Raw genomic sequence first — 111,548 nt, forward strand, 5'->3', positions numbered from 1 at the left:
TACAGGAAGGCCGGAGCCCCAGGCCCGCCGTTCAGGTACTTGTACGTGCAGCCAACCGCGAAGTCGGCCCCCGACACGTCCACCTCCAGAGCGCCCACGCTGTGGCAGACGTCCCAGATCATGATCGCGCCCGCCGCATGGACCTGCGCGGTCACTGCCGGGACGTCGTAGCGTTCGCCGGTTCGGTAGTTGACCTCGGAAAGGAGTACCACCGCCACGTCCTCGTCGAGCGGAAGGGTGAAGTCGCGGATCTCCCGGCCGAAGGACTCCAGCATGTAGTTGTCCGTCGGGAAGTTCGTCACGTCCCCCACGATCACCGACCGCGTCGGACGCAGCCGCAACGCCGCGGCCACCGCCTGGTAGACAGCGATCGACGTCGTGTTCCCCACCACGACCGTCCCCGGCGCCGCGCCGATCAGCGGAGCCAGCCGGTCCCCGACCGTCAACGGCTGGGCATACCAGCCCGCGCTGTTCCACCCGCCGACGAGCTGCTTGCCCCACTCCTCCTCGACCGTCCTGGCAACCCGTCCGGCCGCCGCGCGAGGCATCGCGCCCAGCGAGTTCCCCACCAGGTAGATGACGTCCGACGGCAGCACGAACTCATCGCGGAACGACCGCAACGGGTCCTCGGCGTCGAGCGCCGCACAGGCTTCACGATCCAACACTCGAAACTCCTTCATAAGCGACTTCACAAGCGACCACCCGCCCCGCCGCCAGCACGGTCACGTGCGTGGCGACAGGACGGACGAGATCCACATCAGCGGCCGTGATGACCACGGTCAGGTCGTCCGGCAACCCGTTGACGAGCGAGGCGAACCGTTCCCGCTCAAAGCCAGACATCCGCGCGAAGGGCTCGTCGAGCAACAACAACCCGGGCCTGCCGGCGAGCGCCATCGCCACCTCGAGCCGCCGAGCCGCACCAGGGGACAGCGCCCCGGTCGGCCCGTCGGCGAGCGAGGCGAGGTCGAGGTACCCCCGCGCCTCCCTGGCGATCGCCACCCGCCGCTCGGCCGACAGCCAGGCCCGCGTGCCGACACTCTCCCTGGCCCGTACGGCGAGCACGACGTTCTCCAAGCACGTCAGCCCGGCGAACAGGCTGCTGTGCTGGAAGGTCCTGGCGACGGCGCCGTGCCCGTCGGGCGAGACGGTGCCGAGGGTGGGCTTGAGCGTCCCGGCCAGCAGCCCCAGAAGCGTGGACTTGCCAGAACCGCTGGGCCCCACGATCGCCCGCCGTTCCCCACGCTCCACGCTGAGGTCCACGCCGTCGACGGCGCGCAGCCCGCCGAACCGCACGGTCACCTGGTGGAGCCTCACGACGGATCCGGCGGGATGGTGGCGACGACCCTGTTCACGCCGCCCTCGTAGGTGCGGGCGTACCAGTTCTGCACCGGGTCGTGCGTGGTCGGGTCGAGCGTGAGTGCACCGCGCGGGCTGGGGATCGAGCCGACCTTGCCCAGCGAGTCCCGCAGGGGGCCGAGCGCCGCGGCCTTGTCGATGAGCTGCATCGCGTCCCAGCTCTGCACCGCGACGACCGACGGGTTCTTGCCGGTCTTGGCCTTCCACTTGCCGACGAACGCGGTGTTCTCGGCGTTGTCGAGCGCGGGCGAGTAGAGGCCGACGCTGGTGATGCCGTCGGCGTCGGCGCCGATGGCCTGCAACACGTCCTCGTCGGTGATGTTCTGGCAGGTCAGCAGCTTGACCTTGGCGGCGTAGCCGTACTGCTTGAAGTTTTTGGCGAAGGTGATCGCCTCGCCCCCGGCGTAGAAGGCGTAGACGAACTTCGCCTCGGCCGGGATCTCCTCCAGGTACTGCTCGAAGTTCTGCGTCTTGCCGAACGGCGTGAGGATCTGCTTGATCGGCGCAGCCCCGAACCCCGCGGTGAAGCCTCTGAGCGTCTCGGTGCCCGCCGAGTAGTCGGCGCCCATGAGCACGGCGCCCTCCTTGGCGTAGTGCGCGGCCGCGTACTTGCCCGCCGCGTAGCCGTGGGCGTAGTTCGTGAACGAGACGCGGAAGACGCCAGGCCCGCCGAGCGAGTCAGCGCCCGCGTTGGCCACCACGACCGGGGTGTTCTGCGCCCCGGCCTCCTTGACCACGGCGACGGCCACGGGCGAGGCGATCAGCCCGGTGACGACGTCGACCTTGTCCGTCATGATGAGCTGCCTGGCCCGCTGCCGGCCGGTCTCCGGGTTGCCCGCGTCGTCCGCCACGACCAGCTCGGCCTTCTTGCCGCCGAGCTTGCCGCCGTGCTCGTCGAGGTAGAGGCGCATGGCCGTCTCCATGTCGTCGCCGAGCGCGGAGTAGACCCCGGTCTGCGAGATGATCGCGCCGACCTTGACCGTGGAGTCCTGCGTCCCCTGCAGGGCCTCGCCGCCGCACCCGGCGAGGGCCAGGACCAGCACGACCGTGGTTGTCACGCGCATGGAGGGCTCACTTCTTCCCGAGAAACACCGCTGCGTTGCCACCAAGGATCCTCGCGCGGGCTTCGTCGGACAGGAAGGCCGCAGATCTGATGAGACCACCGACGGGCGACTCTCCGAGGGGGTACGGATAATCCGAGCCGAGCATGACCCGCTCCTCCCCCATCGTGTCGACGAGCAGCCGCAGCGCCCGCTCGTCGAAGACCACCGAGTCGACGCTGAACCGGTCGAGGTAGTGGGACGGCGGGAACTCGGACACGCCGACGAGGTCGTTCCTGCGGTGCCAGGCGTTCTCGAAGCGCCCGAGCCAGAAGGCGAACGACCCGCCACCGTGCGCGAAGCAGACCTTCAACGAAGGCGGGACGCGGTCGAAGACGCCGCCGAGGATCATCGACAGGATCGACAGGTGGGTCTCGGCGGGCATGCCGACCAGCCACTGCGCCATCCAGCGGTTCAGCCGCGGGCTCGACTCCATGTCCCAGGGGTGCACGAAGACCGGCGTGCCGGTGGCGGCGCAGTGCTGGAGGAACTGCACGACGCCGTCGTCGTCGAGGTCGCGGTCGCCGACGTGGTTGCCGATCTCGACGCCCCGGTGGCCCTGCTCCAGGCAGCGGTCCAGCTCGGCGCAGGCCAGGTCGGGGTCCTGCAGCGGCACCTGGCAGAACGGGATCAGGCGGTCGTCCGTACAGATCTCCAGAGCGAGGTCGTTGAAGATCTTGGCGACCCGTACGGCCTGCTCAGCGGGGCGTTCGTACCCGAAGAACACCGGAGTGGGCGAGACGACCTGCGCGTCGACGCCGTCAGCGGCCATCTCGGCGAGCCGTACGTCCGCCGACCAGCAGTTGTCCTGAATTTTCCGGAACTCGCGGGAGTCGACGAGGATCATCGCCTCGCGCTCGGAGTCGACCCGCAACCGCGGCGCCCCCGGCCAGCCCAGATCGGGCCAGCCGCGAGGCACGTAATGCGTGTGAACGTCGAGGATCATCTAGCCCTTGCCTGGGTGCAAAGCGCCGCAGTTGTCACACGTGCGCGCCTTCTCGTCGGTGTAGAACGCCTGGAAGACCGGCGGCAGGTCCTGGACGATGTCCCGCACCTGGAGTTCCACCTCGTGGACCACGGCGCTGCACTCCTGGCAGTACCAGCGGAACTTCTCCAGCCGCCCCTCCTCGCGGATCTTCTCGATCACCAGGCCGACCGAGTTGGCCTCGCGCTGCGGCGAGTGCGGCATGTTGCCGGGCAGCAGCCACATCTGCCCCTCGCGGATGTGGATCGTGTCCGGACCCTCAGGCGTCATCACGTTGAGGTGCATGTTCCCCCTGATCTGGAAGAACAGCTCCTCATAGGGGTCCACGTGGAAGTCGGTGCGCTGGTTGGGCCCGCCGACGACCATGACGATGAAGTCGTCCGCCTGCTCGAAGACGACCTTGTTGCCCACCGGCGGCTTGAGCAGGTGAGCGTGCTCGTCGATCCACTTGGTGAAGTCGATGGGGGGAATCATGGTCGCGCCTCCGGTCTGTATGCGACTGCCTGGATCTCGATCAGCAGGTGGGGGTGCGGGAGCTGGTGCACCGCCACCGTCGTGCGGGTCGGGCCTGTCTCGTCGAAGAACTCGGCGTAGACCTCGTTGTAGCCCTTGAAGTCGTTCATGTTGACCAGATAGGTGGTGATCTGCACAAGGTCCGCGAGCGAACCGCCCGCCGCCTTGAGGATGTCGCCGACGTTCTCGATGACCGCTCTGGTCTGCGCGCGGATGTCGAGGTTCGTGGTGCCCATCGCGTCGACCTCGACGCCCTCGAAGCTGTTGTCCGGCCGCCGCGAGCTGGTCCCCGACACGTAGAGGAAGTCACCGGCCCGCCGTACGTGGGGAAACCTCCCGCGCGGCGTCGCCTTCCCGTCAACCAGCATGTACGGTCACCGTCCCCAGACGCTGGATCTCCACGCTCACGAAAGCCCCGGCAAGCAGCGGCTCGGCAGGAGTAGCCGCCCCCGCCAGCAACACGGAACCCGCAGGGATGACCACCCCGATCTCCGCCGCCAGCCGCGCCGCCTCCACGACCGCCCGGCGCGGGTCGCCGAGGATCGCGCCCGTCGAACCCACGTGGACCGTGCGCCCGTCGATCTGGAAGAGCACGCCCAGGTTCCAGTCGGAAGGGTCGTAGGGACGCCACGGGCCGACCACGTAGGCCGCAGCCGAGGTGTTGTCGGCGATCACCGACTCCAGGGAGAAGCGGAAGTTCTCGTACCGCGAGTCGATCACCTCGATGCCCGGCGCGACCGCCGCCACGGCGTCCGGGGCCAGCGCGTCGGCCACCGAGGCGATCGTGCGCCCGGTCAGGTAGACGACCTCGGGCTCGACGCGCGGATGGATGAACCGGGCCACGTCGACGGAAGAGCCGCTGGGCACCGCCATGGCGTCGGTGAGACGCCCCAGGATGAGGTCGTGCACGCCCATCTGCACGCGCTTGCCCTCGCTGGTGAACCCGAGCTTCACCCCGGACAACCGCTCCCCGCGCTCCAGGCGCAGGTCGATCAGCGAGCTCTGCACCGCGTACGGATCGAACGCCCCGCTCGGCTGCTCCATCGCGATGGCCGTACGGCACGCCTGGTCGAGCAGCTCCGCCAGCTTCACTGGGCACCCCTCAGGTCGAGCGCGATGTCCACGATCATGTCCTCCTGGCCGCCGACCATCCGCCGCCGCCCCACCTCGGTCAGGATCGTGCGGGTGTCGACGCCGTAGCGGGCGGCGGCCGACTCGGCGTGGCGCAGGAAGCTGGAGTAGACGCCCGCGTACCCCAGCGTCAGCGTCTCCCTGTCGACCCGCACCGGCCGGTCCTGCAGCGGGCGGACGAGGTCGTCCGCCGCGTCCATGAGCGCGTAGAGGTCACAGCCGTGCTCCCAGCCCATCAGGTCGGCCACGGCGACGAACACCTCGATCGGGCAGTTGCCCGCGCCCGCGCCCATCCCGGCCAGCGACGCGTCCACACGGAAGCAACCGTTCTCGACGGCGACGACCGAGTTGGCCACGCCGAGGCCCAGGTTGTGGTGGGCGTGGATGCCGATCTCGGTCTCGGGGAGGAGCGCGTCCCGGTAGGCGCGGATGCGGTCGCGCACGCCGTCCATGGTCAGGCCGCCGCCCGAGTCGGTGACGTACACGCAGTGTGCTCCGTACGACTCCATCAGCCTGGCCTGCGCGGCCAGCACGTCGGGCGGGGCCATGTGGGACATCATCAGGAACCCGGCCACGTCCATGCCCAGCTCGCGGGCCGTGGAGATGTGCTGGGCGGAGATGTCGGCCTCGGTGCAGTGCGTGGCGATCCGTACGGAGGTCACCCCGAGGGCGTGCGCCTTGCGCAGGTCGTGCAGGGTGCCGATGCCCGGCAGCAGCAGCGTGGTGAGCTTGGCGTTCGTCACGGCGCCCGCGACGGCCTCGATCCACTCCTCGTCGGTGTGCGCGCCTGGACCGTAGTTGAAGCTGCCACCGGCCAGGCCGTCGCCGTGCGCGATCTCGATCGCGGCCACCCCGGCCGCGTCGAGCGCGCGGGCGATCGTGGCGGCCTCGTCGACCGTGTAGCGGTGCCTGATGGCGTGCATACCGTCCCGCAGGGTGACGTCCTGCACGTAGATCTTCACACCAGCTCCATCTCGGCGATGCGCTCGGCCGTCCTGAGCGCGGCAGAGGTCATGATGTCCAGGTTCCCCGCGTAGGCGGGCAGGTAGTGGGCCGCGCCCTCGACCTCGAGGAAGACGGTGACCTTCACGCCGCCCTTCTGGCCGGTCAGCAGCGTCCAGACCGGCTCGTCCTCGGCGATCACGGTGAACTGGACGTCCTGCTTGAGCCGGTAGCCGGGCACGTACTCCTGCACGCGGGCGACCATGTCCTCGACCGCCTGGGTGACGGCCGCCTCGTCGCACTCGTCGACCAGGCAGTAGACGGTGTCGCGCATGATCAGCGGGGGTTCCGCCGGGTTGAGCACGATGATGGCCTTGCCCCGCTCGGCGCCGCCGACCTGCTCGATCGCCCGGGAGGTCGTCTCGGTGAACTCGTCGATGTTGGCCCTGGTGCCAGGCCCCGCGGACTTCGACGCGATGGACGCCACGATCTCCGCGTACTTCACCGAGGCGACCGACGCGACGGCCGCGACGATCGGGATCGTCGCCTGGCCGCCGCAGGTGACCATGTTGAGGTTCTGCGCGCCCAGGTGGTCGTCGAGGTTCACGGTCGGCACCACGTAGGGGCCGATCGCTGCGGGGGTCAGGTCGATGACCCGCTTGCCGTGTGCCTGTACGGTCGCCGCGTTGTAGGCGTGCGCGCCCGCCGAGGTGGCGTCGAGCACGATGTCCACGTCGGCGAACTCGGGCAGCGCCACGAGCCCGTCCACGCCCTCGGCCGTGGTCGCCAGCCCGCGCCTGGCCGCCCTGGCCAGGCCGTCGGAGTCAGGGTCGATGCCGGCCATGGCGACGACCTGCACCTTCTTCGACAGCAGGGCCTTGAACATCAGGTCGGTGCCGATGTTGCCCGACCCGATGATCGCGATCTTGATGGGTTGCCGGTTGCTCGCCGTACCCGAAACGACGGTCATGCGAACACCGCCCGGACCGAGCCGAGGCCCTCGATGTGCGCCTCGAACACGTCCCCTGCCACGGCGGGCACCACGGGCCCGAGCGCGCCGGTCAGCACGACGTCGCCCGCGCGCAGCGGGAAGTCGGTGCCGCCGAGCGTGTCCGCCAGCCAGACGGCGGCGTTCAGCGGGTGCCCCATGCACGCCGCTCCCGCGCCGGTGGAGACCTCCTTGCCGCCCTTGGTCATGGTCATCCCGGCCAGCCGCAGGTCCAGCCCCTGCAGCGATCGCGGGGTGTTGCCCAGGACGAACGCGCCGCTGGACGCGTTGTCCGCGATCGTGTCGGCCAGCGTGATGTCCCAGTCGGCGATGCGCGAGTCGACGATCTCGATCGCCGGGAGCACGAAGTCGACCGCCCTGATCACGTCGGCGACCGTGAACGGACCACCGACGAGGTCTCTGCCGAGCACGAGCGCGACCTCGGCCTCGGCGCGCGGCTGCAGGAACCGCTCGGTCGGCACCGGGAGCCCGTCGAGGTAGGCCATGTCGGCGAAGAGCATGCCGAAGTCGGGCTGGTCGACGCCGAGCTGCTTCTGCACGGCCGCGTTGGTCAGCCCGATCTTCCTGCCGACCAGCCTGCGGCCCTCGGTCAGCGCGAGCCGTGTATTGATCTCCTGTACGGCGTAGCCCTCGGCTGCCGTGCCCACGAGATCCCGCACGGGCGCGCAGGGTTTCCCAGAACGTTCTGCCTCACGCAGCCGGTCGGCCGCCTGGGTGCGCACGTCTACCGCCTCTGACCACTCGTCGTTCATGAGATCTCCATCGTGATGGTGGTGGGCTCGGAGTAGAAGTCGAGCGATTGTGTGCCGCCTTCCCTGCCGATGCCGGAGAGCTTCACTCCGCCGAAAGGTGTGCGGAGGTCGCGCAGGTACCAGGTGTTGACCCACACGAGACCGGCTTCGAGCCGCTGGGCGACGCGGTGGGCCCGGTTCAGCGAGGTGGTCCAGACGGTCGCGGCGAGTCCGTAGTCGGAGGCGTTGGCGAGCTCGACGGCCTCTTCCTCAGAAGAGAAGGGAGCGACGTGGCACACCGGCCCGAAGATCTCCTCGGTGTTGAAGCGCGAGGTCTCACCGAGCCCGGACAGAACCGTCGGTTCCACGAAATATCCGGACCCGCCGGGAGCTCCGCCACCGGTGTGGAACACCGCGCCCTCGCTCTTGGCGAGCTCGTAGTACGACAGCACCTTGTCCCGGTGCTCAGCGGAGATCATCGGCTGCGGCGTGACCGACGTCGCGCGCTCGGCCAGGCGCCGGGTGAACTCCTCGAAGACCGGCCGCTCGACGTAGAGCCGCTCGGTGCACAGGCACACCTGGCCCCCGTTGGTGAACACCGACCGCACGCAGCCGTCGACCGCCTTGTCCAGGTCGGCGTCGGCGAAGACCAGGCCCGCGTTCTTGCCGCCCAGCTCGAAGGAGACCGGCTTGACCCGGTCGGCCACCGACCTCATGATCGTCGACCCGGTGCGGGTGGAACCGGTGAAGGTCACCCCGTCGATGCCCGGATGCGAGACCAGGTGCTGGCCGGTGGCGCCGTAGCCGTAGACGATGTTCAGGACGCCCGGTGGCAGGCCGATCTCGGCGCAGACCTCGGCCAGCAGCGCCGCCGACCCGGGCGTGTTCTCCGACGGCTTGACCACGACCGCGTTGCCCGCGACCAGCGCCGGGCCGAGCTTCCACGTCATCAGCAGGAACGGCAGGTTCCACGGCACCACCACGGCGACCACGCCGAGCGGCCTGCGCACGGTGTAGCTGAGCACGCCCGGCAGGTGGAAGGCCTGCTCGGGCCGCTGGGCCGCGATCTCGGCGAACGCGCGGAAGTTGGCCGCGCCGCGCGGGATGTCGAGGGTGCGGGTCTGCTCCAGCGGCTTGCCGGTGTCGGCGATCTCCACCGCGACGAAGTCGTCGAAGCGCGCCTCGATGCCGTCGGCCAGCCTACGCATCCAGGCGGCCCGCTCGCCAACGGGGAGCGCCGCCCAGGCGGGCTGTGCCGTACGGGCTGCTCGGACGGCCCGGTCGACGATCGCCGAGTCCGCCTCGTGGACCTGGCGGATGACCTCTCCGGTCATCGGATCATAGGCCGGGAACGTCGCGCCCTCCGGCACCGGCCGCCCGCCGATGAAGTGCGCCACCTGGTCAAACAACGCAGTCTCCTCGTCTTTATGTATATATCGGTATAGATCCGGGGGCCCGTCATGGACAAGAATGCGTTCCGTGACACGGAACCCCGACCGCCTCTCGATGCTGGAGAAGTCCTGGCTCGTCCTGGACGCGTTCCGCCCCACGGGCGGTCCGCTCCGGCTGATCGACGTCGCCGAGCGCTGCCACCTGCCCAAGACCACCGCGTTCCGGCTGCTCACCGAGCTGACCGAGATCGGCGCCGTCGAGCGGCGAGAGCGCGGCTACTTCCTCGGCCGGCGGCTGTTCGAGCTCGGTAGCATCGTCCCCCTCGAACGCGACCTGCGCCATGCCGCGCTGCCGTTCATGCACGACCTCTACGAAGCCACCCACGAGACCATCCACCTCGGCGTGCGCGACGGCCTCGACGTCGTCTACGTCGAGAAGATCCGCGGCCACGAGTCCTTCTCCCTCCCCTCCAGGGTGGGCGGGCGGCTGCCGCTGAACTGCACCGGGGTCGGCAAGGCGCTGCTCGCCTACTCTGCCCCCGACCTGATCGACGAGGTGCTCGGCCGGCCGCTGCGCAGGCTCACCAGCCACTCGATCGTCGACGCCAAGCGGCTGGAGGAGGCCATCGGGCAGATCCAGGCGGCCGGGCTGGCCTACGAGCGGGAGGAGGCGCAGCTCGGCGGCGCCTGCATCGCCGCGCCGATCTTCAGCGACGGCGCCGTCGTGGCCGCGCTGTCGGTCTCGGTGCCGCTCGCCCGCTTTCACCCGACCCGCCTGGCTCCAGCCGTCAAGACCGCCGCCCTGGGCGTCTCACGAGCCCTCGCGAGGTCCCTCTAGCTGCTCGCGCAGGGCCCTGATCTCGGCGACCAGCGCTGACGTGGCGTCGGCCTGCTGCTCGTCCACCACGTCCGACTGCTCCTGGAAGCGTCCGGTGAACCAGGTGGCCACGGAGGCGCTGACCACGCCCAGGATGGCCACGCCACCGATCATCACGGCAGCACCGACATAGCGGCCCTCGCCGGTGACCGGGTAGGTGTCGCCGTACCCGACGGTCGTCGCCGTGGTCAGCGTCCACCAGGCGGCGTCGCCGAAGGTGGTGATCGTCGCGCCTGGGGCGTGCCGTTCTATGGAATAGATCGTCAGCGCCGCGGCGAACCCGAGCAGCACGATCGAGGCCAGGCCGTACGTCGCCAGCTGGCGGTGCGGATCGACGCGCAACCGCTCGTGGGTGTGCGAGACCGACTGCAGGAGCGAGACAATCCTGAGGGGACGCAACAGCGGCAGGATGATCGCGAACAGGTCGACCAGGTTGCCACGGACGAAGCCGCGCCAGTCGCGCGACAGCCGCATCCTGACCACGTAGTCGATGATGAAGGCGATCCAGATGGCGAGGTTCGTCCGCGAGCAGAGCGACCGCTGGGCGGGCGTCAGCGAGTCGTTCAGGATCGGCAGCGCGTAGACGACGTAGAACACCAGCCCGGCCAGCAGGAGCGGGATGTCGGTGAGCTGGCGCCACCGCGCTTCTGTCATCAGCCCAGCATGTCGTGGACGATCACCGATTCCAAGGAAGCCGGGCGCCCGCGACGCCCGCGACCACCAGCACGACGGCCGTCGCCGGGACCGGCCACGGCGTGAGCGAGGTGGCGAGCACCAGCGCGGCGGTCACGAGGTAGACCGTGTGCTGGGCCCAGGCGCCGCGGTGCCAGGCGATGTGCGTGAGCCAGAGGCTGACCAGGAAGGCGGCGACGGACACGGCCACCACCGCGCCCTTCCCGGTGTCGACGGCCACCGCGAGCCCGGCACCGACCGCTGCCGCCGAGGCGAACAGCAGGTAGTGGCCGTAGGACCAGATCGCCAGCCCGGCTCCGTCGCTCATCCGGCCGCCCGACCTGGCGAAGTACAACCACCACATCGAGCACACGATCACCAGCCCGCTGACCGCGATGACGATCATCTCGCCGGTGTTCGCGCCGCGCTTGACGGCGATCGTCGCGGCCAGCACCGACTCGCCCAGCACGATGATCGTGAACAGCCCGTAGCGCTCGACGATGTGGTGCTTGTGCCACGGGGTGGAACCGTGCCGTCCGATCCAGGCGGGCAGCATGATCTCGGCGGCGGCGAGGACGGCGAACGCCACCAGGCTGGGCGCGCCGGTGAGCCACAACCGGCCGATCCAGCCCAGCTGGAAGAGCGAGGTGCCGATGGCGAAGCTCAGGGCGTCGCGCCTGATCTCCCGGTTCGACCCGGCCGCCCGGAGCCACTGGCTGACGAGCGCGAGCCGCATGATCACGTACCCGGCCATGCTGAGCCGGAAGTCGCCCGCGAAGGCGCTCTCGACCCCGGCGGCCACGACCAGGACGCCGAACATGGTGACGAATGTGGACAGCCGGTAGACCAGGTCGTCGTTGTCGAAGGACGAGGCGAACCAGGTCCACTGCATCCAGGCCCACCAGATGAGGAAGAACACCAGCACGTAGCCGAGCAGACCGGCGCCGACGTGGTGCTCGACGATCGAGTGGTGGAGGCTGGCGGCCGCCTGGGCGACCGCGACCACGAAGACGAGGTCGAAGAAGAGCTCCAGCGGGGTGGCGGCCCTGTGTTGCTCGCCGGGGTTGCGGGCGAGCATCGGTCTGAGCATCGTCATGGCGAGTGGCGACTCTACGCAATCGACGCGCGCTATGCCAAAGCCCCTGAACACCCTGTCCGCACAGTCACCTTCCCGTAACCCCCCACGACGGCCACAATGGCCCGATGGCACGGACTTGGGACATGTGGGGAAATATCATCATTGTAGGGTTATTGGCCCTTCCGCTGGCGGCCCTGGCCGCCTGGATGATCGCCCGCTCACGCGCCCGCCGCAACCATCCTTTTCCGGTCCGTACAGCTGTCGCGGACGTGGGCGTGGTCGTCGGAACTGCGCCCTGGATCTGGATGATCCTCACCCCGGGAGGCGGCGAATCCGGCGTCAATCTGGTGCCGCTGCGCGACCTGATCACCGTGTTCTTGGCGCCGTGGCAGACGGTGTTCGTGCAGGTCGGAGGCAACCTCCTGGTGTTCGCCGCACTCGGCGCGCTGCTGCCGGTCAGGTCGCCGCGCTTCGCCTCCCTCGGCCGCGTCGCGCTCGTCGCGGCGCTCGCCTCGTTGACCGTCGAAGCGCTTCAGTACGGCCTGCGCCTCGGCCGCTTCTCCTCGGTCGACGACGTACTGATCAACACGGCGGGAGCCGTACTTTCGGCACTGATTACTCGCCGCTGGTGGGCCGGCCGAATAGCGGCCAGGACCGTTCCAAGGTAACGGCCCGCGAAAACCCCCGAAGATCACCACACGGGCACGATCCACTCAAAAGAAGCACGGGACCAACCTGCGTATCTGTGCGATCGTGGACAAGGCGGGGCAAGTTCTCTGGAGACGCCAAACCCGGTTGGTGACAGAGGGTGGTCAAACGTGTCTGAATCCCCGGTACCCCACGAGCCCCCTATCTATCGTCGGATCGCCGACAGCCTCCGCGCCAGGATCCTGTCCGGCGAACTGCGCGACGGGGACCGACTGCCGGGCGAGAACGCGCTCATGGCCGAGTACGCGATCGCGCGCGCGACCGCACGGCAGGCGCTTGCCGTACTCATCAACGAAGGGCTGGCGGTGCCCAAGCGAGGTTCGGGGGTTTATGTGCGACTGTTCAAACCGATACGCAGACACGGGTCCAGGCGGTTGTCCCGCGAGCAGTGGGGACAGGGCCAGGCCATCTGGGCGGCCGACACCAGGGGCCGTCCCTTCGCCGTCGACGAGGTCCGGATCGCCAGGGAACCGGCGCCCGAGCAGGCGGCGACCGTACTCGACTGCACCGAGGTCTGGGTGCGGCGGCGACGCTACTCCGTCGACGCCAGGCCCGTCCAGCTCGCGACGTCCTACTTCCCTGCCGACCTGGTCGAGGGCAGCGCGATCACGCACGACGACACCGGTCCAGGTGGCGTCTACGCCCGGCTGCGCGACCTTGGCCAGCCACCTGCGCATTTCACCGAGGAGGTGCTCGCCCGCATGCCGCAACCTAGGGAGATGCGACTCCTGGGGCTGCCGGCGGGAACGCCGGTGATCGTGATCTGGCGGACCGCCTACACCTCGGGCGGCCTGCCCGTGGAGCTCAACGAGATGGTCCTGGACTCGTCGTCGTACGTACTTCAGTACGACTTCGACGCCTAGGTCAAGCCGAAATGTCAAGCGATAGGTTGACCTGTCCCCTGCGATCATTGATTTCTCTAGAGATGTGCCGCACCGTCGAAGGAGATGACTCAGCGCCGGGAAGGGTGACCAGATGTCCTTTGACCGGCATCTTGCAGAAATCGCCCGGGAGTTCCCGCACTGGACCATCTGGCGAAGCGACGCGGGTCGCTGGTGGGCGACCCGGCACCACCCGCTCAACGCCGAGCAGCGTGCCGCAGGGTGCGCGATGACCATCGACGCGGACGATCCGACGGGGCTGCGCGAGCAGCTCGAAGACCAGGAGAGGCGGGCAGAGGCCGATCCTTAGCACGGGCCGTGGAGCGTTCTAATGCGCTCCACGGCGAGCAGCAGCCCGGTGCCGGGTCCAGCGTCTCGGCGGCTCCGGCACCGGGCCCCCAACCAGTGGGCCCAGCGAGGGGGGCCACGAGCGCGGAAGCCTCCGACCCTATCGGGGGCGGGGGCTTCCGCCCGCTCCCCTGCGGACGGCTCGCGGGAACGCGAGAGCCCCGCCGCTCGGGGGTGCGGCGGGGCTCGGCGACTCAGTCGTGCTGGGCGTGGGACAAGACTCAGTTGCGCTGGGTCTGGGACAAGACTCAGTTGTGCTGGGCCTGGGACAACCGGTCGAGGTCGACGTCGGTGTCGTCGGTGAGAACCACGTCCTCGTCCTCCTCAGAAGCAGGCTCCTCCTCGACGATCACCCGCACCTCGTCCTGCGCGGCACCGAGGTCCTCGATCAGCGGACCGGCGGCCGACTCCCGCTGCATGAGGTCGCCCAGCACCGAGGTGATCTCGGTGAGACGGCGCACGACCTCGCCGTGCGTGTCCGTGAGATATGCCACTCTGCGCCCGGCGTGCTCGTCCAGCGACGACGCCCGCGCCTGCGCCTCGGAAAGCGTCGACTCGGCCTCCGCCCTGGCCGTGTTCAGCGTGGACTCTGCCTCGGCCCGCGCACTCTCCACCAGCTGCTCGGCCTCGTGCTTGGCCGCGGTGAGCTGGCGGTCGGACTCGGCGCGCGCGTGCCGCAGCCCCTCCTCGGCCTCGGCCTTGGCGGTGGTCAGCGTCTCCTCCGCGTCGGCGCCCGCCTGGGCGAGCATGCGCTCCGCCGCGCCCGTGGCCTCGGCAACCCGGCGCTCCGCCTCGGCCTGGGCCGAGGTGAGGATGTTGTCGGCAGTCTCCCGCGCCGACGCGACCAGCCGTTCAGCCTCACCCGCCGCGGTCTCACGCACCCTGGCAGCCTCGGAGACCGCCTCCTCGCGCTTGGCCGACGCCTCCTCCTCACCGAGCTTCAGGATCTGGGCGAGGCGCGGGCTCAGGTCGTCGTAACTCTGGGGGGCCTCGACCATGCGCCGCCTGGCCTCTGCCAGCTCGATGCGGCCCTGCTCAGCCTGGTCGATCGCCCGTGCCAGCCGCTCTTCCAGATCCCGGACCTGGTTTCTGGTGCGGATCATGTAGTCATGGACCTGACGGCGGTTGTAACCGCGCATCACGACCTCGAAGGTGTCCTCTTGCATGAGTTCGGGAAGGCTGTCGTGCTGGTTTGTCATGGGGGTTACCTATGGTTTGCGTGAGGCGGGAGAAAACTGCGGGTTGTGAGGGTCTGACGACGAGACGTCAGGAAACGACTTTCCTGCCATCTGCCCAAGTCCGCAACCGGAACGCCATAGGTGAGGCAGGAATTACGATGTCGCGGGTGTATGTAGCTTCCTTGGACAGTGGGGCAGTTCCGGACATTCACCCCGAGGCGTACATCGCGCCCGGGGCGGTCGTGGTCGGCAGGGTCAAGATCGGCCGATCGGCCAGCATCTGGTACGGCTCCGTTCTGCGTGGCGATGACGAATTGATCGAGGTCGGCGAGGAGTGCAACGTACAGGACCTGTGCTGCCTGCACGCCGACGAGGGTGAGCCGGCCGTCCTCGAACCCAGGGTCAGCCTGGGCCACAAGGCGATGGTCCACGGCGCGTACGTCGAGACGGGCGCGCTGATCGGCATCGGCGCGATCGTGCTCGGCGGCGCCAGGATCGGCGCGGGCACGCTGGTGGCGGCGGGAGCGCTGGTCGGTCCTGGCAAGAAGATCCCCTCAGGTGTTCTGGTGGCCGGAATGCCGGGCAAGGTCGTGCGCGAGCTGACCGACGGCGACCGCGCGCTCTTCGCGAACACGCCGGACAACTACATGGCCAAGGCGGTCAGGCACCGGCAGGCGTCAGCAGTTTGATCAGCACGTCGTCGGAGACCGAGGCCGAGTTCAGCGGATCCACGTACTTCGGCAGGGCCGGCCGCAGGAACCTGACGAAGTCGACGGTCAGCTTGAGGTCGGCCAATCCCTTGATCTGCTGGGCGTTGGCCTTGGCCGCGTCCTTCTTGAGCGCGGCGAAGCTGTCCCAGTCCGTGTAGGCGGTCACGCCCCACTGCAGGACGTAGGGCAGCTCGGCGCGTGCCCAGCGCTTGCCGACCTTCCAGGCTCCGCCGTCCTCCTTGTAGAGGGCGGCGACCAGCCGGTCGGTCCTGGCCAGGACGAGGTCGATCCAGCCGTCCTTCACGGTGAACGCGTCGGTCTTGGAGCTGCCGTCCCTGGTGTCCTTGACCTCGACCTGGCCGCTGGCGTCCGCGGTGCCGACGGTGATGGACAGCCAGTTCGGCTTGTCCTTGGAGCCTGGCGCCCTGAGCATCGCGCCGCCGAGCGAGAACTTCCGCTTGGGCAGCCCGCCCTTCTTGCCGTCGACCTTGACCCGCATGTGCATGGCGATGGGCCCGGCCAGCTCCTGGTAGAGGAACGGGCCGCGGAAGCCGTCGAACCAGGTGGACGGCTTGGGCTCCAGGTACAGCGACCCCTTCACCGTGGTGTTCACGTCGGCCTTGGCCAGCCGGTCGAGGTCCTGCTCGGTGTCGCTCAGCTTGCTCCACAACGCGAGCTGGGCCGCGTCGTCGAACTCGGTCGAGGCAGACCCGACCTCGCCGCCCACCACCGGCGGAGTGGCCGCGGCCAGCGACAGCTTGACCGGCCCCGTCGGCGTTGGTGACGGCGTCGCCGCTGGTCCACAGCCTGCGAGCAGGCCAATCACCGCCAGAAAAACCATCACCTTTGCCGTCATAGGTGAACATTGTGCCCAAAATTGCCAATCGCCGGTGAGTAACATGGCCGCTGATGTTCTCGTGGATCGGCTTGAGGAAGCGGCGAGAGACGCTCGCCCACTTCGGCCTGTTCGAAGCCGTCGAGGCCGACGTGCGGGCGCTGGTGAGCGATCCACGCTGGGACGCGCTGCCCGTCGCGACGCGCATCGCGGCGATCGCGGCCAGGACGCTGGTGACCGACGAGGGCGACAGATGGCTGTACGGCGCGCACGCCCGCTGGCACCTGCTCGACCCGGCCGACGGCCACTGGTACCCCGCCGCCCCGCCGCGAGACCACGCCGCCAGGCACGTCGAGCACACGCCGGGCTCGCTGGTGCCCGGCCTGGTGCCCCTCGGCTCCGACTTCGCCGCCGACCGCGGCTCCGTGCAGGCCTTCGTCGGGCCGGACGTGCCGCCCGCGCTGACCGAGCAGGTCAGAGTGCTGCTCCGGGCCAACGGGCGGCGCTCCGAGTTCGACTACCCGCTGACCGCCCTCCGCGAGATCTTCGCCGCCGACGTGCCGAGCACGGTGACCGCGATCTGGGCGACGATCATGTGGTGCGCCTACGCGCCCGCCTTCGACGGCAACGAGCGGCTCATCACCATCTTCGGCGAGTACCTCGGGCGACCGCTGCCCGGCGACGAGTGGGTGCGCTGGCTGCCCGCGCCGCGCCTGGCCGACCTCGTCACCCTCTACGCGGAACGGCTGCGCGCCGGCAAGCCGCGGGCCGCGCTGCGCCTGGCCGCGCTCATGGCGGACACGGCGCACATCCTCGCGGTGGACCCCAGGTTCAGGCCGCGCGCCACCGCGTTGCTGGCGATGGTCGAGCCCGCGCTCCAGCGGCCCGGCCTCGACGCCTCGGCCGCCGCCGAGGGCGAGGAGTCGGTACGGCAGGCGTGGCTCGCCCGCTGCCCCGCGCCCCTGCCGCTGAAGGAGACCGATCCGGGCAGGCACTTCACGCACGTGGTGTACGACCTGGTGGAATCGCTGTCGTTCGCTCCCGACCCGGTCGGGGCCGCCGCGCACTTCCTGGCCGACCTGCCTGAGGGTGAACGGCTGCGCGGATGGCTCGACCATCGGCTGCGGCACGCGCACGACAACCTGCCCAAGCCGCAGAGGCCGCCGGAGGCGGTCGAGCCGTCGCTCCCCTACCCGATGCGTCCCGCGGCGCCCGAAATGGAGCAGACGGGCGCCTGGAGCCCCCAGGACCCCGCCCAGACCGGCGCGTGGGATCCCATGAGGACCGGCGGCTGGATTCCCGTCGGGGTCGGCGCGGTTTCCCAGCACACCGAGGCGCATGCCGTACCGGAGATCGGAGTGGAGCCGCCCGATCGCGGCACTGCGGCGAGCGTGCTCGGGGCGGCCTATGCTGTGGGACTGGCGTGGTGCCGTCTGAGCGAGGCGGCCGTGCCCGCCAAGGGGTTCGCGGGAGCGGCTGCGATGGTGCACAAGCTGACGCACGAACGCGACGATCCTCACGTAAACCATTAATAACGATATTTCCCTCTAACCTCCCCTATATCGCTCTGATACTAGAAACAACGGGCGATTCGCCGAATTGTGATCTCGAAAAGCGGGAAATGATCCTTATGGGGGTACGGCGGCACAGAAAGGAATGACCCCGATGGGCCATGTCGCCGGAAGAGCCCCCGCCGTAACCTCGAAGAGGGTGTGGGCTGCGGAAGGAAGGACGACGCGGTGGGGCACGACGACCTGGACTCTCGGGTCCAAGACCGTGTCGCGTTGGACGAGATCGCTCTCTACGCCGAGGTGCTGACCGCGGTCGCTATCAGCGAGAAGCGGCTGACCTTGGCCGAGCTCGACGACGCGCTCGGATTGCGGACTTCAGCGAGTCGCTGAAGACCATCACATTGACCTAGTCCCGGATCCCCCAGGGGTCCGGGACGGGCTTTTGGGGATAGTTCGCCGGGGCGCCGGATAACTAGTCCGTTCTTACGAGCGGACCAGGCGCGCGATCGCCGCGGACGCCTCCTTGACCTTCGCGTCCGCCTCGGGGCCGCCGCTGTTGATCGCGTCGGCCACGCAGTGCGAGATGTGCTCCTCCAGCAGCCCGAGCGCCACAGCCTGCAGCGCCCGCGTCGCCGCGGAGACCTGGGTGAGCACGTCGATGCAGTACGCGTCGTCTTCGACCATGCGCTGCAGGCCCCTGATCTGACCCTCGATCCGGCGAAGCCGGGTCAGATACGCCTGCTTGTCCCCGCTGTAGCCATGCATGCAACCACGGTACCCGTTAGCCGTATTGCTCAGCGAAGGTCCGTGATCAGCTTTTCCCACTGCTCGGCCACTTCGGCGGCCGAATGCCTGGCAGCCGTCTCCAACGCCCCCGCCGCCAGCGAGCGGCGCCTGCGGTCGTCGTCGATCAGCGCGAGCAGCGCGGCGGCGTACCGCTCCAGCTCGCCGTCCCCTCCGGGGACGAGCACGCCGTTGTAACCGGTCGCGACGAACTCGTCCGGCCCGCGCGCCCCGTCGAAGGCCACGACGGGCACCCCGCACCCCATGGCCTCCAGGACGGTCATGCCGAGCGCCTCGGAGCGCGAGGTGGTGGCCACGATCGAGGCCTTGGCGAACTCCCCCGCCAGGTCGTTGGTGGTGCCCATGAAGTAGACGTGGTTGTGCAGGTTGAGCTCGTTGACCAGAGCGCGGAGCCTGCTCTCCTCCGGGCCTCCGCCGTACAACCTGAGCCGCCAGTCCGGCCGCTTGTCTGCGACGGTGGCGAAGGCGCGCACCAGCCGGTCGTAGGACTTGACGGGCACCCAGCGCCCGCCGCCGGCCACGATCCTGTTGTCCATGCGCGAGCGCGGAGAAGGACCGCCGGGGAGCGCGTCAGGCAGGGCGTGCACGGCCGGCCCGCCGTCGAGGATCCTGCCCCACTCCTCCTTGGACTGCTCCGTGGACGTGACGACCGCGTTCAGCCGCGGATAGAACCGCCTGACCGGTCCCGGTACGGCGGGCCGCGTCCACTCGCGGGCGATCTTCAGCATCTCGCGCGGAGCGTACCTGGCCGCCTGGACACTGATGGCAGGCCTGGCGGTGATCAAAACGTCACTCCTGAGCGTACGCAGCAGCCGCCACAGCGCCACCTCCGTGCGCACCTGTCCCTGCGGCAGCAGGTGCCTGACGCCCGGCCTGGCGTCGACCAGCGACCGCATGACCACCTTCTGCCCCACGGGGAAGAACGGCTTCTCCTTGTGCCTGCGGATGCTGATCACTTCGACGTCGTGCCGATCGGCGAGTTCTGTGGCGAGGTTGAGCAGGGACCTGACGTCGCCCCGCATGCCGTACGCGGAGGGGAGCACCAGGCTGATCTTCACCCGCCCACCTCGATCCGCAGCTCGTCGTCGGCGGTGTAGCAGGGCCTGATCGCCACCCCGTCGACCTGGGCGGCCGGGTAGTGCAGCCGCCGCCGCTTCCCGTCGATGTCGTCGAGCCTGGAGCCGAGCCGCAGCGGCGTGGACACCCCTTCCACCTCCAGCGTGGGCTCCCAGGTGCCCGACGCGTCCGGGTCGGCGGCCAGCACGTCCACCAGCGAGACCGCGGCGTGGAACCGTACCCCCTGAACGGTCGCGGCCGTGGCCACGCGCGCGGCGGACTGCCTGCGGTGCAGGGCCAGCCTGGCCTCGTGACGTGCGTCGTCGTCGTCCAGCCCGGTGTAGGCGAGCAGTCCGGTCACCTCGAAGCGGCCCTCCCTGAACCACACCGCGCGCACCTCGGCGACCGGCTCGGCGTCGGCGATCTTCAGCGCCAGGAACCCGTTGCGCGTCCGGTAGGAGCGGTAGGCCAGCGTGCGTTTGCAGAGGGCGTAGGTGTCGAGGTGGTCGAGGGAGAATCCGGGGTCGACGCTCCTTAGCCTGGCCCGCTGGCCCTCGTGGCGCAGGTAGGCGTCCCAGCGCCCGACGCTGAGCGTCAGGGGCGCCAGGGAGACGGCCAGGGAGGCGTCGCCGGCGGGCGCGCCCGGCGTGCCCAGCAGCACGGTACGTTCCACGCCGGTGGCGCGGTGCCGCAGGACGAGTTCCGTACCGTCACGGAACGGCTCCTCGATGGCGAGTCTGAGGGACAGCACGTCAGCCAGGGTGACTTCCGCGTCGGTCACGACGACGCGCATCAGGAGCCCCCTCCCCGTCGAATGAAGCCATGCGACGTTGAGGTTACCGTGATTTTCCCGTTATGTGGATGGGAGATTTCAGCGCCCCCAAGTCACCTGACCGTTGCCTGACGTGCAGAAGTCCTCCACAAGACCCGTGGAGGACTTCCGACTTACGGTGTCAGGAAGGTGCGCCCTTGACCGACTTGATCAGCAGCTGGGCGACGTCCACGACCTCCAGGGTCTCCTTCGCCTCGCCGTTGTTCTTCTTCTCGTTGATGGCGTCACCGAGCATCACCAAGCAGAACGGGCAGGCCGTGGAGACGGTGTCCGGGTCGGTGGTCAGCGCCTCGTCGACCCGCTCGGTGTTGATGCGCTTACCGATGCGCTCCTCCATCCACATGCGCGCGCCACCGGCGCCGCAGCAGAAGCCGCGGTCCTTGTGACGGTGCATCTCCTGGGTCTGGACGCCGGGCACCTTGGACATGATGTCGCGGGGCTGGGAGTAGACCTTGTTGTGGCGGCCGAGGAAGCACGGGTCGTGGTAGGTGATCTTCTCCTCGATCGGGGTGACCGGGGTGAGCAGGCCCTCGTCGACGAGCTTGGACAGCAGCTGCGTGTGGTGCACGACCTCGTAGTTGCCGCCGAGCTGCGGATACTCGTTGGCCAGGGTGTTGAAGCAGTGCGGGCAGGTCGCGACGATCTTCTTGACGCCCGCCTCGTTCAGCGTCTCGATGTTCTGCTGGGCGAGCATGTTGAAGATGAACTCCATGCCCAGGCGCCTGGCCGGGTCACCGGTGCACGCCTCGCCTGGGCCGAGCACAGCGAACTTGACGCCCGCGATGTGCAGCAGCTCGGCGACGGCCTTGGTGGTCTTCTTGGCCCGGTCCTCAAGGGCTCCGGCGCAGCCGACCCAGAACAGGTACTCGGTGTCCTCGGGCATCTTCTCGTCGACGATCTCGACCTCGAAGTCGAGCTCCTCGATCCAGTCGGCGCGCTTCATCTCCGACACGCCCCACGGGTTGGCCTTGTTCTCCAGGTTCTTGATCATCACGCCCGCCTCCGACGGGAACGACGACTCCACCATCACCTGGTAGCGGCGCATGTCGAGGATGTGGTCGATGTGCTCGATGTCCACCGGGCACTGCTCGACGCAGGCACCGCAGTTGGTGCAGGACCACAGGACGTCCGGGTGGATGACGCCGTCCTCGCCGACGAGCGGCTTCTCCAGGAGCGCCAGCACGTCGGTGTCCGCGTGGCTCGTGTCGGCTCCCGGCAGGAGGTACGGCGCGACCTTGAAGGCGTGGTCGCGCTGGGCCAGGATGAGCATCTTCGGCGACAGCGGCTTGTCGGTGTTCCACGCCGGGCACTGCGACTGGCATCGGCCGCACTCGGTGCAGGAGTAGAAGTCGAGGAAGCCCTTCCAGGTCGTGTCGCCGATCTTCCCGCGGCCGAGCTTCTCCGGGTCGAGGTCCTCGTCCTCGAAGTCGACCGGCTTGCCGTTCACCCGCATCTCGGGCGCGCCGCCCAGGCCGTCGGGGCGGCGGGAGAAGAGCACGTTCAGCGGCGCGGTGAAGATGTGCAGGTGCTTGGAGTTCACCACGATGACCAGGAACACCAGCATGAAGCCGATGTGCAGGAGCAGCGCGATCTCCTCCAGCAGCGAGCTGGCCGGGAGGATCTTGCCGAGCGCGATCGAGACGAAGGCGCCGTTCGTGTAGGGAAGGTTGCCGTTGGCCGAGGCGACCCCGCGGGCCAGGAACAGCGTCCAGATGATGTTGAAGATCATGAACAGGACGAGCCACGCGCCGCCCAGGTGGGAGCCGAAGAACCGGGACTTGCGCCCCTCGGTCTTGGGCGAGTTCTTGATCCGGATGGCCGCGAAGACGATCAGGCCGAGGAGGCAGGCGACCGCGATGAAGTCCTGCAGGAAGCCGAGCACCGCCCACTGGCCGATGAGCGGGATGTGGAAGTTGGGCCTGCCGGTGATCGCGCCCTGGATGATCGAGCCGTAGGCCTCGATGTAGACGGTCAGCAGGATGAAGAACGCCCACATGACGAAGAAGTGCGCGATGCCGGACGGTGTCCACTTGAGCAGCTTCTTCTGCCCGAACACCTCGACGATCTGCGCCTTGATCTCGGCGCCCGCGTGCTCCTTGGCGTACTCGATCCGCTCAGGGGCCGGTGGGCCCGAGGTGGCGAGCTTGAAAAGGAACAGCACCCGGCGACCGGCCACGGCCACAGCCGCGACGGTCATGACGAGCCCGATGACGGCTACCCAGAGCACGGGTCCTCCCACAGACGGCGTTGGCTGCCAGCGTACGATCGCCGGTCATCCACGTTGACGGCCAGGTCTCCCCGGAATCCTACCGATGAGTAACATTCGGGCGACACGCGACCGTGGTCACCTTATGGTCAACTTCCCCTCTAGAACAATGCTCTAACCCGTGAGGTAGCGCTGAATCGTCGGCGCGAGCAGCTCCACCAGCTCGTCCACCTCGGCAGACGCCAGTGGCTCAAGGCGCAGGATGTGCCGCCCGACGATCACGCCGAACATCTGCGCGAAGGCCAGCTCCGTGCGGATCCTGGGCACGCCGAGCTCGTCGGCGACCCGGTAGAGAAGCACGTTGGTCATGAACTCGCGGAAGACCCCGACGCTCTCCTCGTTCGTCATCACGCTGCGGATGAGGCCGAGCGCGGACTGGCGCGAGGCGTCCTCGGCGAAGAGCGTCAGGATCATCCTGACCAGCCGCCGGCCGATCTCCTCGCGCGGCCCTTCGAGGATCGTGGGCAGGAACGTCTCCGGGTTGATCGGCAGGCGCATCGCCTCGACGAACATGCCGACCTTCGTGTCGAAGTAGTGGTGCACGAGCGCCGGGTCGACCGAGGCCTGCCGCGCGATGCCGCGCACGGTCGCCTTGTCGAAGCCCTTCTCGGCGAACTCCTTGCGCGCCGCGACGAGGATCTCCCCGCGCGTGTCCGCCGAGCCGGGCCTGCGCCCTGGACGCCTGGCCGTCATCGGCCCACCGCCAGGTAGACGCGCATGGGCACGCTCAGCACCCCCTGGGGGAAGACCCGTTTGAGCGCGCGGCGCTGCCGGTCCACCACGGCGTCCGCCACCTCAGGCGGCAGCGCGGCCATGTAGGAGTGGGAGCGCAGGTCGAGCAGGAAGTCCTCGATCCCCACGAGCCTGGTCCAGGGCACCCAGAGCTCCTCGGAGTCGAGCACGGCCGCGATCTGCGCGACCCGCCACTCCGGGTGCGCCGGGCCCCAGTAGCCGGGGCAGTCCTCCGCCAGCCGTACCTCGAAGGCGGCCAGCCAGTCGGCGCGGGTGGTGTCGTGGGAGTTCCACCACGCGGCCACCGCGCCCGACGGGCGCAGGACCCTTCGCGCCTCGGCGATCGAGTCCATGGGGTCGAGCCAGTGCCACGACTGGGCGTAGGTGACCAGGTCGGCCACGCCGTCCTTGAGCGGGAGCACGTTGCCGTCCGCCCGGAGAGCCGTGCTGCCCGCGGCGCGGGACACGAGCTTCGCCAGCATCTCGGCGCCGGGATCGACCGAGACCACGCGGGCGCCGCGCGCCTGAAGGGCGCGGCTGGAGATGCCGGTGCCCGCGCCCACGTCGACCACGGTCGCGCCGGACAGCTCGACGCCCGACAGCTCGGACACCGCGCGGAACAACTCGTCGGGGTAGCCGGGCCTGGCCGCGTCGTAGGCGTCGGCGACCTGGTCGAAGATCCTGCCCAGCTCCCGCGACGGCCCCGTGAGGCTCATGTGCGCGCCGCGAAGTGCAACCGGGCGAAGGCGAGCGCTTCAGCCAGATCGTCGATGCGTTCCGTACGGCTGGCCGCCTTGCGCGTGTTGATCTCCAGCACGATCAGCCCGCCGTACCCGGTGCGCGCCAGCCGTTCGAGTATCTGCGCGCACGGCTGGTTGCCACGGCCGGGCACCAGGTGCTCGTCCTTGTTGGAGACGCCCAGGCCGTCGGCCAGGTGCAGGTGGGAGAGGCGGTCGCCGAGCTTGACGGCCATCTCCATCGCGTCCGAGCCGGACACGGCCGTGTGCGACAGGTCGAGGGTGACCTGCGGGAACGCGTAGTCGATCGGGTTCCAGTCGGGCGAGTAGGGGACGACGTCGTTGCCGCGCGCCTTGAGCGGGAACATGTTCTCCACCGCGAAGATCACGTCGGTCTCGTCGCGCATGCGGCCGAGGCCCGTCTCGAAGTCGCGCGCATAGTCGCGCTGCCAGCGGAACGGCGGATGGACCACGACGGTCTCCGCGCCGAGCCGCTCCGCCGCCTGTTGCGCCCTGACCAGCTTGGCCCAGGGGTCGCGGCCCCAGACCCGCTGCGTGACGAGCAGGCAGGGGGCGTGGATGGCCAGGACGGGCACCTGGTAGTGCTCGGAGAGGCGCTCGATCACGTCGATGTCCTGGCTCACGGGATCGGCGCCCACCATGATCTCGACACCGTCGTAGCCCAGGCGCGCGGCCAGTTCGAACGCGTCGGGAGTGCGTTCCGGATATACCGAAGCCGTGGACAATGCGATCTTCGCATTGGGCACGCGGATGACGTCTGCCACGCTGCCAGCCTAAGCGACCCCCTACGGTTGAGGGGTGCCACGCATCGCGAAGGGGGCCATCCCGAGCCCGAACATCTGGAACACCCCCCAGGTCTACGAACTGGAGAACCGCGCGGTCGACCCCGACGGGGTGGTGAACGCCACTCTCCAGGCGATCCACCCCTTCCGCGGGGCGACGGTCCTGGACATCGGGTGCGGCACGGGTTACCACCTCCCCTCCTACGCCGACGACGCGGCGGGGGTGATCGGCATCGAGCCGCACGCCGACCTGGCGGCGCTGGCCAGGCGCAGGGAGCCTCGGGCGACCGTGCACGTCGCTTCTGCCCACGACCTGCCGCTGCCCGACTCCTCGGTCGACGTGGCGATCGCGCGCTGGGCGTACTTCTTCGGTCCGGGCTGCGAGCCGGGGCTGCGCGAGCTCTCCCGCGTCGTACGGCGGGGCGGCACGGCGTTCGTCGTCGACCTCGACGCCACGCGCGGCGCCTTCGGCCGCTGGTTCGCCAGGACGGTGCCCACCTACTCGGCCGCCCGCGTGGAGTCCTTCTGGTCGGCGCAGGGCTGGCAGCGCAAGGACCTCGACCTGCGCATGGTCTTCCAGTCGAGGGCCGATCTGGAGGCGGTGATGAAGATCGAGTTCACCGCGGCGGTCGCTCGCGCCGCAATCTCCGAAATTTCAGGACTTGAGGTGGAGTATCCGAACGTCCTGCGCTGGCGCACCTATTGACCCTGACACCGGCGTCAACGTTTAGCCTGAAGGCATGCGGATCGGTGAGCTGGCCAGACGTGCGGGGGTGAGCGCCCGTTCCCTGCGCTATTACGAGGAACACGGGCTGATCAGCGCGCGCCGCGGCAGCAACGGCTACCGCGAGTACGACGAGTCCGACGTGAAGCTCGTCGAGCAGATCAGGGAGCTGATCGCGATCGGCTTCACGCTGGACGACACGCGGCCGTTCGTCGCCTGCCTGCGCGGCGGCCATCCCACCGGCGGCTCCTGCTCGGAGTCCGTCGCCGTCTACCGGCGCAAGATCTCCGAGATCGACGAGGAGATCCGTTCATTGTTGGCCAGGCGGGCAGAGGTGTCCGCGCAACTGGCGTCGAGCTGCACGAGGAGACTGTCATGATCACGCTGACCACGGAGAACTTCGACGAGCAGGTGCTCAAGAGCGACAAGCCGATCCTCGTGGATTTCTGGGCGGAGTGGTGCGGCCCGTGCCGCATGGTCGCGCCGGTCCTCGAGCAGATCGAGGTGGAGGAGGGCCTGGCGATCGGCAAGCTGAACACCGACGAGAACCCGGAGATCATGCGGCGTTACGGCATCATGGGCCTCCCGACGCTGCTGCTGTTCGAGAACGGCGAGCCGGTCAAGCAGATCGTCGGCGCCAAGCCCAAGCGCCTCCTCCTGAAGGAACTCGGCCTCGACTAACTTCCCAAAAGGGACATATGTCATGATTCACGGCTATGTCCCCCAAGGCCCTCTGGGTGCTGGTGTTCGTGGTGCTCGCAGGCTGCACGGCGACGCCCCCACCAGCCACCCCCAAGGCAGCACCCCCCACGACCCCTGCGCCCTCGGCGTCCCCGACGACGCCGGTCAAGCCCATCCTCAGGCTCAGGCCCTCCGGCAACGAGGCTCGTGACCACAACCCGCTCAACCTGGTGGGCAAGGCGGGGAAGACGAAGTGCCGCGCCGCCGCCCCACGGACAGGCAGCTATGCGTCCTGGAAGCGGTATCTCACCACGATCAGCGGCTGCCTGGACCGGTTCTGGGCGCGCGAGTTCGCCGAGGCGAGGCTCCGCTTCGACCCACCACGACGGTCGTTCCCCAAGAAGGCGCCCAAGTCCTTCTGTAAGGACAAGTGGACCAAGGGAGCGGCGGGCACCTACTGCGGCGATTCGAACGCGCTCGACGACCGCCGCTTCGTGATCCCGATCCCGCCGTACGCCCGCCACGCGAATTACCGCATGGAGATGGCCGTCGTCGTCGCGCACGAGTATGGCCACCATATTCAGGAAATGTCGGGATACACGAGTGTGGCCGACAGCGCGTACGAGAGGACCAGCAAGCACAAGGCGATCGACCTGATCACACGTCGCTCGGAGCTGCAGACGGATTGCTTCGCCGGGATCGCGATCGGCGCCTTCTACGACTCGCTCTTCCACTCACGCCATCTCTGGCCCGTCTATCGCTGGAATCGCGAGCGCTGGTACCAGGACAAGGGATGGGACCTCACGCACGGCAGGCTCATGACCCAGCGGACCTGGTTGGACCGCGGATTCAAGGCCCGCCAGACCGGCGCGTGCAACACCTGGCGGTACCCGGCCGGTTCCGTGAAGTAGGTACATCCAAAGTTTACCCCTGAAGGATGATCTCTCCGGGATGTCCGGGCTTCTAGGGTTTGCCCCTATGAGACTCCTGTCGCTGGCCGTACTCGCCCTGCTCGTGGCGCTCACCGTCGTCGACATGGCCCCCCGCGGCACCACGGACGCGGCGCGCCACGTGGAGGCCATCGCCAAGGCCCCGCACCCCACCGGCTCCGCCGAGCAGACCAGGGTGCGCGACCACCTGGTGGCCGAGCTGCGCGGGATGGGGCTGGAGACCAGGGTCCAGGAGGCCGTCGGCGCGCTGCCGCTCGACTACGACGGCATGATCCCCATGGGCACGATGCGCAACATCGTCGCCGTCCTGCCGGGCACCGCCCCCACGGGCCGCGTCGTCGTCGCCGCGCACTACGACTCGGTGCCGGCCGGTCCCGGCGCCTCAGACGACGGCGCGGGGGTGGCGGCGCTGCTGGAGACGGCGGAGAAGCTGCCCAGGACGTTGCGCAACGACGTGGTCTTCCTGCTCACCGACGGCGAGGAGCAGGGGCTGCTCGGCGCTGACGCGTTCGTCAGGAACGACCCGCTGGCCAAGGGCACGGTCGTGGTGCTCAACAACGAGGCGCGCGGGGTGCGCGGCACCGCGATGGCGTTCCGCACCTCGCCAGGGGCCGGTGGGCTGATGGGCCTGTACGGCTCGGCCGTACCCCAGCCTGTGGCCGACTCGGGGTTCGCCGCGATCATGAGCGTCCTGCCCAACAACACCGACTTCTTCACCTTCGCGAAGGCCGGGTGGAAGGGCATCGACTCGGCGTTCGTCGGGGGCGGCGCCTACTACCACACGCCGCTCGACGACCCGGCGCACCTCGACCGCGGCAGCCTCGCGCAGATGGCGGGCAATACCCTGGCCATGGCCGAGGCGCTGGGTCAGGCGGACCTCGGCGCGCTCGGCACCAGCGAGTCCGTATATTTCAACATCCCGGGGCTCTTCGTGCGGTATCCCGCTTGGCTGGAGCTGCCGATCGCCCTGCTCGCGCTCGCCGCGGCTGTGGCGCTGGTGGTCGTGCTGCGCAGGCGCGGGCTGCTGACGCTGCCCAGGACCCTCCTGTCGGCGCCGCTGGCGCTGCTGCCCCTCGTGCTGGGCGTCGCGGTGGCGCTGTCGCTGTGGCCGGTGCTGGGGATGATCCGTCCTGAGTACACGCAGATGTTCACCGGCGATCCCTATCGTCCGTGGTTGTTCCAGGCGGCGCTGGTCGCGCTGACCGTCGCGGTCGTCGCCCTCTGGTACGGCTTGAGCCGTCTCGTCGGCGGCGTCGCCATGGCGGCGGGAGCCGTACTCCTGATCGCCGTCCTGGGCGTGGCGATGGCCGTCCTCGCACCGCTCGGCTCGCACACGCTGGCCTGGCCCGCGCTCGGCGCCTCCCTGGGCTGGCTGGTGTCGCTGCGGGCGTCGGGCAGGTGGCGGTTCGCCGCGCTGACCGTGGGGATGGCGCCCGCGGCGATCATGCTCGGTGGCGCGGCGATGACCTCGCTGGACCTGGGGCTGAAGATCGGCGGGGTGATCGCGGGGGCGCTGCTCGCGCTGCTCCTGCTGCTGGTGCTGCCGCTGTTCGACGGGTGGCGGCCACTGGTCCCGCTCGGCGCCGCCGTACTCGCCGTGGTTCTGGCCGGGGCCGGGCTGGTCACGGACACCTTCGACGGCGAGCACCCGCGCCAGACCGAGGTCTCCTACGCGCTCGACGCTGGGACAGGCAAGGCGGTCTGGAACGACGGGCGGCCGGCGCCCGTCGCGCCCCTGACCGCGCCCGAGGTGAAGGTGCTCGACCAGTCCGGCAAGACCGTGCGGCTGCGGCTGATCCCCACGGGCAAGGCGCCCATCGTCGGCCTGGAGACGGACGCCGACACCGTCACCGTCGCCGGACGTGAGCTGAACAACGGCTTCTCCTACTTCAATCCGCCGGCGGAGGGGCTGGAGGTCACGCTCACCGGCGCCACGAAGGTGCGCGCCTTCGAGGAGGCGCACGACATGTCGGTCGTTCCCGGCTACAAGCTGCCGGACGACACGGTGAACCGCCACCCCGCCACCAAGGTCTTCCGCGATCAGAATGTCGGCACCGCCCAGTAGCCTCCTCACCATGGCCAAGACTGCGACCAGTTATCGCTGCACCGACTGCGGGTGGCGCACGCTCAAGTGGGTCGGGCGGTGCGGCGAGTGCCAGGCCTGGGGCACGGTCGACGAGGAGGGCGCGCGCGGCGGCGTCCACGTGGTGCAGGGCGGCGCGACCACCGCGCCTGCCGTACCCATCGGTCAGGTCAAGGCCGAGGTGGCCGCGGCGCGCACGACCGGGGTGAGCGAGCTCGACCGGGTCCTGGGCGGCGGCCTGGTGTCCGGGGCGGTCCTGCTGCTGGCCGGGGAGCCGGGCATCGGCAAGTCCACGCTGCTGCTGGAGGCGGCGGCCCGCATCGCCGAGCGCGACACCGTCCTCTACGTCACGGGCGAGGAGTCGGCGGCCCAGGTACGGCTGCGCGCCGACCGCATCGGCGCGATCCAGGACAACCTGTTCCTCGCCGCCGAGACCGAGCTGGCCGCGATCATCACCCATGTCGACCGGGTGCAGCCCAGGCTGCTCGTCATCGACTCCGTGCAGACCATCGGCAACTCGCAGACCACCGGCGTCCCCGGCGGCGTCACGCAGGTGCGCGAGGTGGCGGCCAACCTCGTACGGCTGGCCAAGGAGCGCAACATGGCCACCGTGCTCGTCGGCCACGTCACCAAGGAAGGCTCGATCGCCGGTCCCCGCACCCTGGAGCACCTGGTCGACGTCGTGCTCAGCTTCGAGGGCGACCGGCACTCGCGGCTGCGCATGGTGCGCGCGATCAAGAACAGGTTCGGCCCGACCGACGAGGTCGGCTGCTTCGACCTCCACGAGCGCGGCATCGAGGGCATCACCGACCCCAGCGGGCTGTTCGTCTCCCGGCGCAGCGAGCCCGTTCCCGGCACCTGCGTCACCATGACCGTCGAGGGCACCAGGCCGCTGCCCGCCGAGGTCCAGGCGCTGGTCGCGCGCACCGAGGCGCAGCAGCCCAGGCGCACCTCGTCCGGGCTCGACAGCTACCGGGTGCAGATGATCCTGGCGGTGCTCGAACGCAGGCTCAACGCCAGGCTCGGCGGCTGCGACGTCTTCACCGCCACCGTCGGCGGCATCAAGCTCGCCGACCCGGCCGTCGACCTCGCCGTCCTGCTCGCCGTGGCCAGCGCGGCGGGCGACAAGCCGCTGCCAGGCAACCTCATCGCGCTCGGCGAGGTGGGGCTCGCCGGCGAGCTGCGCCCGGTCAGAGACGTGCGGCGGCGGCTCACCGAAGCCTCCAGGCTGGGCTTCACCAGGGCGTTGGTGCCCAAGGGCTCGCTGGAGGACGGCGTACGGCCGCGCAACGGGCAGCAGCGTTCGCTGGTCCCGGTCGGGCCGGTAGCCTTCGCACCCGGCTTCGAAGTGGTCGAAGCCGAGAACGTGTGGGACGCACTCACTCACGTCACATAGCACGGCTAAGCTGTTTGGTGACAAGCGACACGGGGGTCAGGTGGCAAACGACAGGAGTCTTGACGACCGCCGTCGCGACGCTCTGGCCACAGTGGCCCCGGGCACACCACTACGCGACGGTCTTGAGCGCATCCTGCGCGGGCACACCGGCGGGCTCATCGTCCTCGGGTACGACAACGTCGTCGAAGAGATCTGCAGCGGCGGGTTCGAGCTCGACGTCGACTTCTCCGCCACGCGGCTGCGCGAGCTGGCGAAGATGGACGGCGCCATCGTGCTGCGCTGCGACGACCACAAGATCGTGCGAGCGGCGGTGCACCTGGTGCCCGACCCCGCGATCCCGACCGACGAGTCAGGCACCCGCCACCGCACCGCACAGCGGGTGGCGCTGCAGACCGGGTTCCCGATCATCGCGATCAGCAAGTCGATGCGGATCATCGCGCTCTACCTCGACGGCATCCGGTACGTGCTCGAAGAGTCGGCCGTGATCCTTTCCAAGGCCAACCAGGCGCTGGCGACGCTCGAACGCTACAAGCACCGGCTCGACGAGGTGTCCGGCACGCTGTCGGCGCTGGAGATCGAGGACCTGGTGACGGTCCGCGACGTGGCAGCCGTGGCGCAGCGCCTGGAGATGGTCAGGCGGATCTCCGATGAGATCAACGGTTACGTGGTGGAACTGGGCACGGACGGACGACTGCTGTCCCTGCAGCTGGACGAGCTGGTGGCAGGCGTGGACTCCGAGCGCGAGCTGGTCGTCCGCGACTACCTGCCCGCTCCCGCTGGTCGGCGCCACCGCCGCTTCGCCGACGCCCTGAACGACCTGCACCAGCTGTCGGCCTCGGAGCTCCTGGACCTGTCCGCGGTGTCCCACGTGCTGGGCCACGGCGGCAACGAGACGCTGGACAGCCCGGTGAGCCCGCGGGGGTTCCGATTGCTGGCCAAGGTCCCCCGGCTGCCCGCGACGGTGGTGGACCGGTTGGTCGACCATTTCGGCAGCCTGCAGAAGCTCTTGGCAGCGGGGGTGGACGACCTCCAGGCCGTGGGCGGCGTCGGCGAATCCAGGGCCCGCAGCATCCGCGAGGGCCTCTCCCGCCTAGCCGAATCCTCAATCCTCGAACGCTACGTCTAACCCAAAACCTCTTCACAACCCCTGATCCCCCGCTCGCCCCCTCCTCCATCGCGGGGATTTCAAGCGCCGGGTCGGCGAGACGTTGTGCGACGGAGCTCGGCGCAACATGCACCAAACCCAAACCACCCAGCGCGAGCGTTGCTGCGCCCCTCCAGCGCAAGGTTTTCAAGCGCCGGGTCGGCGAGACGCTGTGCGGCGGAGCTCGGCGCAACGTGCACCAAACCCAAGCCCCCCAACACCCCCAGCGCGAGCCTTGGCGTGGGGCCCCTTGGCGCGGGGCCGGTGACGCTGGGCCGGTGACGCTGGGCCGGGGACGCTGGGCCGGGGACGTGAAGGCGGAGACGTGAGGCTGTTGGCGCAGTCCTCCAACGTGAGCCCTCCAGCGCGGGTTCTTCAAAGCGCCGGGTCGGCGGGACGTTGTGCGGCGGAGCTCGGCGCAATATGCACCGAGCCCAAGCCCCCAACTACCGCAGCAAAAACACCGTCTTAGGACTCCGCATGCCATAGGCACGCACCACCGCCACATACGTCCCAGGCAACGCCCCAGGACGCTTGGCCTGGCAGTCGTCACTGGACCGATGCCGGTCCCAATCCAGCGACCGCACCCAAGGAATCCCCCGGTCCATCTTCACCACCTGCGTCCCAGCCCCACTGATGCAATCAGCCGTAGACCACACGCGATCACTACCCGACGTGATCCGTACCTCCATAGCCCGAGGCCCCACATCAGCCGTACACATGACCGGCCCCGTGTTCACCAAAGTCAGCATGAAGTTCGGCTTGGCCCCGTCGGCGTAGATCTCCTGCCGCCCCTGCATGTTCAGCACCAGGTCGTCCTCATGACAAGGCAGCCCAGCCTTCCGAGGCCTGACCGACGGCGACGGCGAAGCCGAGGGAGTCGCCTTCGGCTTGGCGTGCTTGGGCGAGGATGAAGGCGTCGCCGAGCCGCTGAGCATCACGGTGGGTAGCCCCGCCAGAAGGGGATCCGCCGCAGGCGAACCGCTCGTCACCGACTGCGCACTGGACGACTGTTGCGGTCCGTTATCGCCGCTGGAGCACGCCCAAGCCACAACAGCCACCACGACCAGCACCGCGACCAACACGCTCATGCGTCGGCGCCAGTAGACATCGCCGGTATCGCCACGCATCGTATCCGGATCCATACACACAGCATGGTGATGGGATGGGGACGGAGGGTGACGACACGCCGTTGTACCCTGGGCGGGTGGTCGAGCCGAACCTCCTGCGCACCCCCATCCTGGACTGGTACGCGGCCAATGCCCGTGATCTCCCCTGGCGTCGCCCTGACGCGACCCCCTGGGGCGTGCTCGTGAGCGAGATCATGCTGCAACAGACCCCTGTCGTCCGCGTGCTCCCGGTCTGGGAGGAGTGGATGGCCCGCTGGCCAACCCCCAAGGCCCTCGCCGCAGAACCGTCCGGCGAAGCCGTACGGCACTGGGGACGGCTGGGCTACCCGCGGCGCGCCCTCAGGCTGCACGCGTGCGCCCAGGCGATCACCGAGGAGCACGGCGGCGAGGTGCCGTCGGACCACGCGACGCTGCTCGGGCTGCCGGGCATCGGCGAGTACACCGCCGCCGCGGTGGCCAGTTTCGCGTACGGCGGGCGCCACGCGGTGCTCGACACCAACGTGCGCCGGGTGTTCGCGAGGGCGGTCACCGCGGTCGAATACCCGCCGACCGCCACCTCAGCCGCGGAACGCCGTCTCGCCGAGGCCCTCCTGCCCGCCGTGGGCGCGCCGACGTGGGGGGTGGCCGTGATGGAGCTCGGCGCCCTGGTCTGTACGGCACGCAGCCCGCGCTGCGCCGACTGCCCGATCGCGGGGTCGTGCGCGTGGCGCCTGGCTGGCAAACCACCACACGACGGGCCGGAGCGGAAGGGGCAGACGTACGCGGGCACGGACCGTCAGTGCAGGGGCCGACTGCTCGCCGTACTGCGCGCCGCCCACGGACCGGTGCCGAAGGCGGCGCTGGACGCGGTGTGGGACGACGCGGTGCAGCGCGAACGCGCCCTGGACGGCCTCATCACCGACGGCCTCGCCGAGGTCCTCGACAACGACACCTACCAACTCCCCCGCTGACCCCGACGAGAGCCATCCCACTCCCAAGAGCCGGACTCATGATCCGTCACTCTTGGAATCGCCAGAGGCAAGGAAGCCCTGAGGTTAAGGACCTTGGGGTGAGACCCCAGAAGGCACCCAGAAGTGGGGCGCCCTTAGGTGAGGTCTCTCTTGGGCTTGGGCCTCCGAGACTCGGAGGCCCATCGCAGATGAGGACCTTGCGGAGTCGGGTCAGGCGGCGAGTTGGAGGCCCAGGCTCGTGAGGTTGGTGCGGGCCCAGTCGAGCTCCTCGGCCAGCAGCGACACCAGCGCCCCCGGGCCCTTCGCCCGCCCAGGCACCGCCAGGTTGTGCGTCTCCACCTCGATGTGCGCAGTCCCGTTGACAGCCCCCGACAGCATCGCCGTCAGCGTGTCATGCAGCACCGCACCCGTGTCCGTGTGGTTGTGCACATGACCGAGCTTCACCACCGGCGCCCCAGCAGCCGCCAGCCCGCGCAGCGCGTCCCCGGACTCCTCGCCCCCACCACAGGCCAGATGGCAGGCGTCCAGGCAAACCCCCAGGTGCTCGGAGTCGATCCCCGCCACCTGCTGCAACGCCTGCTCGGTGGTCTCCAGCACGCACCCCGGCCAAGGCTCGAACCCGACCCTGATCGTCTTCCCGGTCACGCTGTAGATGCCGCGCAACTCCCGCGCCAGCCGTTCCAGCCGCCGCGTGGCGATCGAGTGCAGGTCGGCGGGCCAGTCCCGGCGCCATCCGATCGGAATGGTGGAAATGCTGCCGAACCGCACATCCTCCGGCAGCAGGAACGCCAGGATCTTCGCCAGCGCCATCGTGTACCGATACCGCTCCGGCTTGGCCCAGTCAGGCCCGGGGACCTCGGCGTTGCGCCCGCCGGTGCCGTTGAGGCTGACGACCTCCAGCCCGCGCTCCTCCAGCGAACGGCGCAGCCGTACGAGCTCGATGCGGTCCGCCGTGAGGTGGTCGGCGACGCTGGGAGCCAGCCACAGCCCGATGCCCATCCGCTCGACGCCCAGCCGCTTGCGCACCGGGACGGCGTAACGGGTCAGGTGCGCGATCAGGTTCTCCAGGTCTTCCGCGGGGTGGACGCCTGCGTTGTAGGCGAGGTGAACGAGCGTTCCGTCAGCGTGACGCAGGCGCATCGGTTTCCTCCACGGATTTGAGTCCCATCGCCCGCCAGCATGGCGGCTCATGGTCGGCGCACGCGTCCGCCCTGAGTTGATTCCTGACTACTCCCCAGGGAGCAGCCTCACCGTAGGCGTCTGCGCTTGTGTGTCACTTGGACGAGACTTGGCGATATCAAGCTCTACGCAGTGTAGTACTACTGGCGGTGGCGGTATAGCCGATCAGCCAACAATTCCGCAACGGCTCCACAGGAGCCATACGCGGAACTACTTACCTGTACGGCGAGGCAGGATGGCAGGGTGACTGCAGTGCGCACCTGCCACACGGCAGACCTGGACGCCCGGACGCTCAAGGCGGCGCGCGCCCTCCTGGACGACGTCTTCGACGGCGACCTGTCCGACCACGACTGGGACCACTCCCTCGGCGGCATCCACGCCCTCGCCTGGGACGGCGCCGAGCTGATCGGCCACGGCTCGGTGGTGCAGCGCAGCCTCCTCCACGGCGGCCGCGCCCTGCGCGCCGGTTACGTCGAGGGCGTGGGCGTCCGCGCCGACCGCCAGGGCGAGGGCCACGGCGCCACGATCATGACCGCCCTGGAGCGCGTCATCAGGGCCGCGTACGACCTGGGCGCCCTCAGCTCTTCAGAGGAGGCCCTCACCTTCTACGCGACCCGTGGGTGGCAGCGGTGGCAGGGCGCGTCGTCGGCGTTCACCCCGGCGGGCATCGTCAGGACCGAGGAGGAGGACGACGCCATCTTCGTCCTGCCCGTCACGACCCCGCTGGACCTGACCGGCACCCTCGTCTGCGACTGGCGCGAAGGCGACGTCTGGTAACACGGTTGATCGTTCAACCTATGACCCCTAATGTCCCCCTTTATGAAGATTCGCCTAGCCGTAGCCGCCTTGGGTGCCTGCGCGCTGTTCACCCCCACCGCGGCCGGCGCGACCGCCGAACCGCTGTCCGAGCTCACCCACAACCCGCTGTACAAGGCGGGGAAGGTGACCGCGTCGTGCGCCAAGGGCCTGACCAAGGGCACCACCAGGGCAAGCACGACGAAGTACCTGAAGGGGCTCGTCGGCTGTATGAACACCGCGTGGGCGCCCCGGTTCAAGGCGGCCGGCCTGCCGTTCCGCGAGGTGAACGCCGACCTCGGCGACCGCAACTCCTGCGGCGAGTCCCGCGAGGTCAAGTCCACCGAGTCGAGCGCCATGGCCTGTGGCGACAGCGTCCAGATCCTCCTGAAGTCCGACTGGATCAAGGCGGCCGACGACCGGGCGATCCTGCCTGCCGTGACGTATGCGTACTCCAAGCACCTGGGCGGGATGGCGGGCATCGAGGAGGCCGCCTTCGCGCTGCCCAACGACGTGATGGAGGACAACGAGCAGAACCACCGCCGATTCCTGCAGTGGGACTGCTTCGGCGGGGTCTTCATGAAGGTCGTGTGGACCACCCAGAAGCGCCCGGCGTCGGAGTGGAAGGCGTTGGTGAACGGGGTGAAGAAGTCGGAGATGAGCAAGTTGGGCTGGTACGGCAAGCCCGCCTCGCGTGCTTACTGGCTGAACGCGGGTTTCGCCACTGCGAACTCCGCCTCCTGCAACACCTGGAAGGCCCCGAAGTCCAAGGTCACCTAACCAACCCCCCATAACCCCCCAAGACCCCGCACCCCCAACGCCAGCCCCCCTGAAACGCCCTCAGCCCCCCACAGGGGTCCTCCACAAGGCCCTCCTCGGTCACCGCCTTTCAGACAGGCCATCCCGAGGGCAGCCCCCCGTGGGAGTGCGGGGCTGTGGGAGTGCGGGGCCCCGTGGGGGTGCGGCCCCTCCTGGGGGTGCGGCCCCTCCTGGGGGTTCGGGGCTCTGTGGAGGCGCGGGCCCCCCATAGAGGCGCGGGGCCCTTTAGAGGTGCGGCCTTGTGGAGAGTTGCGGGCATCGCGGGGAAGGAGCCCGTCACGGAGCACCCGCCTCGCGAAGCGCCCACCTGGCGAAGCGCCCCGCCTCGCGAAGGGCCCTCACCCTCCGAATGGCCCCGTCTGTAAAAGGACCTCAGCCACGCACCGACCTTGGGGGCCGTGCGGGGCCCGGCCGTTTACGGGGAGATGGGCCATTTCACAAAGCCCCAAGAACGCGAAAATGCCCCGCACGAAATATCGTGCGGGGCATCCTCGATGGATCAGTTCTGGATCGGCTCCGCAATAGCGGCCGCCGAGTCGGGAACCGTGGCAGGCGCCGTCTCACCAGCGAAGAGGAACTTGGCGTTGTCGCCTTCGCCCTCGATGGTGATCTTGACGACCTGTCCAGGACGCAGCTCGCCGTACAGGATCTTCTCCGACAACGAGTCCTCCAGCTCCCGCTGGATCGTCCGCCGCAACGGACGAGCACCCATCACCGGGTCATAACCCCGATCGGCCAGCAACTGCTTGGCCTCCGGAGAGACCTCCAGGCCCATGTCGCGGTCCTTCAACCGCTCCCCGACCTGAGCGAGCATCAGATCCACGATCTTGATGATCTCGTTCGGCGTCAGCTGGTGGAAGACCACGATGTCATCGACCCGGTTGAGGAACTCCGGCCGGAAGTGCTGCTTGAGCTCCTCCTGCACCTTCGACTTCATCCGGTCGTAGTTCGACTCGGTGTCATGCGCCTTGGAGAACCCGATCCCCTGCCCCTTGGAAATATCCCGGGTACCGAGGTTCGTGGTCATGATGATGACCGTGTTCTTGAAGTCCACGACGCGACCCTGGGCGTCGGTCAGGCGACCGTCCTCCAGGATCTGCAACAACGAGTTGAAGATGTCCGGGTGCGCCTTCTCGATCTCATCGAACAGCACGACGGAGAACGGCTTGCGGCGGACCTTCTCGGTCAGCTGACCGCCCTCCTCATACCCGACGTAACCGGGAGGCGAGCCGAACAGTCTGGAGACCGTGTGCTTCTCCATGAACTCCGACATGTCGAGCATGATCAGAGCGTCCTCGTCGCCGAACAGGAACTCGGCCAGCGCCTTGGACAGCTCCGTCTTACCGACACCGGACGGACCGGCGAAGATGAACGAGCCACCCGGGCGGCGCGGGTCCTTCAGACCGGCGCGCGTCCTGCGGATCGAGCGGGACAGACCCTTGATGGCGTCGTCCTGACCGATGATCCGCTTGTGCAGCTCATCCTCCATGCGGAGCAGTCGCTGCGACTCCTCCTCGGTCAGCTTGAAGACCGGGATGCCGGTGGCGGTGGCCAGGACCTCGGCGATGAGCTCCTCGGTCACCTCGGCCACGACGTCCATGTCGCCGGCCTTCCACTCCTTCTCCCGGCGCTCGCGCTTGAGCTGGAGCTGCTTCTCCTGGTCGCGGAGGGCAGCCGCCTTCTCGAAGTCCTGAGCGTCGATCGCCGACTCCTTGTCCCTGCGGACGTTGGCGATCTTCTCGTCGTACTCCCGCAGGTCCGGCGGAGCGGTCATCCGGCGGATGCGCATCCGGGAACCGGCCTCGTCGATGAGGTCGATCGCCTTGTCCGGCAGGAACCGGTCGCTGATGTAGCGGTCGGCCAGCTGGGCGGCGGCGACGAGCGCGCCGTCGGTGATCGAGACGCGGTGGTGCGCCTCGTAACGGTCGCGCAGCCCCTTGAGGATCTCGATCGTGTGGCTGAGCGACGGCTCGGCCACCTGGATCGGCTGGAAGCGGCGCTCGAGAGCGGCGTCCTTCTCCAGGTGCTTGCGGTACTCGTCGAGCGTGGTGGCGCCGATGGTCTGCAGCTCGCCGCGGGCCAGCATCGGCTTGAGGATGCTGGCGGCGTCGATCGCGCCCTCGGCCGCGCCCGCACCCACGAGGGTGTGCAGCTCGTCGATGAACAGGATGATGTCGCCGCGCGTGCGGATCTCCTTGAGCACCTTCTTGAGGCGCTCCTCGAAGTCACCGCGGTAGCGGGAACCGGCCACCAGGGCACCCAGGTCAAGCGTGTAGAGCTGCTTGTCCTTTAGGGTTTCCGGCACCTCACCCTTGACGATCTTCTGGGACAGGCCTTCCACGACGGCGGTCTTGCCGACGCCGGGCTCGCCCACCAGAACCGGGTTGTTCTTGGTCCTGCGCGACAGGACCTGCATGACCCGCTCGATCTCCTTGTCACGGCCGATCACCGGATCCAGCTTGCCCTCGCGGGCTGCCTGGGTCAGGTTGCGGCCAAACTGGTCGAGCACCAGGGACGTCGACGGAGCGGCCTCCTGCGGTCCACCCGCAGCCGCCGGCTCCTTGCCCTGGTAGCCGTGGAGCAACTGGATGACCTGCTGCCTGACACGGTTGAGATCAGCCCCAAGCTTGACCAGCACCTGGGCGGCCACACCTTCACCCTCGCGGATGAGCCCGAGCAGGATGTGCTCGGTGCCGATGTAGTTGTGACCCAGCTGCAAAGCCTCACGGAGCGACAGCTCAAGAACCTTCTTGGCCCGCGGGGTGAACGGAATGTGCCCCGACGGAGCCGACTGGCCCTGGCCGATGATCTCCTCGACCTGCTGACGCACACCCTCAAGGCTGATGCCCAGGCTCTCCAGAGCCTTGGCGGCAACGCCCTCACCTTCGTGGATCAAACCAAGAAGAATGTGCTCAGTGCCGATGTAGTTGTGGTTGAGCATCCTGGCTTCTTCTTGCGCCAGGACGACAACCCGCCTCGCTCGGTCGGTGAACCTCTCGAACATCTCGTCGCTCCTCACAGAGCGGTCAGTCAGGCCGGTAAATCCGGTCCCGTCATCCCGCATGCTAGCCCTGGCTCGGTGAACCGTGCCTTCTGCTGCTGACACGCTCTATAGCAGAGACGTTCCCCGAGAGCAGGGCGTTCACCCTCCATCCAACTACTGTCTGGGGGTGGTGTGTTCCCGATACGCCGCAAGCGAACGAGGTTTAGGCCGCCCTCAGGGGCCCAGCGAATTGCCGCACAGATCGACACCGGGGCCGAGGCCCTACAAACATCCTATGGCCCCATGGCAAGCGGGGGCGATGGCGTTCGCACATAGCGCAACCCCAGCCCCAGGGAAGCCGGGGCGCGCCAGGGACCCCAGGATTAAAAGCCGCAATAAGCGAGTGAGGCAGCTCACACCGCGAAGCCGTACATTTCCGGGCATGCCCAGAAACGATCATGCGCTTATGGCAGTCACCGGGGTTCTAGGTGATCGTCATAAGCGCATGGATCGAGAGAGAAGCTGTTAGTGAGCCGCCTCGTACTTCTCCACCACGGTGGAGGCGATGCGACCGCGCTCACTGACGGGCAGGCCGTGAGCCTTGGCCCACTGACGGATCTCGGAGCTCTTCTCGCGGCTCATCGAGCGCTGACCACCACGGGTACGACGACGAGCCGACACAGCGCCTGCCCTGCGGGCATGCTGAGTGAAAGGCGACAGCGCGTCCCTCAGCTTCTTGGCGTTAACGTCGCTGAGGTCAATCTCATAGGTGGTGCCGTCAATGGCGAAGCTAACCGTCTCATTGGCCTCGCCCCCATCGAGGTCATCGATGAGAATCTCCTGGATCTGCTTGGCCATCTACGCAATCCTTTCCCGGAGCATTGTTTCATTCGCCTGCCCAAACATATACCCGGAAAGGCGCTGAGACAATTCGGCGCTACGTGGATTCCGCTGGACGACGGATCAGTTGTGGTTCTGCGGCTGATCCTGACGGTTTGCGCGGCGCGCCGCGCCCTCGGATCTGACCAACTTCACGACGCCATAGATGAAGGCGGCTGCGACGACAGCGGGAGGGATGAGCGCCGCCAATGCGTCTGTTAGCTCTTGCATTCGTCCTCGACTCCCATGAAACGGGGTTTCGCCAGGTGGACCGATACCGACCCTAGCGGCACCCGGATCCCGTCGACCTGCCAGGGGTCGTCGTCACTGACAACCCGGCGACACACATGCTAATGCCAGTCTCTCCAGATCCCTTACCGGATCGGCAGGAAAACCGGAAAAAGCCACCATCGCGTACATCTCACCACGAAGGGCCACCTCAGCGTGCGTCTTTGACCACACGCGTTCCAGCGAACCTGTCGTGTGGCCCGCGCAGCATCGGCCTGTCGATCAAGATGAACAGCCCCACGGCGAACACGAAGATACCGCCGAGGAGATTGACCACCGGAATCCCCATCAGCATCGTCGGGGCCGGATAGACGAGCGAGCGTTTCAGCGCCACACCTGATCCAGGCTCACCAACGACCCGAATCTTCATGATCGCTTTGCCGAACGTGCGGCCGTGTCGCGAAATCGCGACACAGTCATAGACCGTATATCCGAACCCGGCGACCAGCCAACCCAGCAACCCGGACAGTCGCGCGCCCAACACGTCGTCCATCCCGACAGTCCGGAAGACCGCCCACAGGGCGATGAACAGAATGTAATAGAAGACGCCGAAGACGAGGGACTCAATCAGGCGGGCGACCAGCCGCTCCCACCATTCAGCGGGCAGCTGCTCCTGCGGTGGCACGGTCATAACCCACCTCCCGGCGCCTGGCGCGACGTTATCTCATATTTTGGTACGGCTCCCGCATACGAAACAGGGGCCGGCGGGAAGCCGGCCCCTGTTTTTTCGCGCGTAGAGCTACTTGACCTTCACCACCACGGTGTGCACGAACTTGTCGGCGAACGTCTGCTGCAAGGGCTTGTCCCACAGCTGCGAAGCACCGTTCAGCGCGATGACCGCCCAACCCCACGGCAGCCAGCCGATGAAGGGGATAAGCGCGAGGATGGGGCCCAGGATCGCGCCACCCCACGTGACGCCCGCGCGCTTGAGCGCGATGTCACTCGGTAGTCCCGTGAACGACATCGTCTGCCCCATCGGGACGATCGCGATGCCCATCACCATCTTGCCGACCGTCTGGCCCTTCATCTTCGTCAGGAAGAATTCGTAGCCGATGTAGATGGCCGTCACGATGACGCCGATGATGACCGGCAGGATGTAGAAACCGATCGGCGTCGAGTACTCGCCGGTGGCCGAGTTGTAACCGCCCACCAACATGAACCCGAAGATCAGACCGAGGATCGCGCCGATGATGGCACCGACGATGCCCACGATCACGCCGTCGATGAGCCTGGCCACCAGGCGCTGCCACCACTCGGCGAGCGGCGCAGGCGCTCCGGGAGGCTGGACGCCCACCGGCTGGCCGAACGGCTGCCCGTACGCGGGCTGCTGCGGCTGGTTGTAGGCCGCGCCGTACTGCTGCTCCTGCCCATAGCCGGGCTGCTGCTGGCCGTAGCCGGGCTGGGCGCCCGACGGCTGCCCGTAGCCAGGCTGCTGTCCGTAACCGGGCTGCTGCTGTCCGTAACCGGGCTGCTGCTGGCCGTACCCGGGCTGCTGGCCGTATCCACCGGACTGGCCGGCCGACTGCTGCCCGTATCCCGGCTGCTGCTGCCCATATCCAGGCTGAGCCTGCCCGTAGTCGGGCTGGGCGCCCGACGCCTGGCCGTAGCCCGGCTGTGCTTCAGGCTGGCCGTAGCCGGGCTGGTTGTACTGCTGGCCCGACGCGGGCTGCTGACCATAGCCAGGCTGGGCCTGGCCGTAGTCGGGCTGCTGCGCCGCAGCGGGCTGGCCGTAACCGGGCTGCTGGCCATACTCGGGCTGGCCAGAAGTCGGCTGCTGGCCGTAGCCGGGCTGTGCGGCCTGGCCGTAGTCAGGCTGCGCAGCGCCGTAACCGCCCTGCGAGTTGGCCTGCTGGCCGTACCCCGGCTGGGCCTGACCGTAGTCGGGCTGGGCGGCCTGACCATAACCAGGCTGACCATAACCAGGCTGGCCGTAGCCGGGCTGTGCGGCCTGCTGGCCGTACCCCTGCTGCTGGCCGTAGTCGGGCTGGGACGCGGCCTGCTGGCCATATCCGGGCTGCTGACCGTAGCCAGGCTGCCCAGACTGCGGCTGCTGCCCGTACGCGGGCTGGCCGTAGCCGGGCTGCTGCCCGTACCCCGGCTGCCCGTACGCGGGCTGCTGGCCGTAGCCGGGCTGGCCGGACGCGGGCTGCTGCCCGTAGGCCGGCTGGCCGTAGTTCTCGGCGTCCGTACGGTAACCCACGATCGTCACATCTGGATCGGGCTCACCCGCTGGGCGGCCCGCGTTCTGCTGTCCGTATTCAGGAGTCCCGGCAGGCGTGGAATTGTCGCCGGAATCGTCCTGTGGATACGGCGGCTGTCCGGTGCTCACCGTGTCACCTCGCTTCGAGTGCGCATGTGGCACATGTCAGGACACATGCTTGCTGCTGCCCAACGTATCGGCATAGGTATCAACAATCACCTTTCCCCTTAGTCAACACCAGGGTTGAGATGCAACAACATCCTGGTGTTACCCAGAGTGTTGGGCTTGACGTGCTCAAGGTCGAGAAACTCGGCCACACCCTCGTCGTAGGAGGCCAGGAGTTCCGCGTAGACCTCGGGAGACACCGGTGTGCCCTTGATCTGGACGAAGCCGTGCCTGGCGAAGAAATCCACCTCGAAGGTGAGACAGAACACGCGCCGAAGACCCAGATCTCTGGCCGTACGCACCAGAGCCGAGACAATTTCGTGACCAATTCCCAGGCCCCGGCATTCCGGATCCACCGCCACGGTGCGAATCTCCGCGAGGTCCTCCCACAGCACGTGCAGCGCCCCGCAGCCGACGACGCGCCCGTCCCGCTCGGCCACCCAGAACTCCTGCACGTCCTCGTACAACGTGACCGTGGCCTTTTCCAGCAGCCGCGGCCCCGCGCCCGCATAGGTGTCGACCAGGCGCCTGATAGTGCGCACATCGGGCGTGCGGGCGCGCCGCACGATCACGTCTGTCTCACGCACTGCCCGCTCGGCGACCTGCTCCATGGCAGTTCAGCGTACCGATGCGATTACGGCCAGCCCCTAAATCAATCGGAGTGACTTTGTGTAGTCGTATAGACACGGAGCGGATTGCCCTATTCCCACACACCACAAAAGCCTCAAATCACCCTAAAACCCCAGTAGCATCAGGCCAGGACGGCGTAGCACGTGATCAGGCTGTGATCCATCGGTTGTGAAACCTCAACAGAATTAGCAGTTCTGGTTGAGCACGAACCTGACGGTGCACTAGTGTCCAGCGTCGATGTCCACCACGCGATCCCGCGTGGCGACCGCGCCTAATCCTCGCTCGCGGGGAGCCGGGGACCCAGGTCCCTTCGGGGTGAATCCGAGCCACGCGGCTCGGTAGGGCTGCTCCGGCCCGAACCCGTCAGCTAACCCGGTAGGCGGTCTCGAGAGGAGCTGGTTGGTGAAGCGCACGCGTGACCGTGGGGGGAAGCCGGCGGGCAAGCACGCCCGCCCTCCGGAACGGACCTTCCCCCGCAGGCTCGCCGTCGTGGGAGCCGCCTTCGCGGCCCTCGCCATCGCCTTCCCCGCAGGATCGGCCGTCGCCGACCCCAAGCCTTCGCTCAAGGAGCTCTCCCAGCAGGTCGAGGAGCTCCACACGCAGATCGAGACGCTGACCGAGGAGTACAACGGCCAGCGCGAGAAGCTGAAGACGGCCGAGAAGACCGCCAAGGCGGCCAAGGCGACCCTCGCCAGGAGCCAGGCGGAGCTGGAGGCCAAGCGCGGCAAGGCCATCGCGCTCGCCCAGGACGAGTACATCTCCGGCGGCCTCGGCGGCGCCATGGCGTTCAGCAACAGCGGCGACCCCGCCCACTTCCTCGACCGGGCGGCCACCAACTTCGCGCTCGTCGAGCAGCAGGGCCAGCAGGTCAGCCAGGTCGTCAAGATGATCGACGCGGCCGAGCGGGCCAAGGCCAGCGCCGCCCAGCGCATCGAGGAGGTCGGCAAGCTCGTCGCCGACCTCGACACCAAGCGCGACAAGATCAGCAAGCTCGTCACCAAGGTGGAGAGCAACCTGTTCAAGCGCGCCGTCGGCGAGGCGGGCCGCCCTGGCACCAGGGCCATGCGGGTGAACCTGCCGATCATCGGCTCGGGCAAGGCCGCCGAGGCCGCCCGTTGGGCGCTCACGCAGCAGCTCAAGCCGTACGTCTGGGGCGCGGAAGGTCCGGGCTCCTACGACTGCTCCGGCCTGGTCATGGCCGCCTACCAGCGGGTCGGCATCAGCCTGCCGCACTACACGGGCGACCAGTGGACGGCGGGCACCCGCGTCTCGCGCGAGGAGCTGCGCCCCGGCGACCTGGTCTTCTTCTACGGCGACCTGCACCACGTGGGCATATACGTCGGCGGCGGCATGATGGTCCACGCGCCGCAGACCGGCGACGTCGTGCGCATCGCGCCGATCGACCGGCGCCCGTGGGCCGGAGCCGTCCGCATAGCCGACTGAGTCAGATCAGCTGTTTTCGTGCCGCCCAGGCCACCGCCTCGATCGCGGTGGCCACGCCGATCCTGTCGCAGATGCCGCGCAGGCGGCGGCGCACCGTGCGACCGCTGATGTCCAGGCGGCGCCCGACGCGGTCGACCGTGACACCCTTGGCCAACTCGGCTAGCAACGCCAGGTCGTTGTGACTCAGCTCAACGGTCTCGGTGAGCGCATCCATCGGGAGCCCTCCCCCCAGCAGAACCCGGTGACGTCTCGGCCCGAGCAATGCTGCTCGTCTCGCAGAAGGTAAACGCATTCAGGAAAGGTCGTCAAGCCGCATTGTCTCCGCACTTGACGGCCTCTATTGACTTGATCGAATCTATGTGAAGTACTCACCTTATGTCGGCACACTTCGGGGACCAATGAGTGATCTCCACATCGATCCTTACAGTGCCCCGCCGCCCCAGGCGATGACGGCTGCCGACCTCCTGGGCTTCGACCCGTTCGATCCCGACTTTCTTCGCGAGCCATACGTTGTATACAGAAAGTTACGCGAACGCGGATCATTAGTTCGTACCGTCGGCGGTCTTCTCGTGGCCACCACACATGAGCACTGCTCAACCGTGTTGCGCGATCCCCGGTTCGGCCATGGTTCTGATCCCCTGGGCAAGGGAGATCCCACCAAACCGATTGAATCCTTCCTGCTCATGGACCCTCCGGATCACACCCGGCTGCGCGCGCTGGTGAGCCGGGCCTTCACTCCGAGGATGGTCGAACGGCTCCGCCCGAGGGTCGAGGCGATCGCCGAGCGGCTGATCGAGGAGCTGCCCGACGATGCGGATCTGGTGTCCGGTTTCGCCTATCCGTTGCCCGTGATGGTGATCACCGAGATGCTCGGAGTGCCGCCGGAGGATCACGAACGGTTCAGTGGCTGGAGCGAAACTCTGGCCAGAAGTCTTGACCCGATGCTGTCAAGTGAACTTGTTCAAGAGACAGAACGGGCGCGCGCCGAGTTCGGCGACTATTTCCGCGAACTCATTGCCCTTCGGCGGAAAGCGCCAGGAGAAGACCTGTTGAGCGCCCTGACACTCGTCAAGGAACTCTCCGAGGCCGAGTTGGTCGCCACGTGCGTGTTACTTCTCGTCGCAGGACACGAGACGACGGTCAACCTGATCGCTAACGGCGTGCTGGCGCTGGCGCGGCATAACGCCACCGACTATCTCGTGAAATATCCGGATCGAGGGGCTGCGGTGGTCGAGGAGGTCCTGCGCTACGACCCGCCGGTCCAGCTCACCCTCAGGTACGCCCTGGAGGACGCCGAGCTCGGCGGCGTGCCGACCCCGCAGGGCACCGCCGTGCTCGCGCTGGTCGGCGCGGCCAACAGGGATCCGGCGGCCTTCGCCGAACCCGACCGCTTCGACCTGGACCGGAAGCCCGGCCGGCATCTGGCGTTCGGCCTGGGCATCCACTTCTGCCTGGGGGCGACGCTGGCCAGGCTGGAGGGCGAGGTCGCGCTGCGCGCCCTCGCGCGGGCCGCGCCGGGCCTCACGCTGGCCGGCCCGGCTCCGCCGTACAAGGAGAATCTGGTCCTGCGGGGGCTCGCGAGCCTTCAGGTACGGCTGGCCGCGTCGTAGCGGCCCCTGGCGTCCTCCACGTCCTCGATGTGCGCCTCGGCCCAGCCCTTGATGGCCGCCACGACGGGCAGCAGGCTCACGCCGAGCGCGGTCAGCTCGTAGTCGACCCGCACGGGCACCGACGGGGTGACCGCGCGCGTGACGAGGCCGTCGCGCTCCAGACGGCGCAGGGTCTGGGTGAGCATCTTCTGGCTGACCCCGGCGATCGCCCTGGCCAGGTCGCTGTAGCGGCGCTGCCCGCCGGACAGCGCGTTGAGTATGAGCGTGACCCACTTGTCGGAGAGCGTGTCGAGCAGCTTCCTGGAGGGGCACTCGTCGATGTAGGCGTCGTAGACCAGCTTGGCCTGGGCGCGCCGGTCGGCTGCCGACATGGTCGCCATGACACTCCTCCGGGTGGGCTACGCACTCTTAGGTGCCTTCTTACCAGAAGAGAGTAGCTCTCCTTATGGTCGTGCCCATGAGAGCACTCTTCGCACGTTCAGGAATCGTGGAGATCACCGAAGTCCCGCTGCCCGAGGCCGGTCCTGGCCAGGTCAGAGTCAAGGTCGCCGCTGCCGCCGTGCAGCCGGTGGACCTGGCGACGACGGCCGGCGCGCTGGCCGACTACGGGCTGACCAGGAAGCTCGACGTCTTCGCGCTCGGCTGGGAGGTGGCGGGCACCGTCGACCAGGTGGGCCAGGGAGTCGCGCTGAGCGTCGGCGACGAGGTCTTCGGCCTGTCGGACCGGCTGGAGGCCCCGCTGAAGACGCAGGCGGACTACGTGGTGCTGGACGCCAACGAGGTGGCGCGGGCGCCGCGCGGGCTCAGCCCGGCGCAGGCGACGACGCTGCCGCTCACCGCGCTGACCGCCGGCCAGGCGCTCGACCTGGCCGGGCTCGCCCCCGGGCAGACGCTGCTGGTGACCGGCGCGGCGGGCGGGCTTGGCGGCCACCTGGTGGAGCTGGCGGCGCTGCGCGGGCTGCGGGTCGTCGCCCTCGCAGGGGAGGCGGACGAGGAGCTGGTGCGCGGGTTCGGCGCCGAGTGGTTCGTACCGAGGGAGCGCCTGAGTGAGAGCCCGCGCGACGCCGACCTCGCGGCGGTCGTCCGCGCCCTCGTACCGGGCGGTGTGGACGGGGCCGTGGACGCGGCGGTCCTGGGGCACGCGGCGTTCGACGCGGTGCGCAGCTCGGGCGTCATCGTGCACGTGCTCGCCGGGGTGGCCCTCCCGCACCTGCGCGGCATCCGGGTGGAGACCGTCCTCATCAAGGCGGACGGCGAGCGGCTCGCCGAGGTCGCCAGGCTGGCCGAGCAGGGCAGGCTGACCGCTCGGGTGGCCGGCACCTACCCGCTGGACCAGGCGGCGGAGGCGCAGGCCCGCCTCGCCGAGGGTGGCCTGCGCGGCCGCCTGGTCCTGGTCCCCTAGACCGGCTTCACCAGCGGGAACAGGATGGTGTCCCGGATGTTCCTGCCGGTGAACGCCATGATCATCCGGTCGATGCCGACACCCACCCCGCCGGTGGGCGGCATCGCGTACTCCAGGGCCGTCAGGAAGTCCTCGTCGAGCTGCATCGCCTCAGGGTCGCCACCGGCGGCCAGCAGTGACTGCTCCACCAGGCGGCGGCGCTGCTCGACGGGGTCGACGAGCTCGGAGTAGGCGGTGCCGAGCTCGGTGCCGAACCCGATGAGGTCCCACTTCTCGGTCAGCAGCGGGTCGTCGCGGTGCCGGCGGGTCAGCGGCGAGGTCTCCAGCGGGTAGTCCATGACGAACGTGGGCTGCACGATCGTGTGCTCGACCAGCGCCTCGAAGATCTCCTGGACGACCTTGCCCTGGCCCCACTTCGCATCCCAGTGCACGCCCCGCCGGTCGGCATGTTTCCGCACCTGATCCAGCGAGGTCTCCGTGGTGACCGCCTCCCCCAGGGCGTCGGAGACAGCGCCGTAGAGGGTGATCCTGGGCCACTCGGCGATGCCCAGGTCGACGCCGTTCACCTCCGTGGTGCCCAGCGCGGCGACGACGGCCTTCTGGTACATCCGCTGGGTCAGGTCGGCCATGTCGTGGTAGTCGAGGTAGGTCCCGTACGCCTCGAGCATCGTGAACTCGGGGTTGTGGGTGGAGTCCGCGCCCTCGTTGCGGAAGTTGCGGTTGATCTCGAAGACCTTCTCGATGCCGCCCACGACGAGCCGCTTGAGGTAGAGCTCGATCGCGATCCTCAGGTAGAGGTCCATGTCGTAGGCGTTGATGTGCGTCTTGAACGGCCTGGCCGACGCGCCGCCGTGCACGGGCTGCAACATCGGCGTCTCGACCTCCAGGTAGCCCTCCTCGTGCCAGAAGTCCCGTACGGCACGGACGGTCGCGCTCCTGACGTGGGCCATCCTGCGCCCCTCGTCGTTGACGATCAGGTCGACGTAGCGCTGCCGTACCCGGGCCTCGGGGTCGGTCAGGCCCACGTGCTTCTCCGGCAGCGGGCGCAGGCACTTGGAGGTGATCGCCCACCGGTCGGCCAGGATCGACAGCTCGCCCCGGCGCGAGGTGATCACCTCGCCCTCGACACCGACGTGGTCGCCCAGGTCGACGTCGCGCTTCCAGGCGGCGAGCGACTCCTCCCCCACCCGGTCGAGGGAGATCATGACTTGCAGGTCGCCCGAGCCGTCGCGGAGGGTGGCGAAGCAGAGCTTGCCGCCGATGCGGTTGAGCATGACGCGTCCCGCGACGCCGACCCGGTCGCCGGTGGCGGTGTCCGCCGCCAGGTCCTGGTATTTCTCCCTGAGCTCGGCGTTGGTCACCGTACGCGGAAAAGTCACCGGATAGGGGTCGATGCCCTCGTTGCGAAGGCGGTCGAGCTTGTCCCTTCGGATGCGCATCTGCTCGGGAAGTTCCACATGGGCAACGCTAGGCCATATGGCCGCCCGCAAGCCGTCATCAAGGCCGTGACGGGGACTTGCAAGAGCTCCCGGTTACCAATGAGCCACAGAGCTCGGGGGGGATCCGGCAGGGAGCCGGTCCAGGGAGAGCTCGAGGAGAGATCATGATCAGGAAGATCGCGACCGGGATGTTCGCCGTGGCCGCCACCACCGCCATCGCCATGTCGATGACCGCAGGCGCCGCCAGCGCGACGACCACGTCCGACGACTACGACGGCTACTGGGGCCCCGCGTACGCCAAGTACCACGCCGCCAAGGCCAGCGGCTGGGTCGGCGTCGAGTGGGACGACGACGAGGAGTCGAACTCCGTCCACGTCACCGGCAAGCTGTGGGACCTGGACGACCGTGACTACGACGAGGGCGGTCTGTGCGCGTACGTGAAGTTCCAGTCGGCCGACGAGGACTACCACTGGAGCACGGTCTACACCAAGCGCTACTGCGGCTACCCCAGCTACAAGAAGTTCTCCTTCCACGAGGACGACGTCTACAGCCTGCGCGTCAAGGTCTGCCAGGTCGAGCCCGACAGCTACTACGCCGAGAACTGCGGCAAGTGGAAGTACCTCTACACCGCCGAGGGCGACGAGTAGTCACCACGAACCGGAGGCCCCCTGCTCCCCCAGGGGGCCTTCTTTCATGCCGTGTTGCGGTTGTAGATCAGCCGCAGCCCGATCAGCGTCAGCCACGGCTCGTGCAGGTCGATCGAGCGCGACTCGCTCACCACCAGGCTCGCGTGCCCGCCGGTCGCGACCACCGTCACGTCGTCCGGGTCGTCGGCGAGCTCGGCGGCCATCCGCTCGACGATGCCGTCCACCTGGCCGGCGAAGCCGTAGATGATCCCGGCCTGGAGCGCCTCGACGGTGTTCTTGGCGATCACCGAGCGCGGCCTGACCAGCTCCACCTTGTGCAGCTGAGCGCCCGCTGCCGCCAGGGCGTCGACGGAGATCTCGATACCGGGCGCGGTCACCGCGCCGATGTACTCGCCCTTGGCGGACACGGCGTCGAACGAGGTCGCGGTGCCGAAGTCGACGATGATGCACGGCCCGCCGTACTGGTCGATGGCCGCCAGGGCGTTGACGATGCGGTCGCTGCCGACCTCCTTGGGGTTGTCCATGCGGACGGGCACCCCGGTGCGGATGCCCGGCTCGACGATCACCGCCGTCACGTCGCCGTAGTAGCGGCGGCACATCTCACGCATCTCGTTCAGGACGGACGGCACGGTCGAGCAGATGGCGATGCCACTGACGTCGGCCCCCTTGAGCAGTGGCGACTGGCCGAGCAGCCCCTGGAGGACGACAGCGATCTCGTCGGCGGTGCGGCGGGGATCCGTTGCCAGCCGCCAGTGCTCGATCACCTCTTCACCCTCGAACAGGCCGAGCACGGTGTGCGTGTTGCCGACGTCGATCGTGAGCAGCATCAATCCCCCCGCAGGTCCAATGCGATGTCGAGCGCCGGCGCGGAATGCGTGAGCGCTCCCACAGCAAGGTAGTCCACGCCAGTTTCCGCTACATCACGGGCTGTTTCCAAGGTCAATCCGCCGCTGGACTCCAACCTGGCACGACTTTTCGTGATTTCTACGGCTACGCGGAGGTCCTCCACCGAGAAGTTGTCCAGCAGGACCTCCTGGGCCCCCTCGGCGAGCACCGGTTCGAGCTGGTCGATCCGGTCCACCTCCACCTCGATGCCCAGGTCCGGATAGCGCTCGCGCACCGCCCTGAACGCCTCGGCGACCCCGCCGGCCGCCACCACGTGATTGTCCTTGATCAGCGCGGCGTCCGAGAGCGACATGCGGTGATTGACCCCGCCGCCCGCGCGCACGGCGTACTTCTCCAGCCCGCGCAGCCCGGGAAGCGTCTTGCGACTGTCCCTGATGCGGGCCTTCGTCCCCGCGACCGCCTCGACCCAGCGCCCGGTCAGCGTGGCGATCCCCGACAGGTGCGTCAGCACGTTCAGCGCCGTGCGCTCGGCCGTCAACAGGCCCCGCGTGTTGCCCTCCACGGTCATCAGCACGTCGCCTTCCTTGACGCGCTCCCCGTCCTTGGCCCTCCTGTCGGTACGGCTGGCGCCGAACCGCAGGAACACCGCCTCCGCGACGGCCAGCCCGGCGACGATGCCGTCCTTGCGCGCCACGACGTCGCCCGTGGAGACGTGCGTGGCCGGGATCGTGGCCAGGCTCGTCACGTCACCCGCCTCCTGCAGGTCCTCCGCGATCGCCCGGTCGATGACCGCGGCGACGTCGGCCGGGTCGAGTCCGGCCGCTTGCAACTCGCCGACAAGGCGCGGCGGGAGCGTGTCGGCGTGCGGTGTGTAGGTCATCTCCAGCCCCTTCTCCGTCAGCTGCATGTCCAGGTGGCCGAGCCACTCGTCGTCGTCACGTCCGGGGAAGTCCTCGCGCCAGTGCGAGCCCCTGGTTTCCTCGCGGGCCAGGGCGGCGCGCACCAGGGCCTCGGCGACGGTCAGCAGGTTCGTCGCCTCCCAGGACTCGGTGCACGGCTCCACCTTGACCGGGGTCCACCTGGCGTCCATGAGCGCCCTGGCGGTGGCCTTCAGCGACTCGCCGCTGCGCAGGACGCTGGCGCCCCTGCTCATGTGGCCCTGGATCCTGGTGCGCGCCCGCGGGTCGACCAGGCCGTCCTGGGCGGTGTTGCGCACGCCGGGCGACCGTACCGCCTGGATGTCGGCCGCGATGCGCTCGGCGAACACCAGACCCTCCAGGAGCGAGTTGGAGGCCAGCCGGTTGGCGCCGTGCACGCCGGTGCAGGCCACCTCGCCGCCGGCGTACAGGCCTTCGATGGAGGTACGGCCGCGCAGGTCGGTCCGCACGCCGCCGCTCGCGTAGTGGGCGGCGGGCATGACCGGGATCGGGTCCTTTGCCGGGTCGATGCCGTGCTCCAGGCAGATGGCGTAGATCGTGGGGAAGCGGCTGCGCCACTTGGCCTCGCCGAAGTGGCGGCCGTCGAGATACACCTGGCCCTTCTGGCGCATGATCGCCTTCGCGACCACGTCCCTGGGGGCCAGGTCGGCCAGCTCGTGCTGGTGCTGCATGAACCGGGTGCCGTCCTCGTCGATGAGGACCGCGCCCTCGCCTCTGACGGCTTCGGAGATCAGCGGCTGCTGGCCGGTCGAGTCCTCGCCGAGCCACATCACCGTGGGGTGGAACTGGACGAACTCCAGGTCCCTGACGACCGCGCCCGCCCTGAGCGCCAGCGCGACGCCGTCGCCGGTGGAGACGGTCGGGTTGGTGGTGGAGGCGTAGACCTGGCCCATGCCGCCGGTGGCCAGCACCACGGCGCCCGCGTGCGCCGCGCCCACGCCGTGCGGGGTGCCCTCGCCCATGACGTGCAGGGTGACGCCGGCCGCGCGGCCCTTGGCGTCCTTGATGAGGTCGAGGACCAGGGCGTGCTCGATGACCTCGATGGTCTCGGCCTTCTGGACGGCCTCGATGAGGGCGCGCTGGACCTCGGCGCCCGTCGCGTCGCCGCCCGCGTGGACGATGCGGTCGCGGCGGTGGCCGCCTTCCCTGCCGAGTTGCAGGGCGCCGTCTGGGGTTCTGTCGAACTCGGCGCCGCGGGCGATCAGGTTTCTCAGGGCTTTGGGGCCTTCTGTGACGAGGGCGCGTACGGCTTTCGCGTCGCACAGGCCCACGCCGGCGATCAGGGTGTCGCTGAGGTGTTCTTCCGGGGTGTCGTGGGGGTCGAGGACTGCTGCGATGCCGCCTTGGGCCCATCTGGTGGAGCCGGAGGAGAGCACGTCCTTGGTGACGACGAGGACCTTTTCTTCGGGGTGCAGGTCGGCGTAGCGCAGGGCGATGGTGAGGCCCGCTACGCCGGAACCCACGACGATCACGTCGGCGGTGACCGTCCAGCCGGGGTCGGGGGCGGTCAGGCGTAGGGGAATCGCCGGTGCACTCATGGGGGTCTCCTCACTGAGGCGATTTCGTCACTATGACGATAACGCCCGTTCCTGCGTGACCCATCCCCGGGGGGTGCGCTGTTGGGGTCCGCACACATTGCGCCGAGCTCCGCCGTACACCCCCTCGCCGACCCGGCGCTCGGGTGGGACGCGCGGTGAGGGGCGCGGTGTGCCGGTTTTGCGGCCCCAGCGGGTACCGCGCCCCCAAGGCGCCACATCCCAAAGCGCCACACCCCGCGCGCCAGCCCCGCGAGCGCGCCACCCTCGGGGCGCACACCCTCAGGCACGCGCCACCCCTCGGCCGCGGGCGACCCCGAGAGGCGGCCACCTTCAGGGGCGCGGGCCCCTTGGGGCGGACCACCCTCAGGGGCGCGCGCCGCCCTTAGGGCAGGTCGCCCCGACGGGGTGCGCCGCCCGAGGGGTGCGCCACCCTTGGGGTGCGCCACCCTTGGGGTGCGCCACCCTTGGGGTGCGCCACCCTTGGGGTGCGCCACCCTTGGGGCGGGCCACATTCGCGGGCGGGTGGTCGCCGCGGGCGCGTCGCCATTGAGGGTCACGCCCAGAAAGGCCCCCCAACGGGGAGGGTCAGGCGGGGAGGTGGAGTTCGTCGCCTCGGAGGGTGTCGTGGGTGGCGGCGGCGGGGTCGGTGCCGAGGTCGACGATGCGGTTCGCGGCGTCCACGTGGACGATGCTCGGCGAAAAAGCCACCGCCTCCGCGTCCGTCAGCTGGCCGTACGCGATGATGATGACCAGGTCGCCAGGCGAGACCAGATGGGCCGCAGCGCCGTTGATGCCGATGATGCCCGACCCGCGCGGCCCTGTGATCGCATACGTGACCAGCCGCGCGCCGTTGGTGATGTCCACCACGTGGACCTGCTCCCCGGCCAGCAGCCCGGCCGCGTCCATGAGGTCCTCGTCGATCGTCAGCGACCCCACGTAGTGCAGGTCCGCCTGCGTCACCGTGGCACGGTGGATCTTGGCGGTGAGCATGGTTCTGAGCATGAAGACCTTCCGCAAGAGGCAGCGCCGTCCCGAAGGACGACGTTCACAGCTCAAGGAGAACGTTGTCGATCAACCGCGTAGTCCCGACACGCCCCGCGACGGCCAGCACGGCCGTCCCGTAATAGCGATCGTCGACCTCCTCGAACGTCGCCGGATCCACCAGCGACAGGTAGTCGAGCACCACCCCGGGCTCGGCGTCAAGCACTGCGCGCGCCGCGGAAAGCACGGCGGAGGGCGCACGCTCCGCACTCCCGGCGAACAACGCACGCGACAAGGCGAGCGCCACGGAACGATCGGCTGCCGACAGGTACCGGTTCCGCGAAGACAACGCCAGCCCGTCAGGCTCGCGCAACGTCGGCGCACCCACGATCTCGATCGGGAAGTCGAGGTCGGACACCATCCGCCGGATCAGCGCGAGCTGCTGCGCGTCCTTCTGCCCGAACACCGCCACATCCGGCTGCACCAGGTTGAAGAGCTTGGCCACGACCGTGAGCACCCCGTCGAAGTGCCCAGGCCGGAAGACGCCCTCCACCAGAGTCCCCATATGTCCGGACGAAACCGATACCTGGCGCGAGGGCTGGTACATCTCCTCAGGCGACGGACTGAAGACGACCTGCACCCCTTCCTCAGCACAAGCCGCCAGATCAGCATCAAAAGTCCGTGGATAACGGGAAAAATCCTCGCCAGGCCCGAACTGCAGCGGGTTCACGAAGATGCTCACCACCACCTGTGCGGCCCGCTCCCGCGCCAGCCGCATCAACGACCGGTGCCCCTCGTGCAGCGCCCCCATCGTGGGCACCAGCGCGACAGTGCCAGGCCCCAGCGCCTTGCGCAGCGCAGCCCTGTCCTCAGCCACGATCACGTCCATATGTTGCCTCCCAGCGCGTCGAGCAGCCGCTCGGCGGCTTCCGGCTTCAGCAGCCCGGCGGCCAGCGCGCGGTCGGCCGTCAGCCTGGCGAGCGCGACGTAGGCGTCCGCCGCCTCGGGCGCGGCCAGGATAAGGGCGTCGACGTGTTTGCGCACGGTCAGCGCGTCACCGCGGACGACCGGGCCGGTCAGCCCGGCGATGCCCAGCCGCAGCACGTTGTCCAGCGCGGCGCCGAGCAGCGGGCCGAGCATGCGCCCCGGGTGCTCCACGCCGATCCCGGCCAGCAGCGAGGACGACTCGGCGATCAGCGTCACCATATGGTTGGCCGCCCCGGCGAGCGCCGCGTGGTAGAGCGCGCGGTCGGCGTCGGCGATCCACACCGGCTCGCCACCCATCTCGATGACCAGTGCCTCGGCGATCGGGCGCAGCGGCTCCGGCGAGGTCACACCGTACGAGATGCCGGTCAGCCTGGTCAGGTCGTCGTCCCTGCCGGTGAAGGTCATCACCGGGTGCAGGGCGAGCGGCACGGCCCCTTCCCTGGCAGCCGGTTCGAGTACGGCCAGGCCGTACGCGCCACTGGTGTGCACCAGCAGCTTGCCGCGCAGATCGGCCCCGGTGGCCGCGAGCCCAGACACCAGGTCGGGCAGCGCGTCGTCGGGCACCGTGAGCAGAACCAGCTGTGCGGCGGCCACGACCTCGTCCGGCCGGCTCACCTCGACGCCGAGCCGTTCCAACGCCCAGCGCTGCGAGGTGTCCGACACCCCGCTGGCAGCGACGACGCGATGCCCAGCCTGCGCGAGCGCGGCGCCGAGCGCCGACCCGACCTTCCCCGCCCCGAGCACGCCGACGGCCAGCCGTGCCGGGCGATCACCTGCGTCCATGTCGTCCCGTCCCTATCGACCATATGGCACTGCCGACCAGCGTAATGGTCTGCTCTCCACAAGCTCGTGACTGGGGTTTTGCCGCATGTTGAGGTAAGGACAAAACAGACAAGGGCATATAAATTGAGCACCCCCTGTCGGAAGAAAAGAGGAGAGAGGATCTCATCGCATGGAAGCGGGCGCCGAGTCCCGGATTTGGACCCGACGCCCGCATTGACGATGCGACGCGCTCCTCGGAGGTGCACACCACTGGTCGGCCAACCGCCGACTGGCCGACCGGAAACAGGCCCCGTCAGGCTCCGCCGCCTGACGGGGCTCGTTTGTTTCAGCGATGCACGTTGACCGAAGCGCCACCCTTGCAGCCCGCGATCGCGGTGCCGAGAATCGCCACGGCATTGCCGCAGACGTTCACCGGAATGGAGATCGGGGCGAAGATCTGGTTGCCGGACAGCACACCACTGTCGCCACTGGTGGTGTCGGCATGGGCGGGAACGGCCAGCGCCATCATGGCCATCGCGCCGGCCACGACGAAGGTCTTCTTCAACATGAGGGGGCTCCTCTCAGTAATGCGGTGGATCGAACCGCACCCGCTGGGGGTCGGGTCGGGGCGATCACTCGGTGACAGTGTGTAACGTTAGCGCAAAGCGATGACAGATAGTAGCTATGAAGTCACTCGGCGTGTCATTGGCGAGTCATGAGATAGTCCGAGGCATGTGGCTCTCCTGGCGCGCGGCAATGGAGCGCGCGCTCTACGGCGACGACGGTTTCTATCTGCGCGAACGCCCGTCCGGCCACTTCCGCACCTCGGTCAGCGCGTCGTCCGCGTTCGCCGACGCCGTCCTGGCGCTGCTCCTGCGGATCGACGCCGACCTCGGCGTGCCGCCCGTGCTCGACCTGGTGGACATCGGCGCGGGCGAGGGCGTCCTGGTGCGCCGCGTCCACGAGTCGGCGCCCGAGGCGCTGCGCGAGCGCCTGCGGGTCACCGCCGTCGACCTGTCCCCCAGGCCGGACGGCCTGCCGGAGGCGATCGTCTGGCGGCCGACGATCCCACAGGGCATCGTCGGGCTGGCGATCGCCAACGAGTGGCTCGACAACATCCCGCTCGACGTGGCCGAGCAGACCGCGCACGGCCCGCGCCAGGTCCTCGTCGACCCCGAGACGGGCCGTGAGAAGCTGGGCGACGCGCTCGACGACGCCGCGCTGGGGTGGCTGGAGCAGTGGTGGCGGCTCCCCTGCGTCGGCTCGCGCGCGGAGATCGGCTGCCCGCGCGACGCGGCCTGGACCGCGGTGATGGTACGGCTCGCGAGGGGCCGGGCGATCGCCATCGATTATGCACATCCTGTGGATAACCGGCCGCCCTGTGGAACGCTCACCGGATACCGCGATGGGTCCGTCGTACCGCCCATCCCCGACGGTACCTGCGATATCACCGCACATGTGGCCCTCGACGCGTGCGCGGAAGCGGGCAGAAGAGCCGGTGCGATATCCACAACGTTGTCCACACAGCGCGACGCGCTGCGCGAGCTGGGCATCACCGGAGCGCGCCCGCCGATCGATCTCGCGCACAGCGATCCGCACGGATATCTGCGGGCGCTGGCCCGCGCGTCGGAGGAGGCGGAGCTCATCGACCCAGCAGGGCTGGGAGGCTTCGGGTGGCTGTGCCAGATACGTTAGGTATGTGGAGATCGAACAGACGGCGCTGCCGGGCATCGGGCTGAAACACGAGTTCACCACCCACGGAGGCAGGCGCGTCGCCGTCGTCTCCCACCGGACAGGACGCCGCGACCTGGTCATCTACGACCAGTCCGACCCCGACCGGGCGTGTGAGGCGATCCAGCTCAACGACGAGGAGGCCGACGCGCTCGTCGAGCTCCTCGGCGCTCCGCGCATCGTGCAGCGGCTCAACGCGCTCCACCGCGAGGTCGAGGGGCTGGTCAGCCTCCAGCTGCCGATCCTGGACGGCTCGCCGTACGACGGGAGGACGCTGGGGGACGCGCGGATCAGGACCCGCACCGGGGCATCGGTCGTGGCCGTCGTGCGCGGCGGCCAGGTCAACGCCAGCCCCACCCCGGACTTCCGCTTCGCGGCCGGCGACGTCGTCGTCGTGGTCGGCGACGCGGAGACCACCGCAGAAGTCGCCGACATCCTCGCGGACGGCTAGTGCACCACACCGCGATCGTCTTCCTCGAGCTCGGCGGGATCATCCTCGCTCTCGGCGTGCTCGGTGCCCTCGCCCTCCGCGTCGGCATCTCCCCCATTCCCCTCTATCTCGTCGCAGGACTGGCCTTCGGCAAGGGCGGCATCCTTCCGCTGGCCACCAGCGAGGACTTCATCGCCGTCGTCGCCGAGATCGGCGTGGTGTTATTGCTGCTCACGCTGGGCCTGGAGTACAACGCCAAGGAGCTGGTCTCCAGCCTGCGCGGCAACGCGCGGGCCGGGCTGGTCGACATGGTGCTCAACGCGGCCCCTGGCGCGATCGCCGCGCTGCTGCTCGGCTGGGGTCCCGTCGCGGCGGTGGCGATGGCCGGGGTCACGTACATGACCTCGTCGGGCATCACCGCCAAGGTGCTGTCCGACCTGGGGTGGATCGGCAACCGGGAAACACCGGTCGTGCTGAGCCTGCTGGTCTTCGAGGACCTGGCGATGGCCGTCTACCTGCCGGTGCTGACCGCGCTGCTGGCCGGGGTGAGCCTGGTAAGCGGGGCCGTCACCCTTGCCGTCGCGCTGGGTACGGTCACCGTCGTCCTCGTGGTCGCGCTGCGCTTCGGCAGGTTCATCGAGGCGTTCGTGTCGAGCCCGAACAACGAGGTGCTGCTGCTCAAGGTCGTCGGGCTGGCGCTGCTCGTGGCGGGGATCGCCCAGCAGTTGCAGGTGTCGGCCGCCGTGGGCGCGTTCCTGGTGGGCATCGCGCTGTCCGGGGAGCTGGCGCACGAGGCGCGGGCGCTGCTCGCGCCGCTGCGCGACCTGTTCGCCGCGGTGTTCTTCGTCTTCTTCGGCCTGCAGACCGATCCCACGAAGATCGGGCCGGTCGCCGGGCTGGCCGTACTCCTCGCGGTGATCAGCATGCTCACCAAGCTGGCCACGGGCGCCTACGCGGCGCGCAGGGCGGGCATCGCGCGGGCCGGCCGGGTGCGGGCGGGGATCTCGCTCATCCCCCGAGGTGAGTTCAACATCGTGGTGGCCGGGCTGGCCGTGGCCGCCGGAGTGCATCCCGATTTGGGGCCGCTCGCGGCGACATATGTGCTCATTCTCGCGGCTTTCGGACCACTCGCCGCGAAGCTTGTTGTACGTGCTTTTCCCAGGTAGAGGACGATCTCCGGCACTTCCACACTGAGGTCCATGGATGGACTCGTACGGCCGGGCGATGCCGACTACGCCGCCCTGTGCGCCGCTTGGAACGTCGCTGTAGAGCACCAGCCCGCCTACGTGGTGGCGGCCGAGTCAGCGGAGCAGGTCCGCGACGCGGTCGCCTTCGCGGCCGCCAACGGCCTGCGCGTCCGGGTGCAGGGCACCGGGCACGGCGCCATCAGCCCGGCCACCGGCGACGAGCTGCTCATCTCCACCGCCAGGCTGAACGACGTCCTCATCGATCCGGAGACCTCGAGCGCCCTGGTCGGCGCGGGCGCCAAGTGGCGCGCGGTGATCGACGCCGCCTTCCCGCACGGCCTGGCGCCGCTCGTCGGCTCGGCCAGCGACGTCGGCGTGGCCGGATACAGCCTCGGCGGCGGCATGGGCTTCCTGTGCAGGAAGTACGGCCTCGCCTCGGACGCCATCATGGAGGCGCATGTCGTCACCGGCGACGGTGAGCTGGTCTGGGCGGACGAGGAGCTGCTCTGGGCGCTGCGCGGCGGCGGGCCCAACTTCGGGGTCGTGACGGCGCTGCGCACCAGGCTCGTGCCCGCCGCGCAGATCTACGCGGGGGCTCTCTACTGGCCCGTCCAGTCGACGCGCGAGGTTCTGTACGGCTACCGCGACTGGGTCGCGAGCGCGCCGATCGAACTCGTCTCGGCGGCGGGCGTGCTGCACGTCCCGGACCTCCCCATGATCCCCGAGCCGATGCGCGGCCAGTCGTTCGCCCGCGTCTGCGTGTGCCACTGCGGGCCCGACTTCAGCGGCGTCGACGCCCTGCTGGCCCCGCTGCGCGCGATTCCCGGGCTGATGGCCGACATGACCGGCGTCATCCCGTTCACCAGGGTCGACGAGATCACCCAGGACCCCGAGCAGCCGCTGCCCTTCACGATCCGCGGGGAGATGCTCACCGAGCTCACCGACGGCGTCCTCGACCACCTCGTGGAGGTCGCGCCGCGGGAGACCTCGCCGTACATCCTGACCCTGCTGCGCCACTGCGCCGGGATGCCCGCCCGCCCCGGCCTGGCCTACGCCGACGCGGCGTTCGCGCTGGAGGCGGTCTGCGCGCCGCCCACCCCGGACGCGCTCGCCTTCTGTGACCGGCTGTCGGCAGCGGTGGCCCACGCCGCGACCGGGGGCGTGCCGTTCAACTTCGTGGCCAGCCCCGAGCAGGTCAAGCTGGCCTACACCAGCGAGTACGCCGAGCGGCTGCTCCAGCTCAGGAAGCGTTACGACCCGGCCGGGCTGTTCGGCGGCGACAGGATGCTCACGTCGTGACCTCCAGGGCGCTGAGCCCCCTGATGATGTAGCCGGAGTTCCAGGTGGGCTCCTGGCGGAGTTCGAGCTTCGGCGCCTTGCGCAGCAGGGTGCCGAAGGACTCGATCAGCTCGATCCTGGCCAGCGGCGCGCCCAGGCAGAAGTGGATGCCCGCGCCGAAGGAGATGTGCGGGTTGTCCTGGCGGCCGACGTCCAGCTCCCGAGGGTTCTCGAAGACGGCCGGGTCGTGGTTGGCCGAGCCGAACAGTAGGCCGACCTCGGTGCCCCGCTTGATCTCGACGCCGCCGACCTCGATGTCCTCCAGCACCCAGCGCTCGAACATCTGCAGCGGGGTGTCGTAGCGCATCAGCTCCTCGACCGCGGTCGGCAGCAGGCCGGGGTCGTCGCGCAGCCGTACGAGCTGGTCGGGGTTCCTGAAAAGGGACCACCAGCCGTTGCCGGTGACGTTGACCGTCGCCTCGTGGCCCGCGTTGAGCAGCAGCACGCACGTGCCGACCAGCTCGTCCTCCGTCAGGCCCTCGACCTGCGCGAGCGCGCTGATCAGGTCGTCGCCGTAGGGGCGCTTGGCCAGCTCGCGCAGGTAGGCGGAGAACTCGTCGGCGGCCCTCACGGCCGTGTGCTGGGCCTGCTCCGAGGGGTTGAGCTCGTACATCCCGCAGATGTCGGCCGACCACGGCCTGAGCAGGTGGCGATCCTCCGGCGGGATGCCGAGCATCTCGGCGATGACGGTCACCGGCAGCGGCTCGGCCACCTCGGCGATCAGGTCGCCGCCGCCCTTGGCCACGAACGCGTCGACCAGCTCCTCCACGATCGCGCGCACCCGCGGGCGCAGCGACTCGACCATGCGCGGCGTGAACGCCTTGGACACCAGGCGGCGCAGGCGGGTGTGGACGGGCGGCTCGACGTCGAGCATGCCCGCGTTGATCACCCGCCAGAACGGCTCCTGGAACGCGGGGTTGGGCTCGCGGCCGAACTCCGCGTCCGTGGCCACGTGCGCGTAGGACCGCCCGAGGCGGCGGTCCCTGAGCAGCGCGTTCACGTCGGCATGGGTGGCGATGAGCCACTGGCCGGTCGGCTCGAAGAAGCTGACCGGCTCTCGTTCCCTCAGGTCTGCGTAGACCTCATAGGGGTTGGCCACGAAATCGGGATTCCACGGGTCAAAGCGCACTACTCCACTTTAGTGCGCCTGCTGCGCATCCGGATGTTGAGCAGCTCCACGACCAGCGAGAACGCCATCGCGAAGTAGATGTAGCCCTTTGAGATGTGCTGGCCGAAGCCCTCGGCGATGAGCACCACGCCGATGAGGACCAGGAACGACAGCGCCAGCATCTTGATGCTCGGGTGCGCGTCGACGAACCTGCTGATCGGCCCGGAGGCGAACAGCATCACCAGCACCGCCACGATCACCGCGGCGACCATCACGCCGAGCTCGTCGACCATGCCGACGGCCGTGATGACGGAGTCCAGCGAGAAGACGACGTCGAGCACCATGATCTGCAGGATCACCGAGGTGAACGAGGTGACCTTGCGGTTCTTGCCGCCCTCGTCCTCCTTCAGCTCCATGCTGTGGCCGATCTCGGTGACGCTCTTGGCGAGCAGGAAGAGCCCGCCCAGGAGCAGGATCAGGTCGCGTCCCGAAATTTCATGACCCCAGACCTCGAACAGCGGCGCGGTCAGCTTCACCACCCACGCCAGCGCGAGCAGCAGCAGCAACCGGCTGATCAGCGCGGCGCCGAGACCGAGCACCCTGGCCCGGTCGCGCTGCTCCGGCGGGAGTTTCCCGGCCAGGATGCTGATGAAGATGATGTTGTCGATACCTAGGACGATCTCCAGTGCGACCAGGGTGAAGAACCCGATCCAGATCTCAGGGTTGGACACCCAGTCCAGCATTTTCTACCTCCGCGGCTAGTCGACACCTGTCACAGGGTCACCAACGAGTGATAGCCCCTGGAAGTTCGGCGACTTGCGAGAAGGCCCCAAGTGTCGGTTATAGTTCGGCTCGTAGGTCATGAGTGCCAGCGCTTAGCCCCGGCTTGCTGGCCGGCAACCCTCGCGTCCGCGGCGGGGTGCCCCGGGTGAAGACCTGGTCCGTCACGAGGTGTGGCGGGCAAGCGCGGGCTCCGGGTTGCTCCAGGGGTCCCGACGACCCCAGGAGGTTTGCCATGTCCACGCTGACGATCTTCAACTCGGTCCCCGCCCAGAAGACTTCCTTTTCCCAGGAAAGCCGCGAGATTCCCGCGGTGCTCGGCACCGACCTCGAAGTGCCCGTCAAGGGCGGCCAGCTCGTCACGTACGCCAACCTCGACTACGCGGCCAGCGCCCCCTGTCTGGAGCCGGTCAGCGCCGCCGTCAATGCCGCGCTCCCGGCCTACTCCAGCGTCCACCGCGGCGCCGGTTACGCCTCCCAGCTCACCACCGCCAGGTACGAGCAGGCCAGGCACACCGTGCGCGCCTTCGCCGGCGCCCGCGCCGACGACGCGGTCATCTTCACCCGCAACACCACCGACGCCACGAACCTGCTCGCCCGCTCGCTTCCCGAGGGCACGACCGTCGTCGTCTTCGACACCGAACACCACGCCTCCCTCCTCCCCTGGCCCTCTGCCGTACGGCTCTCGCCACCCCCATTCCCCGGCGAGGCCGTACGGCAGGTGGACTCCGTGCTGTCGGAGATCACCGGGCCCAAGCTGCTGGTCGTGACCGCCGCCTCCAACGTCACCGGCGAGCTCTGGCCGATCGCGGCGCTCGCGCACGTGGCGCACCGGCACGGGGCGCGCATCCTGGTCGACGCCGCGCAGCTCGTCCCGCACCGCAGGCTCAACCTGACCGCGCTCGACCTCGACTACGTGGCCTTCTCCGGGCACAAGCTCTACGCCCCCTTCGGCGCGGGGGTGCTCATCGGGCGGCGTGACTGGCTGTCCGACGGCGAGCCGTACCTCAAGGGCGGCGGGGCCGTCAAGTCCGTCACGGACGTCACCGAGTGGCACGACGACGCCGAGCCCCGGCACGAGGCGGGGACGCCCAACGTGCTCGGGGCGATCGCGCTGGCCGCTGCCTGTGATGCTCTGAGCGCTACCGGGTGGAATGTTCTGGTGCGCGAGGAGGAGCGGCTGCTGGCGCGGCTACGTTCCGGGCTTGCGGCTGTGGAAGGTGTTCACGAGCTTTCGCTGTGGGGGCCGGATCACCCGCGGGTCGGCATCGTGTCGTTCGTCGTGGACGGGTACTCGGCGCGCGAGGTCGCCGAGGCGCTGTCCGGCGAGTACGGCATCGGGGTGCGCGACGGCAAGTTCTGCGCGCACCCGTTCGTCAGGCACCTGCTGGGCGAGTCCGACGGCGGGTGCGAGGACGGCACGGCCTCCGCCGTACGGGCCTCGATCGGCATCGGTACGACGGAGGAGCACGTGGACAGGCTCGTCTCGGCGCTTCGGGATCTGGTCAGCCGGTAGGCGGCTTCTTGTCGTCGGCGAAGAGGGCGTCGATGTCCTTGAGGTCCTCTTCGCTCCACTCCTGACTTGCTGCGGCTTTCTTCTCCTGCACGGCAGATTTGACGGCCTCGTCCATGACGGCGGCATCGCTGGCGGCCTGCTCCGGCCTTAGCGGCGCTGCGGGTGCCGCTGCTGGTTCTGCTTTTTGTGGTGCTGGGACGACGACGACCTTCTCCTGCACGACGGCGACGGGCTCGGCCGCCTTGGCCGCTGCGGCCTTCTCTGCGGCCTTCTGCTCGGCGCGCTTGCCGAACAGTGAGCGGAATATCCCGTCGATGCTGATCCGTCCCGCCCCCAGCGCGACGAACAGCAGGCAGGCGGCTGCGAGCGCGCCGACGAGCTCCCAGCCGTTGTTGGTGATGAAGAGCCCGTTCCAGGCGTGCACGTAGGCGATCGCGCCCACGGACACGGCGAGCAGGCACAACGCCGCGATCCGCGTCAGCAGTCCCAAGATCAGAAACGAGCCGCCCACGGTCTCAGCGACAGTGGTGAACCCCGCGGCCAGCTCAGGCTGCGGAACCCCGGCTTGGGTGAACATCCCGGTTGTCGCGTCCAGCCCGTTCTGCCACTTCTGCCACCCGTGGGCGACGAAGATGACGCCGATCGTCACCCGTGAGATCAGCGCTGCTACGTCGAACAACACCCTGTTCATGGCGATATCTCCCCCCGTTACCCGTATCTCTCCCCCCACTACAGGCAGTGAATGCGCTTCCATACCGTTCCTTGACCGACGGCCACGCTGGATCACCAGGTCGGGCGGTGGCAGCATGGGGCCTATGACGGAACGCGTGGTCGGCATCGGAGCAGGCGCGAAGGAGCTGGCCACCGAGGACATGATCCTCAACATCGGCCCGCAACACCCCTCGACACACGGCGTCCTGCGGCTGCGACTCACCCTGGACGGCGAGCGCATCGCCTCGGCTGAGCCGATCATCGGCTACATGCACCGCGGCGCGGAGAAGCTGTTCGAGGTGCGCGACTACCGCCAGATCATCATGCTGGCCAACCGGCACGACTGGCTGTCCGGGTTCGCCAACGAGCTGGGCGTCGTGCTCGCCGCTGAACGCATGCTGGGCATGGAGGTGCCGGTCCGTGCCGTCTGGACGCGCACGCTGCTGGCCGAGCTCAACCGGATCCTCAGCCACCTGATGTTCCTCGGCTCCTACCCGCTCGAACTCGGCGCGATCACGCCCGTCTTCTACGCCTTCAACGAGCGCGAGCGCATCCAGGGCGTCATGGAGGAGATCTCCGGCGGGCGCATGCACTACATGTTCAACCGCGTCGGCGGGCTCAAGGAGGAGCTTCCCTCCGGATGGCTGGGCCGCGTCGCCGAGGTGATCGCCGAGACCCGCCGCCGCATCCCCGCGATCGAGGACCTCATCCTGCACAACGAGATCTTCGTCGCCCGCACGCGCGGCGTCGGCGTGCTCGACCGCGAGACGATCATGCAGTACGGCGTGAGCGGACCCATCGCCCGCGCTTCTGGCGTCGACTTCGACCTGCGCCGCGACCAGCCGTACCTCGCCTATCCCGAGCTTCCCGTCAAGGTCGTGACCCGTACGGCAGGCGACTGCCACGCGCGTTTCGAGGTGCTGCTCGAACAGGCCAAGGTCTCCCTCGACCTGGCGGAGGCCTGCGTCGACCGGCTGCGCACGCTGCCGCAGGGCCCGATCAACCAGCGCCTGCCCAAGGTGCTGAAGGTCCCCGAGGGGCACACCTACGCCTGGACGGAGAACCCGCTCGGCATCAACGGCTACTACCTCGTCTCCAAGGGGGACAAGACGCCGTGGCGGCTGAAGCTGCGCTCCGCCTCGTACAACAACGTCCAAGTGCTGCGCGAGATGCTGCCCGGCCACGTGGTGGCCGACATGGTGGCCATCCTGGGCTCCATGTTCTTCGTCGTGGGTGACATCGACAAGTGACTGCTGAGAGAGACAAGTACGTCGACTGGCTGCGGGCGCTCAGCCTCATCACCGTCGTCGTGTGGCACTGGGCGTTCACGATCCTGCAGTGGACGCCGCACGGTCCCGAGCCGACGAGCCCGCTCGGCTTCACCAGCGGGCTGTGGATCCTCACCTGGCTGATGCAGGTGCTGCCGCTGTTCTTCTACATCGGCGGGCACGTGCACCTGCTGTCGTGGGAGCGGGCCTGTGACCGCGGGGTGGGGATCGGGGCGTTCGTCTGGCGGCGCATCAGGGCGCTCGCCATCCCGGCGCTGACGTTGTGCGCGGTGTGGGCGGTCATCGGGGTGGTGATCTGGCTCGTCTTCGACGTGCCGTGGATCGGCCGGGCCGTACTCCTGGTGCTCAGCCCGCTGTGGTTCATGGCCGTCTACATCATGCTCGTCGCTCTCCTGCCTGTGGCGCTGTGGTTGCACCGGCGTTACGACGTGCTGGCGCTCATCTGGATGGGCGGCGCCGCGCTCGTGGTGGACGTGATCCGGCTGCGGTACGGCGTGGAGTGGGTGGGGTGGCTCAACATGATCCTGGTGTGGGGGCTGGCGCACCAGGCGGGGTTCTTCTACGACCGGGTGGTGATCCTGCCCAGGCGGTACGACTTCGCCCTGCTGTGGACGGGGTTGTTCGCCCTGTTCGGACTGGTCTATTCGGGTTTGTATCCGGGGTCCATGGTGGGTGTGCCCGGCGACAAGCTGTCGAACATGGCGCCGCCGACGTTCGTCATCGTGGCGTTGTTGCTGTTCCAGATCGGCCTGGTGGAGGTGTTGCGGCCGACGATGGAGCGGGTGCTGGAACGGCCGCGGTGGAAGCGGGTGAACGAGACCATCAACCGGTTCGCGCTGCCGTTGTTCCTCTTCCACACGACGGGGATGGCGATCGCGTTGGGGTTCTGGTGGTGGTTGGTCGGCTTCCCTACCGCGGACCCGCGGCCGACGCTGGTGTGGTGGCTGGAGCGGCCCTTCGCCATCATCGGTCCGCTGATCTGCACCCTGCCCGTCATCTACCTCTTCGGCCGCCGCCGTCGCACTCCCGCGAAGCAACTACAGGACAAGACCTGACCAGCCGGGTTTCGAGGTCCTCCCGAGGACGAGCGGATCAGCAACGCCGCGATCCGCGACGGTGAGCGCGCCGTCGCCGCCATCCTTCGAGCGCTTCGCCTGCTCGGACGCGCGGTCAGGCTGGAGGGGGCGCGCTTGGGCTCCTTGCGCGTGAGGCCCGCTGGAGCAGGAGCGCTTTGGCCACTCGCAAGCTCGCTCGCCCGCTCCCTCTAGCGGGCCGCCCAGGGCGCTCGGGCATCCGCTCGCTCACGGACGGCGCTCGGGGCGTCCGCTCCCTCGCGGACGGTGCTCGGGCATCCGCCCCCTCACGGGCGTTGGTCGGGGCGTCCGCTCCCTCGCGGGTGGGCGGGTCGTGTCATCGTCCCTGCGGTGGACCTGAGCGTGGGCCGTTGAGCCACGTGGTCAGCAAGGTGTGCAAGGCCTGGGGGTTGTCGAGGTGGACGTCGTGGGCGGCGCCGGGCACCACGTGGATCTCGGCGTCCGGGCGGGTCCTGCGCATCTCGGCGACGTCCTCCGCCGGGATGATGCCCTTCTCGCCCAGCACCACCAGGATCGGGCACCGTACCTGGCTCCACTCCGTCCAGTAAGGCCGCAGGTTGTGGTCGGTGATCATGGCGACCATGATGTCCGGGTCGAAGCGCGGGCGCAGGTCGTCGGACAGACCGTCGGCCCAGGCCTCGCTGCCCAGGAAGGACACCGCCTCCTCCCGCGACGCGAACGGCACCGGCCATGAAGCCAGCCACTCCTCGATGTCCGTGTGCGTCGCATCGTCCGGCCGTCCGGGGCTCGCCTCCACCAGCACCAGGCGTTCGACCAGCTCGGGGTGCGCGGCGGCGGTCAGGAGGGCGGTGATGCCGCCCAGCGACTGCCCGACCAGCACCACCGGGCCCGCGTCCAGCGCCCTGATGACGTCGACGGTGGCGGCCACGCGGCCTGCGTGGGTGACGTCGGCTGGACGGCGTTCCGCCGAGCCGTGGCCGGGGAGGTCGAAGGCGATCGTGCGCTGGTCGAGCAGGTTGGCGAGAGCCGTCCACTCGCCGCCATAGCCCGCCAGGCCGTGCAGCAGGACGACCGTGTCAGGCTTTTTCGTCATCTGGGGACTTGGGCACCTTGCAGGCGTGTTCGAGGAAGAGCGCGGCGCAGATCAGCACCACGAAGGCCAGGAACGAGCCCGCGCTGATGAAGAACTCCGAGCGCGGCGTCTCCCTGGTGAGCAGTTGCACCGTGTGGAGGGCGAAGCCGCCGAAGATGCCCGCGAAGGCTGCGCCCGCGTAGGCGGACGCCTTGGCCAGCGCGGCCAGCCGGGCGACTGCCAGCGGTTCGACGGGTTTGGTGTTGGGCTTGCGTGCGATCCTGGCTCGGGTCATCACGGCGCTGTAGAACTCGCCGACGGCCAGCAGCAGGACCGTGGGGATGGCGGTCCAGGGGAGGTAGGGCAGCTCGGAGTAGAACTGCTTGACCAGGATCCAGGTGAGCAGCGCGACAACGACCACGATGCCGACCAGGAGACCTGGGCGGGTCGCCTTCACTCGGACCTCCCCAGTCGCAGGGCCCGCTCCACTCGGACGGCCCCCGCAGTGACGGACGGGTTCCCTCGGGCGGCCCCCGCAGTCACGGGCGGGTTCCCTCGGGCGGCCCCCGCAGTCACGGGCGGGTTCCCTCGGGCTTCTGCCGCCTCGGGTCGCCGGTCGAGATCCACTCGCACCTCTGCAGTCTCAGGTAGCCGGTCGAGGTTCACTCGGGCCTCTGCAGTCTCAGGTCGTCGCGCAGCCATACGCCCTGGGTGTCGAGCCCGGCGAGGAGCGTCGCGATCGGGCCGTGGCCGGGGACCTCGCCGTCGGGGTCGGCCTTGGACCACGGCACCAGCACGAACGCCCGCTCGTGCACGCGGGGGTGCGGCAGGGTCAGCGTGGGGTCGTCGGAGACCGTGTCACCCACGACGATGAGGTCGACGTCGAGCGTGCGCGCACCCCAGCGCTCCTGGCGCACGCGGCCGAACGCGTTCTCCACGCTCTGTGCCCGCTCCAGCAACGTGTAGGGGTCGAGGGAGGAGTCGGCGATGAGGACCGCGTTGAGGTACGGCTTCTGCCCGCCGGGGCCACCGACGGGGTCGGTCTCGTAGACGGGCGAGACAGCCACGAACTCCAGACCTGGCGCGTCGAACAGCGTGTCGACGGCCCCTTGGAGCGTCTGGAAGCGGCTGCCGAGGTTGCTGCCCAGCGCCAGAACCACCTTCACGCCCAACCTCCCCTTCCCCAGACCACCAGACGGACCCCAGCCCCCATCACCCCACGCAAGACCAGACGAGCCTCCCCACGCAAAGCCAGGAAGACCCGCACTCCATGCGAGCCCGGAAGCACCCACGCCCCCTGCGAGCCCGGGAGGACCTGCCGTCCCTGCGAGGCCGAAGGGGCTCCAGCCCTAAGCGCACTGCAGGAGGCGGAATGGCCCCCGACACCCTGCGCCCCATGCGAGGCGGAAGGGACCCCAGCGCGATGAGCCGCGCGGGCTGCCGGGTGAACCCCCGCCGCTCCCCCAAAGGCCGGAAGGATCCACGCCCCGTGCGAGGCCAGAGGTTCCCCGCCCCTCAGCGCCAGGCAGGAGGCGGAATGGACGCCAGCGCCCTGCGCCCTCCAAGAGGTCGGAGGGGCCTGCGCCCCACGAAGGGCTGGAGGGGTCTCTGCCCCTCGGGTGACCAGAAGGGCCCTTGTCGCACAGGGGGCTGGAAGAGCCAGCGCCCCGAGGGAGGCGGAAAGGACCCCGTCGCCCCGCTCCTCGTGAGAGATCGGAGAGGCCTGCGCCCCACGGAGGGCCGGAGGAGTCTCTGCCTCACGCGAGATCCGGCGGGTCGCTGTCCCGTGGGAGGTCCGGCGGGTCGCTGTCCCGCGCGAGGTCTGGTGGGGTCGTGGGCCGTGGGGGCGGCGGGTCGTTGGGGGGATCGTGGGCGCGGCCGTCATGCGCGGCTCCGCCTGATCGTTACGATCACGTCGTCGAACGGCAGGGCGATCGGGGCGGCCGGCTTGTGGACGCTGATCTCCGCCTCCTGCACCAGCTCGTGCGCCAAGCACACCTCGGTCAGCCGGTGAACAAGGGTCTCGATGAGGTCGACGGGCTCCCCCTCGACCACCTTCACCAGCGCCTCAGCCAGCTCCCCGTAATGCACCGTCTGCGTGACGTCGTCAGCGGCCGCCGCCTGGCTCGTGTCGAGGAACAGCGTCGCGTCGATCACGAACTCCTGCCCGAGCTCCCGCTCGGCGGCGAGCACGCCGTGCCTGCCCCTGGCCCGCAGGCCCTTCAGCATGATCCGGTCAGCGGTCAAGCTCGCCTTCCTCCTCGTCGTCCTCGTCGCTCTGCAACACCGGCGAGCCGTGGTGCATCCACAACCGCCACCCGCCCGGCGTGCGCAGGTAGACGTTGCTGGCCACCACCTTGCCCGCCGCGAAACTCGAGTCGCCCTCGTCGCCCGCGGTCAGGATGTTCTCCACGCAGGTCAGCACGGCCACGTCGCCCAGCACGTTGGTCTGCACGTCGGTCAGCACGAACTGGATGTAGGTGGTGTTGGCCATGATGAGCGCCCACGAGCGAAGCACCTCCGACCTGCCGGTCAGCAGCGACCACCCGGGATGCACGCAGCTCACCTGGTCGTCGCCGGAATCCTCAGCCCAGATCTCGGTCATCCTGTCGAGATCGGCGTCTTCGATCGCGGTGTAGAACGACTGGTTGACCGTCTCGATCGCTGCGGTGTCGACGCTCATCCATCACCTCCCTGCTTCCACGCGGCGGCAACGCGGACGGCGTCCGCGTTTGGACCGACCCGATGCACCCGCACACACCATGCCCCCGCGCGCGCGGCGAGCGCCGTGACGGCCAGCGTCGCGTCGTCGCTGCGGCTGAAAGGCCTCGGCGTACCGTCCTGGTCGGCCAACGTCCGCCCGAGGAACCTCTTGCGCGAGGCGCCGATGATCAGCGGATGGCCCAGCTCGTGCAGCCGGTCCATGCCGGCCAGCAACTGCCAGTTGTGCTCTGTCTGTTTGGCGAACCCGAGGCCGGGATCGAGGACGATCTGGCTCTCGGAAACACCCTCGGCCAGCACGAAGTCGACCCGTTTGGCCAACTCCTCGCAGACCTCTGCCACCACGTCCTCGTAGACGGCTCGCTTGTCCATGTCATGGCTGTGGCCGCGCCAGTGCATCACCACGTAGGGGACGCCGGTGGCGGCCACGACCTGCGGCATGACGGGGTCGGCGAGGCCGCCGCTCACGTCGTTGACCAGCAGGGCGCCCGCCTCGACCGCGGCCTTGGCCACCTCGGCGCGCATCGTGTCGACGCTCACCGCCACGCCCTCGCCGGCCAGCGCCCTGATCACGGGCACCACCCTGGCCAGCTCCTCCTCCAGCGAGACGCGGGCCGCGCCTGGCCGGGTGGACTCGCCGCCGACGTCAACGAGGTCGGCGCCCTCCTCGACGAGCTCGAGGCCGTGCCTGATGGCGGTGGCCTCGTCGAACCAGAGGCCGCCGTCGGAGAACGAGTCGGGGGTGACGTTGACCACGCCCATGACGAGACAACGCTCCTGCGCTGGCAGCCCGGGCACGATCCTCATGCGCCCAAGCCTAGGCGCAACCCGATCCCCAATTTGCTGCCGCCCCCTACTTGTGGATAACTATCTTTCGCTCTTCTCACCTGTGGACGACAACCCCGATTGCTTATGAACGACAACCCCTTGTTCGTACGGCGGAGCCGTGGAACGCACTACTCGCCGACCATGGCTGGGCCCTGTCGGTCCACGCCACTCCAGCGGCGCAAGCGCGCCGCCGCAACATCGCCCGTCCTGCCCCGAGATGGTAAGGATGCGGCGTGCGGCGGGTGGCGCGTCCCACGGCTCCGCCGTACCAACCTCAAAGACCTCAAAAGGCCACGCTCGGAGAGCGTGGCCCAAGGAGAGAAACAGAAACTAGCGACCGATGATCAAGGACATCGCTTCCGCGCGGGTCTTGTCGCTGTTGCGGAAGTCGCCGCGCACCGCCGACGTCAGTGTCTTGGCCCCAGGCTTGCGTACCCCGCGCATCGTCATGCACAGATGCTCGGCCTCGATCACCACGATCACCCCGCGCGGCTCCAGCACCCGCATGAGCGCGTCCGCGATCTGCGACGTCATCCGCTCCTGCACCTGCGGCCGCCGGGCGAACACGTCGACGAGCCTGGCCAGCTTGGACAGCCCCGTCACCTGCCCCTTCTCGTTGGGGATGTAGCCCACGTGGGCCACCCCGTGGAAGGGCACCAGGTGGTGCTCGCACGTCGAGTAGACCTCGATGTCGCGCACGAGCACCATCTCGTCGTGGTCGACGTCGAAGACCTTCGTCAGCACGTCCTCAGGCGTCTGCGTGAGCCCGGAGAACTGCTCGGCGTAGGCCCTCGCGACCCGGGACGGGGTGTCGAGCAGGCCGTCGCGGTCGGGGTCCTCGCCGATGGCGTAGAGGATCTCGCGGACGGCCTTCTCGATACGCCCGAGGTCGACGTTGTCGTACTTCACGCATGGTCCCCGGTCGAGACGCCCGAGTCGACCGAGCCGTTGCCCGACTGCTCCTTGGGAGTCAGGATGGGCGGCCGGTCGGACGGCAGGCGCTTGCCGTAACCCGCGTAGGACGGGTGGTGCTCCTTGACGACCACGGACGAGAAGATCTCCACCACCTGCTGGCGGGAGAGGGTCTCCTTCTCCATGAGCTCGAGGACCAGGTTGTCGAGCACGTCGCGGTATTCGACCAGGATGTCCCACGCCTGGTCGTGCGCCGTCTCGATCATCCGGCGGACTTCCTCGTCGATCGTCGAGGCGATCTTCTCGGAGTAGTCGCGCTCGTGGCCCATCTCGCGGCCGAGGAAGACCTCGGCGTTGCCGGTGCCGAACTTGCGCGCGCCGAGCTGCTCGCTCATGCCGTACTCGGTCACCATGCGGCGGGCGACGGCGGTGGCCTTCTCGATGTCGTTCGAGGCGCCGGTGGTGGGCTCGTGGAACACGAGCTCCTCCGCCGCGCGACCGCCGAGCAGCATCGCGAGCTGGTCCATCATCTCCGACCGCGTGGCGAGGAACTTGTCCTCCATCGGCAGCGTCATCGTGTAACCGAGGGCGCGGCCGCGGGAGAGGATCGTGATCTTGTGCACCGGGTCGCTGTTGGGCAACGCGTGCGCCACGAGCGCGTGACCGCCCTCGTGGTAGGCGATCATCTTCTTCTCCCTGTCGGACATGACCCGCGTCTTGCGCTCGGGCCCTGCCATGACGCGGTCGATCGCCTCTTCGAGGATCTCCATCGTGATCAGCTTCTGGTCGGCGCGCGCGGTGAGCAGCGCCGCCTCGTTGATCACGTTGGCCAGGTCGGCGCCCGTGAACCCGGGGGTACGGCGGGCGATGACGTCGAGGTCGACGTCGGGCGCGAACGGCTTGCCGCGGCCGTGGACCTTGAGGATGCCCTTGCGGCCCTCGAGGTCGGGACGGTCGACGGTGACCTGCCTGTCGAACCGGCCGGGACGCAGCAGCGCCGGGTCGAGGATGTCGGGCCGGTTCGTCGCGGCGATGAGGATCACGCCGCCCTTGACGTCGAAGCCGTCCATCTCGACGAGCAGCTGGTTGAGCGTCTGCTCGCGCTCGTCGTGACCGCCGCCCAGTCCGGCGCCGCGATGGCGGCCGACGGCGTCGATCTCGTCGATGAAGATGATCGCCGGGGCGTTCGCCTTGGCCTGCTCGAACAGGTCGCGGACGCGCGAGGCGCCGACACCCACGAACATCTCGACGAAGTCGGAGCCGGAGATCGAGTAGAACGGCACCCCGGCCTCGCCCGCGACGGCGCGGGCCAGCAGGGTCTTGCCCGTTCCGGGCGGGCCGTACAGCAGGACGCCCTTGGGGATCTTGGCACCGATGGCCTGGAACTTGGCCGGTGCCTGCAAGAACTCCTTGATCTCCTGGAGCTCCTCGATCGCCTCGTCGGCGCCCGCCACGTCGGCGAACGTCGTCTTCGGCGTGTCCTTGCTGATCAGCTTCGCCTTGGACTTGCCGAACTGCATCACCCTGGAGCCGCCACCCTGCATCTGGTTCATGATGAACAGGAAGATCAGCACGATGATGACGATCGGCAGGAAGCTCACCAGGATGCTGATCAGGAAGTTCTCCTGGGGCACCTCGGTGGTGAAGCTCTTGGTCTTGTCGAGCTTGACCTGCGCCTTGAGCGCGTCGGTCAGCTGCGAACCGTATCCGGTGACCCAGTTGGACTGGATCAGCGTGGCAGCGGGGTCACCAGGCTTGACCACGACCGGCGAGACCAGGGTCAGCTCGATCCGCTGGTCCTTGTCGACGATCTTGGCGCTCTTGAAGTTGCCTGCTTCGATCTGGGCCAGGACCGTGGAGGTGTCGGCCTGCTTGTAGTTGCCGTCGCCGCTCCACAAGGAGGTGACGAGCAGGAGCAGCACGACGATGCCCAGGATCCACAGCAGTGGCCCACGTGTAAATCGCTTGAGATCCATCCGATGCGGAACCCCTTGCGGGCCCGTCCCTTCCCGACCATGGCCTGGAACTCCGGTGTGACCCGGAGCCGCGGCGTCCTGAACCGCTCCTTCTTACCTACCCAGGGCAATGCCCTTGGTGTCAGAAGGTACACCGGACGGGCGCGCAGGGTCACTGCGAGACCGACCGGCCTTGCCCTACCAACGTACGTCAGGTCCCCCGGTGTTCCCGGACTATTCGCCGCTATATACGTGCGGGGCGAGCGTGCCGATGAACGGGAGGTTCCGGTAGCGCTCCGCGTAGTCGAGCCCGTAGCCGATGACGAACTCGTTGGGGATGTCGAACCCCACGTAGCGCACCTCGATCGGCACCTTCACGGCGTCCGGCTTGCGCAGCGCCGTGCAGATCTCCAGCGAGGCCGGGTTGCGCGACTTGAGGTTCTCCAGCAGCCAGTGGAGCGTCAGGCCGGAGTCGATGATGTCCTCGACGATCAGGACGTGCTTGCCCATGATGTCGGTGTCGAGGTCCTTCAGGACCCGCACGACGCCGGACGACTTGGTGCCCGCGCCGTAGGAGGACACGGCCATCCAGTCCATCTGCACCGGTAGATGCAGGTATCTGGCGAGGTCGGCCATCACCATGACGGCCCCCTTCAACACCCCGACGAGCAGCACGTCCTTGCCCGCGTAGTCTGCGTCGATCCGGGCGGCAAGCTCCTTGATCTTGGTCTGGAGCTCGTCCTGCGGGATGAGGACCTTCTCGAGGTCCTTGCCCATGTCGGGTGCGTCCACCTGGGTTCCTTACGGTGCGGGACTGATGGCGAATATCAGGGTGCCATACCGCCGAGAGGCGCCGAGACCCCCGGGCAGGTCGGCGGTCTTCTGCCCGTGCCAGGCCGTGACCAGCCGGTCCACGGCGGCGATGTGCGTGGCTGACAGGGCCCCGGAGGGCGCTCCCGCCGCTATGGCGGCGCGGCGCAGGACCCGTCGCCTGACGGCGGCTGGGAGGGCTTCCAGCTCCTGTACGGCGAGCGTCACGGACCCCTCGATATCGCTTAGAGCGCAATTCCGGAAGGCCTTTTCCGCCCACTCGTCAAGGGCGTCGGCGTCGTCGCGGGCGAGCCTGGCGGTCCGCGCGAGAGCCTCGGCGACGCCTGGACCGAGTTCAGCTTCGAGCAGAGGAAGGACCCGCGTCCTGACCCTGACCCGGGTGTAGCGGGGGTCGGCGTTGTGCGGGTCGTCCCACGGCTCCAGCCCCAGCGCCTCGCACGCCGCCACGGTCGTCCGCCGCCCGAGGCAGAGGAACGGCCTGCGGTAGAGCCCGGCGACGGCCGCCATTCCGGACAGCGACCTCGGGCCGCTCCCCCGCGCGAGCCCCAGGAGTACGGTCTCCGCCTGGTCGTCGCGCGTGTGCCCGAGCAGTACGGCTTTCGCCCCCAGCCGCACGGCGGCCTCGTCCAGCGCCTGGTAGCGCGCGTCCCGCGCCGCCGCCTCCGGCCCGCCCGCTGTGCCCACCTCGACGGTGAGCACCTCGCCTTTGAGCCCGGCGACCTTGGCCGCGCGCTCGGCGGAGCCCTCCTGGAGCTGGTGGTCGACGGTCAGGAGGCCGGACCGCAGCCCGGCGCGCGGCGCCACGAACTCCAGCGCGGCCGCGAGGGCTAGGGAGTCGGCCCCGCCGCTGCAGGCCACGAGCACGAGGTCGCCGGCGGCGAGATCGCTCAACGCCTCACGGACGGCTCGCCGCACGTCGGCGACAGCGGGATGGGGACCCATGGACGCCATTGTCGCAGCGGCCGTCACGGCGGGAAGGGGCACTGCCGCCGACCGTGTCCCTGGAAGAAGCCCAGCCACCTACGGCGACTGGGCGTCTCACGGCTCCGCCGTACAAGAAAGGGGTCAGTCCTCTGACGCCGGGGCTTCGATGGGGGGTGTGCCGATGACGCGGGCGATCCAGGCGTCGGGGTTGGTGATCTCCGCGTGGGTGGGGAGGGTCTCCGGGGAGGTCCACACCTTGTTGAACTCGTCCATGCCGACCTGACCGACCACCGCGCGGACGAAGGCCGACCCCTCGGCGTACTGCTTCATCTTCAGCTCGATGCCCAGCAGCCGGCGGACCGTGCGGTCCAGGCGGGAGCCGCCCTCGCGCCGGTGGCCGAACTTGGCGCGGATGTCGGCCACCGAGGGCACCACGTCCGGGCCCACGGCGTCCATCACGTAGTCGCCGTGCCCCTCCACCAGCGTCATCACCGCGGTGAGCCGGTCGAGGATCTCCTTCTGCTCCGGCGTCTGGATGGCGTCGATGAGGTTGCCCTCGCCGCCGCGCACCACGTCGGAGATCGTGTCGGCCGCGTTGCGCAGCCGTTCGAGCATCGTGGAGAGGTCGAGGTCGGAGGCGAGCAGGAACTGCGTCATCTGCGCGCGCACGTACTCGCGCAGCCACGGGACTCCGGTGAACTGGACCCGGTGCGTCTCCTCGTGCAGGCACACCCACAGGCGGAAGTCGCGGGCGTTGACGCCCAGCTCGCGCTCGGCGTTGACGATGTTGGGCGCGACCAGCGTGAGCCTGCCGATCGGCTCGCGGCCCGACGGGTCGGGCGGGAGGAACAGCTCGTACTGCCCGAGCACCCGCGAGGCCAGGAAGGCCAGCACGGCGCCCACCTCGACGCCGGTGATGCGGGAGCCGACGGCGGTGACGATCGCCGGGGGCGGGTTCTGGCTGTTGGTCACGCGGCTGGTCAGCGGTTCGAGGATCTCCTTGAAGCCCTCGACGTTGGCCTTGATCCAGCCGGGCCGGTCGACGATGGTCGCCGGCTGTGGCGCGGTATCCGTGTGGATCTTGGTGAACTCTCGCACGTGGCCCTCGGCCTCGCGTGAGAGAGTGCGCAGGTCGGCAACCGCCTGCCTGGCCTCCTCCCGACTTACCTGTGGTCCGGGGCGCACCAGGCGCGTTCCGGTCGCTACGGCCAGATCCCAGTCGATCACCTGCATACCGTCCACCGTACGTGGTGGATTACGAGCGCGCGACGATGGCGGCGAGACGGTCCAGGACGGTTTCCGCGGCGAGCGGAACCTTGTCGGCCATGAAGGCGAAGGTCACCAGGCGGCCGTCGTGGGTGGTGGCGTAGCCGGCAAGGGTGTTGACGTTGTTGAGCGTGCCGGTCTTGGCGCGCACGATGCCGACCTCGCCCTTGGCGTCCGCCCGCTTGAACCGGTGACCGAGCGTTCCCGAGAACCCCGCGATCGGCATTCCGGACAGGATTGGGCGAAGGTCGAAATTTCCGGATGAGGCGGCGAGGCTCACCAGCCGCGCCAGGCCGTCCGCGCTGATCTTGTTCAGCGGCGACAGGCCGCTGCCGTCGTAGACCGAGACGCCCTTGGCCGCGCCGATGCGCTTGAGCACCTTCAGCACCGCCGCCCTGACCCCCTGGAAGGAGGCGGGCTGGCCCTCCTTGATCGCCACGTGCCTGCCCAGCGCCTCGGCCAGGTCGTTGTCGCTCAGCGTCAGCGTCCGCTCGACCAGCGCGTAGACGGGCGCCGAGCTGACCTCGGCCAGCTTGGCCGCGCCCTGCCCGGCCTGGGCCGGCTTGATCGTCTTGCTGGCGGTCACGCCGTACTTCGCCAGGAGCCTGGCGAAGGCGGCTGCCGCGTACTGCGGCGGGTCGGAGACGCGCGGCTGGGAGCGGGTGGGGTCGGCGCGGCCCTCGTCGATCATCAGCGCGTGCACCGGCGTCACGTTGCCGTCCGGCACGTAGGACGGCTTCCACCCGGGGGCCAGCGGGGAGCCGGTGTAGAGGGTGTCGTCGTAGGACAGCGTGACCTTGGTGACGCCCTGCGCGTGCAGCGCGTCGGCCGTGCGCGCGGCGAGCGTGGCCAGCGAGGCCTGCTTGGGATAGGCCCCGGCCTTGGCGTACGGCCCGGCCAGCGTGGGGTCGCCGCCGCCGACGAGCACGATCGCGTTCGGCGTGCGGCCCTGGACCACCCGGGTGGTCAGCCTGGTGTCCGGGCCGAGCGAGGCGAGCGCGGCGGCGCTGGTGACCAGCTTCGTGGTGGAGGCGGGGGTGATGCCGGTGTCGCCGTTGGAGGCGAAGATCTGCTGGCCGGTGGCGGCGTCGATCACGACCGCCCCGACCCGGTCTCCCAGCGCTTGGTCACCCAGAGCATCGGTCAGTTGCTGGGCCAAAGTACCCTTGGTGGGGAGAGGTCCGTTCCCGCCCGCTGCCAGCACAGGCCCAGCGGTCACGATGGGAGCGGGGGGAGGCTTCACGGGTTCGGTTGGGCGCGGCGTCTGCCTCGTCATTGCTGCAAGGCTGAAGTCGCCGTCGGTCATCGCGTAGATGCCGGTAGCGATCGTCACGGCCTGGAGCAGGGCGAGCGTGGTCACCACCACCCACCGCTCGCGCATCCATCTCTCCCAAGTCATGTGTTCGCCTACGAGACATTAACGCCCTACGGCAAGTGCCCGAGGGCTGTGAGCGGAGGAACCGCGGTGGAGTTCGACGTTGTCGTTGAGATTCCCAAGGGACAACGGAACAAGTACGAGGTGGACCACGAGACCGGGAAGATCAGGCTGGACCGGCTGCTGTTCACGTCCACGCAGTACCCCGCCGACTACGGCTTCATCGAGAACACCCTCGGTGAGGACGGCGACCCCCTCGACGCCCTCGTGCTGCTGCAGGAGCCGACCTTCCCCGGCTGTTACATCACCTGCCGCGCCGTCGGCATGTTCCGCATGACCGACGAGAAGGGCGGCGACGACAAGGTCCTGTGCGTCCCCGCCACCGACCCGCGCATGGAGCACATCCGCGACATCCACCACGTGGCGGAGTTCGACAGGCTCGAGATCCAGCACTTCTTCGAGGTCTACAAGGACCTGGAGCCGGGCAAGTCGGTCGAGGGCGCCAACTGGGTGGGCCGCGTCGAGGCCGAGGCCGAGATCGTCAAGTCCTTCCAGCGCGCCAAGGACGAGGGCTACAACGCCCACTAGCCCGGTCTGGTGGCGCCCACGAGGTCACGCCGCCACATCGAGGCGATCCTGACCACGTCCCCCGTCTGGGGGGCGTGGACCATCAGGCCCCTGCCGATGTACATCCCCACGTGGTGGATCGTGCCTGGATCGCTGCTCACGTAGCCGAAGAACAGCAGGTCGCCGCGGCGCAGCTGGTTGAGCGGCACGTGCGGCCCCGAGGTCCACTGGGTGCCCGTCCAGTGGTCCATCGAGATCCCGACCTTCTCCCACGCCCGCATGGTCAGGCCGGAGCAGTCGTAGCTCGACGGCCCGTCGGCCGCCCAGACGTACGGCTTGCCGAGCTGGGTCAGCGCCCAGTTGGCCGCCACGTCGCCCATCCGCGAGCCCGAGCTGAGCGGCAGCCAGCTCGGGGCCTTCATCCGCGCGCTCTCCTGCGCCGCCGCGCGCTCCCTCGCCAGGCGGTCGGCCGTGCTGCGCGCCGAGTCGACCTTCTGCTGCAGGTCCTTGCGCTCGGCCAGGATGACCTTGGTCTCCCGCGTCTGCTCGGCCACCGCCTTCTCCGCCACCGCCTTGGCCAGCTCGGCGCGTTCCGAGGCGGCCTGCTGCGCGGTGTAGGCGTCCTTGGCCTGGCCGCGCAGGATGTCGGACACCTCCTGGGTGTCGCTCATGCGCTGCAGGATCAGGCCGCGCTCGCCGCCGATCTGCTCCAGCACGCTGGTCTGGTGCAGGAAGGCCCCCGGCTCCGCGCCGCTGTTGATCATGCCGACGACCGGCTTGACGAGGATCATGCTGCCGTAGCTCTCCGCCGCGATCATCGCGACGTCCTGCCTGGCCAGGGCGACCTTGGCGTCCGCCTCCGCCACGCGCGCCCTGGCCGACTCGTAGGCGGTCCTGGCCCTGGCGAGCTGGACGAGCTCGCCGTTGTAGGCCTCGATCAGCCGCTCGGCCTGCGCGTCCAGGTCGTCGAGCCGGGACTTGGCCTCGGCCAGGCGGGCGTTGGCCGCGCCCAGTTCCTTCGAGCTGTGCCGTACGGCCGCGCGGGCCTTGGCCACCTCGCCCGCCGAGGGCGCCGGGTCGGCGAGCGCCGGCGGGCACACGGCCGCGACCAGACAGCAGGCCATGAGAAGCCCTGTCCTGACGGTGTGCATAGGTCCCCCTCAAGAGCGGTCACTCTATGCACACGATTCCCAGTCGTCACTCAGCGCACACATGAATCACACGTAACGTAATCATCGCAGGCGAAACAGCCGTTCTATCCAGGGACGGACTCCCATAGGAGGAGGTATCGCGCCACGCGGGTAGGTGAACACCGGCGTGGGGCTTCCATACGCAGCGTGAAGTTCGGCGGCTTTGCACCAGTCGGCGCAGACCCGCGCGGCGGACCAGGCGGCGGCGATCGCCGGGCGGGACTCCGGGTGCCTGTCGTAGGTCTGGTAGAGCGTGATCGTGGCCTGCGCCGCCTGGTGGCCGTCCGCCGGGTATGCGGCTCCCGCGAGGTAGGGGGCGGTGACCCTGCCGCCGTGCCTGGTGCCGAGCGCCCAGGTCCAGTCGGCGGTGACCAGCGCGATCACCGGGTCGGGCACCGCGGCGGCCGCGCCGTACATGCGCTCCTGTCTCGGGCCGGTCAGCCTGCGCGCGGACCAGAACCAGTCGAGGTCGTCCGGCCGCGCGCCCTCGGCCAGCCAGGAGAGTACGGCGAGGCCGCGCGCCGTCTGCATGCGGCACAGGTCGAGGACGTCCCTGAGCATGCGCGGGCCGGGATCGAGCCAGGTCGGCCAGGGGGCGTGCTGGCTGCGCTCGACCAGCGCCGGCAGGCCGTGCGCCAGTGGGAGAGGGCAGACCCGGTGGCCGTGCACCTCGAAGGCCGCCATTCTCGGGGTTCAGCCGGTGGGCGTCGGCGTGGATTCCGCGGGAGTCGGCGTCGGAGCCTGCGTCGGCGCCTGAGTGGGCGCCTGGGTCGGCGCCTGGGTGGGTGCCTGCGTCGGCGTGGCCGTTGCCGTCTGGGTGGGTTGCTGGGTCGGCTTCTGGGTGGGTTTTGCCGTTTGCGTGGGTGTCGGGGTCGGGCACGGGCCCTTCGTGCGGTTCCCGTGATGGCTGCCCTGGTGGTCCACGGGCTGCTCCTGCGGCTCCACGGCGGGTTCCTGGGCGGGGCCCGTGGCGGTGGGGGTCGCCGTCGGGCTGGCGGCGGGCGCGACCGTGGACGTGGTGTGCGTCGGCCAGGAGGTCTGCTGCCTGATCGGGCCGCCGTCCGGTACGGTCGCCGCCACCGGCGCGCCCGAGCGCAGCGGGTCGACGGGATGCGTCGCCCTGCTGTCCAGGATCGGCTCGACCTGCACCGGGGTGTCCTGCGGGTCGGAGCGCCACGGCAGCTTGATGCCGGGCGGCTCGCCGGTCGCCGGGAACGCGCCCGAGGCTATGCCGGACAACCCCTCGTCGGTGCCGAAGTGGTGGAAGATCGCCGCGATGGCGATCACGGTCGCCACTGCCGCGAGCGCGCCAGCCAGCGCCTGAGGCCACCTGCGACGCCGCCGGTCTCCGGCAGCGGGAAACCCGGCGGCGTCGAGCGCTGCCGACCTCCTCGCCACGTACCTGCGGTAGGGCAGCAGCTCCGGGTCGATGAAGCAGCTCATCACCCTGACCCTGAGCGTCTCCGGCAGCGTCACCACCGGCATCAGCTCGAAGACCTTGGCCGTCGACACCTCGCGCACCCGGTGCGGCGCGCAGATCTCGCACCTGCCCAGGTGGTGGACGAGCTGGTCGCGCATCTCCTGCGTCAGCTCGCCGGAGAACCCGGTCAGGATGCGGGCCCGGCGCGGGCAGTCGTAGGGGCCCTTCCTGGCGAGGACCTCGGCGGTGATCGCGTCGCGCAGCCGTTCGCGCGCGTCTTCCTGGGCCGTCTCGATCTGGCGCGGCGCTACCCCGAGGACCGCCGCGACATCGAAGGTGGACAGGTCGTGCCTGGTGGACAGCTCGAGGACCTCGCGGTCGTGCGCGGACAGGCTCTGGGTGGCGTTCCAGGCCATGACGCGCAGATCGGCGTCGGCCGGATCGTCCAGCGGCGGCGCCTCGCCCAGGGCCGCGTCCGCTCCCGGCGGCACCGACAGCCGTCTGCGCATGCATTCGCCGCGCGCCAGCGCGTACAGCCAGGCGGTCAGCCTGTCCGGGTCGGCCAGCGAGCCGACGTGCGCCTCGGCGGTGATGAGCGTGTCGCGCAACGCCACCTGGGCGCTGTCGGCGCTCATGAGCAGGGACCAGCAGTATCGGTAGATGCTCTCGGCATGCGTGTCGTACAGCGCGGCGAGGGCACCCGGGTCGCGGGCGCGCAGCGCCTCGACCAGGACGCGGTCATTCATGTGACCGAAGGTAATGGATTAGTAACTTGCAGTTCTACCGATTCCATCGCATTGTAGAACCGCGTACAATCTAATGCCCCGATTTATCGGCTTATAGCAAGTGACTTTCCGGTCAATTCTTTCGGCAGTGGCAGGCCCATCTGTCCGAACACCGTGGCGGCCACGTCCACGAGCCTGACGCCGTCGCGCATCAGCCCCTGCGGGATGCCGGGACCTGCGGCGAGCACGAACACGCCGCGCTCGATGTCCGATCTGCCGCCGTGCCCGCCCTGGTCCTTGTGGCCGTGGTCGGTGGTGACGATCACCGTCCAGTCCTCTGCGGCGAACCCCGGCCTCGCCCTGATGGCCGCGAACAACCGGCCGATCGAGGCGTCCATGGTGTCGATGGCGTCCAGGTACTCCTGGCCCATCGCGCCCATCCGGTGCGCGGTGGAGTCGACGGTGTCGAGGTGCAGGAAGGCGACGTCGACCTGGCGGGTGCGCAGGATCTCGGTCATGCGGCGGATGATCAGCGCGTCCTTGGCGCCCCTGGCGTACGTCTGGTTGTGCGTGGTCGCGTGCCAGTCGACCAGGGCGCCGACCGCGCCGGTCTCCAGAAGCGAGCGCCAGGCGGCGACGGCGACCGTGCTGAGCCGGGGGCGCAGCTTCTCGATCCGCGTCAGGAAATCCGGGTATTTAGTGAATTTCCGACCGTTGAATGAATTGTCATAAACGCCATGCTTTTCCGGCTCGACTCCGGTGAGTACGGTCGCCCAGCCGGGACCGCTGACCGACTTGACGTGGTTCGGGAGGTCGAGCAGGCCGGTGGCCAGCGTGCCGCTGCGCATCATTTCCCGCAGGTACGGGATGCGCGCCTCCAGCATGCGGTCGTAACGCACGCCGTCCAGGCCGATCACCAGGACCTTCGGCGCCTTGGCCGCCTTGGCCCGCCGTACCTGCACGGTCGGGCTCTGAGCGGACGGCGTGGCCGGTCCTGGTGTCGTGCGCGCCGGCGTCGAGCAGCCCGCGAGCAGGAGCGCGGCCGCTACGGCGAGCAGGCGCAAAGCCTAGTGGTCCGCCTGCGGCATCGCCTGCTTGCCGCGGTCCTTGGCGAACGGCTCGGTGGTCGGCCTGACCGTGTGCACGGGTACGGCTCCGCCCAGCGCCAGCTCCTCGAACGGCCGGCCGGTCGAGCCCCACGTGCGCGCCTCGACCTCGGTCTTGGCCACGTCGGTGCCCGCGGGGACGCCCTCGATGGTCAGGATGAAGCGCGGCGGGCTGCCCGCCTTCACGTCGTCGACGAACGTGCTGCCGCCGCCGATCAGCTTGCCCGCCTCGTCCCTGAGCAGCGCGCTGACGACCAGGCTGCTGGCGGGGAGCAGGTAGGGGTTGGCGACCGTACCCGTGATCAGGTAGGAGCCGTCCTTCTGCTTGAGCGTCTGCACGCGGGAGACGGGGAACTTCCTGAACGCCGACGGGATGCGCGCTGCCGGGCGCCACTGGGCAGAGCGGTAGTCGATCGTCACCTTGGCCGGCTTCGCCGCGGCCGTGGCCTGGCCGGTGAAGGTCAGCGAACCGGACGGCGGGACGGCGTCGAGCGGCTGGTCCATGCGCATCACCTCGGCGCCGGACGCGTCGCGCCCGACGACCGTGGCGACCGCGTGCTCGCCGAAGTGCCACGGATTGCCGTTGTTGAGCACCCCAGCCCAGTTCACGACATATCCGTCGCGCGTCTTGACGATGCTCGACGCCTGCTCCTTCATGGTGAGCGGCTTGAGCTGTACTGGCGGCGCTTCGCTCGAGCACCCGGCGAGTGAGATCGCCCCCAGTGCGAGGACGCTGATGATTCGGCTACGCAGGATCACTTTGCCGTGATAGCCGGTTTAGGGGTACGGCGGGCATGGGACACGCGCCGGGCGTACCAACTCTTTAGACACACACTTCTGGCAGGTCACAGACCTTCTTCGCCATCTTCTTCGCGTCCCCGGCCACGCTGTGGTCGTCGGCGAGGTAGATCATCAGCGCCCTGCCCCTGCGCACGACGTAGCCGGACATGCCGTCGTAGGTGTAGCGCTGACCCTCTTCGTAGCTGTAGATCTTGTTGATCACCCTGAAGGACTCGTCGCCGATCGCCGACCTCCTGAGCGCGTAGCCCTTGTGGCACCGCAGGACCTCTGCGCGCAGCCGTTTGAGCGCCTTCTGCGCGGTGCCGGGGCTCTTGTAGATCACCAGCTGCTCGACCATGCCCGACGGCGCGGACGTGCCCTGGACGACGGTCCGCATCGCGACCCGGCCGTCGTCGGTCGGGCGTTTGCCCTTGCACGGCTTGAGTTCGAGCTGCCGGTCGAGCTTGTCGCTGACCTTCCACCACTCCTCCGCCGCGACGTTCTCGGGGAGCACGGTGCGCGCCCGCTTCTCGTGGAGGAGGAAGTTCTCCGGGATCTCGGTGGCGCCGGACAGGGTGAGCGCCGCGATGACGATGAGATTGATCACGATGGATCAGACTCACCGTCAGCGCACGCGGTTCACCCGGGTTTCGTCCCAGACGGGGGTGGGCGACTCGTAGACGTTGCCGTCGGAGCCGAACACCAGGAAACGGTCGAAGTCATCGGCGAACCACCGGTCGTGGGTGACCGCGACCACCGTGCCGTCGAAGGCGTTCAACCCCACCTGCAGCGCCTCGGCGCTGGCCAGGTCGAGGTTGTCGGTCGGCTCGTCGAGCAGCAGGAGCGTGGCGCCGGACAGTTCGAGCAGCAGGATCTGCAGGCGGGCCTGCTGGCCGCCGGACAGCGTCTCGAACCGCTGGTCGGCGATCATCCCGGCCAGCTCGTAGCGCGACAGGACCTTCATCGCCTCGTTCTTGAGCCTGGCGTGCTCGGTCATCACGATCTCGCACGGCGTGCGGCCGATCAGGTCGGGCCTGGCGTGGGTCTGGGCGAAGTGCCCTGGGACGACCCTGGCGCCGAGCTTGGCGCCGCCGGTGTGCCTGATCTCCTCACCCGCGAGGAGGCGCAGGTAGTGGGACTTGCCTGAGCCGTTGGAGCCGAGCACCGCGACCCGCTCGCCGTACCAGATCTCCAGGTCGAACGGCTTCATCAGGCCGGTGAGTTCGAGCTGCTCGCAGACGATGGCGCGCTTGCCGGTGCGTCCGCCCTTGAGGCGCATGCTGATGTTCTGGTCCTTGTCCGCCTCCTGCGGCGGGCCGGCCTCCTCGAACCTGCGGAGCCTGGTCTGGGCCGAGTGGTAGGCGGCGGCCATGGTGTCCATGTACTTGGCCTTCTGGCCGAGCATGAGGACGAGCTTCTTGAGCTTGGCGTGCTCCTCGTCCCAGCGCCTTCTGAGCTCTTCGAGGCGTTCGTTGCGCGCTTTGCGGGCTTCGGCGTAGGTGGAGAAGCCGCCGCCATGGATCCAGATATTTCCGGATTCGACGGTGACGATGCGGTCGGCGGCGTTGGCGAGCAGCTGGCGGTCGTGGCTCACCAGGAGGACCGTTTTGGGGGTCTCCCTGAGCTGCTCCTCCAGCCAGATCTTGCCGGGGACGTCGAGGTAGTTGTCGGGCTCGTCGAGCAGGAGGGTCTGGTCGGGGCCTCGGAGGAGGGCTTCGAGGACGAGCCGTTTCTGCTCGCCGCCCGACAGTGTCGACACGTCCCGATATTTCACGTTGTCGTACGGCGCGCCGAGGGCGGCGACCGTACACGTGTCCCAGAGGACCTCGATGTCGTAGCCGCCCGCGTCCGTGTAGTCGGTGATCGCCTGGGCGTAGCGCATCTGGGTCTTGGTGTCCTCGCGCTCCATCATGCGCAGCTCGGCCTTTTCGAGCTTCTCCGCCGCCTGGCGGACCGCGGGAGGGGCGACGCTGAGGAGCAGGTCGTGGACGTTGCTGCCGTCGCGCACGCTGCCGACGAACTGGCGCATCACGCCGAGGCCGCCTGAGGAGGCGACGCTGCCTTCGACGGGTTGGATGTCGCCGCAGATCAGCCGCATGAGGGTGGTCTTGCCTGCGCCGTTGGGGCCTACGAGGGCGGCTTTGACGCCGTCGCCGATGCGGAAGGAGACGTCGTCGAGCAGCGGCCTTCCGTCGGGCAGCACGTATGTGACATGACCGACTTCAACGTGTCCCACGACCGTTTCCCCTCTTCCAGACCCCCGCGCAGGGTATCCGCTCGAATGGGCTGACCGCCTCCCAATATCCCGCTCCCCGAGCAGGGGCTACTCCCCGTAGGGACGACCCACACGGGCCCACGACCCCTCGGACGGGGTTGCGGTCCCTACAGGGCAACCCCCCGTACGGACGACCCGCGCGGGCCCAGGACCCCTCGGACGGGGTTGCGGTCCTTTAGAAGCTTCTAGCGAGGGCCGGTGGACGGCCCCCGGGGTCTGGTGCAGTGGGGTCGGAGCTCGGGGGCGACCCCGAGGTGGGTTAGATCTGGGTGTACTCCACGCCCAACAGGTCGGCCAATGCCTTGAGGTCGTTGGAGAGGTGGCCGATGCCGAGGGTCCAGTGGTGGGAGATGCCTGAGGCGCTCCACGTGTCGGTCCACTCGCCGGGGTCCCTGCCGAAGTCGACGCGGGACGTGGTGTTGCCGATCTGCAGGTGCGGGCCGTCGACGGTCTCGCCCTCGGACGCGACGAAGGCGAAACGACCGTCCGGGCGCTGGATGAGGCCGAAGACCGTCACCGGGCCGTGCCGTACGTCGAACTCCACGGACACGCCCCACCCCCGCTTCCCGTGGAACACGCCGAGCCCGCGAAGCAACGGCCGCCGCGCGCTGATCGCCAGGTGGGCAGGACCGTCGTGACCCATCTCGACGTGCCCACGCGAGAAGTCCAAGGCCTGCAGCTCGGTGAACGACCCCCCAGCGCCCAGCCGGTCCATGATCAACATGGCCAGGCTCGTACGGAGCTCGTACTCCCCCGCCGCCGGAATCCCCCGAGCCGTCAGCAGCGACGCCCCGAGGATCATCCCCGCCCCCAGCCGCTCGTGCTGCTCCCCGTCCAGCCCCCGGTGGTAGTACGCCAGCGAGTCCAGACCGAAGTCGTCCACCAGCCGGTCGAGCCCGACGGACACCCGCGCCGCCCAGTCCAGGTCAGCGGGGTTCACCGTGCCGTCCACCTCGAAGATCTCCTCGGCCGACGCCCGCTTCGCCTTGGCCTCCGCGTCGGTGACCTTCTCCACCCGCACCCGCAGATCGTCGAACTCCAGCACCTCCACGTGCCCGCCGAAATTGGCGGACACCAGCGTGAGATCGATGGAAACGTCCATCATGCCGGGATACAGGTGCCCCATCAGCCCATGACGGCCGTGCCGTAACGCCGCCCGGACCCCGGCGGCCCTGATCCAGCCGCCGATCCTCGCCCAGGCCCGCTCGTCCTCCAGGTAACCGGACACGGAGCGGAACGGGATCCCGCACCGCGCGAAGGTGTTGGCCATCTCGGGCAGCGGGCAGGCCCCGCAGTACGCCAGCCACTGCCCGGTGTCGAAACTGGCGTGCTCCATGCTCTCGGTGGGCTGGAGGTTGATCAGCAGGACCGGGGCGCCACTGCGCTGGGCGATCGGCACCAGCATCGTGGCCGTCATGTAGGTGGTGAGGAAGCCGACGATCAGGTCACATCCGGCGACACGCAGCTTCTCCGCCGCTACCGCCCCCTCCTGCGCGTCGGAGATGAAACCCACGTCGACGATCTCCGCGTCGTAGCCGCGCATCCGCTCGGCGACGCGGTCGGCCGACCGCTGGAGTTGCGGGAGCAGGTCGGGGAACTGCGGCCAGTACGCGCCCAGGCCACCGGCCACCAGGCCGATCCGCACCTTCTTCATGAGGCTCTCCCGGAGTTAAAACGTTTCAACCATCCTTCCGATGACCGTAGAGACGCGGCGGGACGCCGTCAAGACACGGTTTTCACCGCCAGGGCAGGCTCTGCCGTACGTCGGTCTTGGCGTGCGCGGCGAAGAACCGCAGGACGGTCTCGGCGATCTCGGCGGGCTTCTTCTCCGGCGCGAAGTGGTCGAGCTTGGCGTAGGTCGCCGACTCGGTGACCGGGATCGTGGCGACCAGGCTCCTGAGCGCGACCTCCTGCCAGGTGGCGCCCTTGCCGCGGGTGATGAGCGTGGGCGCGGCGATCGCGCGGTAGTCGGCCAGCCGGTCGCCGTAGCGCCCCACCTCGACGTGCTCGTTGAGCGCCTGGGGCATGAGCTCGATGTTCTGCTCCATCTCGTGGCGCGGGATGGCGAGGCGCAGGATGATCCGGAGGATCCAGCGCGGAAGCTTGCCGGTCTCGTCCGGGTTGATCCCGCGGGCGAAGCTCATGAACGCCTCGAAGCCCTCGCCCTTGATGAGCTCGCGGTGCGACCGGCGGATCCAGTCCGTCGGGATCGAGCCGTCGACCGAGACGCCGGGCTCGTAGACGGCGACCGCGTCGTACGCCGGGTTGGCGATGGCGGCGCGCAGGGCCACGAGGCCGCCGAAGCTGTGGCCGAAGATCAGCCGCGCGCCGGTACGCGCGCGGACCGCCTCGACGTCCTCGGTCTCCCGCTCGACGCCGTACCGCTCGCCCTGGGGTCCGCTGCCGCCGCGCCCGCGCCGCTGGATGACGTGCACGGTGTAGCGGGCCGCGAGCAGGTTGGCGAAGCCGGTGAAGTCGGCCGCCACGGCGAGTGCTCCGGGGACCACGATGACGCCGGGGCCCTGCCCCACGGTGAGGTACTCGACGGCCGTGCCGTCCGCCGATGTCAAGACATCGGTGGCCAGTTCAGACATGGTGCTCTCGTCTCTTTCGTCACTCGGACCGGCCAAGCCGTTCCCCCGAGTAGACCCTGACGGGACGGCACGAAAAGCTCAATACAGTGCGAGGTATAACGAAAGGGTGCATGCGATTCCTGCATGATACTATGCATCTATGAGGGCCACTCCGCCGTTGCTGCTGCCCTTGATCCGGTCGAACACCGTCGGCGAGCTCCTGGCGTGGCTCTACCTCCACCCGGACGACGAATACTCGACCACCGACCTCGCCGCGCGCGTCGGCGCGTCCCAGTCGACCGTCAGCCGCGAGGCCGACCGCCTGTCCGACGCGGGGCTCACCAGGGAACGCCGCCACGGCAACCTGCGGCTCATCCGCGCCGACACCAGCACGATCGTGGCCAAGCCGCTGACCGATCTCCTGGCGGTGACGTACGGCCCGGCCGCGGTGTTGCCGCCGCTCCTGGAGGGCATCGCGGGCATCGAGGCGGCGTACATCTACGGCTCGTGGGCGGCCCGGTACGCGAACACCGCAGGGGCGCAGCCCAAGGACGTGGACGTGATCGTCGTCGGGACGGCGGACGAGGACGCCTTGTACGACGCGGCCCGTACGGCGGAGCAGACGCTCGGCCGCGAGGTCAACATCAGCCGGATCCCCGCCGCGTCGTGGGCGGAGTCGTCGGACCCGTTCGTGACGTCGTTGCGCGGTAAGCCCCTTTATCCCTTGAAGCGGAGCGTTTCATGAGGTGGATGCAAGGGCGGGACCGGATCGAGGCGATGGTGGCGTCGGGATTGCTGGAGCGGGTTCCGGCGAGCAGGGAGCACGCGGACACGCTGCTGGCCCAGGCCGAGCGGCACCTCGCCCTGGCCCGCACCGGCGCGTCGACGGACCCCACGGGGGCGTACCAGCTCCTTTATGACGCCTCGCGGAAGGCGCTGGCCTCGATCCTGGAGAACCAGGGCCTGCGGGCCACCAGCCGTGGAGGCCACCTGGCGGTGCTGGACGCGGTGACGGCCCAGCTCGATCCGCCGTTGGGGCAGTCGTTGCGCTCGTTCGACCGGATGCGGCGTCGGCGCAACAACGCGGAGTATCCGCGTGCGGACACCCCGGGGATCACCGCGGAGGACGTGCTGGCGGACCTCGTCAAGGCCCAGGACTTCCTGACCCTCGCCACCCAGGTCCTCGACCAGATGAGCCCCTTCTAACCGCACCCCCGTAACCAGCACAACCTCACACACAACCCGCAACGGCAATGCGATGCCACACAGGGGGTTTGCCTCTAAAAGCGACAGAACCCGTGCGGGCGGAGACCGCCTGCGGTGGTCAGCCACAGCAAGAGGGCGGGGAGGCCGATGGCCAGGGATAAGGAAGGGAAGGTTGGTGAAGGGATAGACAATAAGTGATCTGATGACTAGAACTGTAGGCAACTCACCTCTCCCCCCAAGGACGTGTGATGAAGCGCCTACTTCCGCTCGTCATCGCCCTGCTTGGCACGACCGCCCTCGCGACCCCCGCGCTGGCCTCGCCGCCCAAGCCGGTTCCCCAGTCCACAACTTCGCTCACCCAGCAAGCCACCCCACCCTCCCCCTGCGCCCCCACCTTCCAGGGCGCCACCACCGACACCAGGCTCACCTCCCTCTTCACCTCCTACGGCAACAACAACGACAGGCTCGACGACTGGACCGGCGCCGACGGCACCTACTCCGTCAAGCTCCCCAACGGCCGCGAGCTCTGGGTCTTCTCCGACACCTTCCTCGGCCAGGTCAACCCCGACGGCTCGAGACCCCCGGTCAGGGAGGAAGGCGGCACCACGGTCTTCCTCAACAACTCCTTCGCCGTGGAGCGCAACGGCAGGCTCCAGACGATCCACGACGGCACCGAGCAGGACCCGAAGGCCGTCATGCCCCCACGCGACGGAACCCACTGGTACTGGGCGGGCGACGCCACGCTCGCCGGGGGCATCGTCGAGGTCACCTACCAGGAGTACGAGCGGTACGGCACGGGCCCGTGGGACTGGCGCTGGCACCGCAACGTGGTGGCCAGGTTCGCCCCGGGCCACCTCCAGAGCCCGATCAGCGTCCACGAGCTGCCCAGTGACCACAGCGTCTCCTGGGCCTCCGGCATCCACCGCAACGCCACGTACACCTACGTCTACGGCGTGGAGGACCTGGGCTCGCCGAAGTACATGCACATCGCCAGGGTCCACGGCAAGAGCCTGCTCGGCGCCTGGGAGTACCTCACCAAAGACGGCACCTGGTCCAGCACGGAGACGGACTCGGCCAGGGTGATGGACGGCGTCGCCAACGAGTACAGCGTCAGCAAGGTCGGGAACGGCTACGTCCTCATCACGCATGACACGTCAGAGGTGCTGAGCCCCAGGATCGTCATGTACACGTCCTGCTCGCCGTACGGGCCGTTCACCGGCAAGACCGTCGTCTACACGACCCCGGAGACCGGCGGCAACATCTTCACCTACAACGCGCACGCGCACCCCGAGATCAGCGGCGACCGCCTGGTGATCTCGTACAACGTCAACAGCTTCGTGAACACCGATCACTACCGGGACGTCACGATCTACCGTCCACGCTTCCTGGACCTGCAGTTCCGATGAGAAGGAACTGGGCGGCCCGCATCCACGAGGTGATCATCCAAGGGATGCGGGCGGTCGTGCTCGAGAACGAGTTCCTGCGCGTCACCGTCCTGGCGGACAAGGGCGGTGACGTGGTGGAGTTCCTGTACAAACCCACCGACACCGACTACGTCTGGCTCTCCCCGCAGGGCCTCCGCGAGGATGCCAGGCACCTGGCCGCCGACGACGTGGGCGCGTTCATCGACCACTACGAGGGCGGCTGGCAGGAGATCTTCCCCAACGGCGGCGCGCCGAGCACGTACCAGGGCGCCCGGCTGGCCCAGCACGGCGAGGTCGCGACGCTCCCCTGGGACTACACGATCGTCGCCGACGCTCCGGAAAGCGTGTCGGTACGGCTGCGCGTACGCACCAGACGCCTGCCGTACGAGCTGGAGAAGACCTTCACCCTCGCAAAGGGATCCAAAGCGCTGGAAGTCCGGAGCGAGGCCAGGAACGCATCAGACCAGGAGCTCCACGCCATGTGGGGGCAGCACATCGTCTTCGGCCCGCCGTTCCTGAAGCCGGGCCGGCGGATCAGGCTGCCTGACGGCATCAAGGTGATCCCGCACCCGGAGGCGATCAACCCGACAGGGCGCCTGATCGAGGCGGGCGGCCCCTACGCGTGGCCGACGGACGTGGATCTCAGCGTCATCCCTGAACCCGGCGGGCCGAGCGAGATCGTCTATCTGACCGGCTTCGAGGAAGGCTGGTATGAGATCGATGGCTTCCGGGTGGAGTGGGATGCTTCGCTGATGCCGTACCTGTGGATGTGGCAGGAGCTCGGCGCGTCCACCGGCTACCCGTGGTGGGGCCAGGCGTACGTGGTCGGGCTGGAACCGTTCTCCAGCATGCCCACCGACGGCCTGGCCGCGGCCGTGGACAACGGCACGGCGCTGACGCTGGGGCCGGGTGAGACGAAGGTGCTGAGGATGCGCGCGGAGGTGCTGACATGACGGACTTCGAAGGCAAGACGGCCCTGGTCACGGGCGGCGCGGACGGCATCGGCGGCGCCGTCGTCGCACGGCTGGTCGCGGGCGGCGCGCGGGTCGTCTCCTGCGACGTGAAACCGCAGGAACCACGGAAGAACGTCACCACCGCGACCGTGGACGTGCGCGACCTCGCGCAGCTCCAGGCGGTCGTCGCGGACCTCGACCGGCTGGACGTGGTCGCCACGTGCGCGGGCGTGCAGCGGTACGGAACGGTCGAGGACACCACAGAGGAGGCCTGGGACGAGGTCCTCGACATCAACCTCAAGGGCGTCTACCTGACCTGCAAGGCGGCCATGCCGCTGCTGAAGGCGCGCGGCGGGGCGATCGTGGTGGTGTCGTCGGTGCAGGCGTTCGCGTCGCAGACGCGGGTGGCCGCCTATACGGCGAGCAAGGCGGCGCTGAACGGGCTGGTCAGGTCGATGGCGCTCGACCACGCGGCCGACGGGGTCAGGGCGAACGTCGTCTGCCCGGGCTCGGTGGACACGCCGATGCTCCGGTGGGCGGCCGACCTGTGGCGCGGGAGCCGTACACAGGAGGAGATGATCGCCGAGTGGGGGCGCTCGCACCCGCTGGGCCGCGTGGCCAGGGCTTCGGAGGTGGCGGAGATGGTCGCCTTCCTCGCCGGCGACCGCGCGTCGTTCGTCACCGGCGCCGAGCACCTGGTGGACGGCGGGCTGCTCGCCCAGATCCCGGTGGTCCTGCCGGAATGAGGGCGATCCTCTTCGACCTGGACGGCACGCTGGTCGACACGATGGCGTCCACGCCGCAGGCGTACGCGGACACGATCAGGGCGCTCGGCGGGCCGGTCGTGAGCCCCTCGGACGTCGTCGCCACCTGGCACATCGGCCCGACCCCTGTGGTCCTGGCGCACTTCCTCGGCCGCGCGGCCACAGCCGAGGACGTGGAGACCTTCCACGACCACGTCGCGCGGGGGGACGTGCGCCCCTTCCCCGGGGTCACCGAGCTGCTCGGCGACCTCAGGGACGAGGGCTACCTGCTGGGCGTCTACACCAGCGCCACGCGCCGCGCCGCGGCGTTCAAGATGCGCAGCGCGGGCATCGACCTGCCGCTGGTGGCCGGTGACGAGGTGGAACGGCCGAAGCCCGCCCCGGACGGGCTCGAACTGCTCTGCTGCCTCCTCGGCGTCGCGCCGTCGGACTCCGCCTACGTCGGCGACGCGCAGACGGACCTGCAGTGCGCGGCCGCGGCCGGAGCGCTCGGCATCCACACGCCCCTGGGCGTCTCGGCGACGGTGATCAGCGCAGCGCTGGCTCGCGGTCGGTGATCGGGGTGGCGTGCGCCTCCTCGTACCCGGCCGCGTAGAGGCGGTCGAGGGCGTCCTGCAGGACGGCGGTGTCCTCCAAGGTGTGGACCTCGTCGATCCTGGCCCACTTCATGTGGACGAACTGCATGAAGGTGTTGTTGTAGTTCGACCCGTCGGCCAGCGTCACTCTCACGTCGACCCTGGCGGCGACGGTGGTCGACCACGGCCAGCCTCGGACCACGATGTCCTTCACGTCGAAGCGCGTGCCGGGCAGCAACCTGGCGGTCCGCTCCCACCAGCGGCGCATGGCCTCATGGGTGTGCCGCTCGCCGGACAGAGCGTGGTTTCCGTAGAAGGTGTAGCGGAACCGTGGCGCCAGGCCGGCGACCATGGGCTCCCAGTTGCCCGCGCTGATCGCCGCGAAGATCTGGCGAACCTTGCCTTTGACGATGCGGTGGTACATGCCGCCTCCGTGAGTTCAATACCAGGACTCACTACACTACACGGTATGCGTCAGACGAGCTTCGCCGACATGTACTGCTCTCTCGCCAGGACGATGGAGGTCGTCGGCGACTGGTGGTCGCCCCTGATCCTGCGCGACCTCTACCTGGGGTTCCGTCGTTTCGACGACCTCGCCGAGGATCTCGGCATCTCGCGCAACCTGCTGACGGCGCGGCTGAAGGCCCTGGTCGAGAACGGCATCGTGGACCGCTCGCCGTACCAGGACAGGCCGGTCCGCTACGAGTACACCCTCACGGAGGCCGGCCGCGACCTGGTGCCCACCCTGCTGGCGCTGACCGCGTGGGGCGACCGGTGGGTGGCGCCGCAGGAGGGGCCGCCGATCAGGGTCAGGCACACGACCTGCGGGCAGGTCGCACCGCCCACGGTGTGCTGCTCCGCCTGCGGGGAGCCACTGACGGCCGACGACGTGGAGATGATCCCCGGCCCCGGCGGCCGCGCCGCCCCGGGCACCATGGCCGTCGGCCGCTTCCTCAAGGCGTGAGGGCATTCCCCGGACGGAGAATGCCCTGTACCTAGCGGGTGACGAAGGCCGCCAGGTCGGCTGACTGCCGGAGGCGGCTCTCCTCGTGGACGTACATCATGTGGCCGGCCTCGTAGTACTTGAACTCGATGTTCGCCGCCAGCTCCTGCGGGATCGCCAGCTGGGCGAACGTGTGCTCGGCCGCGTAATACGGGGTCGCGCCGTCGTGGTAACCGCACGCCACGTGGACGCGCAGGTGGTGGTTGTCGCGCATGGCCGACGCCAGCTTGCTGGTCACATGCACGTGCGCGCCCTCGAACTCCTTGTACGACCACGGCTGCACGCGGCCGGTGAGGATCTCGTACGGCAGGTCGTTGCTGTAACCGAGCTCGGCGTGCACGTAATGGTTGAGCGCCGCGCTGTACGGACCCATGATCGCGCTCATGCTCGGGTCGCGCTCGAAGTGCTCGCGCCCGCTGTCGGCGTCCCAGCCGGTGAACCGGCCGTCCAGGCGGCCGACGATCTGCCGGCGCGAACGCAACAGCTCGGTGAAGAACCGCACGTGCTCCAGGCGCAGGTTCACCCGGTCGACGTAGTCCTCGCTCAGGCCGGTGAGCCCGGCGACCTTGGCGACGGCCGCGGCCCGCTCCTCGGCGGTGAGGCGGCTGCCGCGCGACAGCGCCCAGAGGTAGTCGCGGGAGGCGTACTCCTCGGCCTCGCGCAGCACGTCGGCCAGCGGCCGGTCGCCGTGCAGGCCGTGGTAGTGCGCAATCGCCGCGTAGGTCGGCAGGTAGAGCACGTAGCCCAGGTCGTTGCCCGGGTTGAAGTCGCCGGTGATGAAGTCGAGCACCGAGGAGATCAGCATCAGCCCGTTGAGGTACATGCCGTAACGCGTCTGCAGGTGGTCGGCGAGCGCGGCCGCCCTCAGCGTGCCGTACGACTCGCCGGCCAGGAACTTGGGCGACATCCAGCGCCCGTTGCGGCTCGTCCACAGCCGGATGATCTCGCCGACCGACTCGATGTCGCCGGTGAACCCGTGGAAGGGGTCGGCCTTCTCGCCCTCGGCCGCGCGCGAGAACCCGGTCGAGACGGGGTCGATGAAGACCAGGTCGCTCTCGTTGAGCAGCGTCTCGTGGTTGTCCGCCAGCGCGTACGGCGGAGCCAGCAGGGCGCCCGCGTCGCCCATGACCACCCGGCGCGGCCCGAGCACGCCCAGGTGCAGCCACACGCTGGACGAACCCGGCCCGCCGTTGAAGGCGAAGGTGACCGGCCGCTCGGCGGGGTCGGCGCCGTCCAGCGTGTAGGCGGTGACGAAGACCTCGGCCTTGGCCTTGAAACCGTCGAACTTGCCGTCGGTGAAGCTCTCCTCGCGCAACACCACCCGGCCCGTGGTGGCGGTGTATCCGGCCCCGGAGGGCAGCGTGTGCTGCGTGGTGACCAGGTTGTCTGCCGGCTCTGCGGGTTTGGTTTCTACCTCTTTAGGGTCATTCGCCATAAACAGAGATTATGGTCGGGTCGGCAAACCGTTCGTTCGGTACTTGGGCATACCAACCCGGCCGCCCGGGGTCGCGATCGTAGGGATAGCCGCCCACCTCCCGATAGAACTCGGCGTAGCGGGCCACTCGCGACGGGTCGAGGCGCACGCCGAGCCCCGGCCCGGTCGGCACCGCGATCTTCCCCCCTGCATATGGGAGCTTCCCGCCGACGATCACGTCGTCGCGCAACTGGTGGTAGTGCGCGTCGGCGGCATACGTGAGGTTCGGCAGCACGGCGCCGAGGTGCAGCATCGTCGCCAGCTGGATCCCCAGCTCGCCGGAGGAGTGCACCGCCACCCCGAGCTGGAACGTCTCGCACACGCCTGCCGCCTTCACGCACGCCCTGATCCCGCCCCAGAACGTGGTGTCCAGGAGCACGACGTCGGCGCCGCGCCGCAACACGTTGGAGGCGAGCTGCTCGAAGTTGACCACCACGGTGTTGGTCGCCAGCGGCACCCCGACCTGCTCGCGCACCAGCCGCAGCCCTTCGAGGCCGAACACCGGGTCTTCCAGGTAGTCGTTGTTCAGCCCCTCGATGGCCTTGCCGAACCGCAACCCCTCGCCCAGCGACAGCACCGCGTTGGGGTCGTAACGCAGCCGGTCCTCGGGAAAGGCGTCGGCCAGCGCCCGGTAGCACTCCAGCTCGTAGGCGGGCGGGAACACCCCGCCCTTGAGCTTGTGCACGGTGAACCCGTGCCTGTCCTTGAGCTCCCGCGCGTGCTCGACGAGTTGCGAGGGGGTGCGGATCTCCTCGTGGTCGGCCGAGCCGTACCTGAAGAACAGGTAGGACGCGAACGGCACCTCGTCGCGCACCTGGCCGCCGAGCAGGTCGTAGACCGGTACGCCCAGGTGCTGGCCGACGAGGTCGAGGCAGGCGAACTCGATGGCGGCCAGCAGCTGGGTGCGGTTGTTGTACAGCGAGGCCGTCGGATTGGCGATCTTGAAACGCAACGCTTCGAGCTGGAAGGGGTCGTGGCCCTTCAGGTACGGCATGAGAGCGCGGAAGCCCGCCTCCGCGCTCTCCCCGCCGCCGCCCATCTCGCCGAGGCCGACCAGCCCGTTGTCGGCCTCCACCTCGACGATCGTCCTGACGAAGCGCCCCCAGTGCGCGCCGTTGCTGTGCCGCAACGGCGCTTCCAGCGGCACGGCGACCGTCGTGGCACGGATGTCAACGATCTTCACAGAGCCCCCAAACGGCGGCCACCCCGCACGCGGGCAGCCTGACCTTCACCGATCCGTCCCGCACGTCCGCCTGCTCGGCCCCGGCGGCGAGACCCGCGCTGACCTCGGCCTCGCGAAGACCACGCAGGTGTACGGTCACCTCCACCGGCTCGGCGGCGAACGACTGCAGGCGCACCACCGTGCGCTCGCCCGACCTGCCGATCGAGGTGATGTGCACGTCCTGATGGTCCACCGAGGCGTTGGACGCGGTGGCGGCAGCCGTACCCTCGCCCGTGGCCAGGATGCCCACGAACGGGTCGGTCAGCCCGGCCGCGGTCGCGGCGCCCAGCCGCCGGCGCGAGACCCCGGCAGCCGACGACACCGCGTAGCGGAACGTGGTCTCGCCCTGCTGTTGCGCGGGGAAGTTGGTGTCCCAGATGTTGTTGAGCGCCCAGGAGTACACCGTGCCCGGCTCCTCGTCGAGCGTCGGCGGGAAGGGCGCGTACGGCATGTGGATGGTGCCGAGCTGCACCAGCGGCGCCTCCAGGGTGGCCCAGGCGACGGTCAGCTCGGGATCCTCGAAGGCGATCCAGTGCCTGATCGGCAGCATGTACGCAGCAGAGCCCGGCACGTGCGCCACCGCCGAGCCGCCGACGCCGCCGGTGAGCTCCCACTCCGCCTCGCCCTCCGTCGAGAGCGGGAAGGCCAGGAAGATCGCCTCCTTGGCCGGGGTGCCCTGCTTGGCGAGCTGGTAGCGCAGGTCGAGCCTGGGCACGCCGTAGTGCAGCTCGATCGTGGTGCGCAGCCAGTCGACGCCCTTGCCCTGGAGCTCGACGACGAGCTTCTCGCCCACGGCGGTCCTGGTCGCCTTGATCAGCGCGGCGTTCCTGGCGATGGCGCGGTCGCCGAGCAGCGTGCGGTCGTGCGCGCCGACGTGGCCGGAGAGGTGGTTGAAGTGGGGGGCTGTGGCGTAGCGGTCGTAGACGTACTGGCCGAAACCGGCGGCTGCGTCGAGGTTGACCAGCTCGCGTCCGGCCACCTTGTCGAAGATCGACCGGATGTAGCCTTCGCGGAGGTCGTAGGTGACGCGGTAGAACTCGTTCTCGATGACCGGTTCGTGGGCCAGCTCGACAGGGCCTGTGGCGGGGGAAGCTGCTTTTTCCACGTCAAGTCGTACATGCCCCATGCCGGGGACGTCCCTGACGACCGCCTCCAAGTGCCGCCCGATCGGGCGGGTCGGCCAGTCGTCCGGATCCACCAACTCCTCGTGATGGGGGATCCACTCGCCTGTTCTGGCGTCGATGAGGACGATCGGCACGTCCACCGCGATGACGTCGCGCGGCAGGAACATCCTGACCACGTCCGTCCTGGCCGCGCTCGCCGGGTTGAAGACCACGAAGGACTCGCCGCCGAACGTGTTCCCATAACGCCTGGCCGCCGCGTGCAGCAGGTCGGCCGCGTCGTCCTGCGCCTGGTAGGCGCCCGCCGACTTGCGCGTCCACTGCAGCCCGCCCGAGTCGCCCGCCTCCTCCGCGTCCTCCCACGGGTTGGCGGCACCCCAGGTGTGCTCGTTGAACAGCGCCACCTTGTCGTAGGCCGCGTCGATCTCCTCGGTCGCGTCGGCGCCAGCCAGCGTGTGCAGCGTCTCGGCCGCGCGCAGCGCCCCCTGCGCTCGCCGTACATAGCCGAGAGGACGCGCGCCGGAACCCAGCCCGTCCGCCCACCAGTCGGTCCAGTCGCCCTCGTGTACGGCGAGCCGGTCGTAGTGGGTCCGCTCGATGTGCTCGAAGAAGTCGCTGTTGACCGCGCTCCTGAGCTTGGGGAAGGCCCACTGCTCGTTCCACTGCTTCACGATCCGCGCCGGGATGATCGACGGGCCCGCGTTGTCCGCGTGCGCGCCCTGTACCCGCAGGTGCAGGGCGTCCAGCTCGTACGGCGCCTTCGGCGCGTCAGGGCCCTGCCAGCCGAACGTGCCGGGACCGTACGGATAGGACCGGTCGGAAAGGGCCAGCAGGTAGCGCGGCAGCAGGTCGTCGGCGAGCTCGTAGGAGTCGGTCAGCCCGACCGTGTTGCCCTCCATGTAGGCCATGCCGTGCGGGGTGTCGGTGAACCAGACGATCAGTTCCTTGCCGCTCGGCGCGCGCCACCTGAACGGCCTGGTCAGCTTGTCGCCCCCGTGCAGGTACGGCACGCTGCGCCCGGCCCAGTTGTGCGCGGCGGCGAGGTAGCGCACGCCCGCCGCGTTGAGCGCGTCCACCAGGCCGACGACCGCGCCGGGGACGTCGGTGTGCATCGCCGAGCGGGTCGGGAACTCCTTGGTGAAGCGCAGCTCGCGGTAGAGCTCCTCGGTCGAGCACGCCTCGGTGTGCAGCTGGAACGGCAGCGCGGTGACCTCGATGAGGCCCTCTTCCACGCGCGCCCTGAAGGCGTCCACGACGTTCCGCGGCCTGGCCTCCAGCCATCTGAGCGCCGGATACGACGACTCGACCGTCCAGCGGAACTTGGCGTCGTCCGGCCAGTCCTCGGTCTCCTTCGTCAGGCGCAGTGCCGCGTCGAGGTAGTCGAGATGGTTCCTGAGCACGGTCCCCTGCGGGTCGGTGTAGCCGATGTCCAGGTGCGAGTGGTGCACGACGAAGACGCTCCACTTACGCTGCGGCGTGACGAGCACCTCGGCGGTCTCACCACCCACGTGCAGCGTGAACGGCGTCGGCGCGGACACCTCCGGCACCAGGAACGTGGCGTCGGCCCCGCGCCGCACCTCCTCGCCCAGCGTGATCTCCAGGTCTTCTGGGAGCAGTCCCGTGCAGGAGACCCGCACCGCCTGGCGGCCGTCGTGGGTGAACAGCGGCAACACGGAGACCCTGACCTCCAGCCCCCTGACCGAGATCACGGGGGTGGAGGTGTCGTGGCGCAGAGCTTGGCGGATTCCGTCGTAGTCGGGGGAACCGAGGCTCGGCTGCAGCAGCCGACTCGTCATCAGACACTCCCTAGGGACAGGCCTCGGGCGAAGAGGCGCTGGGTGGCGAGGAACAACACGACCGTCGGCAGCGACACGACCAGCCCGGCCGCGAGGCCGACGGGCACGGGGGTGCCCGCGTAGACGTCGGTCATCAGCCCGGCGAGGGCGGTCATCACCGGGCGCACGCTCGACGTCTGCGTCAGCGTGATGCCGAAGATCAGGTCGTTCCAGATGAAGGTGAACTCGAGGATGAAGACCGCGGCCAGCGCGCTCCTGGCCAGCGGCAGGTAGATCCGCCAGAAGATCTTGAAGGTGGAGGCGCCGTCCATGCGTGCGGCCTCGAAGATGGAGAAGGCCACGCCGGTGAAGAAGTTACGCAGCACGAACGCGGCCAGCGGCACGCTGATCGCCGTGTAGACGACGATCATGCCGAGCCGGTTGTCGTAGAGGCCCAGGTCGGCGTAGGTGACGAAGAGCGGCACGAGCAGCATCTGCGACGGGAAGATCGTGCCGCCGAAGATCAGCAGGAACCACCAGAACCCGCCCCGCAGCCGGAGCACCACGATCGTGTACCCGGCCATCGCCCCGATGAGCACCCCGACGAGCGGCGACACGATGCTGTAGAGCGCCGTGCTGGCCAGGCTGTCCGACAGGTTGGCGCTCTCCCACGCTTTGGCGAAATTTCCTATCAACGAGAAGTCCGCCGAAGGAATCCATGCTTTGGCGGGATCGTAGGAGGCGGCGGGCCGGGAGGCGTTGACCAGGAGCAGGTAGGTCGGCCCCAGCCAGATCAGGCCGAGCACGACGAGTACGGCACGCCGGATCATGTGCGCACCTGCCTGCGTAGATAGAGGTAGGAAGCCAGTCCGGTGACCACGGTCAGCAGCACCGCCACGGCCGAGCCGTACCCGTAGTTGTTGGCCACGAACGTGTCGCGGTACATCGTCACGGCCAGCGTCTCTGAGTTGCGCCCAGGACCGCCCTGCGTGGTCACCCACACGATGTCGAACGTCTTCAGGCTCGCCACCAGCGCCAGCCCGACCACCACCGCGGTCAGCGGCGCCATCAGCGGCCAGATCACGTGCCTGAACAGCCGCCACCCCGACGCGCCGTCGATGCGCGCCGCCTCGATCGGCTCCTTGGGGATCGACTGCAGCCCCACCACGAACAGCAACGTGTTCACGCCGAGCTGCTGCCACGTCCAGACCAGCAGCATGGCGAAGGTGTTGTGCGGCTCCTCCTGCAGGAACGCGGTGTCGCTGCCGAGCAGGAGGTTGGCCACACCGCCGTGCGACAGGATCGGGCTCCAGACGAGCCCGAGCCCCGCGCCGCTCAGGGCGTACGGCAGCATGAACGGCACGCGGAACCACGCGCCGCCCTTGATGTCGTACGACAGGACGGCCACCAGCAGGCCCAGCCCGACCGGGAGCACCATCGTCCCGACCACCCAGAGCAGGGTGTTGCGGGTGGAGGTGAGCAGGGCCGGGTCCTGGAACAGCTTCGCGAAGTTTCTCAGGCCGACCCACTCCGGGTCGGCCAGGCCGTCGTACTGGGTGAGGCTCAGGTAGCCCGTCCACACGAACGGCGCGTAGAGCAGCCCGGCCACCAGCAGGACGGCCGGAGCCACGTAGCCGGACCTGAACCTCCCCATGAGGGGAACTCTCACTGGTGCGTGCTCCAGTACTCGTCGGCCGCCTTCTGGATGTCCTGCAGCACCTTCTGGTAGCTGTCCGGCTTGGTGACGAACAGCCCGAATCCGTCCAGCGCGGCCGTGAGGATCGGCGGCGGGGTGGCCTCGAAGTAGCGGTTCACCAGGCGGTACTTGCCTGAGCCCGCGTCCTTGGTGATCTGGCCGAGCGCCTCGTCCTTGATCTCCACCTTGGGGTTGGCGCTCACGTCCCCGCGGGTGGTGGCCCACGTGCCCTGCGCCTCGGCGCCGGTCCACCACTTGAGGTACTTCTCGCTCGCGGCGGGGTCGGGGGCCTTGGCCAGCGAGCAGAGCGGGCCGCTCTCGAAGATCACCGAGGTCTTGGGGAGGGCGGTGTTGACGTTGGGGATGACGAAGAAGCCGTAGTCGGTGCCGGCCTTGAGGTCGCGCTGGGTCATGCTGGTGTTGAACCAGGTGCCGAACGAGACCATCGCCGTCTTGCCGCTCTTGAGGCCGTCCGCCGGATCCGTCTTGTCACCCGGGTTCGCGAAATATCCGGCGTCGATCATCGACTTCCAGCGCTCCATCACCTGGACCACGCCCGGATCGGTGTACTTCGCCTTGCCTGTGGACAGCTTGTCGTACAGGTCGGGGTCGGTTCCGGCGAGGAGCTGCTCGAACCAGATGAAGGAGAACAGAACGGACGTGTGGTAGAACGCCTTCACGTTGTTCTGCTTGAGGGTGTCGGCGACCTTGATGAGCTCGTCCCAGGTCGTGGGGGGCTGCAGCTTGTACTGGTCGAAGGTCTTCTTGTTGTAGAACATGCCCCAGTAGGCGACGTTCATCGGGACGCAGTACTGCTTGCCGTCCACCGTGTAATAAGGGGCCAGGTCCTGGGAGAGGTCGCCGTTCTTGATGGCCTCCTGCCACAGGGTCGTGGTCTCGGCCACCTGCTTCTGCTTGACGATCTCCTCGAGCATGCCGCCCGTCTGCCAGGTGAACAGGTCGGGCTTGACGTCGGTTCTGAAGGAGGCCTTGATGAAGGCCTGGTACTGCGCCGAGTCCGTGTAGCCGACCGGCTTCATGTTCAGGCCGATCTGCTGCTTCGACTGGACGCCCATGGACTCGAAGAACTTGGTCCACGCGCCCTTGTCGTTGTAGAGCGTTAATTCAGTCTTCTTAGGAGCTTCTGCGGCTTTGTTTCCGCCGCCTCCGCATGCGACCAGCGAGAGGGAGAGTGCTGCCACGCAGAAGGTGGCCATCCGCGACCGGGTCATACACCGGCCTCCTGTTCACTTGGGGGGTTCTTGCAGCCTTTGCTCGATGACGGTCTTGACGTCGACGAGATGAGCGCGCATGAGCTCCTCGGCGGCGCTCGCGTCGCGCGCCTCGATCGCCTGGAGGATGGCCAGGTGCTCGTCGTGGTCGCGGCGCCGGTCGTCGAAGATGCGCAGGATCTCGCGCTGCTCCGAGGCGTGGGCGGTCAGCAGCGAGTCGACGACCTCGTCGAGCACCTGGTTGCCCGCTGCCTTGGCGGCGGCGCGGTGGAAGGTCATGTTGGCGTCGTGCAGGACCGCGTCGTCGCCGCGCAGGTGGTTGGCCGCTTCTTCGAGGAGGGCTCGGAGCGTGGCCCTGTCCTCGTCTGCGGCCCTTTGTGCTGCTAGGGCGGCGAGAGGGGGTTCTATGAGGATGCGGGCGTCGAGAAGTTCCAGCAGCTGGGCGCCGGGCATCGCACGCATGTTGGGGTTGGGGAGGACGATCCGCTCGATCGCGGCGCCCACGTAGAGGCCGGAGCCGTGGCGCATTTCTATGGCGCCGGTGGCTTCGAGCCTTCTGAGGGCTTCTCGGAGGGTGGGGGTGGTTACGGCGAAGCGTTGGGACAGTTCCCTGGTTGAGGGGAGCCGGTCGCCTGGCTTGTGGCCGCCTTCTCGGATGAGGTCAAGCATGCGCTCGGTCAGAGCGTCGGAGAGGCTCGGCCTGGTTACATCCGTCGACATATCAAGTCATCTAATCACCTAACCTCCCATCCGTCCATCACACCCCGATAACGGTCCCCGTGAGCCCACCCACCCTCATCACGGGCAGGCCACTTTCAGGGGATGCCCCACATCACGGGCTCGCCTCCCTAAGGCCATGGACACCGCCGCGGATCACGGCGCGCGGCATCACGGCGCACGGCATCACGGCGCGCGGCATCACGGCGCGCGGCATCACGGGCGTAGGCGCTGAAGCCCCTCCCCCTGAGGGGCTTCGCGTTGCATGAAGGAGGTCAGCGCGCGCAGGCGGGCACTGCCAGAGGTGGCCAGCCACAGCAGGACCAGGGGCGGGCGGTGAGGGGGCCTTGTTAGGAGACCTTGGAGGAGGGGGCGGTCCAGGTGTTGCAGGAGCCGGGCTTGCCGCTCGCGTAGCCCCTCTTGGCCCAGTACACGCGGTTGGTTGTCCTACCCGCGTGGGTCTTGTAGCGGTTGAACTCCTTGGGCCTTGTCAAAGTGAACACCTTTGGCCAGTCGCTCACCGGGCGGCCCAGGGACTTCATCGACACACCCAGCAGGCAGTCGCCCTGCATGCCCAACCGCCGGTCCTGCTCGGAGCTCTGCTTCTCGTTGCCCCCTGCGTCCAGCGCCCAATACGCCTCGCCGATCCCGCTCTGCCCCAGCACGACCCCGCTGTACGCCGCCGCGATACCCACGAACATCGGCAAATCGCTCTTCGCCTTCGTCCAGTCGTCGGCTAGCCGGACGTTCACCGCGATGTCACAGGCCACGGCGTACGAACCGGCGATCTCCATGCCGGTATAGCAGTAAGTCCTGTCCTTGGTGATCTTGGCGGCTACAGGCTTGAAGTCGGTGATCGCCTTCTTCCATGCCTTGTTGAGACAACTCACCAGGTTCTTCGCGTACCTCTCCGAAGAAACACCCTTCAACGCGCACTTCACCCTCGGCAGCTTCGCCGCCTTGTACAACGCATTGCTCGTGAGCTCCGGAGCACCCTTGACAGGCTCGGCTGCAGCCGTACCGGAAAAAACCACCATCGCCGCAGCAGTCGCCACAAAGGCGCGAATCATCATGAAGCGCGATGCTAGCGCTTCCCCAGATCGAGCAGCAGCTTGATCTGTGCCTTCCTCGACGCCTCCACCTGCCGCGCCCACTCCTTCACCTTCGGACTCGCCCCCTGAACGACCTCAGCCGTCGCCATCTGCACCGCGTCGTCCTGATGGGCCACCAGCAGGTTGATCAGATCCCGGTCGAACTGCTTCGACGTGCGCAGCGCAGCGATCTGCTTCCGATCCGTCTCCTTCAGCCCGCCGTGGTGAGCGTGCGACTCCGACGGCGCGGTGAGCGGCTGCTCCCACTCCATGAGCCACCTGTTCATCGTGGTGACCTCGTCGATCTGCGTGGTCTCGATGGCCGCAGCCAGCGTCCTGAGCTCCGGCGACTTCGCCCGCGTCCGCGCGAGCTTCACCATCTCGATGCCCTGCCTGTGGTGCGGCAACATCATCTGCAGGAACATCACGTCGTCGGCGTTGACCGGCTCCTGGCTCGACCGAGCAGCCCCGCAGCCGACAAGCAGCAGGGCGCCCAGCATCAAAGCCAGCAGTCTCATGTGCGGCGCCACAGGGCGGGGACGTTCGGCGGCTCCCAGCCGGTGATCGCGGTGTGCGGCTGTATGCACTCGTAGCCCAGCCCGGCGTAGGTGACCCGGTCACCGGCCTTGTAGGCGGTACCGGCCGCCCATGTGCCGCTCGGCTGCGTGACGGTCGGGGTGGGCGACGGTGTGACCGTGGGCGTCACGGTCGGGGTGGGCGAGGGTGACGGCGAGGGCGAGGGCGAGGGCGAGGAGCCGCCGAAGTCGACGTCCGAGCAGGTGTAGAAGGCCTCGTTGCTGCCGACCACGCGCTGCCAGATGGAGTAGAGGATGTGCCGCCCGGAGCGCTGCGGCAGGTTGATCGTCCAGTTGGTGAACGTGGTGGGGTTCTGGTTGTTGAACGTCTTGATGGAGACGAGGTCCGACCACTTGAGGGGCATGGTGGGGTTCCACCCGTCCCGGGTGATGTAGAACTCGAAGTTGCTGTTCGCGTGGGGTGCGGTGGCGTGGTACGTCAGGGTGAAAGCGCCAGGCCTGACGCTGGTGGCCGGCCAGTCGGCGCGCTGGAGGTCGAGGCCGCGGTACTTGTCGCGGCCCGCGCTGCAGAGCTTGCCGTCGGGGATGAGCTCGCGGTGACGTCCGCCCGCGTCGAGCAAGGAGACCTCGTTCCAGTCGTAGAACGCCTGGGTGCCGCCCGCCGCGACCGCCGCCTTGCAGGCGTCGGACTTCGGCGTTTCAGGCCCTTCGTTCTTGCATACGTAGACGCGGCTCGGCGGGTTCGACATGGTTCCGTGCGCGTTGGCTGCTCCCGCTGGGAGCAGGACTAACGCCCCGGTGATCGCGGCCGTAACGGCGAGTGTGCTCTTTCGCACGTGGAGCTCCTGGGGGGTGAATAAAAAGGAAACCTTCCTAAGAGTTAATGACCCCTACCCACCCCAGTCAAGCAATTGCAGGAGCTCCAGGCCTCAGGCTGGCTCGGCGCCGTTGGGGGTGACCACCTCTGGAGGTACGGCGGGCGGAGCCAGGAGGGCGCGCGCCAGGTTGAGTCCGGTCCCGCCGAGCGTGAGGATCTTGGCCAGCGACTCCTCCACCCCCTGGGCCCCGTTGAGTATGACCATGTGGTCGACGTTCCCGAACGCCTTGGCGCCCGCCTCGACGATCTCCGGCCACTTCTCCGCGAGCTGCTGCGCGACGACCGCCTCCTGGTTGACCGCCAGCGCCTCGGCCCTCGCCTTGATCGCCTCCGCCTGCGCGAGGCCCTTGGCGCGCGCCGCGTCCGCCTCGGCCATGCCGCGCAGCCGTACCGCCTCCGCCTCCGCCTCGCCGCGCAGCCTGATGCCCTCGGCGTCCGCCTGCGCCCTGGCGACCTGCGTGCGCCGGTCCGCCTCGGCGAGCGTGACCTTCTGGTACGCCTCGGCGTCGGCCGGCTTGCGCACCTCGGCCTCGAGCCGCTTCTCCGCCAGCATCGCCTCAAGCTCGGCCGCCGTGGTCTGCTGCACCACGACCTCCTGCTTGGCCGTGGCCTCGGACAGCGGTCCCGCCTGCTGGGCCTTGGCCTGCGCCCGGTCCATCTCGGCCTGGTATCCGGCCTGCTGGATCCTGGCTTCTCGTACGGCTGCCGCCTTCTTGATCTGCGCCTCCTGCTCGGCGGCCGTCGCCTCCTGGTCGCGCTGGGCCTCGGCGGTCCTGGCCGAAGCCGAGACGGCGGCGGCGTGCGGCCTGCCGAGGTTGGTGATGTAGCCGGTGCCGTCCTCGATCTCCTGGATCTGCAGCGAGTCGACGATCAGCCCGAGCTTGCTCATCTCGTCGGCCGAGGAGGTGCGGATCTCGTTGGTGAGGGCGTCGCGGTTGATGATGAGGTCCTCGACCGTGAGGTTGCCGATCACCGAGCGCAGGTGCCCGGTGAAGAGCGTGTGGGTCTTCTGGTCGACGGTCTTCTGCTGGTCGAGGAAGCGCCTGGCGGCGTTGGCGATCGACACGAAGTCGTCGCCCACCTTGTAGATGACCACGCCTTTGACGTGCACCGGGATGCCCTGCTTGGTGACGCAGCGCACCTCCAGCTCCGAGGCCCGGCTGTCCAGCGACAGGCGGCGCGCGGTCTGGAACCCGGGAAGGACGAGCGCGCCCTTCCCGGTCACGATCTTGAAGCCGAGCGAGTCGGCGGTCTCCTTGATCCGCCCGCGGGCGCCGAGACCGGAGATGATGATCGCTTCGTTGGGCTCAGCCACCCGCCAGATGAGCTTGAGCACCACGACGGCGACGAGGACGATGGCCGCGATGGCGGCCGCGAGCACGAGATCCATGGCGAACTCCTGAGAGGTCACAACGACGGATATTCAATGCCGACCAGACTTCCCGGCTCACCAACTCCGAAGAGTACGCCGATTTAGCTTGATATCAAGACTTCTCTTGTACCGAGCCGTTCTGGCTGAGCAGGGTCCTGGCGAGGTTCACCCCGGTGCCCCCCAGGGTCAGCGCCTTGGCCAGCAGTTCCTCGATGCCCTGGGCGCCGTTGAGCACGATCATGTGGTCGATGTTGCTGAACGCCTTGGCTCCGGCGCCGACGATCTCCGGCCAGTTCTCGGCGAGCTGCTGGGCGATGACCGCCTCCTGGTTCTCGGCCAGCGCCTCGGACCGCGCCCTGATGGCGGTGGCCTCGGCCAGACCCTTGGCCTGCGCCGCCTCGGCCTCCGCCAGGCCCAGCGCCTTGGCCGCCTCAGCCGCCGCCAGGCCCTTGGCCTTGGCCGCGTCCGCCTCGGCGATGCCGCTGACGCGGGTGGCCAGACCGGCCGCCTCGCCGCGCAGCCGTACTGACTCGGCCTCCGCCGCGGCTGCCTGCTTGACCTGGGAGGCCTGGGCGACGGCGCGCAGCTCGGTCTCCCGCGCCTCGGCCTCGGCCTGGGCGATCCTGGCGTCGCGCTCGGCCTGCGAGAGCGTGACGGTCTCGTACGCCTTGGCGTCGGCGGGCTTGCGCACCTGCGACTGCAGCCGCTGCTCGGCGAGCTGCGCCTCCAGCTCGGCCGCCCTCGTCTCCTGGACGACGACCTCCTGGCGCGCGGTCGCCTCGGACAGCGGGCCCGACTGGCGGCTGGTGGCCTGGGCGCGGTCGATCTCGGCCTGGTAGGAGGCCTGCTTGATCTGCGCGTCGCGCCATGCCGCCGACTTGTTGGCGGCCGCGACCTGCTCGGCCTCGGTGGCCTCCTGGTCGCGCTGCGCCTCGGCGATGCGGGCGGCGGCCGAGACTGCCGCGGCGTGCGGCTTGCCGAGGTTGGTGATGTAGCCGGTCTCGTCCTCGATCTCCTGGATCTGCAGCGAGTCGACGACCAGGCCCAGCTTGCTCATCTCGTCGGCGGCCGACGCCCTGGTCTCGCCGGTCAGGCGCTCGCGGTTGAGAATGAGGTCCTCGACGGTCAGGTTGCCGATGATCGAGCGCAGGTGGCCGGTGAACAGCTCGTGGATGGCGCCGTTCATGAACTCCTGCTGGTCGAGGAAGCGCCTGGCCGCGTTGGCGACGGAGACGAAGTCGTCGCCGATCTTGTAGATCACCACCCCGCGGATGTTGACCGGGATGCCCTGCTTGGTGACGCAGGAGACCTGGAGGTTGGCGGCGCGGCTGTCGAGCCTCAGCCTCCTGGCGTTCTGGAAGCCGGGCAGCACCGCCGTACCCTTGCCTGTGATGATCTTGAAGCCGAGGCTGTCCGCCCCCCGGGCGCCCAGGCCCGAGATGATCAGTGCCTCGTTCGGCTCGGCGACGCGCCAGACAGCCTTGAAGAGCAGGATGAGGATGACGAGGGCGGCGAGGATGCCGCCGCCCGTGATGAGAAGTTCGGGGGACATCGCCGACCTCCGCTAGATCATTGCGCGGGCCACATAGATCGTTCTGGGCGGAAAGTACTCCACCACGACCACGATCGTGCCGACGGAAATCTCCTCGTCCGGAAGCGTCGCATGCGCGTAGAAGGCCTCGGCTCCCCCGCGGACCGGGACCATCACCTCACCTACCAGGCCAGGTCCGATCTTCCCCGTGACCCTGCCCTGCTTGCCGACCAATTGTTCACCCCGTCGTCGATCGCGACGCTACTCCTACTTCACCACTTGCGACAGTCTTGCGTAGGCTTGTCGGGTTTGCTCGCCTAGGTTCACTACTTTTCCGATAACGACCAGACTCATCAGAACGTTCCGGTATCTGACGGCTGATGAACCGATCTGTACGCCGTTGGCGGTCGTCTGAAAAGCCTGTGACGCATCACCCAGGTGGGGCAGTTTGATGCGCTTGGTGGTGTACGTCACGGACGTTCCATTGACCGTGGCCCGATAGGACGAGCAGGCCGGGTCGAGCGGCTGCGGCAGGTTCG

General features: G+C 68.8%; 112 protein-coding genes and 2 riboswitches (2 of these 114 running past the window's edge). Of the genes, 35 read left to right on the forward strand and 77 right to left on the reverse strand.

The window, feature by feature from the left end:
• The 11 genes in view from ACIBG8_RS43550 to ACIBG8_RS43600 are tightly spaced (at most 7 nt apart) and all read right to left on the reverse strand, a layout consistent with a single transcriptional unit that may run on beyond the window.
• A protein-coding gene (locus ACIBG8_RS43550) for a kynureninase (protein WP_397349134.1) crosses the window boundary here: on the reverse strand, window positions 1-680 show its 5' portion. 514 nt of this gene lie to the left of the window's left edge; the window shows 680 of its 1,194 coding nt (coding positions 1-680); the start codon lies at window positions 678-680; the stop codon falls past the left edge of the window.
• Window positions 652-1,314 (reverse strand): ATP-binding cassette domain-containing protein, encoded by a 663-nt coding sequence (locus ACIBG8_RS43555; protein WP_397349135.1) that lies wholly within the window; start codon window positions 1,312-1,314, stop codon window positions 652-654. Before ACIBG8_RS43555 ends, ACIBG8_RS43550 begins: the two co-directional genes overlap by 29 nt.
• Window positions 1,311-2,420 (reverse strand): ABC transporter substrate-binding protein, encoded by a 1,110-nt coding sequence (locus ACIBG8_RS43560; RefSeq protein WP_397349136.1) that lies wholly within the window; start codon window positions 2,418-2,420, stop codon window positions 1,311-1,313. The genes ACIBG8_RS43555 and ACIBG8_RS43560 overlap by 4 nt, the downstream gene beginning before the upstream one ends.
• A 7-nt stretch (window positions 2,421-2,427) precedes the next feature.
• Window positions 2,428-3,402, reverse strand: a complete 975-nt coding sequence (locus tag ACIBG8_RS43565; RefSeq protein WP_397349137.1) for an amidohydrolase family protein — start codon at window positions 3,400-3,402, stop codon at window positions 2,428-2,430.
• Window positions 3,403-3,915, reverse strand: coding sequence for a 3-hydroxyanthranilate 3,4-dioxygenase (locus ACIBG8_RS43570; RefSeq protein ID WP_397349138.1), 513 nt, complete (start codon window positions 3,913-3,915; stop codon window positions 3,403-3,405).
• Window positions 3,912-4,322 (reverse strand): RidA family protein, encoded by a 411-nt coding sequence (locus tag ACIBG8_RS43575; protein ID WP_397349139.1) that lies wholly within the window; start codon window positions 4,320-4,322, stop codon window positions 3,912-3,914. Before ACIBG8_RS43575 ends, ACIBG8_RS43570 begins: the two co-directional genes overlap by 4 nt.
• Window positions 4,312-5,046 carry a 2-keto-4-pentenoate hydratase gene (locus ACIBG8_RS43580; RefSeq protein ID WP_397349140.1) on the reverse strand — a complete coding sequence of 245 codons (735 nt, stop codon included), beginning with the start codon at window positions 5,044-5,046 and terminating at the stop codon, window positions 4,312-4,314. Before ACIBG8_RS43580 ends, ACIBG8_RS43575 begins: the two co-directional genes overlap by 11 nt.
• A complete protein-coding gene (gene dmpG / locus ACIBG8_RS43585) occupies window positions 5,043-6,047 on the reverse strand; it encodes a 4-hydroxy-2-oxovalerate aldolase (protein WP_397349141.1) in 1,005 nt (334 codons plus the stop codon). The genes ACIBG8_RS43580 and dmpG overlap by 4 nt, the downstream gene beginning before the upstream one ends.
• Entirely contained in the window at window positions 6,044-6,997 is a 954-nt protein-coding gene (locus ACIBG8_RS43590; RefSeq protein WP_397349142.1) for an acetaldehyde dehydrogenase (acetylating), read from the reverse strand. Before ACIBG8_RS43590 ends, dmpG begins: the two co-directional genes overlap by 4 nt.
• Window positions 6,994-7,788 carry a 2-keto-4-pentenoate hydratase gene (locus ACIBG8_RS43595; protein ID WP_397349143.1) on the reverse strand — a complete coding sequence of 265 codons (795 nt, stop codon included), beginning with the start codon at window positions 7,786-7,788 and terminating at the stop codon, window positions 6,994-6,996. The genes ACIBG8_RS43590 and ACIBG8_RS43595 overlap by 4 nt, the downstream gene beginning before the upstream one ends.
• Window positions 7,785-9,176 carry an aldehyde dehydrogenase family protein gene (locus ACIBG8_RS43600; RefSeq protein WP_397349144.1) on the reverse strand — a complete coding sequence of 464 codons (1,392 nt, stop codon included), beginning with the start codon at window positions 9,174-9,176 and terminating at the stop codon, window positions 7,785-7,787. Before ACIBG8_RS43600 ends, ACIBG8_RS43595 begins: the two co-directional genes overlap by 4 nt.
• Window positions 9,177-9,237: 61 nt before the next feature.
• Between ACIBG8_RS43600 and ACIBG8_RS43605 the strand changes: the two genes are divergently transcribed.
• Window positions 9,238-9,996, forward strand: coding sequence for an IclR family transcriptional regulator (locus ACIBG8_RS43605; protein ID WP_397349145.1), 759 nt, complete (start codon window positions 9,238-9,240; stop codon window positions 9,994-9,996).
• On the opposite strand, the gene ACIBG8_RS43610 is transcribed toward ACIBG8_RS43605, so the two are convergent.
• Together ACIBG8_RS43610 and ACIBG8_RS43615 are read right to left on the reverse strand one after the other, a co-directional pair.
• Entirely contained in the window at window positions 9,970-10,689 is a 720-nt protein-coding gene (locus ACIBG8_RS43610; protein WP_397349146.1) for an ion channel, read from the reverse strand. The genes ACIBG8_RS43605 and ACIBG8_RS43610 overlap by 27 nt on opposite strands.
• A 22-nt stretch (window positions 10,690-10,711) precedes the next feature.
• Window positions 10,712-11,803, reverse strand: coding sequence for a low temperature requirement protein A (locus ACIBG8_RS43615; protein WP_397349147.1), 1,092 nt, complete (start codon window positions 11,801-11,803; stop codon window positions 10,712-10,714).
• Between the two features lie 155 nt (window positions 11,804-11,958).
• Here ACIBG8_RS43615 and ACIBG8_RS43620 point away from each other — a divergent pair, with 155 nt between their 5' ends.
• The 3 genes from ACIBG8_RS43620 (at window position 11,959) to ACIBG8_RS43630 (ending at window position 13,684) form a co-directional block, all read left to right on the forward strand.
• Entirely contained in the window at window positions 11,959-12,453 is a 495-nt protein-coding gene (locus tag ACIBG8_RS43620) for a VanZ family protein (protein ID WP_397349148.1), read from the forward strand.
• Between the two features lie 150 nt (window positions 12,454-12,603).
• Window positions 12,604-13,356 carry a GntR family transcriptional regulator gene (locus tag ACIBG8_RS43625; RefSeq protein ID WP_397349149.1) on the forward strand — a complete coding sequence of 251 codons (753 nt, stop codon included), beginning with the start codon at window positions 12,604-12,606 and terminating at the stop codon, window positions 13,354-13,356.
• A gap of 112 nt (window positions 13,357-13,468) precedes the next feature.
• Window positions 13,469-13,684 carry a hypothetical protein gene (locus ACIBG8_RS43630; protein ID WP_397349150.1) on the forward strand — a complete coding sequence of 72 codons (216 nt, stop codon included), beginning with the start codon at window positions 13,469-13,471 and terminating at the stop codon, window positions 13,682-13,684.
• A 286-nt stretch (window positions 13,685-13,970) separates the two neighbouring features.
• Here ACIBG8_RS43630 and ACIBG8_RS43635 read toward each other — a convergent pair whose 3' ends face one another.
• Window positions 13,971-14,921 (reverse strand): hypothetical protein, encoded by a 951-nt coding sequence (locus tag ACIBG8_RS43635; RefSeq protein WP_397349151.1) that lies wholly within the window; start codon window positions 14,919-14,921, stop codon window positions 13,971-13,973.
• 137 nt (window positions 14,922-15,058) lie between these two features.
• Between ACIBG8_RS43635 and ACIBG8_RS43640 the strand changes: the two genes are divergently transcribed.
• Complete coding sequence (locus ACIBG8_RS43640) at window positions 15,059-15,589, forward strand: gamma carbonic anhydrase family protein (RefSeq protein WP_397349152.1); 531 nt, start codon at window positions 15,059-15,061, stop codon at window positions 15,587-15,589.
• On the opposite strand, the gene ACIBG8_RS43645 is transcribed toward ACIBG8_RS43640, so the two are convergent.
• Window positions 15,561-16,466 (reverse strand): hypothetical protein, encoded by a 906-nt coding sequence (locus tag ACIBG8_RS43645; protein WP_397349153.1) that lies wholly within the window; start codon window positions 16,464-16,466, stop codon window positions 15,561-15,563. The genes ACIBG8_RS43640 and ACIBG8_RS43645 overlap by 29 nt on opposite strands.
• Before the next feature lie 53 nt (window positions 16,467-16,519).
• On the opposite strand from ACIBG8_RS43645, the gene ACIBG8_RS43650 reads away from it, so the two are divergent.
• A complete protein-coding gene (locus tag ACIBG8_RS43650) occupies window positions 16,520-17,977 on the forward strand; it encodes a hypothetical protein (RefSeq protein ID WP_397349154.1) in 1,458 nt (485 codons plus the stop codon).
• A gap of 462 nt (window positions 17,978-18,439) precedes the next feature.
• On the opposite strand, the gene ACIBG8_RS43655 is transcribed toward ACIBG8_RS43650, so the two are convergent.
• The 7 genes from ACIBG8_RS43655 to ACIBG8_RS43685 form a co-directional block, all read right to left on the reverse strand.
• A complete protein-coding gene (locus tag ACIBG8_RS43655; RefSeq protein ID WP_397349155.1) occupies window positions 18,440-18,721 on the reverse strand; it encodes a metal-sensitive transcriptional regulator in 282 nt (93 codons plus the stop codon).
• A gap of 29 nt (window positions 18,722-18,750) precedes the next feature.
• Window positions 18,751-19,818, reverse strand: a complete 1,068-nt coding sequence (locus ACIBG8_RS43660) for a glycosyltransferase (RefSeq protein WP_397349156.1) — start codon at window positions 19,816-19,818, stop codon at window positions 18,751-18,753.
• A complete protein-coding gene (locus ACIBG8_RS43665) occupies window positions 19,815-20,609 on the reverse strand; it encodes a hypothetical protein (protein WP_397349157.1) in 795 nt (264 codons plus the stop codon). Before ACIBG8_RS43665 ends, ACIBG8_RS43660 begins: the two co-directional genes overlap by 4 nt.
• 160 nt (window positions 20,610-20,769) lie before the next feature.
• Window positions 20,770-22,875 (reverse strand): (Fe-S)-binding protein, encoded by a 2,106-nt coding sequence (locus ACIBG8_RS43670; protein WP_397349158.1) that lies wholly within the window; start codon window positions 22,873-22,875, stop codon window positions 20,770-20,772.
• 153 nt (window positions 22,876-23,028) lie between these two features.
• Window positions 23,029-23,607, reverse strand: coding sequence for a TetR family transcriptional regulator (locus tag ACIBG8_RS43675; protein WP_397349159.1), 579 nt, complete (start codon window positions 23,605-23,607; stop codon window positions 23,029-23,031).
• Window positions 23,604-24,362 carry a class I SAM-dependent methyltransferase gene (locus tag ACIBG8_RS43680; RefSeq protein ID WP_397349160.1) on the reverse strand — a complete coding sequence of 253 codons (759 nt, stop codon included), beginning with the start codon at window positions 24,360-24,362 and terminating at the stop codon, window positions 23,604-23,606. Before ACIBG8_RS43680 ends, ACIBG8_RS43675 begins: the two co-directional genes overlap by 4 nt.
• A complete protein-coding gene (locus tag ACIBG8_RS43685; protein ID WP_397349161.1) occupies window positions 24,359-25,168 on the reverse strand; it encodes a sugar phosphate isomerase/epimerase family protein in 810 nt (269 codons plus the stop codon). The genes ACIBG8_RS43680 and ACIBG8_RS43685 overlap by 4 nt, the downstream gene beginning before the upstream one ends.
• Before the next feature lie 34 nt (window positions 25,169-25,202).
• On the opposite strand from ACIBG8_RS43685, the gene ACIBG8_RS43690 reads away from it, so the two are divergent.
• The 7 genes from ACIBG8_RS43690 to disA all read left to right on the forward strand — a co-directional run bounded on the left by ACIBG8_RS43690 (window position 25,203) and on the right by disA (window position 32,146).
• Window positions 25,203-25,892 carry a class I SAM-dependent methyltransferase gene (locus ACIBG8_RS43690; RefSeq protein WP_397349162.1) on the forward strand — a complete coding sequence of 230 codons (690 nt, stop codon included), beginning with the start codon at window positions 25,203-25,205 and terminating at the stop codon, window positions 25,890-25,892.
• Window positions 25,893-25,926: 34 nt separating this feature from the next.
• Window positions 25,927-26,289: a MerR family transcriptional regulator gene (locus tag ACIBG8_RS43695; RefSeq protein ID WP_397349163.1), complete on the forward strand. Its 363-nt coding sequence runs from the start codon at window positions 25,927-25,929 to the stop codon at window positions 26,287-26,289.
• Window positions 26,286-26,591 (forward strand): thioredoxin, encoded by a 306-nt coding sequence (trxA, locus tag ACIBG8_RS43700; protein ID WP_397349164.1) that lies wholly within the window; start codon window positions 26,286-26,288, stop codon window positions 26,589-26,591. The genes ACIBG8_RS43695 and trxA overlap by 4 nt, the downstream gene beginning before the upstream one ends.
• 35 nt (window positions 26,592-26,626) lie before the next feature.
• Complete coding sequence (locus ACIBG8_RS43705) at window positions 26,627-27,502, forward strand: neutral zinc metallopeptidase (protein WP_397349165.1); 876 nt, start codon at window positions 26,627-26,629, stop codon at window positions 27,500-27,502.
• A gap of 67 nt (window positions 27,503-27,569) precedes the next feature.
• Window positions 27,570-29,606 (forward strand): M20/M25/M40 family metallo-hydrolase, encoded by a 2,037-nt coding sequence (locus ACIBG8_RS43710; protein ID WP_397349166.1) that lies wholly within the window; start codon window positions 27,570-27,572, stop codon window positions 29,604-29,606.
• 10 nt (window positions 29,607-29,616) lie between these two features.
• Window positions 29,617-31,020: a DNA repair protein RadA gene (radA, locus tag ACIBG8_RS43715; RefSeq protein ID WP_397349167.1), complete on the forward strand. Its 1,404-nt coding sequence runs from the start codon at window positions 29,617-29,619 to the stop codon at window positions 31,018-31,020.
• A 40-nt stretch (window positions 31,021-31,060) separates the two neighbouring features.
• The gene (gene disA, locus ACIBG8_RS43720) at window positions 31,061-32,146 is read left to right on the forward strand and encodes a DNA integrity scanning diadenylate cyclase DisA (protein ID WP_397349168.1); all 1,086 of its coding nucleotides are present in this window, start codon (window positions 31,061-31,063) and stop codon (window positions 32,144-32,146) included.
• Between the two features lie 464 nt (window positions 32,147-32,610).
• Here disA and ACIBG8_RS43725 read toward each other — a convergent pair whose 3' ends face one another.
• On the reverse strand, window positions 32,611-33,309 hold the full coding sequence (locus ACIBG8_RS43725; protein WP_397349169.1) for a hypothetical protein: 699 nt from the start codon (window positions 33,307-33,309) through the stop codon (window positions 32,611-32,613).
• 20 nt (window positions 33,310-33,329) lie between these two features.
• Here ACIBG8_RS43725 and ACIBG8_RS43730 point away from each other — a divergent pair, with 20 nt between their 5' ends.
• Entirely contained in the window at window positions 33,330-34,244 is a 915-nt protein-coding gene (locus ACIBG8_RS43730; protein ID WP_397349170.1) for an A/G-specific adenine glycosylase, read from the forward strand.
• 210 nt (window positions 34,245-34,454) lie between these two features.
• On the opposite strand, the gene ACIBG8_RS43735 is transcribed toward ACIBG8_RS43730, so the two are convergent.
• Complete coding sequence (locus tag ACIBG8_RS43735) at window positions 34,455-35,384, reverse strand: sugar phosphate isomerase/epimerase family protein (protein WP_397349171.1); 930 nt, start codon at window positions 35,382-35,384, stop codon at window positions 34,455-34,457.
• A 282-nt stretch (window positions 35,385-35,666) separates the two neighbouring features.
• Between ACIBG8_RS43735 and ACIBG8_RS43740 the strand changes: the two genes are divergently transcribed.
• Together ACIBG8_RS43740 and ACIBG8_RS43745 are read left to right on the forward strand one after the other, a co-directional pair.
• A complete protein-coding gene (locus ACIBG8_RS43740; protein ID WP_397349172.1) occupies window positions 35,667-36,200 on the forward strand; it encodes a GNAT family N-acetyltransferase in 534 nt (177 codons plus the stop codon).
• Window positions 36,201-36,242: 42 nt separating this feature from the next.
• On the forward strand, window positions 36,243-36,998 hold the full coding sequence (locus ACIBG8_RS43745) for a hypothetical protein (protein WP_397349173.1): 756 nt from the start codon (window positions 36,243-36,245) through the stop codon (window positions 36,996-36,998).
• Window positions 36,999-37,536: 538 nt separating this feature from the next.
• Here the strand turns inward: ACIBG8_RS43745 and ACIBG8_RS43750 are convergent.
• The 5 genes from ACIBG8_RS43750 to ACIBG8_RS43770 all read right to left on the reverse strand — a co-directional run bounded on the left by ACIBG8_RS43750 (window position 37,537) and on the right by ACIBG8_RS43770 (window position 44,163).
• The gene (locus ACIBG8_RS43750) at window positions 37,537-40,041 is read right to left on the reverse strand and encodes an ATP-dependent Clp protease ATP-binding subunit (protein ID WP_397349174.1); all 2,505 of its coding nucleotides are present in this window, start codon (window positions 40,039-40,041) and stop codon (window positions 37,537-37,539) included.
• 504 nt (window positions 40,042-40,545) lie between these two features.
• Entirely contained in the window at window positions 40,546-40,878 is a 333-nt protein-coding gene (locus ACIBG8_RS43755; protein ID WP_397349175.1) for an Lsr2 family protein, read from the reverse strand.
• Window positions 40,879-41,338: 460 nt separating this feature from the next.
• Entirely contained in the window at window positions 41,339-41,818 is a 480-nt protein-coding gene (locus ACIBG8_RS43760; RefSeq protein ID WP_397349176.1) for an RDD family protein, read from the reverse strand.
• Between the two features lie 108 nt (window positions 41,819-41,926).
• Window positions 41,927-43,516 carry an RDD family protein gene (locus ACIBG8_RS43765; protein ID WP_397349177.1) on the reverse strand — a complete coding sequence of 530 codons (1,590 nt, stop codon included), beginning with the start codon at window positions 43,514-43,516 and terminating at the stop codon, window positions 41,927-41,929.
• A 98-nt stretch (window positions 43,517-43,614) separates the two neighbouring features.
• Window positions 43,615-44,163: an amino-acid N-acetyltransferase gene (locus ACIBG8_RS43770; RefSeq protein WP_397349178.1), complete on the reverse strand. Its 549-nt coding sequence runs from the start codon at window positions 44,161-44,163 to the stop codon at window positions 43,615-43,617.
• Window positions 44,164-44,440: 277 nt separating this feature from the next.
• A riboswitch (cyclic di-AMP (ydaO/yuaA leader) is annotated at window positions 44,441-44,579 on the forward strand.
• A gap of 5 nt (window positions 44,580-44,584) precedes the next feature.
• Between ACIBG8_RS43770 and ACIBG8_RS43775 the strand changes: the two genes are divergently transcribed.
• The gene (locus ACIBG8_RS43775; protein WP_397349179.1) at window positions 44,585-45,625 is read left to right on the forward strand and encodes a C40 family peptidase; all 1,041 of its coding nucleotides are present in this window, start codon (window positions 44,585-44,587) and stop codon (window positions 45,623-45,625) included.
• A gap of 1 nt (window position 45,626) precedes the next feature.
• On the opposite strand, the gene ACIBG8_RS43780 is transcribed toward ACIBG8_RS43775, so the two are convergent.
• Window positions 45,627-45,839, reverse strand: coding sequence for a LuxR C-terminal-related transcriptional regulator (locus ACIBG8_RS43780; protein WP_397349180.1), 213 nt, complete (start codon window positions 45,837-45,839; stop codon window positions 45,627-45,629).
• A 184-nt stretch (window positions 45,840-46,023) separates the two neighbouring features.
• Here ACIBG8_RS43780 and ACIBG8_RS43785 point away from each other — a divergent pair, with 184 nt between their 5' ends.
• Window positions 46,024-47,235 (forward strand): cytochrome P450, encoded by a 1,212-nt coding sequence (locus tag ACIBG8_RS43785; protein WP_397349181.1) that lies wholly within the window; start codon window positions 46,024-46,026, stop codon window positions 47,233-47,235.
• Here ACIBG8_RS43785 and ACIBG8_RS43790 read toward each other — a convergent pair.
• Window positions 47,211-47,615, reverse strand: coding sequence for a winged helix-turn-helix transcriptional regulator (locus tag ACIBG8_RS43790; RefSeq protein WP_397349182.1), 405 nt, complete (start codon window positions 47,613-47,615; stop codon window positions 47,211-47,213). The genes ACIBG8_RS43785 and ACIBG8_RS43790 overlap by 25 nt on opposite strands.
• 77 nt (window positions 47,616-47,692) lie before the next feature.
• Here ACIBG8_RS43790 and ACIBG8_RS43795 point away from each other — a divergent pair, with 77 nt between their 5' ends.
• Window positions 47,693-48,637 carry an NADP-dependent oxidoreductase gene (locus ACIBG8_RS43795; RefSeq protein WP_397349183.1) on the forward strand — a complete coding sequence of 315 codons (945 nt, stop codon included), beginning with the start codon at window positions 47,693-47,695 and terminating at the stop codon, window positions 48,635-48,637.
• Here ACIBG8_RS43795 and lysX read toward each other — a convergent pair.
• Window positions 48,634-50,076: a bifunctional lysylphosphatidylglycerol synthetase/lysine--tRNA ligase LysX gene (gene lysX, locus ACIBG8_RS43800; protein WP_397349737.1), complete on the reverse strand. Its 1,443-nt coding sequence runs from the start codon at window positions 50,074-50,076 to the stop codon at window positions 48,634-48,636. The two genes, ACIBG8_RS43795 and lysX, sit on opposite strands and share 4 nt — an antisense overlap.
• 164 nt (window positions 50,077-50,240) lie before the next feature.
• Between lysX and ACIBG8_RS43805 the strand changes: the two genes are divergently transcribed.
• On the forward strand, window positions 50,241-50,723 hold the full coding sequence (locus tag ACIBG8_RS43805; RefSeq protein WP_397349184.1) for a hypothetical protein: 483 nt from the start codon (window positions 50,241-50,243) through the stop codon (window positions 50,721-50,723).
• Window positions 50,724-50,767: 44 nt separating this feature from the next.
• Here the strand turns inward: ACIBG8_RS43805 and ACIBG8_RS43810 are convergent, their stop codons facing one another.
• The 6 genes from ACIBG8_RS43810 to ACIBG8_RS43835 all read right to left on the reverse strand — a co-directional run bounded on the left by ACIBG8_RS43810 (window position 50,768) and on the right by ACIBG8_RS43835 (window position 57,343).
• Entirely contained in the window at window positions 50,768-51,550 is a 783-nt protein-coding gene (locus ACIBG8_RS43810) for a type III pantothenate kinase (protein WP_397349185.1), read from the reverse strand.
• Window positions 51,550-54,045, reverse strand: a complete 2,496-nt coding sequence (locus ACIBG8_RS43815) for an L-aspartate oxidase (RefSeq protein ID WP_397349186.1) — start codon at window positions 54,043-54,045, stop codon at window positions 51,550-51,552. Before ACIBG8_RS43815 ends, ACIBG8_RS43810 begins: the two co-directional genes overlap by 1 nt.
• A gap of 585 nt (window positions 54,046-54,630) precedes the next feature.
• Entirely contained in the window at window positions 54,631-55,047 is a 417-nt protein-coding gene (gene panD / locus ACIBG8_RS43820) for an aspartate 1-decarboxylase (protein WP_397349187.1), read from the reverse strand.
• Between the two features lie 43 nt (window positions 55,048-55,090).
• Window positions 55,091-55,915, reverse strand: coding sequence for a pantoate--beta-alanine ligase (gene panC / locus ACIBG8_RS43825; protein WP_397349188.1), 825 nt, complete (start codon window positions 55,913-55,915; stop codon window positions 55,091-55,093).
• Entirely contained in the window at window positions 55,906-56,796 is an 891-nt protein-coding gene (locus tag ACIBG8_RS43830; protein ID WP_397349189.1) for a Rossmann-like and DUF2520 domain-containing protein, read from the reverse strand. Before ACIBG8_RS43830 ends, panC begins: the two co-directional genes overlap by 10 nt.
• Window positions 56,797-57,121: 325 nt before the next feature.
• Entirely contained in the window at window positions 57,122-57,343 is a 222-nt protein-coding gene (locus tag ACIBG8_RS43835) for a chaplin family protein (RefSeq protein ID WP_397349190.1), read from the reverse strand.
• A 164-nt stretch (window positions 57,344-57,507) separates the two neighbouring features.
• Between ACIBG8_RS43835 and ACIBG8_RS43840 the strand changes: the two genes are divergently transcribed.
• The 4 genes from ACIBG8_RS43840 to ACIBG8_RS43855 are packed head-to-tail and all read left to right on the forward strand — an operon-like array spanning window position 57,508 to window position 61,422.
• On the forward strand, window positions 57,508-58,470 hold the full coding sequence (locus ACIBG8_RS43840) for an SAM-dependent methyltransferase (RefSeq protein ID WP_397349191.1): 963 nt from the start codon (window positions 57,508-57,510) through the stop codon (window positions 58,468-58,470).
• Between the two features lie 4 nt (window positions 58,471-58,474).
• Window positions 58,475-58,957 carry a cation:proton antiporter regulatory subunit gene (locus tag ACIBG8_RS43845; protein WP_397349193.1) on the forward strand — a complete coding sequence of 161 codons (483 nt, stop codon included), beginning with the start codon at window positions 58,475-58,477 and terminating at the stop codon, window positions 58,955-58,957.
• On the forward strand, window positions 58,957-60,102 hold the full coding sequence (locus tag ACIBG8_RS43850) for a cation:proton antiporter (RefSeq protein ID WP_397349194.1): 1,146 nt from the start codon (window positions 58,957-58,959) through the stop codon (window positions 60,100-60,102). The genes ACIBG8_RS43845 and ACIBG8_RS43850 overlap by 1 nt, the downstream gene beginning before the upstream one ends.
• 33 nt (window positions 60,103-60,135) lie before the next feature.
• Window positions 60,136-61,422: an FAD-binding oxidoreductase gene (locus tag ACIBG8_RS43855; protein ID WP_397349195.1), complete on the forward strand. Its 1,287-nt coding sequence runs from the start codon at window positions 60,136-60,138 to the stop codon at window positions 61,420-61,422.
• Here ACIBG8_RS43855 and ACIBG8_RS43860 read toward each other — a convergent pair.
• Window positions 61,412-62,590 carry a cytochrome P450 gene (locus ACIBG8_RS43860; protein WP_397349196.1) on the reverse strand — a complete coding sequence of 393 codons (1,179 nt, stop codon included), beginning with the start codon at window positions 62,588-62,590 and terminating at the stop codon, window positions 61,412-61,414. The two genes, ACIBG8_RS43855 and ACIBG8_RS43860, sit on opposite strands and share 11 nt — an antisense overlap.
• On the reverse strand, window positions 62,590-63,312 hold the full coding sequence (locus ACIBG8_RS43865) for a TerC family protein (RefSeq protein WP_397349197.1): 723 nt from the start codon (window positions 63,310-63,312) through the stop codon (window positions 62,590-62,592). Before ACIBG8_RS43865 ends, ACIBG8_RS43860 begins: the two co-directional genes overlap by 1 nt.
• A 114-nt stretch (window positions 63,313-63,426) precedes the next feature.
• A riboswitch (SAM riboswitch) is annotated at window positions 63,427-63,542 on the forward strand.
• 42 nt (window positions 63,543-63,584) lie between these two features.
• Here ACIBG8_RS43865 and ACIBG8_RS43870 point away from each other — a divergent pair.
• Window positions 63,585-64,865 (forward strand): aminotransferase class V-fold PLP-dependent enzyme, encoded by a 1,281-nt coding sequence (locus ACIBG8_RS43870; RefSeq protein ID WP_397349198.1) that lies wholly within the window; start codon window positions 63,585-63,587, stop codon window positions 64,863-64,865.
• Here ACIBG8_RS43870 and ACIBG8_RS43875 read toward each other — a convergent pair.
• On the reverse strand, window positions 64,855-65,556 hold the full coding sequence (locus ACIBG8_RS43875; RefSeq protein ID WP_397349199.1) for a DoxX family protein: 702 nt from the start codon (window positions 65,554-65,556) through the stop codon (window positions 64,855-64,857). The genes ACIBG8_RS43870 and ACIBG8_RS43875 overlap by 11 nt on opposite strands.
• A gap of 124 nt (window positions 65,557-65,680) precedes the next feature.
• Here ACIBG8_RS43875 and ACIBG8_RS43880 point away from each other — a divergent pair, with 124 nt between their 5' ends.
• Both ACIBG8_RS43880 and ACIBG8_RS43885 read left to right on the forward strand, forming a co-directional pair.
• Complete coding sequence (locus tag ACIBG8_RS43880; protein ID WP_397349200.1) at window positions 65,681-66,826, forward strand: NADH-quinone oxidoreductase subunit D; 1,146 nt, start codon at window positions 65,681-65,683, stop codon at window positions 66,824-66,826.
• Window positions 66,823-67,920, forward strand: a complete 1,098-nt coding sequence (locus tag ACIBG8_RS43885) for an acyltransferase (RefSeq protein WP_397349201.1) — start codon at window positions 66,823-66,825, stop codon at window positions 67,918-67,920. Before ACIBG8_RS43880 ends, ACIBG8_RS43885 begins: the two co-directional genes overlap by 4 nt.
• Before the next feature lie 355 nt (window positions 67,921-68,275).
• On the opposite strand, the gene ACIBG8_RS43890 is transcribed toward ACIBG8_RS43885, so the two are convergent.
• The 12 genes from ACIBG8_RS43890 to dacB form a co-directional block, all read right to left on the reverse strand.
• The gene (locus tag ACIBG8_RS43890) at window positions 68,276-69,013 is read right to left on the reverse strand and encodes an alpha/beta fold hydrolase (RefSeq protein ID WP_397349202.1); all 738 of its coding nucleotides are present in this window, start codon (window positions 69,011-69,013) and stop codon (window positions 68,276-68,278) included.
• Entirely contained in the window at window positions 68,997-69,449 is a 453-nt protein-coding gene (locus ACIBG8_RS43895; protein WP_397349203.1) for a DUF3180 domain-containing protein, read from the reverse strand. Before ACIBG8_RS43895 ends, ACIBG8_RS43890 begins: the two co-directional genes overlap by 17 nt.
• Window positions 69,450-69,654: 205 nt before the next feature.
• The gene (gene folK, locus ACIBG8_RS43900; RefSeq protein WP_397349204.1) at window positions 69,655-70,158 is read right to left on the reverse strand and encodes a 2-amino-4-hydroxy-6-hydroxymethyldihydropteridine diphosphokinase; all 504 of its coding nucleotides are present in this window, start codon (window positions 70,156-70,158) and stop codon (window positions 69,655-69,657) included.
• Between the two features lie 715 nt (window positions 70,159-70,873).
• Window positions 70,874-71,239, reverse strand: coding sequence for a dihydroneopterin aldolase (gene folB / locus ACIBG8_RS43905; RefSeq protein ID WP_397349205.1), 366 nt, complete (start codon window positions 71,237-71,239; stop codon window positions 70,874-70,876).
• Complete coding sequence (locus ACIBG8_RS43910) at window positions 71,229-71,675, reverse strand: nuclear transport factor 2 family protein (RefSeq protein WP_397349206.1); 447 nt, start codon at window positions 71,673-71,675, stop codon at window positions 71,229-71,231. The genes folB and ACIBG8_RS43910 overlap by 11 nt, the downstream gene beginning before the upstream one ends.
• The gene (gene folP / locus ACIBG8_RS43915) at window positions 71,672-72,475 is read right to left on the reverse strand and encodes a dihydropteroate synthase (protein WP_397349738.1); all 804 of its coding nucleotides are present in this window, start codon (window positions 72,473-72,475) and stop codon (window positions 71,672-71,674) included. Before folP ends, ACIBG8_RS43910 begins: the two co-directional genes overlap by 4 nt.
• Before the next feature lie 396 nt (window positions 72,476-72,871).
• Window positions 72,872-73,450, reverse strand: a complete 579-nt coding sequence (gene folE / locus ACIBG8_RS43920) for a GTP cyclohydrolase I FolE (RefSeq protein WP_397349207.1) — start codon at window positions 73,448-73,450, stop codon at window positions 72,872-72,874.
• Window positions 73,447-75,429 (reverse strand): ATP-dependent zinc metalloprotease FtsH, encoded by a 1,983-nt coding sequence (gene ftsH, locus ACIBG8_RS43925; protein ID WP_397349208.1) that lies wholly within the window; start codon window positions 75,427-75,429, stop codon window positions 73,447-73,449. Before ftsH ends, folE begins: the two co-directional genes overlap by 4 nt.
• Before the next feature lie 213 nt (window positions 75,430-75,642).
• Window positions 75,643-76,200, reverse strand: coding sequence for a hypoxanthine phosphoribosyltransferase (gene hpt, locus ACIBG8_RS43930; protein ID WP_397349209.1), 558 nt, complete (start codon window positions 76,198-76,200; stop codon window positions 75,643-75,645).
• Between the two features lie 9 nt (window positions 76,201-76,209).
• Complete coding sequence (gene tilS, locus ACIBG8_RS43935) at window positions 76,210-77,181, reverse strand: tRNA lysidine(34) synthetase TilS (protein ID WP_397349210.1); 972 nt, start codon at window positions 77,179-77,181, stop codon at window positions 76,210-76,212.
• Window positions 77,182-77,304: 123 nt separating this feature from the next.
• Complete coding sequence (locus tag ACIBG8_RS43940; RefSeq protein WP_397349211.1) at window positions 77,305-78,396, reverse strand: zinc-dependent metalloprotease; 1,092 nt, start codon at window positions 78,394-78,396, stop codon at window positions 77,305-77,307.
• A 22-nt stretch (window positions 78,397-78,418) separates the two neighbouring features.
• A complete protein-coding gene (dacB, locus tag ACIBG8_RS43945) occupies window positions 78,419-79,810 on the reverse strand; it encodes a D-alanyl-D-alanine carboxypeptidase/D-alanyl-D-alanine-endopeptidase (protein ID WP_397349212.1) in 1,392 nt (463 codons plus the stop codon).
• Window positions 79,811-79,894: 84 nt separating this feature from the next.
• Between dacB and ACIBG8_RS43950 the strand changes: the two genes are divergently transcribed.
• Window positions 79,895-80,392: an inorganic diphosphatase gene (locus tag ACIBG8_RS43950; protein ID WP_397349213.1), complete on the forward strand. Its 498-nt coding sequence runs from the start codon at window positions 79,895-79,897 to the stop codon at window positions 80,390-80,392.
• Here ACIBG8_RS43950 and ACIBG8_RS43955 read toward each other — a convergent pair.
• The 9 genes from ACIBG8_RS43955 to ACIBG8_RS43995 all read right to left on the reverse strand — a co-directional run bounded on the left by ACIBG8_RS43955 (window position 80,389) and on the right by ACIBG8_RS43995 (window position 90,461).
• Entirely contained in the window at window positions 80,389-81,522 is a 1,134-nt protein-coding gene (locus tag ACIBG8_RS43955) for an NlpC/P60 family protein (protein WP_397349214.1), read from the reverse strand. The two genes, ACIBG8_RS43950 and ACIBG8_RS43955, sit on opposite strands and share 4 nt — an antisense overlap.
• An 81-nt stretch (window positions 81,523-81,603) precedes the next feature.
• Window positions 81,604-82,245: a hypothetical protein gene (locus tag ACIBG8_RS43960; protein WP_397349215.1), complete on the reverse strand. Its 642-nt coding sequence runs from the start codon at window positions 82,243-82,245 to the stop codon at window positions 81,604-81,606.
• A 9-nt stretch (window positions 82,246-82,254) separates the two neighbouring features.
• Window positions 82,255-83,727 (reverse strand): hypothetical protein, encoded by a 1,473-nt coding sequence (locus ACIBG8_RS43965; RefSeq protein WP_397349216.1) that lies wholly within the window; start codon window positions 83,725-83,727, stop codon window positions 82,255-82,257.
• 83 nt (window positions 83,728-83,810) lie between these two features.
• Window positions 83,811-84,770, reverse strand: a complete 960-nt coding sequence (locus ACIBG8_RS43970; protein WP_397349217.1) for an alkaline phosphatase family protein — start codon at window positions 84,768-84,770, stop codon at window positions 83,811-83,813.
• A 3-nt stretch (window positions 84,771-84,773) separates the two neighbouring features.
• Window positions 84,774-85,571 (reverse strand): hypothetical protein, encoded by a 798-nt coding sequence (locus ACIBG8_RS43975; RefSeq protein ID WP_397349218.1) that lies wholly within the window; start codon window positions 85,569-85,571, stop codon window positions 84,774-84,776.
• Window positions 85,572-85,635: 64 nt separating this feature from the next.
• Window positions 85,636-86,199 (reverse strand): hypothetical protein, encoded by a 564-nt coding sequence (locus ACIBG8_RS43980; RefSeq protein WP_397349219.1) that lies wholly within the window; start codon window positions 86,197-86,199, stop codon window positions 85,636-85,638.
• 18 nt (window positions 86,200-86,217) lie between these two features.
• On the reverse strand, window positions 86,218-87,828 hold the full coding sequence (locus tag ACIBG8_RS43985; protein WP_397349220.1) for an ABC-F family ATP-binding cassette domain-containing protein: 1,611 nt from the start codon (window positions 87,826-87,828) through the stop codon (window positions 86,218-86,220).
• A gap of 298 nt (window positions 87,829-88,126) precedes the next feature.
• Window positions 88,127-89,521 carry an arabinose isomerase gene (locus ACIBG8_RS43990; RefSeq protein ID WP_397349221.1) on the reverse strand — a complete coding sequence of 465 codons (1,395 nt, stop codon included), beginning with the start codon at window positions 89,519-89,521 and terminating at the stop codon, window positions 88,127-88,129.
• 82 nt (window positions 89,522-89,603) lie between these two features.
• Window positions 89,604-90,461, reverse strand: coding sequence for an alpha/beta fold hydrolase (locus tag ACIBG8_RS43995; protein ID WP_397349222.1), 858 nt, complete (start codon window positions 90,459-90,461; stop codon window positions 89,604-89,606).
• Between the two features lie 139 nt (window positions 90,462-90,600).
• Here ACIBG8_RS43995 and ACIBG8_RS44000 point away from each other — a divergent pair, with 139 nt between their 5' ends.
• From ACIBG8_RS44000 to ACIBG8_RS44025, 6 genes are all read left to right on the forward strand, one after another.
• The gene (locus ACIBG8_RS44000; protein ID WP_397349223.1) at window positions 90,601-91,185 is read left to right on the forward strand and encodes an ArsR/SmtB family transcription factor; all 585 of its coding nucleotides are present in this window, start codon (window positions 90,601-90,603) and stop codon (window positions 91,183-91,185) included.
• A complete protein-coding gene (locus ACIBG8_RS44005; protein WP_397349224.1) occupies window positions 91,182-91,646 on the forward strand; it encodes a hypothetical protein in 465 nt (154 codons plus the stop codon). The genes ACIBG8_RS44000 and ACIBG8_RS44005 overlap by 4 nt, the downstream gene beginning before the upstream one ends.
• A gap of 248 nt (window positions 91,647-91,894) precedes the next feature.
• Window positions 91,895-93,052: a DUF4185 domain-containing protein gene (locus tag ACIBG8_RS44010; protein ID WP_397349225.1), complete on the forward strand. Its 1,158-nt coding sequence runs from the start codon at window positions 91,895-91,897 to the stop codon at window positions 93,050-93,052.
• Window positions 93,049-94,023, forward strand: a complete 975-nt coding sequence (locus tag ACIBG8_RS44015; RefSeq protein WP_397349226.1) for a DUF4432 family protein — start codon at window positions 93,049-93,051, stop codon at window positions 94,021-94,023. The genes ACIBG8_RS44010 and ACIBG8_RS44015 overlap by 4 nt, the downstream gene beginning before the upstream one ends.
• The gene (locus tag ACIBG8_RS44020) at window positions 94,020-94,769 is read left to right on the forward strand and encodes an SDR family oxidoreductase (protein ID WP_397349227.1); all 750 of its coding nucleotides are present in this window, start codon (window positions 94,020-94,022) and stop codon (window positions 94,767-94,769) included. Before ACIBG8_RS44015 ends, ACIBG8_RS44020 begins: the two co-directional genes overlap by 4 nt.
• On the forward strand, window positions 94,766-95,344 hold the full coding sequence (locus tag ACIBG8_RS44025) for an HAD family hydrolase (protein ID WP_397349228.1): 579 nt from the start codon (window positions 94,766-94,768) through the stop codon (window positions 95,342-95,344). The genes ACIBG8_RS44020 and ACIBG8_RS44025 overlap by 4 nt, the downstream gene beginning before the upstream one ends.
• On the opposite strand, the gene ACIBG8_RS44030 is transcribed toward ACIBG8_RS44025, so the two are convergent.
• Entirely contained in the window at window positions 95,316-95,786 is a 471-nt protein-coding gene (locus tag ACIBG8_RS44030; RefSeq protein ID WP_397349229.1) for a nuclear transport factor 2 family protein, read from the reverse strand. The genes ACIBG8_RS44025 and ACIBG8_RS44030 overlap by 29 nt on opposite strands.
• Before the next feature lie 45 nt (window positions 95,787-95,831).
• Here ACIBG8_RS44030 and ACIBG8_RS44035 point away from each other — a divergent pair, with 45 nt between their 5' ends.
• Entirely contained in the window at window positions 95,832-96,326 is a 495-nt protein-coding gene (locus tag ACIBG8_RS44035; protein WP_397349230.1) for a winged helix-turn-helix transcriptional regulator, read from the forward strand.
• A gap of 31 nt (window positions 96,327-96,357) precedes the next feature.
• Here the strand turns inward: ACIBG8_RS44035 and ACIBG8_RS44040 are convergent, their stop codons facing one another.
• The 14 genes from ACIBG8_RS44040 to ACIBG8_RS44105 form a co-directional block, all read right to left on the reverse strand.
• Window positions 96,358-97,800 (reverse strand): S10 family peptidase, encoded by a 1,443-nt coding sequence (locus ACIBG8_RS44040; protein WP_397349231.1) that lies wholly within the window; start codon window positions 97,798-97,800, stop codon window positions 96,358-96,360.
• Window positions 97,790-99,022 (reverse strand): enolase C-terminal domain-like protein, encoded by a 1,233-nt coding sequence (locus ACIBG8_RS44045; protein WP_397349232.1) that lies wholly within the window; start codon window positions 99,020-99,022, stop codon window positions 97,790-97,792. Before ACIBG8_RS44045 ends, ACIBG8_RS44040 begins: the two co-directional genes overlap by 11 nt.
• Window positions 99,009-101,978: a hypothetical protein gene (locus ACIBG8_RS44050; protein ID WP_397349233.1), complete on the reverse strand. Its 2,970-nt coding sequence runs from the start codon at window positions 101,976-101,978 to the stop codon at window positions 99,009-99,011. The genes ACIBG8_RS44045 and ACIBG8_RS44050 overlap by 14 nt, the downstream gene beginning before the upstream one ends.
• Entirely contained in the window at window positions 101,978-102,787 is an 810-nt protein-coding gene (locus ACIBG8_RS44055) for a carbohydrate ABC transporter permease (RefSeq protein WP_397349234.1), read from the reverse strand. The genes ACIBG8_RS44050 and ACIBG8_RS44055 overlap by 1 nt, the downstream gene beginning before the upstream one ends.
• The gene (locus ACIBG8_RS44060; RefSeq protein WP_397349235.1) at window positions 102,784-103,611 is read right to left on the reverse strand and encodes a carbohydrate ABC transporter permease; all 828 of its coding nucleotides are present in this window, start codon (window positions 103,609-103,611) and stop codon (window positions 102,784-102,786) included. Before ACIBG8_RS44060 ends, ACIBG8_RS44055 begins: the two co-directional genes overlap by 4 nt.
• 11 nt (window positions 103,612-103,622) lie before the next feature.
• Window positions 103,623-104,885, reverse strand: coding sequence for an ABC transporter substrate-binding protein (locus ACIBG8_RS44065; RefSeq protein ID WP_397349236.1), 1,263 nt, complete (start codon window positions 104,883-104,885; stop codon window positions 103,623-103,625).
• A 15-nt stretch (window positions 104,886-104,900) separates the two neighbouring features.
• Complete coding sequence (locus ACIBG8_RS44070) at window positions 104,901-105,605, reverse strand: FadR/GntR family transcriptional regulator (RefSeq protein WP_397349237.1); 705 nt, start codon at window positions 105,603-105,605, stop codon at window positions 104,901-104,903.
• Between the two features lie 347 nt (window positions 105,606-105,952).
• Window positions 105,953-106,675, reverse strand: coding sequence for a hypothetical protein (locus tag ACIBG8_RS44075; RefSeq protein ID WP_397349238.1), 723 nt, complete (start codon window positions 106,673-106,675; stop codon window positions 105,953-105,955).
• An 11-nt stretch (window positions 106,676-106,686) separates the two neighbouring features.
• The gene (locus tag ACIBG8_RS44080; RefSeq protein WP_397349239.1) at window positions 106,687-107,211 is read right to left on the reverse strand and encodes a DUF305 domain-containing protein; all 525 of its coding nucleotides are present in this window, start codon (window positions 107,209-107,211) and stop codon (window positions 106,687-106,689) included.
• Window positions 107,208-108,065: a lytic polysaccharide monooxygenase gene (locus ACIBG8_RS44085; RefSeq protein WP_397349240.1), complete on the reverse strand. Its 858-nt coding sequence runs from the start codon at window positions 108,063-108,065 to the stop codon at window positions 107,208-107,210. The genes ACIBG8_RS44080 and ACIBG8_RS44085 overlap by 4 nt, the downstream gene beginning before the upstream one ends.
• A 93-nt stretch (window positions 108,066-108,158) precedes the next feature.
• Window positions 108,159-109,496, reverse strand: coding sequence for a flotillin family protein (locus tag ACIBG8_RS44090; protein ID WP_397349241.1), 1,338 nt, complete (start codon window positions 109,494-109,496; stop codon window positions 108,159-108,161).
• Between the two features lie 94 nt (window positions 109,497-109,590).
• Window positions 109,591-111,030: an SPFH domain-containing protein gene (locus ACIBG8_RS44095; protein ID WP_397349242.1), complete on the reverse strand. Its 1,440-nt coding sequence runs from the start codon at window positions 111,028-111,030 to the stop codon at window positions 109,591-109,593.
• 12 nt (window positions 111,031-111,042) lie between these two features.
• Window positions 111,043-111,183: a hypothetical protein gene (locus ACIBG8_RS44100; RefSeq protein ID WP_397349243.1), complete on the reverse strand. Its 141-nt coding sequence runs from the start codon at window positions 111,181-111,183 to the stop codon at window positions 111,043-111,045.
• Between the two features lie 93 nt (window positions 111,184-111,276).
• A protein-coding gene (locus ACIBG8_RS44105) for a hypothetical protein (protein ID WP_397349244.1) crosses the window boundary here: on the reverse strand, window positions 111,277-111,548 show its final stretch. 403 nt of this gene lie beyond the right edge of the window; the window shows 272 of its 675 coding nt (coding positions 404-675); the start codon falls outside the window, past its right edge; the stop codon is at window positions 111,277-111,279.

The organism is Nonomuraea sp. NPDC050556, assembly GCF_044457355.1.
Lineage (GTDB): Bacteria > Actinomycetota > Actinomycetes > Streptosporangiales > Streptosporangiaceae > Nonomuraea.

Coding starts and splice junctions, on each gene's coding strand:
- ACIBG8_RS43560 (WP_397349136.1), bottom strand. CDS start 2,420: ATGCGCGTGACAACCACGGTCGTGCTGGTCCTGGCCCTCGCCGGGTGC.
- ACIBG8_RS43565 (WP_397349137.1), bottom strand. CDS start 3,402: ATGATCCTCGACGTTCACACGCATTACGTGCCTCGCGGCTGGCCCGAT.
- ACIBG8_RS43570 (WP_397349138.1), bottom strand. CDS start 3,915: ATGATTCCCCCCATCGACTTCACCAAGTGGATCGACGAGCACGCTCAC.
- ACIBG8_RS43575 (WP_397349139.1), bottom strand. CDS start 4,322: ATGCTGGTTGACGGGAAGGCGACGCCGCGCGGGAGGTTTCCCCACGTA.
- ACIBG8_RS43590 (WP_397349142.1), bottom strand. CDS start 6,997: ATGACCGTCGTTTCGGGTACGGCGAGCAACCGGCAACCCATCAAGATC.
- ACIBG8_RS43595 (WP_397349143.1), bottom strand. CDS start 7,788: ATGAACGACGAGTGGTCAGAGGCGGTAGACGTGCGCACCCAGGCGGCC.
- ACIBG8_RS43605 (WP_397349145.1), top strand. CDS start 9,238: ATGCGTTCCGTGACACGGAACCCCGACCGCCTCTCGATGCTGGAGAAG.
- ACIBG8_RS43610 (WP_397349146.1), bottom strand. CDS start 10,689: ATGACAGAAGCGCGGTGGCGCCAGCTCACCGACATCCCGCTCCTGCTG.
- ACIBG8_RS43615 (WP_397349147.1), bottom strand. CDS start 11,803: ATGACGATGCTCAGACCGATGCTCGCCCGCAACCCCGGCGAGCAACAC.
- ACIBG8_RS43630 (WP_397349150.1), top strand. CDS start 13,469: ATGTCCTTTGACCGGCATCTTGCAGAAATCGCCCGGGAGTTCCCGCAC.
- ACIBG8_RS43635 (WP_397349151.1), bottom strand. CDS start 14,921: ATGACAAACCAGCACGACAGCCTTCCCGAACTCATGCAAGAGGACACC.
- ACIBG8_RS43640 (WP_397349152.1), top strand. CDS start 15,059: ATGTCGCGGGTGTATGTAGCTTCCTTGGACAGTGGGGCAGTTCCGGAC.
- ACIBG8_RS43645 (WP_397349153.1), bottom strand. CDS start 16,466: ATGACGGCAAAGGTGATGGTTTTTCTGGCGGTGATTGGCCTGCTCGCA.
- ACIBG8_RS43650 (WP_397349154.1), top strand. CDS start 16,520: ATGTTCTCGTGGATCGGCTTGAGGAAGCGGCGAGAGACGCTCGCCCAC.
- ACIBG8_RS43655 (WP_397349155.1), bottom strand. CDS start 18,721: ATGCATGGCTACAGCGGGGACAAGCAGGCGTATCTGACCCGGCTTCGC.
- ACIBG8_RS43665 (WP_397349157.1), bottom strand. CDS start 20,609: ATGCGCGTCGTCGTGACCGACGCGGAAGTCACCCTGGCTGACGTGCTG.
- ACIBG8_RS43675 (WP_397349159.1), bottom strand. CDS start 23,607: ATGACGGCCAGGCGTCCAGGGCGCAGGCCCGGCTCGGCGGACACGCGC.
- ACIBG8_RS43680 (WP_397349160.1), bottom strand. CDS start 24,362: ATGAGCCTCACGGGGCCGTCGCGGGAGCTGGGCAGGATCTTCGACCAG.
- ACIBG8_RS43695 (WP_397349163.1), top strand. CDS start 25,927: ATGCGGATCGGTGAGCTGGCCAGACGTGCGGGGGTGAGCGCCCGTTCC.
- trxA (WP_397349164.1), top strand. CDS start 26,286: ATGATCACGCTGACCACGGAGAACTTCGACGAGCAGGTGCTCAAGAGC.
- ACIBG8_RS43705 (WP_397349165.1), top strand. CDS start 26,627: ATGTCCCCCAAGGCCCTCTGGGTGCTGGTGTTCGTGGTGCTCGCAGGC.
- ACIBG8_RS43710 (WP_397349166.1), top strand. CDS start 27,570: ATGAGACTCCTGTCGCTGGCCGTACTCGCCCTGCTCGTGGCGCTCACC.
- radA (WP_397349167.1), top strand. CDS start 29,617: ATGGCCAAGACTGCGACCAGTTATCGCTGCACCGACTGCGGGTGGCGC.
- ACIBG8_RS43725 (WP_397349169.1), bottom strand. CDS start 33,309: ATGGATCCGGATACGATGCGTGGCGATACCGGCGATGTCTACTGGCGC.
- ACIBG8_RS43730 (WP_397349170.1), top strand. CDS start 33,330: ATGGGGACGGAGGGTGACGACACGCCGTTGTACCCTGGGCGGGTGGTC.
- ACIBG8_RS43735 (WP_397349171.1), bottom strand. CDS start 35,384: ATGCGCCTGCGTCACGCTGACGGAACGCTCGTTCACCTCGCCTACAAC.
- ACIBG8_RS43745 (WP_397349173.1), top strand. CDS start 36,243: ATGAAGATTCGCCTAGCCGTAGCCGCCTTGGGTGCCTGCGCGCTGTTC.
- ACIBG8_RS43750 (WP_397349174.1), bottom strand. CDS start 40,041: ATGTTCGAGAGGTTCACCGACCGAGCGAGGCGGGTTGTCGTCCTGGCG.
- ACIBG8_RS43755 (WP_397349175.1), bottom strand. CDS start 40,878: ATGGCCAAGCAGATCCAGGAGATTCTCATCGATGACCTCGATGGGGGC.
- ACIBG8_RS43760 (WP_397349176.1), bottom strand. CDS start 41,818: ATGACCGTGCCACCGCAGGAGCAGCTGCCCGCTGAATGGTGGGAGCGG.
- ACIBG8_RS43770 (WP_397349178.1), bottom strand. CDS start 44,163: ATGGAGCAGGTCGCCGAGCGGGCAGTGCGTGAGACAGACGTGATCGTG.
- ACIBG8_RS43780 (WP_397349180.1), bottom strand. CDS start 45,839: ATGGATGCGCTCACCGAGACCGTTGAGCTGAGTCACAACGACCTGGCG.
- ACIBG8_RS43785 (WP_397349181.1), top strand. CDS start 46,024: ATGAGTGATCTCCACATCGATCCTTACAGTGCCCCGCCGCCCCAGGCG.
- ACIBG8_RS43790 (WP_397349182.1), bottom strand. CDS start 47,615: ATGGCGACCATGTCGGCAGCCGACCGGCGCGCCCAGGCCAAGCTGGTC.
- ACIBG8_RS43795 (WP_397349183.1), top strand. CDS start 47,693: ATGAGAGCACTCTTCGCACGTTCAGGAATCGTGGAGATCACCGAAGTC.
- lysX (WP_397349737.1), bottom strand. CDS start 50,076: ATGCGCATCCGAAGGGACAAGCTCGACCGCCTTCGCAACGAGGGCATC.
- ACIBG8_RS43805 (WP_397349184.1), top strand. CDS start 50,241: ATGATCAGGAAGATCGCGACCGGGATGTTCGCCGTGGCCGCCACCACC.
- ACIBG8_RS43810 (WP_397349185.1), bottom strand. CDS start 51,550: ATGCTGCTCACGATCGACGTCGGCAACACGCACACCGTGCTCGGCCTG.
- ACIBG8_RS43815 (WP_397349186.1), bottom strand. CDS start 54,045: ATGAGTGCACCGGCGATTCCCCTACGCCTGACCGCCCCCGACCCCGGC.
- panD (WP_397349187.1), bottom strand. CDS start 55,047: ATGCTCAGAACCATGCTCACCGCCAAGATCCACCGTGCCACGGTGACG.
- panC (WP_397349188.1), bottom strand. CDS start 55,915: ATGGACGTGATCGTGGCTGAGGACAGGGCTGCGCTGCGCAAGGCGCTG.
- ACIBG8_RS43830 (WP_397349189.1), bottom strand. CDS start 56,796: ATGGACGCAGGTGATCGCCCGGCACGGCTGGCCGTCGGCGTGCTCGGG.
- ACIBG8_RS43835 (WP_397349190.1), bottom strand. CDS start 57,343: ATGTTGAAGAAGACCTTCGTCGTGGCCGGCGCGATGGCCATGATGGCG.
- ACIBG8_RS43840 (WP_397349191.1), top strand. CDS start 57,508: ATGTGGCTCTCCTGGCGCGCGGCAATGGAGCGCGCGCTCTACGGCGAC.
- ACIBG8_RS43855 (WP_397349195.1), top strand. CDS start 60,136: ATGGATGGACTCGTACGGCCGGGCGATGCCGACTACGCCGCCCTGTGC.
- ACIBG8_RS43865 (WP_397349197.1), bottom strand. CDS start 63,312: ATGCTGGACTGGGTGTCCAACCCTGAGATCTGGATCGGGTTCTTCACC.
- ACIBG8_RS43870 (WP_397349198.1), top strand. CDS start 63,585: ATGTCCACGCTGACGATCTTCAACTCGGTCCCCGCCCAGAAGACTTCC.
- ACIBG8_RS43875 (WP_397349199.1), bottom strand. CDS start 65,556: ATGAACAGGGTGTTGTTCGACGTAGCAGCGCTGATCTCACGGGTGACG.
- ACIBG8_RS43880 (WP_397349200.1), top strand. CDS start 65,681: ATGACGGAACGCGTGGTCGGCATCGGAGCAGGCGCGAAGGAGCTGGCC.
- ACIBG8_RS43890 (WP_397349202.1), bottom strand. CDS start 69,013: ATGACGAAAAAGCCTGACACGGTCGTCCTGCTGCACGGCCTGGCGGGC.
- ACIBG8_RS43910 (WP_397349206.1), bottom strand. CDS start 71,675: ATGAGCGTCGACACCGCAGCGATCGAGACGGTCAACCAGTCGTTCTAC.
- folP (WP_397349738.1), bottom strand. CDS start 72,475: ATGGGCGTGGTCAACGTCACCCCCGACTCGTTCTCCGACGGCGGCCTC.
- ftsH (WP_397349208.1), bottom strand. CDS start 75,429: ATGGATCTCAAGCGATTTACACGTGGGCCACTGCTGTGGATCCTGGGC.
- tilS (WP_397349210.1), bottom strand. CDS start 77,181: ATGGGTCCCCATCCCGCTGTCGCCGACGTGCGGCGAGCCGTCCGTGAG.
- ACIBG8_RS43940 (WP_397349211.1), bottom strand. CDS start 78,396: ATGCAGGTGATCGACTGGGATCTGGCCGTAGCGACCGGAACGCGCCTG.
- dacB (WP_397349212.1), bottom strand. CDS start 79,810: ATGCGCGAGCGGTGGGTGGTGGTGACCACGCTCGCCCTGCTCCAGGCC.
- ACIBG8_RS43955 (WP_397349214.1), bottom strand. CDS start 81,522: ATGCACACCGTCAGGACAGGGCTTCTCATGGCCTGCTGTCTGGTCGCG.
- ACIBG8_RS43960 (WP_397349215.1), bottom strand. CDS start 82,245: ATGGCGGCCTTCGAGGTGCACGGCCACCGGGTCTGCCCTCTCCCACTG.
- ACIBG8_RS43965 (WP_397349216.1), bottom strand. CDS start 83,727: ATGAATGACCGCGTCCTGGTCGAGGCGCTGCGCGCCCGCGACCCGGGT.
- ACIBG8_RS43990 (WP_397349221.1), bottom strand. CDS start 89,521: ATGAAGAAGGTGCGGATCGGCCTGGTGGCCGGTGGCCTGGGCGCGTAC.
- ACIBG8_RS43995 (WP_397349222.1), bottom strand. CDS start 90,461: ATGTCTGAACTGGCCACCGATGTCTTGACATCGGCGGACGGCACGGCC.
- ACIBG8_RS44000 (WP_397349223.1), top strand. CDS start 90,601: ATGAGGGCCACTCCGCCGTTGCTGCTGCCCTTGATCCGGTCGAACACC.
- ACIBG8_RS44005 (WP_397349224.1), top strand. CDS start 91,182: ATGAGGTGGATGCAAGGGCGGGACCGGATCGAGGCGATGGTGGCGTCG.
- ACIBG8_RS44010 (WP_397349225.1), top strand. CDS start 91,895: ATGAAGCGCCTACTTCCGCTCGTCATCGCCCTGCTTGGCACGACCGCC.
- ACIBG8_RS44015 (WP_397349226.1), top strand. CDS start 93,049: ATGAGAAGGAACTGGGCGGCCCGCATCCACGAGGTGATCATCCAAGGG.
- ACIBG8_RS44020 (WP_397349227.1), top strand. CDS start 94,020: ATGACGGACTTCGAAGGCAAGACGGCCCTGGTCACGGGCGGCGCGGAC.
- ACIBG8_RS44025 (WP_397349228.1), top strand. CDS start 94,766: ATGAGGGCGATCCTCTTCGACCTGGACGGCACGCTGGTCGACACGATG.
- ACIBG8_RS44030 (WP_397349229.1), bottom strand. CDS start 95,786: ATGTACCACCGCATCGTCAAAGGCAAGGTTCGCCAGATCTTCGCGGCG.
- ACIBG8_RS44035 (WP_397349230.1), top strand. CDS start 95,832: ATGCGTCAGACGAGCTTCGCCGACATGTACTGCTCTCTCGCCAGGACG.
- ACIBG8_RS44040 (WP_397349231.1), bottom strand. CDS start 97,800: ATGGCGAATGACCCTAAAGAGGTAGAAACCAAACCCGCAGAGCCGGCA.
- ACIBG8_RS44050 (WP_397349233.1), bottom strand. CDS start 101,978: ATGACGAGTCGGCTGCTGCAGCCGAGCCTCGGTTCCCCCGACTACGAC.
- ACIBG8_RS44055 (WP_397349234.1), bottom strand. CDS start 102,787: ATGATCCGGCGTGCCGTACTCGTCGTGCTCGGCCTGATCTGGCTGGGG.
- ACIBG8_RS44060 (WP_397349235.1), bottom strand. CDS start 103,611: ATGGGGAGGTTCAGGTCCGGCTACGTGGCTCCGGCCGTCCTGCTGGTG.
- ACIBG8_RS44065 (WP_397349236.1), bottom strand. CDS start 104,885: ATGACCCGGTCGCGGATGGCCACCTTCTGCGTGGCAGCACTCTCCCTC.
- ACIBG8_RS44070 (WP_397349237.1), bottom strand. CDS start 105,605: ATGTCGACGGATGTAACCAGGCCGAGCCTCTCCGACGCTCTGACCGAG.
- ACIBG8_RS44075 (WP_397349238.1), bottom strand. CDS start 106,675: ATGATGATTCGCGCCTTTGTGGCGACTGCTGCGGCGATGGTGGTTTTT.
- ACIBG8_RS44080 (WP_397349239.1), bottom strand. CDS start 107,211: ATGAGACTGCTGGCTTTGATGCTGGGCGCCCTGCTGCTTGTCGGCTGC.
- ACIBG8_RS44090 (WP_397349241.1), bottom strand. CDS start 109,496: ATGGATCTCGTGCTCGCGGCCGCCATCGCGGCCATCGTCCTCGTCGCC.
- ACIBG8_RS44095 (WP_397349242.1), bottom strand. CDS start 111,030: ATGTCCCCCGAACTTCTCATCACGGGCGGCGGCATCCTCGCCGCCCTC.
- ACIBG8_RS44100 (WP_397349243.1), bottom strand. CDS start 111,183: ATGGTCCCGGTCCGCGGGGGAGCCGAGGCCTTCTACGCGCATGCGACG.